This is a genomic window from Ruegeria sp. AL2, assembly GCF_056540845.1.
Genome location: NZ_JBQFXM010000003.1, coordinates 169,348 through 281,521 on the forward strand (window position 1 = coordinate 169,348; position 112,174 = coordinate 281,521).

Genomic DNA, 112,174 nt, shown 5'->3' on the forward strand with positions numbered 1-112,174 from the left:
TCATTCTGTCTCAGGATGTCACCGCCCGGCTGATTGCTGAAGGTGTGATCGACAAGCCTGCCACCTCGAAGAAAGCGATGGAGGCGGTTCAGAACGCCTTTAATACATGGATGGGTCAGTCCGGGCGATCACTTACGGAAATCAGCCGGGTTCTGGCCATGAGTCTGTGAAAACGGTTTGCGGAATACCCGCAGCGGAATAAGATTCAACTTATGGTTCTGCGTATTTTCTTTGCTTCTCTTTTGTTGCTGGCCGCCTGCGGTCGTGAGTTGACTGAGCAGGAGCGCGATTTTGCGGAAACCATTCAGGGGGAAACCCTGGAACTGGATCACATCCTTCTGGTCGAAGGTGCCCCGGTTACCAACGTGACGTATTTCCGCGAAGAACGCCCGCGACTGGCCTGCCGCGAGCGCATTCTGCCCCCGGTGGACCCCGGGCCGGTGACGGGCAAACCTGCCGCCGTGGCCCTGTTCAACAAAGTCTACTTTGCCCGCGACTGGTATCTGGAGGACTATATGTCGGAATTTCCGGATCAGATGAACCTGCTGGCCGCGATGCTTTTGGCCCATGAGCTGACGCATGTCTGGCAATGGCAGAATCGCAGGACCACGGGTTACCACCCCCTGCGCGCTGCGGCGGAACATGGAGGCCGGAGGGATCCGTATCTGTTCGACCTCGAAACCTCTCCGGATTTTCTGACCTACGGGTTCGAACAGCAGGGCGCGATCGTCGAGGAATACGTGTGCTGTCGCGCATTGGCCCCCCAGGCCAAGCGTACCAAAAGACTGCACGACATGCTGGGCACCCATTTTGATCTGTCGCCCCTGCCGGAACAAGGGCGCGAGCGCCCGGTCCTGATCCCATGGAGCGAAGCCAGGATCGAAGGGATTTGCAGTTAGTTCCGTGCGCGCTGCACGGTTTCCAGATATGCCACCAGATCAACGATCGGCTGGCTGGTCAGGATCGGCTGACCTTCCGGTGTTTTCATGGATGTGTCCTGCCCGTCGAAATAAGGGCCATAGACCGGCATCGGGCTGCCATGGCTGACCAGCGGGTCCCTACCGTCGATGCGGGCGACAACGCGGGCGGTCGGGAACACCCCGCTTTCGTCAGACAATGCAGTCAGATCGGACGGCTGAACAACCAGCACGCTGGCCATCGGCCCCTGCCCGGTTGCGTCAATCCCGTGACAGGTCGCACAGTAGTGCAAATAGAGTTCCTCTCCGGTCGCTGCATCCTGCGCCCAGGCAGCCTGTGCGGTAGCAGCCGAAACCCCGAGAACCAGCATACCGATCGTTGCCTTGAACATCGTATCCTCCTGTCACGATTGACATTTGCAGGGTTGCCCGACAGGCATATGAGCGCAATGATCCAGATCAACGAAACAGGTGCAGAGGGTTCGGGCAATGACACAATATGCAGCCATCATGCTGGCCGCCGGATTTGGAATTCCGATACTGGCTGCTCTTAACGCGGCCCTTGGCAAGGTCATCGGATCACCGACAACGGCAGCCGTGGTGCTGTTTGCAATTGCCCTTGCCGCCTCGGTGCTGACCATGCTGTTGTTTCCCGGTTTTGCAGCCTTGTCCAAGGTTGCGCAAGCCCCGAAACACCTGTTGTTCGCTGGCATCCTGATTGCGTTCTACGTGTTATCGATCACCCATGTCGCCCCACATTTCGGCGTTGGAAACGCCGTGTTCTTTGTTCTGTTGGGGCAATTGATCAGTGCGGCGGCAATCGATCACTTCGGCCTGTTCGGCGCGCAGGTGGCACCCCTCACCCTGATGCGGGCGGGTGGTATCGCCGTCATGGCCATCGGTGTTGCGATCACTCAACTGGCCTGAGCACGCCGCCCTCAAGCCGGACCATGCGGTCCATGCGCGCCGCCAGTTCGAGGTTGTGGGTTGCGATCAACGCCGACAATCCCTCGTCCCGCACCAGTGTCATCAGGGCATCGAACACCTGATCCGAAGTATCAGGGTCCAGATTGCCTGTCGGTTCGTCCGCCAGCAAAACACGCGGCGCGTTGGCAAGCGCCCGGCAAAAGGCCACGCGTTGCTGTTCCCCGCCCGACAGCGCCGCAGGGCGGTGACTGGCGCGCGGGGCGACGCCCACACGGTCCAGCAAATCCAACGCCCGTGCCTGAGCAGCTTTTTCGGACGCGCCATTGGCCAGTTGCGGCAATGTGATGTTTTCCAGTGCCGTAAACTCGGGCAGCAGGTGATGGAATTGGTATACGAACCCGATATCCTGCCGACGCAACGCCGTTCTGGTTCGGTCGCCCTTGCCATTCACATTCTGCCCCCCAATTTCCACGGTTCCGTCGTCAGGCCGATCCAGCAGACCGGCGATGTGCAGAAGCGTTGATTTACCCGCACCGGACGGCGCAACCATGGCCACGGCCTCACCCGCGCGCAGCTCCAGATCGACCCCACGCAGAACCTGCACCTCGCCCGGTGTACCTTTGAGGTAGGTCTTGGTCAGACCGTTCAGACGCAAGGTGACTTCATTCATAGCGCAGCGCCTCGACCGGGTTTAGCCGCGCCGCGCGGCGGGCTGGGAAATAGGTGACGATGAAAGACAGGCCAATCGACAGGCCCGTCGCCTTGAGCACATCGCTCAGATGCAGTTCGGCCGGCAGAGCGTAGATGCCGCGGATCGACGGATCCCACACGCCACCGCCCATCACGTAGTTCACGAATGAGAAGATCGGATCAATGTAGATTGCAAAGAGGCATCCCAGGATGACCCCCATTGCAGTGCCGATCAGGCCGGTGAACGCACCACAGATGAAAAAGACACGCAGAACCGATCCTTCGCTCAGGCCGATTGTGCGCAAGATACCGATATCGCGCCCCTTGTTCTTGACCAGCATGATCAGGCCCGAAACGATGTTCATCGCAGCAATCAGAACGAGGATCGACAGGATGATGAACATCACATTATCCTCAACCTCGAGCGCGCGCAGGAAGCCGCCGGATGCGTCCTGCCATGTCCATATCTGACTGCGCTCGCCCGACGCCTCAAGAATGGGAATCAGGATCGGGCCGAGGTCTTCGGGCTTGTCCACCATCACTTCGATCTCATCCGCCACCCCTTCACGGTTGAAAAAGCCCTGCGCCTGCGAAAACGGCATGTAGACGCGGGTGCGGTCGATGTCATAGCGACCGGCCGAAAACACATAGACAACGCGATAGGCATTCACGCGCGGTGAAGTACCAAAAGCGGTTTTGACCCCGTTGGGCGAGGTCAGTTTGACCACATCCCCGACAGTGGCCCCGATGCTGCGGGCCACACCCGATCCAATGGCGATGACATCCTCACCCGTCTGGAAGCCCGACAGGTCCCCCGCCGCCTGTTCCGCCTGCGCGATACCCGGCAGGTCGAGCAGATCGTCGGGTCGGATGCCAAACACCTCGACCCCGCTGCTGCTGTCGCGGTTGGTGATCAGCACCTGCCCCTTCACAAGCGGTGCGGCGCGCTCAACACCGGGCACCTGCGCAATACGGTCGGTGCGTTCGTTGTAGTCGGCAATTGTCCGATCCACCCGGCCCTGCGCGTCAAATTCGCCCGAGGAATAGACCGTCACATGCGCATTGGCGCCCAGGATGGTGCCGACGAATTCAGAGCGAAAACCTGAACGGACAGCCAGCGTTGCAATCAGCGCAAACACGGCAAGCGTGATCCCGATCAAAGAGATCCATGTCATCACGCTGACACCGCCTTCGGCCCTGCGCGCGCGCAGATATCGCCAGGCGATTTTCCATTCAAAAGGGGCAAAGGGCGGGGGTGTCTTGGCCATGCCTGCTCCGGGTTTTTTTGTTTGCGGCGACCCTTTCGGCATTTCGCCCAATGGTCAAGCCGGTTGTCACTCTGAACTGGCTCCTCAGCCTGAATGAGCCGAATCGTTGCAGGACATGACCAAAATACACGTGCAAAACAGGTGTCTTCTAATTCGGGCGCTACACCATGAGTTGTGAAGCGCATCACAGACAGAAGGTGATTGTTTCAGGTATGACGTTAATCATCGCACATCGTGAGCCACTGAATCGTAAAGGCAACAATAAGTGCGAAATTTTATTACTCTTTTTGATTATTTTCAGAAACTTTGCCACCCTAACCATGGGGGAACACATTTAAAGAGCGGGGGTCGCTCAATGAATTTGCAAATTTCAACCAATGGTGCGGGTGCAATTTCGACCCGTCAGGCTTCAACAGAATTGGATTGTGAAACCGCAGCTTTGCTGCGCGCGGCCATCCGGCCGATCTTTGTCACTGCGGCGAGCTGGGGCAATTTGGCAGACATCCTGAAAGACAAAGGATATCGTCTGGTTTTCCGTCAAGGCCGTTTGTGTATCACGGATCGGGCAACTGATGCGCGGATTTGCGGATTGCGCTTTCTGGATATCGAGTTTCGCGAACTGATCAGCCGCCTTGGCCGCCCGATTGTTGTGGCGACAGGTGACGGAGCTAACGGAGACGTCCTGGCCGAGCGCCCGACGCCGGATCAAAACTGAGAACCTGCCGACTGACGCGGTCAATTCAGGTAGCTTGGGAAGGGCCGCCAGATCTGAGCTTCCGGCACCCCTTCCAGATCACGGGGCGTGTTTCAACGCCTGCTTAATGCAGCAACGGATGGTGGCTCAGGCGATCTGCTGGTAAATCTCAGCAACTTTGGTAACGGCCGCCTCGGGGCTCAGTTCCTCGCTTTCGCCGGTACGGCGGCAGGTCAGTTCAACCACACCATTCTTCAGACCACGCGGGCCAACCGTGATGCGCCAGGGCAGACCGATCAGGTCCATCGTGGCGAATTTGCCGCCTGCGCGTTCGTTGCGGTCGTCATAGAGCGGCTCCAGACCCAAAGCCGTCAGCGCCGTGTAGATCTTGTCACAGGCTGCATCGGCTTCTTCATCGCCCTGCTTGAGGTTGACGATACCGCAATGGAACGGGGTCACGCCCTCAGGCCAGATGATGCCCTTATCGTCATGGCTGGCCTCGATGATCGCACCGACAAGGCGGCTGACACCGATACCATGGCTGCCCATGTGAACCGGAACCGGTTTGCCATCCGGGCCTTGGACAGTTGCACCCAAGGGATCGGAGTATTTGGTGCCAAAGTAGAAGATTTGGCCCACCTCGATGCCGCGCGCCACGCGGCGGCGTTCTTCGGGTATCTGGTTGAACAGCGCTTCATCATGGGTTTCATCAGTGCGGGCGTATTTCGAAGTGAACTCTTCCAAAATGGCCTGACACTGTTCGCGGTTGTCATAATCGATGTCGCGATCGCCAAAGGTCAGATCAGTGACAGCGCTGTCATAGAAAACTTCGGATTCACCGGTATCGGCCAGAACCAGGAACTCATGCGTGTCATCACCACCGATGGGGCCTGAATCGGCGCGCATCGGAATCGCCTGAAGTCCCATCCGTTCATAGGTGCGCAGATAGCTGACCAGATGGCGGTTGTAGGCGTGCAGCGCATCTTCCTTGGTCAGGTCGAAGTTGTATCCGTCCTTCATATAGAACTCGCGCCCCCGCATCACGCCAAAACGCGGGCGGATTTCATCGCGGAACTTCCACTGAATCTGGTAGAGGGTCAGCGGCAGGTCCTTGTAGCTGCTGACGTGGCCGCGGAAAATATCGGTCACCAGTTCTTCGGCTGTGGGCGTGAACAGCATGTCGCGGTCATGACGGTCCTTCATCCGCAGCATCTCTTGACCGTAGTCATCATAGCGCCCGGATTCACGCCACAGATCCGCCGACTGGATTATAGGCATCTGAATCGCGATGTGACCGGCCCGCGCCTGTTCTTCGTGGACGATGTTTTCCAGCTTGCGCAGCACTTTGAAGCCCAGCGGCAACCAGGAATATATCCCGGCAGAGGCCTGCTTGATCATCCCTGCACGCAGCATCAGCCGGTGGCTGACGATCTGAGCCTCGGACGGGGTTTCCTTGAGAACGGGCAGAAAGTAACGGCTCAGGCGCATGGACGGACCTTCAAAGGTAAGAATTCGACTGGACAGGTGATTATGCCAAAGCCCCGCCGGGGGCAATCGCGCATTGGTGTTTTCCGACCTTGCGGCAGTCGGTTTTTTGATTGACCCGCCAATCGGGACTGCCATGGTAGCGGAAACGCAAATTCCATGAGGCGCCGATGCAGACCATTCTGGAACCCGCACGCCAAATCCCCGTCATTCATCAAACCGATGTTCTGGTCGTTGGTTCCGGCCCTGCCGGGTTGGCAGCAGCGCTTGCGGCGGCACGTGCGGGGGCCGAGGTATCTTTGGTTGATCGTTTCGGCTGCATGGGCGGCAATATCACTGCCGTCGGCGTCGAAGGATTTGCCTGGTACCGGCACGAGCAAACCGTCGAGGCAGGCGGCATCGGGATGGAGTTTGAAACCCGCGCCAAGGAGATGGGAGCCGCCGTTCCGGAAAGCCAGTCCCTGAGCTATGAGCTGGACAGCGAAGGCTTCAAACTGGTGGCCGACAAGCTGGTCGAAGAAGCGGGCGTGCATCCGATGTTGCATCGGCAATTCGTGTCCCCGATCCTGGAAGGCGACCGGATCACCGGTGTCATCACAGAATCCAAGGCCGGGCGCGAAGCGATTTTGGCCAAGGTCGTCATCGATGCCACCGGCGACGCGGATGTGGCCCATCGCGCGGGTGCGCCGACCCACAAAACTCCGCGCGAGGACATGATGGCGGCTTCGGTCATGTTTCATCTGGCGGGCGTCGACAAGCGGGCCTTTATGGAAGGTGTGAAAGCTGACCCGCAGACCTACAAGGACTGGGGCGGCGGCGGTGAGTGGAATATCGAAACCAGCGGGAAAGAGGACGACATGTTCTCACCCTTCGTGCACAAACCGTTCCAGCAAGCAATCGATCAGGGGCTGATCCCGCCGCATCTGAACACCATCGCCGGCACCTGGGGCGCGATGCATGACACGGGCGAGCTGACATACATGAACCTCATCCATCTGGCCGAGGTTGACGGCACCGATCCCGACAGCCTGACGCGCGGCGAGATTGAAGGTCGCCGCCAGACCATGCTGGCCATCGAGGCGCTGCGACGGTTCATGCCCGGTTGCGAAAACGCACGTTTGCGGAATTTCGGTATGACCATCGGCATCCGCGACACCCGCAAGATCGACGCGGTCTACAACATGACCGAGAACGATGCCCGCCATCAGGGCCGGTTCGAGGATACGATCGGCATCTATCCCGAGTTCATCGACGGCTATGGCATCCTGATCCTGCCAACTACGGGGCGGTACATGCAAATCCCTTATCGCTCGATGCTGCCCAAGGGCATCAAAGGCCTGCTGGTTGCAGGACGGTCGCATGGCGCGGACCGGGTGGCACATGCCGCAACCCGAAACATGGCTTGTTGCGCGGTCTTAGGTCAGGGCGCGGGCATCGCCGCTGCGGTCTCACTGAAAAGCAATCAGGAGCTGGACCAGCTGAATCTGGCACCGGTTCGAGCTGAACTGCAACGCCAGGGGGTGAGGATTCACTGATGGACAGTATCCCAACGATTGATATTGCGCCTTTGACTGCCCCGGGAACCGCAGCCTATGACGCGACGGTCCGAGACATCCTTGCGGCCTGTCAGGGGATCGGCTTTTTGTCGATCACCGGGACAGGCGTATCCCGGCAGACCGTGGATCAGGTACGCCAGATCACCCGACAGATTTTTGCCGTCGATGACGCACAAAAATGGGATCAGGCCATCACCCGTGCCAACTATCGCGGCTATATACCCATGGGGTTTTTCACACCCAATGATGGCTCGGGCAAGGCCGACAAGTACGAGGGGTACAAACTGCATCACGAGGTCGCAGCAGACGACCCGGTGCGTGAGGATTGCGCGTTATACGGGCCAAACATCTGGCCCGACGGTGTACCCGGTGCGAAAGAGGTCATTCTGGGTTACTGGCGGCAACTGGATCGCGTCACCGATCTGTTGCTGGGCGCGTTAGAGGCGGGACTGGATCTGAAAGCCGACGCGCTGCGCAGTGCATTCCGGGCCCCGATGACCAACATGACCCTGCTGCATTACCCGCCACAGGCCGAGGATGAGGCAGGCTATGGTATCCATCCGCACAAGGATACCGACGCCTTGACCATCATTGCCCCCGATCCGGTGGGCGGGCTTGAGGTGCAGACCCGCAACGGTGGCTGGATCACGCCCGATTGCCCGCCCGGTGGTTTCGTGGTGAATATCGGTGACATGCTGGAGCTGTGGTCGGGCGGGCGGTTGAAATCCACGCCGCATCGGGTTGTGAACCGATCGGGGCGGGAACGGTATTCTTTTCCCTATTTCGCGGTGCCCCGTCACGACGTCGTCGTCGCGCCTTTGCTGCCGCCCCTGCTTGGCTTTGACCGTCCGGCGGTTCATTGCGGTCACTGGTCGGCCGAGATTTGGCGCACGAACTGGCCCGATGAGACCGCCACCGAAGACACACCTGAATTGGGAACCTTGCGCGGCTGACCCCTGCAAACCCAAGCGCCATGAACCGCTTGCATCATGGGCTTTGATGCGCCAAGAACACCTGCAAGGGCCTGAACAAGGGGATCGCCATGGCTTTGCCGGTTAAGGATCAGCTGAGATACTGGAGCATCGCCGCTGCGGTTTTCGCGTTGATCCTGTGGGCGCTTGGGGATGTCTTGCTGCCTTTTGTCATCGGCGGGGCCATTGCCTATTTCCTGGATCCGGTCGCTGACCGGCTGGAGCGGTTGGGCCTGTCGCGTATGGCCGCCACGGCAGTCATCACGGTCGTCGGTGTTCTGGGGTTTGTACTGGCAATTCTGATGGTGGTCCCTGCGCTGATCACCCAGTTGCTGGATCTTGTCGATGTACTGCCCGATCTGTTCAAACAGTTGCGCAGTTTCATAGAAAAACAGTTCCCGTCCTTGCTTGACCGGGACTCAAGCACGCACGCGATGCTGGTGTCCTTTGGCGAAACGCTGAAATCCAAGACCGGCGACGTTATGCAGACGCTGCTGACCTCGCTGGGCTCCGCGATCAACATCGTTGTTCTGTTGGTCATTGTCCCGGTCGTGGCCGTCTACTTGCTGTTGGACTGGGATCGCATGACCGCCCGCATCGGAGAGCTGCTGCCACGTGACCATGCACCCATCATTAGGCGGCTTGCCGGAGAGATCGACGCGGTTCTGGCCTCGTTCGTGCGCGGCATGGGAACGGTCTGCCTAATCCTTGGCAGCTATTACGCGGTCGCACTGATGCTTGCTGGACTGCAATTCGGTCTGATTGTGGGCTTTATCGCGGGCTTGGTCACGTTCATTCCCTATCTGGGCGCCCTTATCGGAGGCTCGCTGGCAATCGGGCTTGCGCTGTTTCAGTTCTGGGGCGACTGGGCTCATATCGGGCTGATCGCGGGTATCTTTGCCATTGGACAAGTCACCGAGGGGAACTTCCTGACACCCAAGCTGGTCGGCAGCTCTGTCGGGCTGCATCCAGTCTGGTTGCTGCTGGCCCTGTCGGTCTTTGGCGCGCTGTTCGGCTTCGTCGGCATGCTGATCGCTGTCCCGGTCGCCGCGGCATTGGGCGTGTTGGCCCGCTTTGCCACATCGCTATACCTCGACAGCAGATTGTACACTGGTCTTGAAGGTCTGGATCAGGAAACCGAGTAAATGGCCCGACAACTCAGCTTTGATCTGCCCGCCAAAACTGCGCTCGGGCGAGAGGATTTCTTTGTGTCACCGGCCAATGCGCTGGCGGTGGCAATGATCTCGGCCACGTCATGGCCCGGCAACAAGCTGGTACTGAGCGGGCCCTCCGGCGCGGGCAAAACCCATCTGGCCCATGTCTGGGCCGCTGAAACCGGCGGGCGTATCCTTCAGGCCAGAGACCTGCGATATGACGATGTGCCAGACCTGGCGCGTATGCCGATCGCGGTCGAAGACGTGCCTTTGATAACCGGTGATCTCGAGCAGCAAAAAACGCTGTTCCACCTGCATAACCTTGTTCTGGCCGAGGGGCACCCCTTGCTGATGACCGGCCGTCTTGCACCAAAATTCTGGGAGTTGCCGCTGGCCGACCTGCAAAGCCGGGTCGAAGGTGCCCATCACGTCGCACTGGATCCGCCCGACGACGCATTGCTGGGCGCGGTTCTTGCCAAGCTGTTTGTCGACAGGCAGCTCAACCCCGGCCCCGATGTCATCGCCTATCTTGTCAAGCATATGGACCGGCGGTTTGAAAGCGCAGCCGACGTTGTATCCCAACTGGACCAACTGGCCCTGGCAGAAAAACGCGACATTACACGCGCGCTGGCCATTCGCGTACTGAACACGGCCCCGGATGAGGTCGAGACCAATGATTGACCCGCTGACGTCAATTTCGCATCCTCAAACAGGACAATCTGGAAGGCACATGGATCAGACCGTCGAAACCTATATCCCGGACTGGGGAACAATCGGAAAGCCCCTGTTTGACAAACCGGATGCACGGGCACTATCCCGCGTCGGGGTTGTCGATGTCGGGTCGAACTCGGTCCGGATGGTCATTTTCGACGGGGCGGCGCGATCACCGGCCTATTTCTACAATGAAAAGGTCATGTGCGAACTGGGGGCAGGCCTGTCCGAAACCGGACGACTGAACCCGCGTGGCCGCGACCGCGCCTTGTCGGCCCTACGACGGTTCCAGCACCTGGCAATGGATCTGGATTTGCCCGGTTTGCATGTTGTGGCCACCGCTGCTGTGCGCGAAGCCTCGGATGGGCCCGAGTTCTGCGATCAGGTGCAGGCTGAAACCGGTTTGCAGGTGGCCATCATTGACGGTGACGAAGAAGCCCGCCTGTCGGCGCAGGGTGTCTTGTTGGGGTGGCCCGGAGCTTATGGACTGATCTGCGATATCGGCGGGTCGTCGATGGAATTGGCCGAAATAGGCGGTGGTCAGGTCGGCCGCCGCGTGACCTCGCCGCTTGGGCCGTTGAAACTGCGTGACATCAAAGGCGGGCGACGTGCGCGAAAAGCGCATATCAAGGAAACGATGGAGGATCTGCGCAATCAGATGGGCCAGCAGCGGGACCGTTTATTTCTGGTCGGCGGCAGCTGGCGGGCCTTTGCGCGGCTGGACATGCTGCGGCGGGGCTATCCGCTGAACGTGCTGCATGAATACCGCATGACCACCAAACAGGTGCGCGAGACGATCAAATACATCGAAAAACACGATAGCGAAAAGCTGCGTGCTCAGGCGGGCGTGTCCAGTTCGCGCATGGCGCTTATCCCATATGCGATGGATGTTCTGGCGCGGCTGATCCGCACGTTCAAACCCAAAGATATCGCCATCTCAAGCTATGGTATCCGCGAGGGCTTGTTGTATGAGCAGATGCCGCAGGAAGTGCGCGACCGCGACCCGCTGATCGAAGCCAGCCGGTTCTCGGAAGCAAAGGACGCCCGCCTGCCCGGATTTGGCAGCAATCTCTATGATTTTGTCATCCCGCTGTTCAGATCCGCACCGCCCAGCAGGGTGCGCCTGATCAAAGCGGCCTGCCTGCTGCATGATGTAAGCTGGCGCGCGCATCCCGATTATCGGGCCGAGGTGTGTTTCGACAACGTCACGCGCGCCAATCTTGGTGGCTTGAAGCACTCCGAGCGTGTCTTCATCGGATTGGCACTGCAACACCGCTATCGCAACAAGCGGGAAGGCAACCGGTTCTCTCGGCTTTACGAGTTGCTGGACGAAAATAGCCAGAAACAGGCCGAGATCCTGGGCAAGGCCATGCGCTTTGGCGCGATGCTGTGGATGCACAACGATGCCAATATGGGGCAGCTCAAGTTTTTCCCCAAGAAGCGAGAGCTGGAACTGTATCTGCCCGAAACCGCTGCCCCCCTGTTCAGCGAAGTGGCTGAAGCCCGGCTGAACGCTTTGGCAGCGGCGCTGAAATCTCAGACTCGCGTGATTGTCAAAGGCTGACTCTTGAGCGGGTCAGATATCTGTGGGTCCCTTGGGCACCTCGATATCTTGCTTTTCGGGCTGAGAAGGCTCTTGGGGCGGTTTTCTGCGGATAATGATATCGCCATTGGGCAGGATCTCGGGTGGTTCATAAACACTCCAGTCCTTGACCTCAGCCGCCAGTTCAGCAAGTGCCGGGCCCATCTGCTGCAAGAATGACTGCATTGCCGGGCCAAGCTCTTCCGCCAGACCCAGCAAGTTTTCCAATGCCGGTTCCATTTCCTTGCGCAGGCCTTCGAAAAACAGTTCGGCCCCCTGCTCCAACAGGGATTTTTCATTGTCTTCCTGCGCCATCGCAGGCGCGGCAAGGAACATTGAGATCGTACCGATCAGCAAAATGCGTGTCATACCTGACATATAAGGCCCGTGTGGCAGGCTGGAAAGGTCACAGTTCAATATCAAGCGTGACCGGAAAATGATCGGAGGCCGTCAAAAGCGCCTGCCGCAATTCCGGTTCAGCCCAACAGGCGGCATCCTGAAACGGGTGCCAGATACGCCAGGACGGGCGATATGCTTGCAGGTCCGCGGTAATCATTATGTAATCCAGCAAAGCGTCCAGAAATTTACCTTCCTCCGGACGGGCAAAGCGCGCAGTGGCAGGCACCGGCCCGGGCCGAAACCTGTAGGCTGTGACGGCGTTCGGATCGAACAATCCGGCTTGCAGCAATACCTCGACCGACGAGCGGCCAAAGAGGTGCTCAAACTCATCCAGCCCGGGGCCATCGTTCAGATCGCCCAGCAAAATGACGGGCTGATTTTGCGCAACATGCCATTCGACGCGCCGTGCAAGCCAGATCGCTTGCGCCAGCTGCTTGCGGCGATTGGCAATCGAGATCCGGATCGCCTCGTCCCGCGATTCGGCACCGTGCGGTGCCTTGGATTTCAGATGTGCCCCGATCAGGCGGATGTTGTGCCCGGCTTGCGTCGTCACTTCCAGTTCCATCGGCGGTTTGGAGAACCGTACGACATCCTCGGTCGCATCGATATCGAGGTCGATTTTGAACACGCCATCGAACCGGGGGGCTGCCGTATCTGCAATATCTCCCTTGGGGTCATGGCGAACACTCAGCACCGTTCTGTCATAGAGCAATGCCAGTTCCTGATGCGTGTCGTTTGCATAGCCCATCACCGCATCAGACGTGCGCAAGTTGAACGCTTCGGCAAAGGCTTGCAGGGCCCGAACCGTGTTCTGGCGTCTGCCGGTGTTGGGCGCCTCGACGATCACAATCGCATCAGCGTCAATTGCGGTCAGAACCTTGGCAATCGCTTCGACCTGCTGCGCTTTGGTGACGTCGTGCCTGCCAGACCAGCTGTCATCGACGATCAGCCTGTCTTTCTGGTCAAACAGATTGGCGAACCATTCGATATTATAGGTCGCCAGCCGCATCTAATCAGGCCCGCGCACCGTTGATTTCATCCCAGGCACGATTGATGTCGATCATCTTTTTCTCGGCCAACCGGATCGCCTCTTCGGGGACACCCCGGGCCATCATGGCGTCGGGGTGCGTTTCCCGAACCAGCTGCCGCCAGACCTTGCGAATGTCGGGCAGCGGCATGTTATGTGGAACCCCCAGAACCGTGTAAGGATCGTTTGGCGCATCCGGAACAAAGCGCGCCCGCAGCGCTTTGAACTGCGCGTCGGTTTGTCCGAAGATCTGGCTGACATCTTCGAGAAATGCGTTTTCGTTCGGATGATAGAAACCGTCCGCCATCGCAATGTGAAAAAGCCCCTCCATCAAGTCACACAGGGTTGTGCTGTCTTCCGAGAACATGCGTGCGATTTTGCGCGCGTAGTCCTGATATCCCGCCACGTCCGTTCGGGCCATGTTGAAGACTCGGGCTGCACCTTCCTCATCTTCGCGCGCGATCTGAAACACGTCGCGAAAGGCGGTGACCTCATCACGGGTCACCTGACCGTCTGCCTTGGCCATTTTGGCACCCAGTGCGATGACCGCAATCGTAAAGGCCACGGACCGCTCCGGTGGCGAGCGTAGTTTTTCAAAAACTGCGGTCAGGCTTTCGCCTTGGGCAAGCGCGCTCAGCGCATCGGATATGCGGGTCCAGATCGACATGACCGCACCCTAGCGTCACAATTCAGGACTGTCAGGTCCAACGGGTCATTCAGCACCAAGAATTTTCTGCATCAGCACAAGATCCAGACGCTGGCCGAATTTGAACCCGACTTCGGGCATCACCCCAACTTTCGAATAGCCAAGTGCGGCATGAAACGCCTCAGCCCCCGGATTGGCCGAGGATATGCCCGCGACCAGAACATGAACGCCTTGGGATTGCGCGATTTCCTCCAGCTCTGACATCAACGCACGTCCCACCCCTTTGCCCCACGCATCCGGTGACAGCTGGATCGTATGTTCGCATGTTTGCGCATAACCGGGCCCGGTTCGGAAAGGGCCATATGTGGCAAAGCCGATAACGTGGCTGTCGTGCTCGGCAACCAGATAACCAGGCACGCGTGCCTTGATATCTTCGGCAATCTGGGCGGCGCTGCGCTCGTCCGTCGTGAAAGTGACCAAAGTGTCCCGGATGATCGCATTGGTGATCCGGGCAATGGCTGGTGCATCTGACGCTGTGGCCGGGCGAATGTTCATTCCAGCACCCGAAGCCCATGAGCTGTCTCGATCTCTGCCTGCAAAGCCGCGGGGCCGGTGTCGAACACCACATGATCCAGTTCACCCAGTTGACGGGCCAGTGTCAGGGCGTCGGGGTGATAGACAACCAGGCGTCGCAACCGGCACGCGCTGTCCTGCAACATGTTTGCTGGGTGCAGGTCGCCTTTCCATTCGATAAGGGCGGGAAACAGATTGTCGAACGGCAAGCGCCCCGTTGGCGGAACCGCCATGCGCCATTGCAACGCGCCGCGGGTCAGGTCGATGGGCTCTCCGGTACCATCTGGGAAGATCGACAGCGTGGCCTCGATATCCTCGACCCGGCATATCCAGTTCGTCAAACGCGGGCCGCCCTGAAAATTGTCCAGATCGAACCATCGCGGCCTGCCCGGAGGTTGCGCCTGCGGATCGATGGCAATCGCTTCGAGATAGAGCCCATCCCTGAGACCCAGCAGCCTGTTATGTGTCCCGAATTTTTCGTGTTTCCCACCGGGTTGCAGCGCAACGCCAAGCGCCTGTTCGATATGCGCAGACGCTTCTTCAAGCGTTTCGCCCGCGACGGCCAGATGATCGAGTAACATGCGCACCCTCCTGCGAAAAACGACCGGCCCCGAAGGGATCCGGTCGCATGTTTTCGCCATTGGCGCGGGATCACAAGAGCTTTCGTTGAAAGTCTTGCCTTGGGTCAGGGCCGTGCTTGGCGGATCAGGCGCAGAATGTCCTGAGCGGCCTCGGGAATGTTGGTGCCCGGACCAAAGATAGCCTTGACCCCATGGTCATACAGGAACTGGTAATCCTGCTGCGGGATCACCCCGCCACAGATCACGATGATATCGTCGGCCCCTGCTTTCTTCAGCTCTTCCACCAGCTGCGGTGCCAGTGTTTTATGCCCCGCCGCCTGCGAGGAAATGCCGACCACATGCACGTCATTGTCCACCGCGTCCTGCGCGGCCTCGGCGGGCGTCTGGAACAGCGGGCCAACGTCCACATCAAAACCGATATCAGCAAAGGCCGTGGCGATGACCTTGGCACCGCGATCATGCCCGTCCTGCCCCATCTTGACCACCAGCAGACGCGGGCGGCGACCCTCGGCCTCGGCAAAGTCCTCGATGGATTTCTGGATCGCGGCAAAGCCTTCGTCGCCCTCATAAGCAGCGCCATAGACACCGGCCAGGGTTTTCACCTCGGCGCGGTGGCGGCCGAATTCTTTCTCCATTGCCATGCTGATCTCTCCTACGGATGCACGGGCGCGGGCGGCTTCGACCGCAGCGGCCAGCAGGTTTCCGCCCTCTTGGGCGGTCTTGGTCAGGGCGTCCAGCGCGGCTTGGCACGCGGCTTCATCACGGGTCGCGCGAATGCGTTCCAGCCGCGCCACCTGCGCCTCGCGAACGGCGACGTTGTCGACATCCAGAATGTCGATCGGGTCTTCCTGTTCCTTGCGGTATTTGTTGACGCCGACGATCACTTCGTCGCCCCGGTCAATCATGGCCTGACGGCGGGCTGCGCTTTCCTCGATGCGCAGCTTGGGCATACCCGAGGCAACGGCCTTGGTCATGCCACCCATCTCCTCGACCTCTTGCATCAGGGCCCAGGCTTTTTCGACCAGTTCATTGGTCAGGCTTTCGACATAGTAAGAACCGGCCAGCGGATCGACCACATCAGTCACACCGGTTTCTTCCTGAAGCACAAGCTGCGTGTTTCGCGCGATGCGGGCCGAGAAATCGGTGGGCAGCGCAATTGCCTCGTCCAGAGCATTTGTGTGAAGCGACTGGGTGCCACCCAGAACTGCGCTCATCGCTTCATAGGCGGTACGGATGACGTTGTTGTAAGGGTCTTGTTCCTGAAGCGAAACGCCGGAAGTCTGGCAATGGGTGCGCAGCATCTTTGAACGTTCGGACTTTGCCCCAAACTCGGTCATTACCCGGTGCCAGAGCGTGCGTGCGGCGCGCAGTTTGGCGATCTCCATGAAGAAATTCATGCCGATGGCGAAGAAGAACGATAAACGGCCCGCGAACTTGTCCACGTCCATTCCGGCCTCAGTCGCGGCACGGACGTATTCGCGCCCATCGGCCAGCGTATAGGCCAGTTCCTGAACAAGGTTCGCCCCGGCCTCTTGCATGTGATAGCCCGAGATCGAGATCGAGTTGAACTTGGGCATCTCATTCGACGTGTATTCGATGATGTCCGAGATGATTTTCATCGACGGTTCAGGCGGGTAGATATAAGTGTTGCGCACCATGAATTCTTTCAGAATGTCGTTCTGAATGGTGCCGGACAGGACAGATTTGTCGTGACCCTGTTCTTCACCCGCAACAATGAAACTTGCCAGGATCGGAACAACCGCGCCATTCATGGTCATCGAGACCGAGACCTTGTCCAGCGGGATGCCGTCAAACAGGATTTTCATATCCTCGACACTGTCGATCGCAACGCCTGCCTTACCGACATCGCCAACAACGCGTGGGTGATCACTGTCATAGCCGCGATGTGTCGCCAGATCGAAGGCAACCGAAACGCCTTGCTGGCCTGCTGCCAGGTTGCGTCGGTAAAACGCGTTCGATTCCTCGGCGGTTGAGAAACCCGCATATTGGCGGATCGTCCACGGACGCCCGGCATACATCGTGGCCTTGACACCGCGGGTAAACGGGCCAAATCCCGGCAAAGACCCCATATGCGGCAGATCGGCGGTGTCTTCCTGGGTGTAAAGCGGTTTGACCGCGATACCTTCCAGCGTTTCCTTGGTCAGGTCGTCCAACGGACGTCCGCGCAGCTCTTTCTCGGCAAGCGCTTTCCAGTCCTTCGTGTCGGTCATTTCGATTTCCTCTCGTCAATACGGATGGCGGTCGCTGAAAGCGTCCGCGCCAAAGTCCTGCACTTGGCCTGTTCATTCAGGTGCAAGCGCGAAAATGTGGTCACCCGGCGCAAATCGCCGGTCGCAATCGCGGGCACAGGGGCTATATTCGAAAGAACAGGAGGCCACATGACACGCACGCTTGCCTTTGTTTTCTCGGCACTAATCCCTCTGGCTGCCCTGGCGGCAGACGGAACCGCGCCGTCTGATGACAGTTTTGTCCGCCCGGTGGGTGAAAGTGAACTCAGCGAGTTCTTGTGGGTCAAACGCCCCATCGTGGTTTTTGCTGACACGCCTGCCGATCCGCGGTTCCAGCAGCAGATCGATATGCTTGTCGCAGAAGAAGCAGCCATGCGCGACCGCGATGTCATCGTGCTAACAGACACGGACCCGTCTGCCCGGTCCCCGATCCGGACCAAGCTGCGGCCGCGTGGTTTCCAGATGGTGTTCGTCGACAAGGACGGTGTGGTCAAATTGCGCAAACCCAGCCCGTGGAGCGTGCGTGAGATTGGCAGGTCTATCGACAAGACCCCCCTGCGCGAACGCGAGATCCGCGACCGGCGCGAAGGGGGCTGAACGCTTTCGCCACACCTAATGGCCCCGGCGCGATGCGCCGGGAACGTTGGAATGTATATCGAAAGCGCCAACATGGTCACTCGAACTCGATGATTACGTCGTCCACAGCAAGGCTGTCACCGGGACCTGCATTGACCTTGGCGACCACGCCCCTCTTTTCAGCGCGCAGGATGTTTTCCATCTTCATCGCCTCAATCGTGCAAAGCGCCTGACCTTCCTGCACTTCCTGCCCCACTTCGACATCGACCTTCACGACTAGGCCCGGCATTGGGCAGAGCAGCAACTTCGAGGTATCAGGCGGCAGTTTTTCCGGCATCAGTTTGGCCAGTTCCGCCTGCCGTGGGCGGCGCACATGCACTTTCATGTCAGCGCCCCGGTTGCGAACACGGAACCCGCCCGAGACCTTGCCGATTTTCAGAACCAGCGGGCTGCCATCCACGTCCAGAACCGCCAGCTGATCGCCCGGCGTCCAGTCCGAGGCGACACGCAAGGACGGTCCGTCCTCAAACTTGACCGTTGACCCCTCTTTGTCGGCGTTGACCTGCACGGCGAACTCCTGTCCCTGCAATGTCACAACCCAGCGCTTGCCTACTTTGCGTTCGTGATTGTCCATCCGCCCCGACACGCGGGTGCGCCGGATTTCGGCGACGCGGTGCATGGCCGCGCAGGAAGCAGCAATCCGGCGCAGATCAGCTTCGGGCAGCGTGACGCCCTCGAACCCGTCTGGGTATTCTTCAGCAATGAAGGCCGTTGTCATGTCACCGCTGACAAACTTTGGGTGATCCATAACTGCCGACAGGAACGGCAGGTTGTGACCGATGCCTTCCACTTCGAAACTGTCCAGCGCCACGCGCATCGCCTCGATAGCTTTTTCGCGGGACGGCGCCCAGGTGCAGAGTTTGGCGATCATCGGGTCGTAATACATGCTGATCTCGCCGCCTTCGTAGACGCCGGTATCATTGCGCACGGCGGTTTCGCCTTCTGGTGCTTCACCCTGCCATTTGCCGTTGACCAGCAACGGACCAGCCGCGGTTTCCTGCGGCGGGCGATACCGGGTCAGACGACCGATCGACGGCAGGAAGTTGCGATACGGGTCTTCCGCATACAGACGGTTTTCAATCGCCCAGCCGGTCAGGGTCACGTCCTCCTGCGTTATCGAAAGCTTTTCACCCGCTGCGACACGGATCATCTGCTCGACCAGATCGACGCCGGTGATCAGTTCCGTAACAGGGTGTTCCACCTGCAGGCGCGTGTTCATTTCGAGGAAGTAGAAGTTCTTGTCTCCGTCCACGATGAACTCGACCGTACCTGCACTTGCGTAGTTCACGGCCTTGGCCAGAGCGACAGCCTGTTCACCCATCGCCTTGCGGGTTTCGGGATCAAGGAAGGGTGACGGCGCCTCTTCCACCACTTTCTGATTCCGGCGCTGGATTGAGCATTCACGCTCGCCCAGGTAAATGCCATTTCCGTGACTGTCGCACAGAACCTGAATTTCGATGTGGCGCGGCTGGGTTACGAATTTTTCGATGAAGATCCGGTCATCTCCGAACGAGTTTGCGGCTTCGTTCTTGGACGACTGAAAGCCTTCGCGCGCCTCTTCATCGCTCCACGCGATGCGCATGCCCTTACCACCGCCACCGGCGCTGGCCTTGATCATGACCGGATAACCGATTTCGTTCGAGATCTTGACCGCCTCGTCCGCGTCCTCGATCAGCCCCATGTAACCCGGAACCGTCGAAACTCCGGCCTCCTGTGCGATCTTCTTCGAAGTGATCTTGTCGCCCATGCTTTCGATTGCACCAACAGGGGGACCGACAAAGGCGACACCTTCGGCCTCGAGCGCCTCGGCGAACTTCGAATTTTCCGACAGGAAGCCATAGCCGGGATGAACCGCCTGCGCGCCGCTTTTGCGGATGGCATCCATGACCTTGTCGATCACAATGTAGGACTGGTTCGCCGGGGGCGGACCGATATGCACGGCTTCGTCGGCCATCGACACATGCAACGCGTTCTTGTCCGCGTCCGAATAAATGGCAACGGTGCCGATACCCATCTTGCGGGCGGTCTTGATGACCCGGCAGGCGATCTCGCCCCGATTGGCGATCAGGATCTTATTGAACATGAAACGTCCTTTGGCTTGGTGTTCCGAAAACGCAAAACGCCGCCGCAGGGAACGATCCCCACGACGGCGTGATGCGCGATGATGGCTGAGGCGCCAGGCGCCCCGAAAGATTTGCGTTAGTTACAGGTGTTCTGCGTCTTGCAGTACAGCACGTTGCCCGCTGCGCCGACGGCCGCGCCAAACAGCGGGTCGGCATTGAGGACCGCGGCCCCCACAGCCCCGGCACCGCCGCCGAGGATTGCCTGTTCGCCCGTGGTGTCACCGCACGCGGCCAGACCAGCACAGGTCGCCGCAACAAGGATGAGTTTCGAGAATCGCATTGTGTCTGCCCTTTTAGGTTTCTTGGTTCGTTTAGGGCCAGATGCGCGAAATGCGGCTTGTTATTCAATATCAATGGGGTTGCAGGCAGGTTTTGTGCGGGATATCGCCACTTTTTGGCTGCGCGGCCCACAAAGAAAAACGCGGACAGGTCTATGTGGGGAACACAAGCCTGCCCGCGCAAGGAAGGGGTACGGAATAGTAGGTGCATGTGCGGCGCAGGCAAAGTAGAGCCGCACGGCCCATTCAGATTGCACGGCACAATCCGTTGGGCAAACACAGTATTGTTTCCCAAGGGCAACTCGGCTGGTTTCTGCCCAAGCCGCAACATGGCGCGCAACTTCGTGCCGACAGCATTCATGGGAATTACCAGCGCGATAGACCCGTTTACCGTCACAGTTTCGTGACGAAAGGGGCCGCTTCCGATGTTTTCTGCGACTGCAACATCACGAATCGCCGCTACTGCACAGGCGAAGGAATTCCCTCGCAGCAGTGCGTTAGATGACAGGTTCAAGACGCCGTGATTCAAGAAGCCGAAAAAGGCACATTTTCTTGAGAAATCAGACGGTTCTATTCTCTTTCTCGTGATTTCCAAAGATTTCTGCTGCGTGAAACGGTCCTTGGGCACACTCGCACTCAAAGGAACACCCACATGACTATGACTAGAAAAAAGGCACTCCTGCTCGCTGCCTCTGCGCTCAGTGTGACTGGCACGTTTGCTTTCGCTCAGGACGCCCAGACCCAGGCTGAACTCGACGCTTTGCGCGCACGGATCGAGGCGCTGGAAGCCGGCAAAAGCAGCCCCGCCAACGGAGATTTCCGCATCGGCAACACCGTTCTGGACATTTACGGATACGTGAAGGCCGATTTCTTTTATGACTTCGACTACGATCAGGGGGATACAGCGTTCGTGAATGTTATCGGCGAACCCTCGGCCGCGACCGACGGCACCTTCGGGGCAACCGTTCGCCAATCTCGGATCGGACTGCGTACCACCACCCCAAGCGGGATCGGTGACATTGGCGGACAGCTTGAGCTTGACCTGTTCGGTTCCGGTGGCACGGCTGAATTGCGCATACGCCATGCCAACATCACCATTGGCGACCAGTTCCTGATCGGTCAGTATTGGACAAACTTCCAACCATTGGACACCTACCCGACCACCGTCGAATTCAACGGCCCGGTGGGTATCGCATTCGCCCGTGTCCCGCAGTTGAGATACACTGGGCAGCTTGGCAGCAATGCACAGTTTGCGGTCTCGATCGAAGAGAACGTGAGCGGGTCGAATTCCGATGATCCCGTCCTGACGGCCTCGGCGGAGTATAACGACGGCACATATATTGCCCGTGGAGCCGTTTTGTACGGCAAAGCCAATTCCGGCAATGTCGAAGTGGATCAGACGGGCTTTACGTTGTCGGGCGGCATTCGCCCCTGGCAAGGTGGATTGTTCCAGGTCAACTACGTCACTGGTGAGGCGCTTGGGCCATACCTGATCGGTCTCGGCGATGCCATTGTCGGAGGACAGGCCAACGATGTGGATGGCTATACCGTGGAATTCAGGCAGGACCTCAGCCCGAAGTTGAACGTTGGCATTTCCTATGGTCGCGAGAGTTATGATCTGCCGACCTCGACCGGCACCCTGTCCTTCACCGAGCTGGAAACGATCCATGTCAACGCGTTCTACAAGGCGACAGACAGTCTGACGCTCAGCGCCGAGTATATCTATGGCGAGCGGAACGACGCGCCCACCGGCAGAACCTTTGATGGCAGCCGTGTTCAGCTTGCGGCGCAGTTGAACTTCTGAGACCACACACAAATCCTGCCCGGTTTCGGGCAGGATCTTCCCGAAACCGGCAGTGATTGGCTTATGTACGGCTGCGAATATCACAATCAGTCCATCCCGTCGATGATGTCCGGGAAGGATGCGCGCGCAGCGTCTACGTCGATGACAAGCAAGGCATCATAGCTGGCCGGATCAAAGGGGTCTTCTGCCGGAATGACTTCGCGCCCGAACAGCCAGCTCAAACGCCCGGCATCCAGATTGCCCCGTTCGAACGGCTGGTCACCGAAATGGGTCCAAAGGGCTTCCATGAACGCAATATCAGCGCGCTTGTCCGCAGGTTTACGATCCCGAAACCGCTCCCGCCGCGTTAACGGTGTAACGCCCTTTGGGTTGGCGCGACGAATGGTGAACTGAAAGTCTGTGCCTGAAAGGCGACCGGGAAAACCACGATGCTTCAGCATGAAAGGCCCCCTTGTGTCATACTTGCAGACAAAAGCAATTCGAGCCCGAAAAGGGATGGGTTCATGATGCGCACCTCCAAAGCCGCACAGTTGGTTTGAGATGCTTTGTACTCATGGAATCTTGCGGTCATGGTCAAAGCCCCTCCCAGATACACTTGGACTGCTCCAGCCGGTAGGCCTCAAAAAACTGGGTCGCATCAGGGGCGGCATCACCAAACTCAACCGGGCGATCGGACAAAGAGATCACGACCCGCGCCGGCTGCAATTCATGCTGCGCGACATATGGAACGGCCAGAATCTGGCACAGGTGCTCCATATCCTTCGACGCCACATCATACCCGATCCGCCCCACTGACGCGCCTATTCTGGGCGCGATGAAGCGAAAGCGCAGCCAAAGCTCGCCAGGATTGTTGTCCAGCAGGACATCGCTCAGTTGCACTGGCTGGCCCGACGGCACCGGCAGCAACGTATCGGTGTCCGCAAAAGCTGGATGGCTGAAGGTGAGAGCAATCAGACAAATGGCGCGGCCCCGGACCCACCAGCGGCGAGCTCCTCCTTCCGGGGTCGCGCGCGCAGTACGATTGGTCTGCGCGGTTCTATGTCTGACGGGTCGGATCATTCTACTATTTGCCGGTTTTTGTCAATTCCGCCTCAATTTGAGGGAGTATTAGCCTCGGAGCCGCTGTGACGGTCAAAGATTGAGCGGGGCAGATCACCCCGCCCCCAGAAGGATCACAGCGGGATATTGTCGTGCTTTTTCCACGGGTTTTTCAGTTGTTTGCCGCGCAAGCTGGCAAATGCCCGGGACACACGTCGGCGGGTCGAATGCGGCATGATCACCTCATCGATGAAGCCGCGCTCGGCTGCCACGAAGGGATTTGCAAATCGGTCTTCGTAATCCTTAGTGCGAGACGCAATCTTGTCCGCATTGTCCAGATCGGCGCGATGAATGATCTCGGTCGCCCCTTTGGCCCCCATGACCGCGATTTCGGCGGTGGGCCAGGCATAGTTGAAATCACCGCGCAAATGCTTGGAGGCCATAACGTCATAAGCACCGCCATAAGCCTTTCGGGTAATCACCGTAACCTTCGGAACGGTCGCCTCACCATAAGCAAAGAGCAACTTGGCCCCATGCTTAATGACACCGCCATATTCCTGGCTTGTTCCCGGAAGGAAGCCAGGAACGTCGACCAGTGTCAGGATCGGGATTTCGAAACAGTCACAGAAGCGTACAAAGCGCGCAGCCTTACGTGACGAGTCGATATCCAGACACCCGGCCAGCACCATCGGCTGATTTGCGACGACGCCAACGGTCTGACCTTCCAACCGGATGAACCCGGTAATGATGTTCTTGGCAAAATCTTCCTGAATTTCATAGAAATCGCCTTCATCCGCTACTTTGGCGATGAGTTCCTTCATGTCGTAGGGGGTGTTCGGATTCTCTGGGATAAGAGTGTCCAGCGAAGCCTCGATCCGGCCGGGTTCGTCAAAGAACGGGCGCACGGGCGGCTTTTCGCGGTTGTTGAGGGGCAGGAAGTCCACCAGGCGCCGCACCTCGGCCAAAGCTTCGACGTCGTTTTCGAACGCGCCATCAGCGACCGAGGATTTCTTGGTATGGGTCGAAGCCCCGCCCAGTTCCTCGGCAGTCACCACTTCGTTAGTTACGGTCTTCACCACATCCGGGCCAGTCACGAACATGTAAGAGGTGTCTTTGACCATGAAGATAAAGTCGGTCATCGCCGGGCTATACACTGCACCACCGGCACAGGGGCCCATGATTACACTGATCTGCGGCACCACGCCCGAAGCCATAATGTTGCGCTGGAACACTTCGGCATAACCTGCCAGCGAAGCCACACCTTCCTGAATGCGCGCGCCGCCCGAATCGTTGATGCCAATCACCGGCGCACCGTTCTGCACCGCCATGTCCATAATCTTGCAGATCTTCTGAGCATGGGTTTCCGACAGCGATCCGCCAAAGACGGTAAAATCCTGGCTGAACACATAAACCATGCGCCCGTTGATCGTGCCCCAGCCGGTGACGACACCGTCACCCGCAGGCTTTTGTTTTTCCATCCCGAAATCGGTGCAGCGGTGGCTGACGAACATGTCAAACTCTTCAAAGCTGCCCTCGTCCAGCAGCAGTTCGATCCGTTCACGTGCGGTCAGCTTGCCGCGTGCGTGCTGGGCATCGATCCGTTTCTGCCCACCCCCCAGACGTGCGTTATCACGACGGGCTTCCAATTCGGAAAGAATGTCTTTCATGACGACTATCCCCTTATTAATTTGCCGGGACCCTACCTGTTTGGGCCGCTCATCCAAAGCTATTTTCGGCAAATTTGCAAAATTTCAGCAACAGTAATTTGGATAATTGCAAAACTGCGAATTTTCACGAGCAATTCTGCGAATGACTGGCAATCCGAAAATCCACGGTTATACATGTGAACCATGCAGTTCAGCTCTGACGCGGTCCACCGCACACCACCCACATTGGCGACGCTTGTTTTACTCTCGGGCCTTTCCGCCCTGAGCATGAACCTGTTTCTGCCCAGCCTGCCAAACATGGCCGAGTATTTCGAAACCGATTACAAGGTCATGCAGCTGTCGATTGCGCTTTATCTGCTGATCAATGCCATTCTGCAAATTCTCATAGGTCCAATCGCGGATCAGGCAGGCAGACGGCCGGTTTTGCTTTGGGGCCTAGGCCTGTTCCTGATGGCAACCCTGGGATGCATCTTTGCCCCCAATGCTACGGTTTTTCTGGCGTTCAGGATGTGTCAGGCGGTTGTGGTCGTCGGTATGGTTCTCAGCCGCGCTGCGGTGCGGGATATGTACGATCAGGATCAAGCTGCCTCGATGATCGGTTATGTGACGATGGGCATGGCCGTGGTTCCAATGATTGGCCCTGCCATCGGCGGCTTGCTGGAAGTGAGTTTTGGTTGGAAAGCGAATTTCTGGCTGCCCTTTGCCGTAGGTCTGCTGACTATGGCACTGACCTATTCGGACTTTGGGGAAACATCGGCAAAAAGCGGCAAGACACTTGTCCAGCAATTCAAGGAATACCCCGAACTTCTAACCTCGCCACGGTTCTGGGGGTACTCACTGGCTTGCGCCTTCTCTTCGGGTTCGTTTTTCGCCTACCTCGGCGGCGCACCGTTCATTGGCACAGAACTGTTCGGGTTGAGCGCGGCACAGGTTGGCATTTATTTTGGCGCCCCTGCGGTTGGGTATTTTGTAGGTAACTTTATGAGTGGGCGGTTTTCAGTACGGTTCGGCGTGAACCGCATGGTGCTGTGGGGAAGCCTGTTCAATGCGTTTGGCGTCGCTGTATCGGCATTTCTGTTTTTAGCGGACCGCGGAACCGCACTTAGTTTCTTTGGGTTCATGACATTTGTGGGCGTCGGCAATGGCATGGTCATCCCCAACGCAACCTCGGGCGCGCTATCAGTGCGCCCTCACCTGGCTGCAACCGCCTCGGGCCTGAGTGGCGCCATCATGTTGGGCGGCGGCGCCGGGCTGAGCGCGCTGGCAGGTGCCTTGCTGACGCGTGAAACCGGCGCGATGCCGCTGCTTTGGCTGATGCTGGCAACAGCCGTTCTGGCGATCGTCGCAATTTCAACTGTCGTACGAAGAGAACGGCAATTAGGGCTGTAACCGCTTGCCCCAATGACTTTGCAAAGTTATCCTCGGCAATTGGAAAACTTGCAAAGGCACCCTATGGCCACTCAAAAGCTCTATGCGGGCGCGAAACTGCGCGAAATGCGTACGCGCCTGACTCTGACGCAGCGCGAATTTGCCGCCAAACTGGGAGTTTCACTGCCCTACCTGAACCAGATGGAGAACAACAACCGGCCGATCTCGACCACGGTTGTGCTGGCTCTGGCGCAGGAATTCGGAATGGATGTTACCGAACTCAGCACCGGCGACAGCGAACGTCTTGTTTCAGACATGCGCGAGGCGCTGGCCGATCCTGTTTTTTCGGACATTCAGCCCCCACTGGCAGATCTGCGCCTGACAGCTTCCAACGCCCCGGCTCTGGCGCGGGCGTTTATCGAATTGCATAAAACCTATCGGCAGACACATGAACGCCTTGCCTCGCTGGACGAGGCTTTGGGACGCGAAGATGCGCGCATTCAGGCCAGCCCGTGGGAAGAAGTGCGCGATTTCTTCCACTACTGCGACAACTACATCGACGCCGTGGACAGGGCTGCGGAACTGTTTGCCAACCGCGCCGACGGCCCCGGCGGTATCCGGCAAGCCGCCCTGAGCAGCCTTTCAGAGCGTGGAATTCAGGTGGTTTTTTCAGATACGGGCCCCTTGCGCGCTTATGATGTCGACAGCAAAATTTTGCGCCTGTCCTCCCGTGCTGCGCCGCAGACGCAAGTGTTCCAACTTCTGTTGCAGGTTGCGCTGATCAGTCAGGACCAGTTGCTGGAGGCGACGCTGGATTTCGCCAAATTCCAAAGCGACCAGGCTCGCTCCATCGCCAAGATCGGACTTGCTAACTATTTCGCTGGTGCCTCTCTGATGCCTTATACCGCGTTTTTGACCGCCGCTCAGGAAGAGCGTCACGATCTGGAGCTGCTCAGCAACCGTTTCGGGGCGTCGGTCGAGCAGGTTGCACATCGGCTGTCGACACTACAGCGTCCCGGCGCCAAGGGTATCCCGTTCTTCTTCGTCCGGGTTGATCAGGCCGGTACGATCACCAAGCGGCACTCGGCCACACGCCTGCAATTTGCGCGCTTTGGTGGGGCCTGCCCGCTTTGGAACGTGCATCGGGCCTTTGAAACGCCCGGGCATTTCCTGCGGCAACTGGCGGAAACGCCTGATGGTGTTCGCTATATTTCGCTGGCGCGGGATGTCTCAAAATCTGGGGGCTCGTTTGGCGCTCCGGTCAGACGATACGCCATAGCGCTGGGATGCGAGGTCCGTCATGCCCCGGCTCTTGTTTATGCTGATAACCTCGACATCAACAATGCCAGCGCCTACGAGCCTATCGGTATTTCCTGCCGCATCTGCGAGCGGCAAACCTGCCACCAGCGTTCGGTCCCGCCGCTGGAACGCCGTCTGAGCATCGACACCCATATTCGCGGCACCCTGCCCTATGAAGTGACTTGATCTTAGTCTGATTTATTATCCCACCGGTGTAGCGTCTCTGGTCACGACGGGGGCAGAGCCCCCGTCACTATGTTTAAGCCTTGGACAGGATCGCCCAAATCTCATCCTTCAGCGCCGCGCGCTTTTTGCGCAGGTCAACCTCTGCCAGTTCTTCCATGGGCTCGACATTGGTTTCGGCGCGGTGAACTTCGCGGTTGACCTCATGATATTCATCGGCCAGCCGCGCAAAATGCGCATCCGTTTGCTTGAGCTGGCTCATCAGTTCAACTTTGTCCGGAAACTCTTCGGCCAGTTCATGCGGGGTGTGAGACATCTCTGTTCGCTCCTTCATATGTCGTTGCAAATCAGTGATAGAAGCGTGACCGGGCTTTCGCTTTGACCGGGATCAACTACCCGCAATAATCCCGCGAGTTTCAATACAACACCACGCGCCATCCTGCCGTGCAGAGGGCAAGTTGTTCTGAAACGTGGCTCAGGCTTATCTGGACAAGAACACTGAACTTTTTGCTAATATACCCCCGGCAAGCGCCGAAAATTTACGCATTCAACCGGGGGCAGTTCAGAAGGATTAACGCTGCGCGGTTGCCCAGCCCGGGTGAATCCACGGGCGGTCATTGGCCTTGGGCAACGGGTCTTTGCCCAGCAGGGAATCCGATACTTTCTCGCCCACCATGATCGAGGGCGCGTTGAGATTGCCGTTGGTGATCTGCGGGAAAATCGAACTGTCCGCGACGCGCAGCCCGTCCACACCGATGACGCGACCCTCGGGATCGACCACCGCACCTTTGTCATCCGCACGCCCCATCCGGCAGGTGCCGCAGGGGTGATAGGCGCTTTCGGCATGTTCCGCGATAAAGGCGTTCAGCTCTTCATCCGTTTGCACAGAGGCACCTGGTTGAATTTCCTTACCGGCGTAAGGTTTGAACGCATCCTGCCCAAAGATTTCACGGGTCAGTCGGATACAGGTGCGGAAATCCTCCCAATCCTCTTCGTGGCTCATGTAGTTGAACTTTATCACAGGTGCGTCTTCAGCCCTGTCCGACCGCAGCGTGACTGCACCCCGCGAGGGCGAGCGCATCGGGCCGACATGCGCCTGGAATCCGTGCCCTTCAGCCGCAGCCTGCCCATCATAGCGGACCGCAATTGGCAGGAAGTGATACTGGATGTCAGGGTATTCCACCCCCGGTTTCGACCGGATAAAGGCTGCGCTCTCGAATTGGTTCGACGCCCCCAGCCCCTTTTTTGTAAACAGCCACTGCGCCCCGATCAGGCCCTTGCTGAACAGGTTCCAGTGTTTGTAAAGCGTAATGGGTTGCAGCGAGGCCTGCTGAATATACAGCTCTAGATGGTCCTGAAGGTTCGCACCCACCCCCGGACGATCTGCTACAACGTCGATCCCATGTTCCGCCAGATGCGCGCCCGGGCCGATACCGGACAGCATCAGCAGCTTGGGCGAGTTGATCGAGGACGCAGCCAGAATGACCTCGCGCCGGGCCTTGATGATCTCTTTCTTGCCGCCACGGATCAATTCCACGCCAGTGGCGCGACCGTTTTCCATAACAACCCGAGACGCAAGGCCCCGCACGATATCGCAATTGTCACGCTTGAGCGCGGGCTTCAGATATGCATTCGCCGCTGACCAGCGCCGCCCTTTCCAGACGGTCTGTTCCATCGGGCCAAAGCCTTCCTGCTTTTCGCCGTTATAGTCGCCGGTGACCTCGTATCCCGCCTGCTGACCCGCATCGACAAAGGCCTGAAACAGTGGGTTCGCACGTGGGCCGCGCGATACGTGCAACGGGCCGTTGGTTCCGCGCCAGGCCGGATCGCCGCCATGACCACCGTCATGCCATGTCTCCATGCGTTTGTAATAGGGCAGCACATCCGCATAGGACCAGCCGTCGGCCCCCATCTCGGCCCAAGTGTCGAAATCGCGTGCGTGACCGCGTACATAAACCATGCCGTTGATCGACGATGACCCGCCGATCACCTTGCCGCGCGGGCAGGCCAGACGGCGGTTGTTCAGATGCGGTTCGGGCTCGGACTGATATCCCCAGTCATAGCGCGACATGTTCATCGGATAGCTGAGCGCGGCGGGCATCTGGATAAACGGCCCCAAGTCGGTACCACCGTGCTCGATCACCAGAACCGAGGCCCCACCTTCGCTCAGACGATATGCCATTGCGCAGCCTGCGGACCCTGCGCCAACGATGACAAAATCTGCTTCCATATTCACAACTCCCCGCCCGCCGGGAAAAACGCCTCCGGCGGGAGTATTTTCAAAAAGACGAAGAGATTACTCGCCGCGTGGGAACCGGGCGTTTTCCTCGACGATGTTCAGATCCATATGATTGCGCATGTAGCGTTCGGACGCTTTTTGCAGCGGCTGATAATCCCATGGGTAATATCCGCCCTGCCGCAGTGCCTCGTACACGACCCAGCGTCGCGCCTGACTGGCGCGGACATCCGCGTCGAAGCGCTCCAAATCCCAGCGGGCCTCGGACTTTGCCCGCAGGGTTTGCAGCGTGCCCGCATGTTCGGGACTGTCTGCCAGATTGGTCAGCTCATGCGGGTCTGCCTCAAGATCAAACAGTTGATCCGGGTCCAGCGCGCATCGATTGTATTTCCACTTGCCATAGCGCAGCGACACCAGCGGCGCGTAAGATGCCTCGGCCGCGTATTCCATAGCCACAGGCGCGGTTCGCGTGCCACCTTGCGCCAATGGCACCAGGTTTTCGCCGTCCGTCCATGGTGCGATTTCGTCCATGTCAACGCCTGCCAGAGCCCCGAGCGTGGGTGTCACGTCGATGGTGGAAACCGGCGTATCGATCCGCCCCGCAGGCAAATCCGGGGACGATATCATCAAAGGTACGCGCGCCGAGCCTTCGTAGAAGTTCATTTTGAACCAGAGGCCACGTTCACCCAGCATGTCACCGTGATCCGAGACGAACAGGATGATCGCCTCTTGCCGTGTCGTTTCCAGCACTTCGAGGATTTCACCGATCTTGTCATCGAGATATGTGATGTTGGCGAAATAGGCACGGCGGGACTTGCGAATGTCTTCCTCGGTGATGTCGAAGCTGCGCCAGTCATTGGCATCGAAGATCCGCTTGGCATGAGAATCCTGGTTTTCATAGCCGATATCAGCGATTTCGGGCAGCAGGTGCGCGCAATCTTCATAGAGGTCCCAGTATTTGCGACGGGCGACATAGGGATCATGCGGATGGGTGAAGCTGACCGTCACGCACCATGGGCGGTCATCCTTGCCGCGCGCAAGGTCATAGAGTTTGGCCTTTGCGTTATAGGCGACCTCGTCATCATACTCCATCTGGTTGGAAATCTCGGCAACACCCGCGCCGGTCACCGATCCCATGTTGTGATACCACCAGTCGATCCGCTCGCCCGGTTTGCGGTAATCCGGTGTCCAGCCAAAATCGGCCGGGTAGATATCAGTTGTCAGGCGATCCTCAAACCCGTGCATCTGGTCCGGGCCGACAAAGTGCATTTTGCCTGACAAACAGGTGTAATACCCGGCCCTGCGCAAATGGTGTGCGTAAGTTGGGATATCGCTGCGGAACTCAGCCGCGTTGTCGTAGACGCCGGTGCGTGAGGGCAATTGACCGGACATGAAGCTGGCCCGCCCCGGCGCACAAAGCGGCGACGCAGTATAAGCGTTGGCAAAACGGGTCGACCGTTCCGCCAGTTTCTTCAGGTTCGGGGCGTGAAGCCAGTCAGCGGGACCGTCGGGAAAGAGGGTTCCGTTCAGCTGATCCACCATCAGGATCAGAATGTTTGGTTTTGTCATTTTTCAGCCTCGAGCAGAGTATCGAGCACGCGCATTGCGTGGTTCACGGCCAGTTGCGGTTCTTCCGGGGCGCTGAGCGCTGCGCGAATATAGAGCCCATCAATCAAAGCAATCATGTTTTCAGCAGCTTCGACCGGATCCTGCATCCTGGGGCGCAGGGCATGGATCAGATTCGACCTGATGCGCGCCTGATAGATCTGCCACAAACGCAGCGCATCACTGTTTGTCTGTGCCAACACATAAAAGGTCATCCAGGCGGCAGTCACGTCAGGTGTGAAACACGAAGGGGCAAAACAGGCGTGGATAATCGCCTCTGCCCGGTTGCCCGGTTTGGCCGCTTTCAACTGGGCCCTGGCTTCGTCGCTGAAATCGGCGAGGATCTGACGCATTGCGGCCAGAAATATCTGATCCTTTCCGCCAAAATAATGGTGGGCCAATGCGCTGGACATGCCCGCGCGTTTGGCAATCTGGCTGACGGTTACATCCAGGGATTTCTTGACACCCAGTTCAGCAATCGTCGCTCGAACAATCGCGTCCTTGCGGATCGGCTCCATTCCAACTTTTGGCATCGCTTTCCCCATACAGGTGTCATGCGACCAAGCTAGGATGTTTTTATTGACTCGTCAATCAATGTAAGTGCAGAGATGTCACTTCACAGCTTCGGCGCAATACTTGGAGGCGTCAAGTCCCGACGGTTCAACATGAACTCGCGCCATGAGATGAAGCTTACAGCGCCCAGTATCAGGGTTCCGCCAGCCACAACCCAAAGGTCAACGCTTACGTGGAAGATCGCAGCACCCACAAGCGTGGCCCAGATCAACTGCAGGAATGTGACGGGTTGTGTGACGGCCACAGGCGCGGCCTGCAACGCCAATGTCATGAAATAATGCCCTGCGGTCGCAAAGCTGGCCACCAGAAACAGAACCCCGAGTTCTTGCATACTGGGCCGGGTCCAGACGGCAACCGCAAAGGGGATCAAGGCGATGGTTACCCAGATGGACAGGTGCGCCACGACAACCGAAGGCGGCACGTCGCGGACAAGAAGCTTGGCCAGTAAATAGGACCCGCTTAGCATCAGGGCCGTTCCGAGCATGGCAAGGTGACCTTGTGAGACCTCGCGAAACCCGGGGCGCAGGATGACCAGCACGCCCACCAAGGCGACCAGAATGGCGGCGACCCTGCGAAAAGCCAGCTTCTCGCCCAGAAACAGGGCTGCGCCCAAGGTGACATAAACCGGCGTCATGTAGTTCATGGCAGTGACTTCGGCCAAGGGAATTTGTGTCATGGCGAAGAACCAGAGCATGACAGCAATCGCGTGTACGACACCGCGTAAACCGAACAATGTCAGCAGGCGGGGTGTCAGCCGGGTCGCCATGATCGACCGCAAGGCCGGTAACAGAAACACCAATCCCAGCGCATAACGCAGAAATGCGGCCTGGATCGGGTTCATCGTCGTGCCCAGAGATTTGACCAAAGCGGTCATCACAACAAAGGACAGCCCGGCGGTAAACATCCAGAACATACCGGCAAGCGGGCGCGACGAAACGGCTAACGATGTCATGGCTTAGGTTGAACACCGAAACCCTGTCGGGAACAACCCTTCACATGACAACAAGTTTCAGTGCGATACCCAGCATTACGACCCCGATCACTGCGTCCAGCACCTGCCAGGCGCGCTGGCGCGCAAACACCGGAGACAAAACACCAGCGCCGTATCCAAGTGAAAAGAAGAAGACAAAGCTGGAAGTGACTGCCCCAATGGCAAATCCGACCCGGTTATCATACTGTGCCGAGATAGAGCCGATCAGAACCACTGTGTCCAGATAGACATGCGGGTTCAGCCAGGTGAAGGCGAGAGCGGTAAGCATCGCGGTTTTGAGGCTGGTTCGCGGACCGTTGCCCGCTTCCATCACCGCGCCACCCCGCAGGGCAGACCCGAAGCTGCGCAGCCCATACCACGTCAGAAAAGCGGCCCCGCCATATCGCATTACAAGTTCAAACCAGGGAGCTGAATGGGTCAGGGTCCCTAACCCCGTGACACCTGCAACGATCAAAACCGCGTCGGACATTGAGCAGGTCAGGCACAGAAGGAACACATGTTCACGCCGCAGCCCCTGTCGCAGAATAAAGGCGTTCTGTGCCCCGATGGCGAGAATCAGACTGAAACCCAGCGCGAAACCGGCGATTATGGACGTGGGCATGGGATCTCCTACTACTGCAAGACGTTGACTAAGGCCGTCGGTGCGATCTATCAAATTAAAGATGTTATCCCAAGTTAAGCCTGGCTAATGCTGCTTGATCCTCTTCACCTGTCCGCTTTGTCTGCCATTCTGCGCCATGGCAGCTTTGATGCGGCTGCGGCAGAGCTGGCGGTGACACCCTCGGCGATATCCCAGCGGATCAGGGCGCTTGAGGATCGGATTGGAGCCACCCTGATACATCGGGGCACTCCTTGCACCGGAACGCCCGCCGGGCTGCGCATTGCCCGTTACGCGGAAGATGTCGGACTGCTTGAGGCACAGCTGGTTCGAGAACTGACGCTGGAGCAGGAACCAAGGTCCGCCCGCGTCCGCATTGCCGTACCGGCAGACAGTCTGGCCACCTGGTTTGTTGATGCGATGGCGCAGGTGCCTGACATGCTTTTCGATCTGGTGATCGACGATCAGGATCATTCCGCAGACTGGCTGCGGCGGGGCGAGGTGAGCGCCGCCGTCACTGTTGGTGGTCAGACAGTGACCGGGTGCGACGCGATCCCATTGGGCGTGTTGCAGTATCTGCCAACAGCCAGCCCGGATTTCATTAACACCTGGTTTCGGGACGAAGTGACCGAGGCAGAGCTGGGCAAGGCACCCTGCCTGGTTTTCAACCAAAAGGACGGGCTGCAAAGGGCCTGGATTGTTCAACACACTGGCAAACGTCTGTCACCCCCGTCTCATTTCCTGCCTTCTTCACAAGGATTTGTGGACGCGGCGATTGCCGGGCTTGGGTGGGGTATGAACCCCGCGGCTCTGGTGCAGGAGGCTTTGAAACAAGGGCTGTTGCGCCCCATCGTACCTGATGCGCCGTTGGATGTCGCGCTGAGCTGGCAGGTTGGGCGTGTTCTCGCGCCCGCACTCAAACCACTGACCCAGGCTGTCAAAAAAGCTTCAGAACGGATTTTGCTTCCGCCTCAAAGCGACTAAACAAACACGACATTTTCGGAGGAACCGATGTTCTCACGTGACGCTCTTAGCTATGACCCCATTCCCCTGCCGGATCGATGCGACATCAGCGATACAGACATGCTGGGCGCGGCGCAGGCATTTTACGAAAAGATGCGTCAGCGTCATACTGTACGGGATTTCAGCCCCCGCCCCGTTGCCCGTGAGGTAATCGAAACCAGCCTGAGCACCGCGGGTACCGCGCCGTCAGGCGCCAATCACCAACCCTGGCATTTTGCAGCCATCTCGGACCCTGCCCTGAAACACCGCATCCGGGAAGAAGCCGAAGAAGAAGAACGCCGATTCTACGCAGGTGGCGCCGGGGATGAATGGATCAAGGCACTGGAGCCCATCGGCACCAACGCGGTCAAAGAACATCTGACAATCGCCCCCTGGCTGATCGTGGTTTTTGCCCAGCGCTGGGGGCAATTCGAGGATGGAACGCGGTACAAGAACTACTACGTCCCGGAAAGTGTGAACATTGCCACCGGCTTTCTGATTGCCGCGCTTCATCACGCGGGCCTCAGCACCCTGACCCACACCCCAAACCCGATGCGGTTTCTGAACGACGCGCTGGACCGGCCCGCGTCGGAAAAACCAACCATGATTATCGCGGTGGGACACCCGTCAGAAGGAGCGACTGTGCCTGCTGTGGCAAAACTCAAGAAACCCCTGGAAGAGATTTCATCCTTCTTCTGAGGCTTTCGCGACGCTCGCCAAAAACTCAATTCGAGGGCTGTTCCGCCTTTTTCCGTTCTGGTTGCATCATGCGGTAGCAGTTTATACAGGACACCAGACTGGCGACGACGATGAATGCGACGGCCATCGCGACCTCGTGCATATGGGCGACAGCGGCAAGGCCCGCAGACAACAACACCGCGGTTAAACGCGCGAACGCCTTGACCGCCGCCGATCCCCGCACCCGCTGCTCTTTGGGTGCCACATCCAGAAAATAGAGCTTACGCGCACTGCTGGTCCCGGTCACAGCAACGGTGACAACGAACAGTGCAATTGCATGCAAGTGAATCTGATGGTCGATGCCCAAATAGTGGAACACCAAAAGAACACTGCCTGTTGCGGCGACCATCAATGTCCCGACCACCATGACCGCACGATGGGATTTCATGTTGATGATTTGCCACAGAGGGCCCGATACAAGATATCCCGAAGCGGAAGAGACGATCATCGCGGTCAATCCCTGTGTCGAGCTGTGATGCGCTTCGGCTGCGATGAGCGCGAAGAACGGAACGGACAGCGACACAGCAACCAAGGGCAGACGCATGATCATATAGCTCCGGAACCACTGGTATTCGAACATGCCCAGAACACCCTTGATATTCGCCTTAATCCAAATGCCCCTTTCGGACTCCTGCGGTGTCGTCGGCGCGACCTCACGCGCGGTTTCTGTTATCGCCAGCATGAACAGACCAGACAGCAGGAAGAATAAAACCGAAACGCCAATCATGACTGAATGGCGCGAAAAGGGTGGATTATTCTTGGTGATCTGATGCACCAGCAACGCAAGGCCAATGGCACATAGCCCCCCTGCACCAAGCTGTAGATATTGCATGATCATGCGCGAACGCGCCTGAACATGGTCCCCTAGCAGATCCGTAAGCATCAAGGTCTGCACTTCGCTGACAAGCCCGATCACAAGAAATACAGACAGGAAAACCACTGCGATCAATGGGACAGCCCCGGTCGCGGCCGCAGCTATTGCCAGAACCAGACAGGCGCCAATGACCGCTTCGGTCAACGCAATTGCATGTTTCTTCCGGCTTCTTGCTGCAACGGGTTGCGCCAGAAAGAAGTCGGCAATCAAGCAACCGACCATCCGCACCGACACCAGTGCCCCTGCTACAAACATCGGCAACTCGAAGGAAACGGCTAAAAACGGCAAAACAACCGACGGGCTGCCGAGCGTCCACGCGACCTGAGACAGGATACTTTGCCCGGCCAGGACGGGCACGTTGCGCTTGGTCTGATCGGAAGTTTCGGATGTCATTCGTACTGTGTCTTCGTGTTTTCTGTATTTCCCGCACTTTCAGCCTAAGTGCATCGATTGTTTCAGCCAATAATTCAATAAGACCATCAAAAAACAAAAAACCCGGCCGTTGCGACCGGGTTTCAATGAGTTGGTATTGGGTCAGCTTAAAGCTGCGCCATGACCTCGTCGGTGGCTTCGAAATTGGTCGTGACACGCTGCACGTCGTCATCGTCTTCCAAAGCATCGACCAGCTTCATCAGCTTTTGCATGTCTTCCAGGCCTAGTTCCGTCGTTGTGGTCGGTTTCCAGACTAGCTTGGTGGATTCTGATTCTCCAAGCGCGGTTTCCAATGCAGAGGAGACATCGTTCAGATCGGTATCGGCGCACCAGATGATGTGACCGTCATCCGAGCTTTCGACGTCTTCCGCGCCCGCTTCGATGGCCGCCTCGAAAATGGAATCTGCATCCCCTGCGGTCACCGGGTAAACAACCTCGCCTTTGCGTTCGAACATGAAACCGACCGAACCGGTCTCGCCCAGGTTGCCGCCATTCTTCGAAAAGGTCGAACGCACGGTCGATGCGGTCCGGTTGCGATTGTCGGTCATGGTTTCGACAATGACCGCAACACCATTGGGCCCATAGCCCTCGTAGCGGATTTCTTCGTAATCGTCGCCTTCACCCGCTTGCGATTTCTTGATCGCGCGGTCGATCACGTCCTTGGGGACCGAGTTCGACTTGGCTTCTTTCACCGCCAGACGCAGGCGCGGGTTCTTGTCGGGATCGGGGTCGCCCATCTTGGCGGCGACAGTGATCTCTTTCGACAGTTTGGAAAACAGTTTGGACCGCGCGGCGTCCTGACGCCCCTTGCGGTGCTGGATGTTGGCCCATTTGGAGTGGCCTGCCATAGTGCGTCCTCGTCATCATGTTTGCGTGTTCGGCGCTCATATAGACGTTTGCGGGGGGCAGGATCAAGAGAGCGGCTTGCGACGACCTCACCGCCTTGTATGGTGATGACATGACGACAGATCAGATCATTCTTTTCGCGCTTTTCATCACTGTCTTCGGAATGCTGCTTTGGGGTCGGTTTCGATACGACCTTGTGGCTTTTGCCGCGCTTATGATCGGTGTCGTGCTGGGTGTTGTGCCGGTCGATGATGCCTTTGCGGGCTTTGGCCACCCAGCGACCATTATCGTCGCGCTGGTGCTTGTAGTCTCTGCCGGTTTGGTCAGGTCAGGTGCGGTATTTCTGATCACCCGAACTCTGGTTGATGCGTCACGAGGGCTGGGCGCGCATATCGCCCTGATGGGCGGGATCAGTGCGATTCTGTCGGCCTTCATGAACAATGTCGCGGCGCTTGCCCTGCTGATGCCCGTGGATATTCAGACCGCGCGAAAAGCAAGTCGGCCCCCGGGCCTTTCCCTAATGCCGCTAAGCTTTGCCACCATTCTGGGGGGCATGGTCACCCTGATCGGCACCCCGCCGAATATCATCATCGCCTCGATCCGGCAGGAAACGCTGGGCGAGCCGTTTCATATGTTCGACTTCGCCCCTGTTGGTGGAATAGCAGCGATCGCCGGTCTGGCGTTTGTCGCGCTGATCGGATGGCGATTGATACCCAATCGCGGCGTGCAACAAGAAACATCCGAGGTTCTGGCCGAATACATTGCCGAACTGACGATCCCGCCGGGCTCTGCCCATATCGGCAAACGGGTCAGCGAACTTTATGAAACGGCCGAAAAATCCGACGTGGCTATCATCGGCCTGATCCGGGATGGGAAACGGCGATATGGCCGGTCAACCCATGCCACACTGAACGATGGCGACGCGCTGGTACTGGAAGCGCGCCCCGAAGCGCTGGACGAATTCCGTTCTGCGCTGAAACTGGATTTCTCGGACACGCGACGGCAGGAGCTGCTGACGGCTGAAGGCGACGGGTTGGAAGTGATCGAAGTGGTTGTTCCGGAAAGTGCGCGCATAGCCGGCCGTACAGCGCAGGGTATCGGGTTGGCTTGGCGCCAGAGCACCGTCCTGATGGGCATCTCACGTCAGGGTCGTCAGATCACCGAACAGGTTCGCAAGACCGAGGTTGAACCGGGCGATATCTTGCTGCTGCTTTGCCCCCGTGATCGCAGCGCCGATGTGACCGACTGGCTGGGGTGTCTGCCTTTGGCCGAACGCGGGTTGAACGTGACGGCAAATGACAAGGCCTTGTTGGCCATCGGTCTATTTGCAGTTGCCGTCTTCGCGGCCAGTGTTGGGTTGATTTACCTTCCCGTCGCATTGGGTCTTGTCGTCATAGCCTTTGTGCTGACCAAGGTCATGCCAATCACAGAAATTTATAACCATATCGAATGGCCCGTGGTTGTGCTGCTGGGCTCGATGATCCCACTGGGCAGCGCTTTGGAAACATCCGGCGGCACCGAGTTGATTGCCAATGCGCTGATTCAGCTGACCAATGGTCTGCCCGCATGGGCGATCCTGACCGTACTGATGGTCGTGACGATGACCTTGTCGGATGTTCTGAACAACACCGCCACCGCCATCGTCGCGGCCCCGGTGGGCATCCAGATGGCCCAAACGCTCGGGGTGTCGCCCGACCCGTTCCTGATGACCGTGGCCGTTGCGGCCTCGGCTGCGTTCCTGACGCCTATCGGTCACAAGAACAACACGCTGGTTCTGGGCCCCGGCGGCTATCATTTTGGCGATTACTGGCGCATGGGCCTACCGCTGGAGGCTCTGATCATCGTGGTTTCCGTCCCCGCCATCCTTGTCTTCTGGCCATTGTGACGGGTAAAGGCTTTTCATGAAACGCTTTTTGATCCTGCAATTGCGCCCGGAAACGGATGCCTCCGACGCAGAATATGCCTCGATCCTGAACCGCAGCGGGTTGTTACCCGAACGCACGCATCGCATCCGTCTGGATTGCGAAGACCTGCCAGAAGGGCTGAAAGTCACCGATTATGCGGGGATTATCGTAGGCGGCGGGCCGGGATGCGTCAGTGATGACCCCGCGACCAAATCCGCGACGGATGCGCGGATCGAAGGAGCGATCCTGGGTTTGATGCCGCAGATTACCGCGCAGGATCATCCCTTCATGGGGTGTTGCTATGGCCTTGGTATTCTGGCCGTGCATTTGGATGGCAACGTGAGCAAAGCCCGGTATGGCGAGCCTGTGGGACCATCCAGGTGCCGCCTGACCCCCGAAGGACAACAAGACCCGTTGACCGCAGAGTTGGACGCCACCTTTGATGCGTTTGTTGGCCACAAAGAAGCGGTTCAAGCCCTGCCCGAGGGCTGCGTTCACCTTGTTGCGTCCGACCCCTGCCCGTTCCAGATGATCCGCTGGGGCCGGAACGTCTATGCCACTCAGTTCCATCCGGAAGCCGATGCCAAAGACTTTGAACAACGCATCAACATCTACAGGAACCACGGCTATTTCCCGCCCGAAGACGCGCAGAAACTGATCGACCACTGCCATTCGGCGAAGGTCACGCAGCCCGGCGAAATCCTGCGCCGTTTCGTCCAGCGATACGAGTGACCCAACGGCGTGGTTGCCTGCGCCTTTCCGCCTCGCTTAGGCTGATCTGACGCAACTTTGCGAGGGGTTGATTGCGGATCATCAGGTTGCCATTGCCGGCCGCCCTGTTTCGCTGACCCTGCTTTCGGCCGTCTATGGCATCATGTTGCCTGCCCTGGATCTACCGTTCACCGCTTTGTTCCGCCGCCGCTGAAAGGAGTGTTCATGACAAACAATACTGCAGATGCGATTATCGTCGGTTCCGGGTTGGCCGGGCTGGCAGCTGCGGCGGAACTGGGCGACCGGGGCAAGAAGGTGATCATTGTCGATCAGGAACCCGAAACCTTTTTGGGCGGTCAGGCGTTCTGGAGCCTTGGAGGCCTGTTCATGGTCGACACACCCGAACAGCGCCGCATGGGTATACGCGACAGCCACGAATTGGCGCTACGCGACTGGATGGGCAGCGCCCAATTTGACCGTGGCGAAGACGCATGGCCCCGCAAATGGGCCGAAGCCTATATCGAGTTTGCCGCTGGCGAAATGCGGCCATGGCTGCACGAAATGGGCCTGCGCTGGTTTCCGGTCGTTGGCTGGGCCGAACGTGGCGGGTCTTATGCGACTGGGCATGGTAACTCGGTCCCGCGCTTTCATATCACATGGGGCACCGGCCCCGGCGTTCTGGAACAATTTATCCGACGCGTCCGCGACCATGTCAGCGCCGGATTGATCCAGATGAAGTTCCGCCACCAGGTCAGCCATATCATCATGCAGAACGGAACCGCCAAAGGTGTTTCCGGAGAAATTCTGGCCGATGACACCTCCCAGCGCGGTGGCAAAACCAACCGCGATGAGGTTGGCGAGTTCGAAGTTTATGCCCCGTCGATCATCGTCACGTCCGGCGGTATTGGTGGCAATTTTGACATGGTGCGTCAAAACTGGCCCCGGGACCGTTTGGGTGAGCCGCCCAAAGATATGGTTGCAGGGGTGCCCTTTCACGTCGATGGCCGCATGATCGCAATCAGCGAAAAGGCGGGCGGCCATGTCATCAATGGTGATCGGATGTGGCACTACACCGAAGGCGTGCGCAACTGGGACCCGATCTGGCCCGCCCATGGCATTCGTATCCTGCCCGGCCCAAGTTCAATGTGGTTTGATGCCAGGGGCAACCGCCTGGCACCGCCCTGTCTGCCGGGGTTCGACACTCTGGGAACTCTGCGTGAGATCCTGAAAACCGGATATGAATACAGCTGGTTCGTTCTGACCCAGAAGGTGATCAAAAAGGAATTTGCGCTGTCCGGGTCGGAACAAAACCCCGACTTCACTTCAGGTAGCTGGAAAGAGGTTATCCGCCAACGCATTCTGTCAGGTTCCAGCGCAACTGCCCCGGTTGAGGCGTTCAAGGAAAAGGGTGAGGATTTTGTTGTTGCCAACACGCTGACTGAACTGGTCAACGGCATGAACCATCTGGGCGACACTCCGATAGACGAGGCTCATCTGCGTGCCCAGATCGAAGCCCGGGATTTGCAGGTCGACAACCCCTTTTCGAAAGACGCGCAGATGATGGCGATCCTTGCCGCGCGCAATTATCGCGGAGATAAACTGATCCGCACAGCCAAACCGCATAAGTTTCTGGATCCGGCCAACGGCCCGCTGATTGCCGTCAAGCTGCATATCCTGACACGCAAATCCTTGGGTGGGTTGCAAACCAATCTGGACAGTCAGATGATTGGATCAGATGGCAATGTCGTGCCGGGCCTGTTCGCTGCTGGTGAAGTCGCCGGATTCGGCGGCGGCGGCTATCACGGCTACAACGCGCTGGAGGGCACATTCCTGGGCGGCTGCATCTTTTCCGGTCGCAATGCCGGGCGTTCAAGGGCCGTCGCCTGACGCACTTTCACGGTTACCTGCGCACCAGTTTGATCACCGGCTGGCCCTGCGCATCCAGCAGAGCCAGAGCGTTGCCCTGCATCGCGAAGGTCGTGACGTTCTGCAAGGCTTGCAGGAATTGCCGCTCGACCGCGTCCAACGGAGGTGGGCAAGCCATGAGTGTTGCCGCCATGTTGTCAGGAAACGCAATACGATTACCGGAGATCTCGGCCCGACCACTGAACCGGTTGCAGCCGCTGCTGCCTGAAAAGACGCCATCCTGATCAAAGACAAGCTCAGGGCGTTTTTCGGTCTCGATAGGCGCACCATTCAGGCCCGAGGCGGTCCATTGGGTGTTGTCCAGCGTTGCCGCCCCCTGCCCCTGGACCTGAACCAACAGCAGATCGGCGGCATTCTCTGCCCCATTCGTCAGAACCGGGTACACAGTATCTGTGGTGAACAGCAAGTTTTGCCCCTGCATCACTGAAGCCCGCACGCCATAGCGATGAGCATCCATGATCAGCGCGTCGTCATAGGTCAATTTGAACTGCGCGGGCACCCCGCTCAGCGCATACCGTTGCGCGGCAAGAGTGACAGCGGGGGCATCGGCCAGCGAGATATCCTGAAGCTCAACATAAAGGGTTGCGTCCGGTGGCAGTGCAATGCGCTCTCGGTACGTTGCGGTCCCTTCAACAATACCGGCAATAGCGACACTGCTTAAAGCTGCCCAAGTTGCTGCACCCGCCCATATTGCGCGACCCAAATGCTGCATCGGTCAAATCCTTTTGCAAACCCTCTTCGCAAAAGATCGTGTGCCCTTGGGTCTTTGCAAGATGTGCTTCGCCAAAGTGGCGATTCTGCGCCGAAATCACAAAGGCCAGATCAATGGAATAAGAAGGGATGCCAACAATCCGACCGTCAGGTTAAGCGGAACACCCACCTTCATGAAATCGGTGAACCTGTAGCCGCCAGGGCCGTAGACCATCATGTTGGTTTGGTACCCGATCGGTGTTGCAAAGGATGCCGAAGCCGCCACCATAACCGCAACTACCAACGGGCGCGGGTCCATTCCGACGGCCTGGGCCAGCCCGATGGCTATAGGCGTGACCACAACTGCGACCGCATTGTTGGAAACCAGTTCGGTCAGCACCGAAGTCAGCAGATAGATCGCCCAGATGATCAGGAAGGGCGGCAAAGCGCTTAGTCCCGGTGCCACGGCCTCGACAATCAGTGAAACCGCGCCAGAGCTGTCCAGTGACGCACCGATGGCGAGCATCGCGAAGATCAGCGCCAACAGGCGACCTTCGACAAACGAAAACGCCTCGTCCGCATCGATGCAACGGGTCAGAAGAACCACGGCTACGGCCACAATCGACAACAGCAGGATCGGCGCGACACCCAATGCCGCCAAGACGACGATCCCGACCAGCGCGCCAATTGCAATCGGTGCATGACTGCGACGGAAGGCGCGTGCAGAGGGCTGGCTGACATCCACCATGTCCATGTCCGCGGCAAGGCGCTGGATATCTGCCGGGGCGCCCTCCAGCAGTAATGTATCCCCTACCCGAACCACCAGATCATCCAACTGGCGACCGATATTCTGATTGCGTCGGTGAACGGCCAGCACATAGACACCATACCGGCGCCGAAGTCGCATCATTCCAAGGGTCCGACCCACCAAACGGCATCCGGGTGTGATCAGCACCTCGACCGTCTTGGTCTCGACAGCGGAAACCTGATCCACACGCTTCAGCTCTTTGTTGCTCTGAAGGCTCAGAAGTTCGGTCATCTCGGTGCGCAGAACCACGCGGTCACCGACCTGCAATTCAACGCCCTTCAGATTGCGCCGCAGCGATTCATCGCCCCGGACCACGTCGATCAGACGCACGCCGGGGCGTTTGAACAACTGAACGCCGGTCACTTCACGCCCGATCAGGTTGCTGTCGGGCGGAATGACCGCTTCGGTGAAAAACTTCATTCTGGACCGATCGCTGAGCAGCGAGGCCATGCTGTCCCGCTCAGGCAGCAATCTGGGGGCGATGAAACGCAGATAGATCATGCCGTAGATCACCAGTGCAATCCCCAGCGGCGTGACTTCGAATATCGTAAAAGCTTTCATCCCCTGCGCGCGGGCCACACCATCCACAAGCAGGTTGGTGGACGTTCCGATCAGTGTCAGTGTCCCGCCAAGAATGGCGGCATAACTGAGTGGAATTAGCAGCTTTGACGCGGGTACGTTCAGCGTGCGGGCGATCTGAACAAAAACCGGGATCATGACCACAACAACGGGCGTGTTCGACACAAAAGCCGAGGCCAGCACGACAAATCCCATCAGCAATCCGATGGCAATACGCGGGTTGACCTGCGCCTGCCTTTGCGCGGTCGACGTGAAGGCGTCCAAGGCCCCGGTCCGCACCAAGGCCCCCATGATGATGAACATTGCCCCAATCGTCCAGGGCGCGGGATTGGACAGGACCGCCAGCGCGCTTTGATAGGGCAGGATCCCAGTGACCAGCATCAGTGAGGCACCACCGATGGCCACGACCTCGGCCGGATAAACCTCGCGCAGGAACATGACGAACATGCTCGCAACAATCAGCAGCGCCAGAATTGCGCTGCCCGTCTCTGTCAGTGAAAGGAAATTCATTCGTGGTATTCTGTCCGAACCCTGGCCCAAGCGCCTGATGACATGCAGTTTCACGCATTGCGCGTGGCAGGGCAAGCCTGACGTTTGTCAATCAGGCCCGGCTTGTTCCAAACGTCCACCAACGCGCACCATGCGAACAGATTTGGCCTGGCCGTCGCGATCATCCGTTTCGACGAAAACTCCGCTCAGCGTGGCCTCGCCATTGGCAGGGGTAAACCGGGTCTTGGGCATCCCGGTTATGAACCGGCGCATCGGTTCCTGCTTGTCCATACCAATGACCGAGTCATAGTCGCCGCACATGCCCGCATCCGTCAGATAGGCTGTGCCACCTGGCAGAATCTGCGAATCCGCTGTCGGTACATGGGTATGTGTTCCCACCACAAGGCTGGCGCGCTTGTCGCAATAATGACCCATGGCCATCTTCTCAGACGTCGCCTCGCAATGCATATCGACGATGATGGCCTGTGCCTGTCCACCCCGTGGGTGCGACTTCAGGATAGGTTCAATGGCCGAGAACGGGTCGTCGAATGGCCGTTTCATAAAGACCTGCCCCAACACCTGCACCACCAGAACTTTGCGCCCGCCGGGTGCGTTAAACAGCCGGTGCCCCCGCCCCGGCGCACCCTTTGCATAGTTCACCGGGCGCACGATACGCTGTTCTTTCTCGATATATTGCAGCATGTCTTTCTGGTCGAACGCATGGTCGCCCAATGTCAGGCAATCTGCCCCGGCATCCAGCAGCAGCTTGGCGTGATCGCCGCTCAACCCCATGCCGTTCGACGCGTTTTCGCCATTGACCACAACGAAATCCAGCCGCCATTCGTCGCGCAGGCGCGGCAAATGTTGCTGAACGGCCGCGCGCCCCGCGCGCCCCATCACATCACCAAGAAACAAAATCCTCATGATCCGGGTCGTAGGTGCTGTGCTGGGCAATAACAAGGCGGAACCGTGAAATTTAAGTTGAGCCGAACTTGAAATTGCATGCAGGCGTGGCAAAGTCTTAGCCATGCGCTTAAATCAAAAGGACATGTTGTGAAGCTATTGGCAATACTGACATTCGGCCTTGTGGTCGCTTCGGGTGTTATGGCGCAAGGCACAAAGACATCCATGCCCAATCCCGCGGCAACCTTTTGCGTCGAGAATGATGGAGTTTACCAACTTCGGAAGAACGAAGACGGAAGCGTCTTTGGTATCTGCATCCTGAAAGACGGTACCGAGGTGGATGCCTGGGACTATTTACGCAGCCACTTTCAGCAATGAGGCTTAGAACGTCAGCACCCGGCTTTCGGTGATAACCATGTTCAGCGGCTGATCGGTCGGCTCCAGCGGCAGTTTCTGCGCCTCTTGCGCGTCAAAAGCGAAACCGATTGCCAGTGTCGCGCGCTTGCCTCGCAATCCTTCCAGCGTGCGGTCATAAAATCCACCACCATATCCCAAACGCCCGCCGTGGGCATCAAAAGCCACCAGCGGCACAATCAGGATTTCGGGGTCGAAATAATCATCGACCTCGGGCACTCTGGCACCGAATGGGCCGTCTTTCAGCGGTCCTTCTGGCGTCCAGCGCGAAAATTTCAGAGGTTTTCCAGCGGCTTGTATCACGGGAACACCGACAGGTCCATAAGCCGCAGCTTCAGCCATGGCAGACACCGGGTCGATCTCGGTTCGGATTGGCATGTAGCCTGACAAGGGCACGCCGCGATAACCCGCCAGAACCTCGGACAAACGTCCGGCCGCACCGGGAACACGCGTGTCGAACGCGACCTTGCGGCGCGCAAATGCCGCTTTGCGTGCAGCTGCTTTGATTTCAGTCAGATCGGTCACAATAGCACCACACTGGCAAGCCCAAGAAAGATGAAGAACCCCATGACATCGGTTGTGGTTGTCACAAAGGTTCCTGACGCCAGCGCCGGGTCAATTCCCAGACGATCCAGCACTACCGGTACTACCGTACCTGCAAAGCCCGCGATGATCATGTTCACGACCAAGGCTGACCCAATCACGACACCCAGCCAAGGTGAACCGAACCACAGCATTCCCACGGTCCCCAGTACAATGGCAAAACACAGTCCGTTCAACATGCCCACCAGCAGTTCCCGCCTGATAACGCGCATCACGTTTGAGTTGGTCAGGTCGCGCGTCGCCAGTGCGCGCACTGCAACGGTCAGCGACTGCGTTCCCGCATTGCCCCCCATGGATGCAACAATCGGCATCAGGATGGCCAGCGCGACAAGCTGGTCAATTGCCGCCGCAAATTGTGAGATCACCAACGAAGCACAGATTGCCGTGCACAGGTTTACCGCCAGCCAGGGCAACCGTCGCCGACTGGTGGCCGCCACACTGTCGGACAGCGAGCTTTCGTCGCTCACACCGGCAAGGCGCAGGATGTCTTCTTCGTGCTCTTCATCCAGAACAACCATCGCGTCGTCGATGGTGATCACACCAACCAGACGCCCGTCGGCATCGACCACGGGGGCCGAGATCAGGTGATACTGGTTGAAGGCATAAGCCACATCCTCCTCGTCCTGATCAACGGGGATGATGTGAAACTCCTCTTCCGCCAGATCGCGCAAAGGCACTTCACGACGGGACGCCATCAGCTTGCCCAATGTCACCTGCGCTGTTGGTTTCAGGCGCGGGTCGACCAGAACAACATGATAGAACTGCTCGGGCAGATCGTCATTGGCACGCATGAAGTCGATGGCCTGACCGACGGTCCAATGCTCGGGGGCCATGACGACCTCACGCTGCATCAAACGACCAGCAGAACTCTCGGGGTAAGCAAGCGCCTGTTGCGCTGCTAGCCGCTCGGAATCTTCGAGCGCACCCAGAATGGCTTCCTGCTGCGGTTCCTCAAGATCTTCCAGAAGGTCAACGACGTCGTCGCTTTCCATCTCGCGCACGGCTTCCGCCAGAACCTCGGGGGTCAGAACGGCGATGATTTCCTCGCGAACCGATTCATCCAGTTCAGACAGGATGTCGCCGTCAAATTCCTTGTCATAGAGCCGGATCAGCCGGGCCCGGTCATAAGGATTGATCTGCTCCAAAAGGTCAGCGATATCGGCCGCGTGCAGCGGCTCCATCAGCTCAATCAGCTTGTCACGATCATCCACATCAACCGCATAAAGGATCGCCGCCACGGTCCGGCGATCCAGCGCATACGCGTCTTCTTCCTGGGGCAGATCGTGTTCGGCTTGGTTATTGCCTGTCGTCATGCGCTGCCCCCTTCTTTCGGCGATTGGCCCCTAAATAGAAGAAGCAGCTACCAGAAAACAATGACAATGCGCCGATTTACCCACTTCTTTCGTCTGCCTATGCTACAGCGCGGTCCCAAACAGGTGGAGAACAGGGCAAATGGCGCAAAAGACGCTTTTGAAAGGGCGCGTTCTGAGTTTCACAGGCTCACCCTTTGACGGAGAGCCAACAGAAGCGACCCAGCTGGACGAAGCCGTCGTGATTGACAAAGGACGCGTTGCCGATGTCGGCGCGTCCGATGCGCTGATGCGGCGTCACCCTGATGCCGTCATCAAGGACTATGGCAATCACCTGATCATTGCGGGTTTCGTTGACCCGCATGTGCACTACCCGCAGACCGCCATGATCGCCAGTTGGGGGAAGCGGTTGATCGACTGGCTGAACACCTACACCTTCCCCGAAGAGATGAAGTTTGGTGATCCTGAATACGCCTCTGAAATCGCCAACCGTTATCTGGATCTGACTGCCGCCCATGGCACCACGACGATGTGCAGTTTTTGCACCATCCACCCCGAAAGCGTGGATGCCTTTTTCACTGCCGCGCAGCAACGGGGACAGCGCGTGGTCGCGGGCAAGACCTGTATGGACCGCAATGCGCCTGAAGGCCTTCGGGACACGGCCCAGACAGCCTATGACCAATCTGCCGCGCTGCTGGAGAAATGGCACCGTGTCGACCGCCTGTCCTATGCCATCACGCCCCGGTTTTCGCCCACGTCCACCCCAGAACAGCTTGAGGCCATGGGCGCGCTTTGGGCGGAACATCCCCATTGCCTGATGCAAACACACCTGAGCGAGCAGACAGACGAAATCGAGTGGGTCCGCTCCCTGTTCCCCGATGCCCGGGACTATCTGGACACTTACGAAAAGTTCGGGCTGCTGGGGCAGAACGGACTTTATGGGCATGTCATCCATCTGGAAGACCGGGAACGCGATCGTCTGCGCGAGGTTGATGCGTCACTGATCCACTGCCCCACCTCGAACACCTTCATAGGGTCGGGTCTGTTCGACATGAACGGCTTGATCCACGATGGCCACCGGATCGGTCTGGCCACCGACACCGGTGGCGGATCAAGTTTTTCAATGCTGCGCACCATGGCTGCCGCTTATGAAATCGGTCAGTTGCGCGGGCGCCCCCTGCATCCGGCGCAATTGCTGTGGCTGGGTACAGTCGGGTCGGCGCGCAGCCTGCGGATGGATGATTGCATCGGCAACATTGCGCCGGGAATGGAGGCGGATCTGGTCGTGATTGATCTCGCCTCGACCCCGGCCATCGCCCAGCGCGAGGCTTGTGCAAACGATGTTTGGGAGGCAATCTTCCCGACCATCATGATGGGTGATGATCGGGCTGTGGCCGAGGTCTGGATCGGTGGGCGGAAGGCCGCTTAGGCCTGCAACGCCTTGGCAAGACTGTTTTGACGCTCAATCACGCGGGGCAGGTCAATCGTCGTGATATGCCCATCCCGCACGATCTGGCGGCCTTCTACAAACAGGTGCTTTACCTGCATCGGACCGGCCAGAAGCAGTGCTGCCGGGTCCCAACTGCCTGCGCATTCGATACTGCGCATATCCCAGACAGCGACATCCGCGCGTTTTCCCGGCATAAGCCGCCCGCAATCAGGACGCCCCAGCACATCGGCCCCGCCACGTGTTGCAATCTCAAATGCTTCGCGGGCCGACATCGCATCTGCCCCATTAACCACCCGCTGCAACAGCAGTGCCTGCCGGGCCTCAAGCATCAGATTACCGTTGTCGTTACTGGCCGAGCCATCAGCGCCGAGGCCGACCTTTACCCCCGCATCGCGCATCGCCCGCACCGGCGCGATGCCTGATCCCAGACGGCAGTTCGAACATGGGCAATGAGCGACACCGGTTTTCGTACGCGAAAACAGGTCAATCTCGGCCCCGTCCAGCTTGACGCAATGAGCGTGCCACACATCCGGGCCGATCCAACCCAGATCTTCGGCGTACTGACCGGGCCGACAGCCGAACTGAGCCTGTGAATAGGCGATATCTTCATCGTTTTCAGCCAGATGTGTATGCAACATCACGCCTTTGTCCCGTGCCAGAAGGGCGGCATCTCGCATCAGGTCCCGGCTGACCGAGAACGGTGAACACGGGGCCAGACCTACGCGGCACATCGACCCTTCGGACGGATCGTGAAAAGCATCCACGACGCGGATCATGTCGTCCAGAATAGCAGTTTCTTCTTCCACCAGGCTGTCCGGAGGCAGGCCGCCATCGCTTTCACCGATGCTCATCGCGCCACGTGTCGGGTGAAATCGCATCCCCAACTCGGATGCGGCAGCAATCGTGTCCTCCAGCCGCGATCCATTGGGGTAGAGGTACAGGTGATCGGAACTGAGCGTACAGCCTGACAGCGCCAGCTCTGCCAAACCGATCTGGGCCGAGGTGAACATCTCGTCTGGTCCGAACTTCGCCCAAATCGGATAAAGTGTTTGAAGCCACCCGAACAGCAATGCGTCCTGCCCGCCCGGCACCGCGCGGGTCAACGTTTGGTAAAGATGGTGATGAGTGTTCACCAGTCCGGGTGTCACCAGACAGCCCGAAACATCGTGAACCTCGCCTTGTGTCTGCAATCCGTACCCGATCCCCGCAATCTGGCCGTCGCGGATCAGAATGTCAGCCCCGGGGAGTTCCTGCCGGGACTCGTCCATCGTCAGGATCAGGTCAGCGTTTTTGAGTAGGATTTCCGTCATGTCGCGCTCCTGCATCTGCCCGTCTCTTGCAAGGAGTGCGAAGGTCGGCGGAAAACGGGCTTAAGAACCGACCGTGTATTATGTACCCGTCATCGGGATCTGCGACAACAGATTTCAGAACCGACGCAGGATCTGAAGGGCCTCTGCATGAATCTCTGCGTTGGCTGCGGCCAATGCCCTACCGCCCTCATGCGCCGGGCCACCTTGCCAATCGGTCACAATTCCGCCTGCCGCCTGAATAACCGCGATAGGCGCCTGAATGTCATACGAGTTCAGCCCTGCTTCGATCACCAGATCTGCCTGCCCAGCGGCCAACAAGGCATAAGCGTAGCAGTCCATTCCATATCGGGTCAGTTGCACCTGTTCCGATACGGCCTGAAACCCGGCCCGGTCATCCGGGGTGCCGACTTCAGGAAAAGTGGTGAACAGCGTCGCCTGCGCCAGAGATTTCGTCCCCCGGGTTTGCAGCTTACTGGTCCCCAGTGGCCCTGTAAGATGCGCACCAGCTGTCGATCCGACAAAGCGTTCGCCAATATAGGGCTGATCAATCACTCCCATGATCGGCCCGTCTGCTGTGCTGAGCGCGATCAGAACGCCCCAAGTTGGTGTGCCACTGATAAACCCGCGCGTGCCGTCGATGGGGTCCAAAACCCAGGTTCGGCCACTGCTGCCCTTGTGCGCACCGTATTCTTCGCCCAACACGCCATCTTCGGGGCGCAACCGGGACAGCACCTCTCGCATGGCTTTTTCGGCGGCCCGATCCGCCGCGGTGACGGGGTCAAACCCTTCGGTCAGCTTATTCGCAGTTTCCAGATTGGTCTGACGAAAAAAAGGAAGAATGGCCGCGCGTGCCGCTTCGGCCATTTCTTCTGCAATTTCAATGTCGCTTAAACTCGCCGGATGCATGGCACTCTGGTGCGGGCATTACCTGACAAAGTCAAGCCAGTCTGATCAGGCGACGTCGCTGAGGACACGTGCAAGTTCAAACAGGCGGCGGCGCTGGTTTTCCGGAATTGCGTAGTAAGAGCGTACAAGATCCAGGGCTTCTTTATCGCCCATCAGATCAGCTGGAACAGATTTCTTGTCCGAGCTGCTTTTCTCTGCTTCTTCCAGACCTTCGAAGAAGAAGCTTACCGGTACGTCCAAAGCCTCGGCAATGTCCCACAGGCGGGACGCGCTGATTCGGTTGGCTCCGGTCTCATATTTCTGGATTTGCTGAAACTTGATACCAACTTGCTGCGCCAATTGTTGCTGGGTCATCCCAATCAGCCAGCGGCGATGCCGAACGCGTTTGCCCACATGGACATCGACGTGATGAGTCATTGGTATTCTCCTCTACTACACACACATTTGTACGGGATCGAGCGACGTCCGAGATCGCAATACCAACAGGGGCTTCCTTAACCGCCCCCTAATCCGGACTGTGCCGTCCCCCGTTACCAGCACTGATAGTCTATATTGCCCGTTTTGAATTTTTTTTCAAGCTGGTTGAGTCGATCCCCCCTCACAAGGGCTGTGGTTGTATGTGTCAAAAGCCCTGTGCGCTTTTCGCTTGCCCCGGTTGGACATGCGACAGATTTTCAGTCGTTTCAGGACGCCGCGCATAAGGAATTGACATCTTGTACAGCCGACGTGCCAATGCCCGAAACACGTGAGGAGCCACATGAAGGCCTTTTGTATTCGATCCGAGGGGGCAGTTGCCCAGCTGTGCGATGTACCGAAACCCGAGCCGGGTGAGGGTCAGGTGCGGGTGGCGATCAAAGCCTGCGGTTTGAATTTCGCTGATCTGTTGATGCAGAAAGGAACGTATCAGGATACACCGCCTGCGCCGTTTACTTTGGGAATGGAAATAGCCGGTGTCGTGGATGCCATCGGTCCAGGTGTGCCCACCCTGAAACCGGGTGATCGGATCGCCGTCTATTCTGGTCAGGGCGGGCTGGCAGAGTATGGCGTTTTCGACGCCGATCGCGCGATCCCGTTGCCTGACACGACCCGTTTCGAAGATGCCGCCGCGATCCAGATTGCTTATGGTACCTGTCACATGGCCCTTGACCACCGCGCCCGGCTGCAACCCGGCGAGACGCTTCTGGTAACCGGAGCAGCAGGCGGCGTTGGGCTGACCGCGGTTGAGATCGGCAAGCTCATGGGCGCCACCGTCATCGCACAGGCCCGCGGCCCTGAAAAGCTGGCCGTTGCCCGCGCCGCAGGGGCCGATCACCTGATTGATACCTCAGAGGATCTAAGGGATCGGGTCAGATCGCTTGGCGGCGCGGATGTCGTCTATGATGCAATCGGCGGCGATGTGTTCAAGGCGGCCTTCCGCGCCACCAATCCCGAAGGCCGCCTACTGCCCATCGGATTTGCCGGCGGCGATGTTCCGCAAATCCCTGCCAATCATCTGCTGGTCAAGAATCTGACCGTTATCGGTTTTTACATTGGCGGGTATCTGAAATTCCGGCCAGAAGCCGTGCGGGAAAGTTTTGACACTCTTTTCCGCTGGCACGCCGAAGGCCGTATCAATCCGCACATTAGCCACGTCTTGCCTCTTGATGAGGTCGCGCAGGGCATGCGGTTGCTGAAAGAGCGGAAATCGACAGGCAAAATCGTGATCACCCCCTGACCACAATCAGCCCACTACGGCACGCAGCTGCGTCCCCCCAAGAAGGCGGAAGTTCTGACGTACCAATTGTGCCAGCGCTTCGACAACCGCGTCTCGACCCGGCTCGCCACCATACAGGTTGATCATATGCGCAGGCAGGTCCGGTAACGCACCCCCGCTTTCGATCTGTTCAAGATGTGCGGCTTCGGTACCTTCCAGTGCCGCATACACTGCCAGATCAGCACTGACTGTGGCCTCGATTGTGCGGTCGTTTTCAGTTTCCACCGACAGTTCCCAGGGAATACCGGCTGCATCCAGCGCAGAGATCACCTGTGGTCGAAACAAGCAGCGACGTCCAAGTGCCAAAGGCAGCGGACGTTTGCGCCAGGCCGATCCACCCGGCGCACCTATCCAGCGCAAGGGCAGCTCTGCAATGGTTTCCGCACCGTCCACCGACGACGGTTCCGTGGTCAGGATCACGTCACATTCGCCGCGTTTGTACATGTCTTTCAACTGCAAGGAATAAGACGAGACCAACTGAACTCGGACCCGTGGAAAATCCGCGTTGAACCGTTGCAGGACCCGTGGGATGGCCGGGTAAACTATGTCGTGAGGAACCCCCAATACCACCTCACCCTCAAAGGCCTGATCGGTCAGTTTCGAGATCACCTCATCATTCAATGCGATCATACGGCGCGCATAGGCCAGCAGTTGCTCGCCAGACGCGGTCAGGGCAATCGTTCTGCCACTGCGGTCCAACAACTGAAGGCCAAGCAACTCTTCCAGCCGTTTCAACTGCATCGAGACCGCAGATTGCGTCAGATGCAGAAATCCGGCAGCGCGAGTCACCCCACCCTGATCCGCCACCGCAACAAATGACCGAAGGGTTGTGATGTCCAGATTCCGCATCTTCACGATTCCTTATGTGTTTCATCAAAAATATTCGCTTTAAAGATATGTCATACTCCCCCATATCAATCAAGGAAATTGATGAAGACGAGATAAACCATCGAGAATGCACGAAAGGACAATAAATATGACCCAAATTGCCATTCATCACCATTGCAAGCCCAAGAAGCAATCGCTCGGCACTATCATCAGGCGTGCTGTTTCCCTGAAGCGTCAACGCCGTCGGCTGGCGCGACTTGATGATCGCGCCCTTCAGGACATCGGAGTCTCTAGATCAGAGGCTGATGCCGAAGCCAGACGTTTCGTCTGGGACGCGCCGGAATTCTGGCAGAAATGATGCAAATACATATCTTTAGTTCATGAGTGGCGGTCACGTGTTGCGGATCGCCACTTTTGTTGCGTAAATTAGTAGGTTTTCCGCGGTAAATACTTGAAACACAGCCCTGAGTTGCCGATATTTGCCTAGAACGCTTCCCTCATAGCAGGGGGGCTGAATAATTATGTAAAGGGAGACCCTTTGATGGCACAATTCGACACGATCCGGACGGCGGCCGGCGCGCGCGCTGCCGAGATTGATGAGGGCCTGCGCGCCCATATGAACAAAGTCTACGGCACTATGTCCGTCGGCATGCTGATTACGTTCGCAGCAGCCTGGGCCATCGCGGGCCTGGCAACCACAAGCGATCCGTCAGCCGCGGCGGCACAGTTGAATGCCGATACCTATCTGACATCGCTGGGCTATAGCATTTACGCGTCGCCCCTGCGCTGGGTCATCATGTTTGCACCTTTGCTGTTTGTTTTCGGCTTCAGCGCCGGGATCAACCGCATGTCGGCAGCCGCCGCACAGCTGGTGTTCTACGTTTTTGCTGCGGTGATGGGCATTTCGATCAGCTGGATCTTCCTTGTTTTCACCGGTGAGTCGGTCATCCAGGTCTTCCTGATCACCGCAATCGCGTTCGCGGGCCTGTCCCTGTACGGTTACACAACCAAGAAAGACTTGTCCGCCATGGGCACTTTCCTGATGATGGGCCTGATCGGCCTGATCGTCGCGATGGTTGTGAACATCTTTCTGGCGTCTTCGGCGGTTGCCTTTGCAATCTCGGCCATCGGCGTTCTGATCTTCGCGGGCCTGACCGCCTACGACACCCAGAACATCAAGACCACATACCTGCAAATGGCCCATAGTGGCGATCAGGAATGGCTGGGCAAGGCCGCTATCATGGGTGCATTGAACCTGTACCTGGACTTCATCAACCTGTTTATGTTCCTGCTGCAATTCCTGGGTAACCGCGAGTAATTGCATGCCATTGGTATGGGAAAAGGCCGGTCATCAGACCGGCCTTTTTTTTGTTTTGAACCAACTGGTGATAGAGCTTGTCCGGCGCACAAGTTCTACCGGAAAAGGCAGCGATGTACGCGCGCCCGGTCAAGAAAAAGCCCCCGCTAGATCGGCGAGGGCTTGATACATCAGAAGGTAAAAGACTTAGCTACAGTTCAACGGTACTGCAAAGCCCGAACTACGCTCGGACGTGCCTTTGCGGAACACATCGCCAGCAGGTAGACACCCGGTGAAACGCTCGGCCTCTTGCGCAAAACCAACGCCGACCGAGTTGTCGACCTTAACGCTGTTCGTCGGCGTACGAAGGACACCATACAAGGTTCCGTTGACACTGACGGTGCTCAAGAACAGATTCGTATCGCTGCCCTGTAGCTGGACCGCATTGCCCGGCGTCTGCCCGCCATTGTCGATGGCAACGGACGCCACCTTGGATGGATCCACTTCATCAACCAAGAGAGTGACGGTCTGAAGCTCTGCCAGTTCGGCAGGGACGTTCGTTTCGGGCGGCAGAAAAGCGACGGCTCCGGGAACGTCGGAAATCGTGCGGGGTTCGCCATCGATTCCGGTAAACCCGACACCTTTGCGGTTGAACGGGTCTTCACAGGCCGCCAAAGTCAGAACGGCTATTGTGGATAACAAGATTTTTTTCATGGCGGTCAACATTTTGTGGCGGTTTGCTCAAGCGTACTTGCAGGTCGGCACAAAAAGCAAGCCGCAGGCCATGCGATTGCATCGGTGGCTGATGCGCTCCTGCAACGGCCCCAGATGGGCATGTTGACGTTTCTGGCAACCATCCACCGGAATTCAGCACGAAAAAAGGCTCTGCCAAGCAGAGCCTTTTTTGGGAAAGTCCAAATAGAACGGAAAGATTACTTGATCTTGCCTTCCTTGTACTCGACATGCTTCCGAACGACCGGATCGTATTTACGAATGGTCATTTTCTCGGTCATGGTGCGTGCGTTCTTTTTGGTCACGTAGAAGTGGCCCGTGCCCGCGGTCGAGTTCAGACGGATCTTGATTGTCGTCGGCTTCGCCATGGTTATCTCCTGCGTCCGGAAAGGCAGGGGCCTTTCGGTTGAATTCCTATGAGCGTGCGCTTTTACGCGCTACGCCGTGCATGTCAAGGCCAATCGGACGATCCCAGCCCAGGAATCGGGCACAGGTTCAACCCGGTAACGTTGGTGCGCCCATATAGTTGTGAATCTGGTCTCTTTCACCGTCCGAAAGGCCCAGCGCAGTGGACAATTGCCGCAAATATGCGGCCTCACGATCATTGTCCAACCGTATTGCCGCCAGAGATGTCGCATAAATCTGCGTTCTGAGAGGCGCCCCAGAATCAGCTGCCAGACCCATTACGTCGACGGGTGCGTTCAGTTGTTCCTGCACAAATGCGCGTTCTTCGTCGCTGATGTCATCGCCCAGTTCACCCAGGATCGTTTCTTTCTCGTGTTCATCCAATTCGCCGTCTGCCTTGGCCGCCTGGATCATTGCCCGCAACATAAGCTTGGCCTGAGCTTCCATCGCGGCACCGGCTGGTGTTCCGCCAAACACCGTCTCCATCATGTCGGTAGTTTGCTGGCTACCAGTTCTGGCCGCCCCCTGCATCGCATTCAAAAGCCCGCCAAGACCGGCGGCACCGGCGGTACTGCCACCCAACCCCATCTTGCCCATCATGTCCTGAAGGCCTGTCGCACCTCCGGGAAGGCCGAACTGTTCGGCCATCTTGCCGAGTTGATCCATGCCAAGGCCACCGCCTGCGCCTTGCATCATGTCCTGCAAGCCTGCCATTCCGCCCATTTTCCGGTATTTTTCCAGCCCCTTCGCGGCTGCGAAACCAACTGCAACGGACGCAAGTGTCTTCATAAAGCTCATGACAATCCTCCCGGTTTTTCAAAATATGCCCCAATTCTATCAGAGGAATGCAAAGGCGAATACCACGTTCAACCCCCACGGGATTCTGGACTGAATTTCCAAGCCGGTGAGGACCGGACGGCAGTGACTAAGTTTGTACATATCACGATATCGTGATAGGTTTACCGCGACTGATACGTCCAAGAGGCCGACTTCAGGCTCGACGGCCAAGGCAGTGTAAACAGGTAATGCCCGCGCGGAGCAGTGTTGTTTTACGCAGCTTTTCTTGGGGGGCTATCATGACAGAGTGGGTTATTCAGGGCGAAGAACTGGCCAATTGTAATTGCAATTTCGGTTGCCCCTGCCAATTCAGCGTTCTTCCATCTCATGGCAATTGCGAGGCAGTGGTCGTTTTCGACATCGAAAGCGGACATTATGGCGATACTGATCTGGCAGGTTTGCGGGCAGCAGGTGTTTATCACTGGCCGGGACCGATCCACGAAGGCAATGGTCAGATGCAACTGATCATTGACGAAAGTGCTACAGCCGAACAGCGCGCAGCATTGCAGGCCATCATGACCGGCGAAGACACTGATGAAATGGCGACCATGTGGTACGTTTACAGTGCGATGGCACCGACGAAACATGAAACGCTTTTTGTACCGATCGAATTGAACTGGAACCGCGATGATCGCAGTGGCTATGCCAGGGTTCAAGGGGTCTTCGACGTCGAGGTCAGCCCGATTCCTCATATCGTATCGGGCGCTGCGCACAGGGCATCGATCCAGTTGCCGAACGGCTTTGAGTACCGCCACGCCGAGGCTGCCTCCGGGTCGGCCAAAACAACGGGTGGTGAGATCAGTCTTACCTTTGACGCCACGCACGCTCATCTCGCACATCTGAACCTCTCGGGTCACGGTGTTCTGGGCGCGTAGCCGGAGACTTTCTCATGACCAGACAGAGTGCGGCAGCCCCTGCCGGGGCGATTGAGCGGCTGTTGAGGCAGGACAATGCAATCGTGTTGGGCAGCGTCCTTCTGATTATTCTTGCAGCCACCTGGTACACAGTTGCCGGCGTCGGGATGAATATGTCTGCGGTCGAAATGACCCGCATGGCAGGCCCGGTTGGAGAGCCCATGCAGATGGGTTCCGCAACCGTCTGGAGCTTCGGTTACACCCTGCTCATCTTCCTTATGTGGTGGATCATGATGATTGCCATGATGACCCCAAGTGCCGCGCCAGCCGTGCTTTTGTTTGCCGCAACAAAGCGAATGGGTCCTGAGAAAGACCGTGCCGCAAAGTTCAGCCTGTGTTTCCTGTTGGGCTATCTGGTGACCTGGGGTGCGTTCAGCCTGGCTGCAACGGCAATGCAGTGGGAGTTGGAACATATCGGGCTGTCGAACGGGCCGATGATGACAATCCGCTCCGGCCTCTTCGCGGGATGTGTTCTGCTGGCTGCCGGGTTTTACCAGTTTTCGAGTTTTAAGAACGCGTGTCTTCGTTACTGCCAAAGCCCCGCAAGGTTTCTGGCCGGTCACAACCGGCCCGGCCCCTTCGGCGCGCTCAGAACCGGAGCCTTGCACGGCACACATTGCCTTGGGTGCTGCTGGGCTCTGATGTTGCTGCTATTCATCGGGGGGATAATGAACCTCTATTGGATTGTCGGTATCGCCGCTTACGTGGCACTGGAAAAGCTTCTACCCAGGACCAGGTGGTTGGTGCCAGTGTCAGGTGTGGCACTGATCGGCACAGGTCTTTGGTTTATCATGGCACCGTTGATTTTTGACATTTGACACGTGACAGCCTTCGGGGTCGGCTGACTGAAAGGCCCTGTAATTTTCGTTAATACGGAGGTTCCAATGCCCATTTTCATTACCTATGCGACTTACTCGCAGGCTGGCGTCAAAGGCATGTTGCAAAAGCCCGAGAACCGCACCGGCCCGGTGAAAGCACTGCTGGAGAAAGTCGGCGGTCGACTGTTGTCCTTCTACATGACAACCGGCAGCAATGACGTGGTTGTGATCAGCGAAGCGCCAGACGGAACAGATGCTGTGGCGGTCGGCATGGCAGTCGCGGCATCGGGTGCGGTCACGAACATAGAAACGGTTCGCGCCTGGACCGCGGACGAGTTCGTTTCGGTCACTGAGAAAGCCGCAAGATTGGCGGGGACCTACACGCCGCCCGGAGGATAAGTAGATACGCGCGGAGGGCCTGTAAGCCGGATCTTGTTCCGGGGTTGCCCCCTTCGATGACCATTCCTCTAGGCCGTGCCTTGCTGCACGGCTCAAGCTGCCAACCCGGTCCCTCTCGGCCAAGACGCGCTTAGCGGCGGTATCGGCTTGCGCCGACCGGCCCGCGCGGGGACCCTATTTGGCATTGCTCCCGGTGGGGCTTGCCGTGCCGCCACTGTTGCCAGCGGCGCGGTGGGCTCTTACCCCACCGTTTCACCCTTACCCGGGGCCGAGGCCCTGGGCGGTCTGATTTCTGTGGCGCTTTCCGTCGGGTTGCCCCGCCCGGGCGTTACCCGGCACCGTTGTCTTGTGGAGTCCGGACTTTCCTCTCGGGCGTACGCCCCAGCGGCCATCCGGCCCTCCGCGCCTGGGCTGGGTAGGCTTTGTGGTCTGCGGCGTCAAGAGCTGACGGATCAGAGAAGGGGCCAGCCCCTTCTTGGCCTGCGGCCAATTCAACCCCGGGATATTTTTGGCCAGATGAAGAGCGGATCAGGTTGTTGTGTCCGACGGGGTGAGCGCATTCATATCCGCCATGTCCAGCGGACCTTTCGCCCAGGGTCGAAATCGCAATCGGACAGCGGCCAGCAGTTTTGCATCGTCCACGGGGGCGGTGAAACCTGCCATCCGAGCAGAGGCGCGAAATGCTTCTGCATCAGGTGACATCGGATCAACTCCTGTGCCGCGCGGTTTGGCCAGCGCTTGCCTTTCGAGCCTGTTCCAGTCAAAGCGCGGCCCAGGGTCGGATTTGCGCCCGGGCGCCATGTCGGAATGTCCGATAACTCCGGACGGAGTAATGGACCAGCGGGTCATGATCAGGGGCAACAGCTGTTCCAACACCGCCATTTGCGGCTGCGAAAACGGATGTTTGCCGGTGTTATCCAGTTCGATCCCAACCGAGCGCGAGTTGATGTCGTCCTTGCCGCCCCATTCCCCTGCCCCGGCATGCCAGGCGCGATCTTCTTCCCGCACCATTTGCCAAAGGGTGCCGTCATTGCCGATCAGGTAATGGGCCGAAACCTCGGAAGCCGGGTCGCACAGGCGATCCAGAGCCGCCAGTGCACTGTCCATGGCCGTATAGTGGATCACGATCAAGAATGGCACCAACCCGCCCCGGCGCTTGCCGAAATTCGGAGACGGATGCCAGATCGGCGTCAGGGCGTCAGTTGTTAACGGCACTGCGGAACGGGCTGGGGTCCCAGCCACAGGCATAGCCGTCGCCGTCTGGGTCCAGACCCTTGCGGTCACGTTGCGGACCGCCGTTGGACAGGAATTCGATCTGAGCCTGATCCGGTGACGGGAATTGCGCACAGTTCCGCTGTGCCTTGGCTTGCAGGTTGAAACCGGAGCGGCTGTAGAGTTGCGTGCCCACCGGATTGGAGGTGCTTAGCGCATATTGTACGATATTCGGCTGGCCGCTCGCCGTGCGCTCAGGCACGGCGGTTGGTGCGACAACTTCGTAGGTCTGGCGGTTTTGTTCAATCCGCGCGGCATCGGATTGGATGCTGCGCCTCTCGGACACGGCCGCGAAGTCCTGCTCGTCAGAGATCGCACTGCTGCTGGAGCCGGAAGCCGGCGACGCGGGGACCGCGGATTGCCCAGACGTGCTGGCCAACGCTGCGGCAGTCTGGTTGGCGATGTCCGCATTCTCACCCGTTGCAAAGGTTGATGCTCCTGACGCGCCCAGTGGTTGCTGGGAAACATCGACCGGAGCCAGCAGCGGATTGACCGCTCCACCCTGGCCGGCCAATTGAGCCTCGCGCCGCGCCTGATATTCAGGCGTGTTGAAACCCGTGCTGGTCAACGGCGCGACATTGGTGCAGGCCGCAGCCAGTGTCAGGGCCGGGACCAAAAGCAAAACACGCATTGTTTGGCTCCGTTTTTGGTAATCCACTTTCCCGAAGGCTTACCACCATTTGCCGGGCTTGGCCACAAATCCGGCTGCGTTTTCCAGCGCATAAGCGGTGTTGAGCAAGTCACCTTCTTCCCACGGGCGCCCGATCAGCTGCAACCCCAATGGAAGACCTTGTGCATCCAGGCCTGCGGGGACCGAGATACCGGGCAAGCCCGCGAGGTTCACGGTAACCGTAAAGACGTCGTTCAAATACATCTGAACAGGGTCCGCCTCGGTCATTTCCCCCAGACCGAACGCCGCCGAAGGGGTTGCCGGTGTCAGAATGGCATCGATGCCCGCGGCAAACACGTCTTCGAAGTCTTTCTTGATCAGGGTCCGGACCCGGCGCGCGCGGTTGTAATAGGCATCATAGAAACCTGCGGACAGCACATATGTGCCGACCATCACGCGGCGCTGCACCTCGGGGCCAAAGCCTTCGGCGCGAGTCTTTTCGTACATCTCAGTGATGCCATCGCCCTGCGCCAGCTGTGCGCGGCGGCCATAGCGAACACCGTCATAGCGGGCGAGGTTCGAAGATGCCTCGGCCGGGGCAATCACGTAATAGGCAGGCAGCGCGTATTTGGTATGCGGAAGCGAAATATCGACAATCTCGGCACCCGCGGCTTTCAGCATCGCTGCGCCATCGGCCCAGAGTTTTTCGATCTCGGCGGGCATGCCGTCCATACGGTACTCTTTCGGGATACCGATCTTCTTGCCCTTGATGTCACCAGTCAGCATGGCCTCGAAATTCGGGACGGCCAGTTCGACACTGGTCGAATCCTTGGGGTCATGCCCGCACATGGTTTCCAGCATGATTGCTGCATCACGTACGTTCTTGGTCATTGGTCCTGCCTGATCCAGCGAGGAGGCGAAGGCGACGATGCCCCAACGAGAGCAACGACCATAGGTGGGTTTGATGCCCGTGATGCCAACAAAGGCCGCAGGCTGGCGGATCGAGCCACCGGTGTCGGTACCTGTCGCCGCCAGGCACAAATCAGCAGCCACGGCAGACGCAGAGCCGCCAGAGGAGCCGCCCGGTGTCAGATGCGCATCATCGTTGCCACGGCGCCATGGGCTGACCGCATTGCCATAGGTCGAAGTTTCGTTGGACGATCCCATGGCGAATTCGTCCATGTTCAGTTTACCCAGCATCACCGCGCCCGCGTCGGCCAGTTGCTGTGAAACCGTGGATTCGTATTCCGGCTTGAACCCTTCCAGGATTTTCGACGCCGCCTGCGACGGCACACCCTTGGTGCAAAACAGATCCTTGATACCGATCGGCAGGCCACACATCGACGGTGCATCGCCACGCTGGATCCGCTCATCCGCGGCCTTGGCGCGTTCCATCGCAATTTCCGGCGTCTTGTGGACAAAAGCGTTCAGCGCATCTGCCTCGTCAATGGCTTTCAGGCAGGCGTCAGTCAGCTCGACAGAAGTGACGTCACCGGAACGCAGGGCATCGCGTGCCTCGGCCAGACCCAGTTTGTTCAGATCGCTCATGTCTTACTCCACCACTTTAGGGACTGCGAAGAACCCTTCGCGGGCGTCAGGGGCGTTGGCCAGAACCTTGTCCTGCTGGTTGCCGTCGGTCACCTCGTCCTTACGGCGTTTCAGCCGCATCGGCGTGACCGAAACCATCGGCTCGACACCTTCGACATCCACTTCGTTCAGCTGTTCGATGAACCCGAGGATGGTGTTGAACTCGGATGCCAGCGCCGGGAGCGCGTCATCCTCGACCTTGATCCGGGCCAGTTTGGCCACTTTGGCGGCGGTGCTTTGGTCAATCGACATCGGCTTCCCTCATCTACGTTATGGGGCGTTTACCTGTCTGTCGCGGCAGTCGCAAGACCGCTGCGCCACAGGCCGTGGCGAGTTTTTGATCCCCCACATGACACCCGCCATTCAAAACTGAATGAGTGGTATGCAAAAACGTAAACTGATTAGTTCAATATTGATCTTGAAAATTGAACTATACTGTTCATTTCTAATTGTGCGACACAACGCAAACCGGAGAAAACCATGAAACCCCTGATGATTGCCGCAGTCTTGTCCGCCACCTTTTTGGCCGCACCGGCCATGGCCTTGGGTATCGACACAAACAACCTGACACGCACGTTGACCTTCCCGTCGCCTGTGACGGAGCCGGTCACACAGGACAAGGTTAAACCTGCAAAGTGACGCGCAGGTTCCGGCCGGGTCGGATATCCCCTCTCCGACCCGGCCAAAGCGCATATTCGAGGGTGCACAGCCCAAAGCGAGTCGTTAGCATTGCTGCAAATACCAAAAAGGAACTGCATAGGGCACTTGCGGTTCTGACAAGCAAGTGGAGCAGCTGATGAACACGCAAAAACAAGCGGTCCTGGATGCCATTGATGCGGCCAACGCAAATGACCCCAATCGCGATGATGGCCGCCCCGAAGCGCAGCTTTACGGCGAGCGGATGAGCGCAGAGCTTGACCGACTGTTTCCGGGCGCGTCCGACGCCTTGCAGATTGCGGCGCGTGGTCAACATGTGGAGCGGTGGAAACTTGCCCGCAATGAATTCCCTGAAGGCCGGGCGGGTTATCTGGCCTGGCGCAAGGCGCAGGGTGTGCATCACGCGGATGTGGTGATGAGTTTGATGACCCAAGAAGGCTATGACGCCGAGCAGGCCGAAGCCGCGGGTCGCATGTTGCGCAAGCAAGGCATCAAACGCGATGCAGAGGTGCAGGCGCTGGAAGATGTGATCTGCTTTGTATTTCTGAAATGGTATTTCCAGCCCTTTGCGGCGAAACACTCAGCCGAGAAAATCCAAAGCATCGTTGAGAAGACTGCCCGCAAGATGTCGCCCGAGGGCCGCGCACGGGTTTTGTGCGAATTCGACCTGCCGGATCATCTGGCCGCAGCCTTTCAAGACTGAGAAAAGGGCCGCGCCGTTTCACCGACCGAATCATAAGTCTGAAGGATGGTCACGACAGGCCTACCCGACATATGCTCATGATCCACGAGTTTGGGTAACGCGGCCCCTGATGAGGGCCGCACGATACACTTCGATCATCCAGCCCAGCATAATAGCATTCAGGATATGCCACATGAAATGTGTCCCCACCGGCCATTGGCCGCAGAAACGCATATCGAGGGCACGGAAGGTAATCGACAAGATCAGGATCAACGCCCCGATTGTCATTCCTTTGGCCAGAATCGGATCACGGCCGCGCAACGCAACAGCATAGATCAGGATCAGCAAAGCGACCGCCGGATAAACCGCCGAACCTCCAAGCCCCGGAACCTGTTGGAAAAGTGGGACAGCAGCAGCCGCATAGGGAAGAAAAAGAAGCATTCCCCCGAACGCCAGCCCCAAAGGCATCCTCCAGATGTTTTTGTTCACCGCAAAGATATAGACTAAAATGAACGACAGTATGGGCGCGACATCCGCCAAAGCCGCCCATACCTGCGCATGCGTGTGAAACAGGTAACTGCCAAACCCGATGATCGCCAGAAGCGCCACCAGAACCTTGGCCAGCGGCATGTTCTGATTGCGCACGCGCCGCCACATGACCCATGCGCAAATCAGAAAAGCAGCGTTTGTGACCGCGTTAACGGGCTCGGCCCAGTAGGCCGGAGACAACCGCTCGCAATACCCGTCTATTTCACGAAACCAATCCATGGAAATTTACTTATCCGATGTTAGGCTGCCGCCAACAGAATGATTGGGAGGAAATTATTATGAACATTATCTGGTTGGGCCATGGAAGTTTCCGTATCGAATCCCAGGGACAAGTGCTGCTAATCGACCCCTGGCTGACCGGCAACCCGGTCATGCCCGAGGAACAGCATGACGCCGCCGTTGATGGCGCCACCCACATCCTTCTGACCCATACACATTTTGACCATGTCGTCGACGTTCTGCCGTTGGCCAAACACCTGAAAATTCCGGTTGTGGGACAATATGACCTGATGGGGTACTGGGCCGAAGCCGAAAGCATCGAGACCATTGGTTTCAACAAGGGCGGCACGGTCAACCTGAACGGAGTCAAGGTAACAATGGTCCCGGCCTCTCACAGCTCGACCTTTTCGACACCTGACGGCCTGCGCACGGGCGGCAGCGAGGTCGGCTTCATGATCAGTACCGAGGGCCGCATGGTCTATGTATCAGGTGACACGGATATCATGGCGGATATGGACTGGATGGGGGATTACTACAAACCCGATATCGGCATCCTGTCCGCAGGTGGGCACTTCACCATGGATATGAAAGGCGCCGCCTATGCAGCCAAACGATACTTCAACTTCAAAACTGTGATCCCCTGCCACTACAAGACCTTCCCGATTCTTGAGCAATCCGCTCAGGCGCTGGCAGGTGCTTTGCCGGGTGTAGACGTCATCGAACCGCAGGTTATGCAGGCGATAAAGCTGTAGGGATGATATGACCAGCGACATTGTCCCTTCACCGGAACTGATCGCAGTTGTACGGCGATGGAATCAAGCCGTTCACGACAAGGATCGGGCTGTGCTGGTCAATATGTTGTCATCCTCGGAACACCTGCGGTATCAGGGCTCGGCGGATGAAGAGGCATGGTTCGGGCAGGTGTTTCGCCGTGGCTTCGCGGATCACACCAAGGAAATCCCGGACTATGACTGGCAGGAACATTCGCTGGAAGCTTTTGAATGTGGGGATGTGGGCTGGGCATTTTGCGAAGCGACGCTGACCTTTCATTCGAACGGCAATTCAGCCTGGCACCGCTTTACATTTGTACTGCATCTGGAAGACGGCGTCTGGAAAATGGTGCAGCTGCATGTGTCCAACCCAACCTCGAACATGGAAAAGATCGGCATCGAACATGCGGCGTTGAATGCACTGATCGAAGCCGCAAAGCAGGAGTTCACACAGGATCAGACTGAGGGAACCGCCTCGGTCATGTTCACTGACATTGTCGGGTCGTCAGATATCACCCGGCAATTGGGCGACAAGAAATGGGCCCAGCTTATTTCCGGTCATTTTGATCTGACTGAAAACCTCATCCACGCCCATCAGGGACGGCTGGTCAAATCCCTTGGGGACGGCACGATGTCGATCTTCCCAACAGTCCAGGATGCAATCCAGGCAGCAATCGAGCTGCAAAGTAAGAACGCGTTGGCAAATGCCGAAACACCTCTGGGTCTGCGGATTGGAATTCATACTGGCGACGTCATACAGAAAGATGAGGATTTCTTCGGGTCCGTCGTCAATAAGGCCGCGCGCGTGACAGACGTAAGTGGCCCGAACGAATTTCACGTCACCGACGTAACCAGATTGCTGGTCAGCCCGGCGGGCGGTCTGAAATTCAGCACGCCAAAATCGGTCTCACTGAAAGGGTTCGGCGGGCAGCAGACAGTGTATCGCCTGGACTGGAACTGACAGTAGCCGTCCTGTCAGGCCAGCCTCATTTTTCTTTTCGTTTTTCTGCGAAAAAATCCAGCAGCAGGGTTTCACATTCTTTGGCTGCTAAGCCGTCATAGACCTCGGGCTTGTGATGCGCTTGCGGGTGGGAAAAAACCCTCGCGCCATGGGCCACGCCGCCGGATTTGGGATCGGAAGCCCCGTAATAAACGCGCCGGATACGCGCGGCCGCCAGGGCCGCTGCGCACATGGCGCAGGGTTCCAGTGTGACATAGATATCATGTCCGGGCAGTCTTTCAGATCCAGCATGGGCACAGGCCGCGCGCAAAGCCAGGATTTCTGCATGCGCCGTTGGGTCGTTCGACTCACGCGTCCGGTTTCCTGCCACCGCCACAACAGAGCCGTCCGGCCCGACAATGACCGCGCCAACGGGCACTTCGCCGCGATCCGCTGCAGCGCGCGCCTCACTCAGTGCCTGTTCCATATGCGATTTGAACATCATGCCCCTGACTGCATCAGAAACCTGCCTTTCGCAAGCGCGCGGGATAGGGTATGGCCCAGACATGAACAAGACCCCTCCTCCCGGCGACCGGATCGCCAAAGTCCTGGCCCGCGCCGGCGTCGCGTCGCGGCGCGAGGCCGAACGCATGATCGAAGCTGGCCGCGTGGCCGTAAATGGCAAGGCCATCGACAGCCCCGCCCTGAACGTAACAGAAAAAGACAAGATCGTTGTCGACGGTAAACCGGTCTCGGAACCGGAACCCTCGCGCTTGTGGCTGTATCACAAGCCTGCTGGGCTGGTCACAACAACCCGCGACGAAAAAGGGCGCGATACGATTTTCGACAAGCTGCCCGAAGACATGCCGCGGGTGATGAGCGTTGGCCGGCTTGACCTGAATTCCGAAGGTCTGCTGCTGCTGACTAATGATGGTGCTATCAAGCGCAAGCTTGAACTGCCAGCGACCGGCTGGTTGCGCAAATACCGTGTGCGGGTAAACGGCCGCCCGAAAGACGAAGATTTCGAACCGCTGCGCAAAGGGCTGGTGATTGAGGGAGTGCGGTTCCAGCCGATGACCGTCACGCTGGATCGCCAGCAAGGGGCCAATGCCTGGCTGACCATCGGTCTGCGCGAAGGAAAGAACCGTGAAATCCGCCGCGCGATGGAAGATATCGGTTTTAATGTGAACCGTTTGTTGCGGGTTTCTTACGGACCGTTCCAATTGGGCAATCTGAAGCCGGGCGAAGTCGAAGAAATCCGCCGCCGCGTTATGCGCGATCAACTTGGCCTGGATTCGGATGCCAAACCCGAAGCGGCCCCCAAACGCCCGACGCGACCACAAAGAAAACGCCCGCCCATCGGCAAGAATCCCCGCAAGTGATGCAGGTTCGGCAACCTTCCCCCTAGCGCCAAGCATGCGTATCCCCTAAATTTTCTGTGATTGCTGCTATTTGGGGAGCGTGATGTCCGGAAGCGGAGTGCAAAAATTCGCCTACGCCGTATTGCTGGTGCTTTTGTTTGGCGTGTGCACAGGCGTGCTTGGGGGCTTGTAACGCATGGCAAAGCGATTTGGCGGCAAATACAGCCCTCAGGACAATGCGTCCGGTGACACTCTTCAGCCCCGTGGACAATTCGATGGCGCGCGGGTCGAACCTGCGGGTGCACGGGCCAATGTCCTGTTCATACCGGCGATCCCATTGGTATTTCTGTCGCTGAACGACGGCGCGATTGGCATGACCATTGGTCTGATCGCAGCTGGCCTGCTGACGGCAGCTGCGTTTTTGCTGCGCGAAGGTCTGCGGGCCGAAGCCGCGTTTAACGCCCGTAAAACCGCCCGCCGACCTGCTTTTCCGCGTAAAATCTTTGCCAGCCTTCTGACAGGTCTGGGTGCCGCTTTTGCGTCGTACCGGACCGAGTTTCTGAATGCGGAAACGGCATCACAAGTCAGCCTGCTTGCCCCCGTCTTGTTCGGCGCGGCAGCAACCGTGCTGCACTCGGCCTCCTTCGGGTTTGATCCGATGAAGGACAAAGGCATGGAAGGAATTGACACCTTTCAGCAAGATCGCGTTGCCCGGGTCGTTGAGGATGCGGAAAACCGTCTTTCCGAGATGACGGACGCCATCAAACGCGCGGGTGATCGCCGGATCGAAGCCCGTTTGGAACGGTTTCAGGACACTGCACGTGACCTTTTTCGAACGGTCGAGGAAGACCCCCGCGATCTGGCGGGCGCGCGAAAATACATGACGGTTTATCTACAGGGCGCGCGTGATGCGACGGTCAAGTTCGCCGATGTCTATGCCCGGACCCGCGATGCGCAGGCGATGACGGACTACGTCGCGCTGCTGGATGACCTAGAACAGAATTTCGCCGCGCGTACGCGCAAAATGCTATTGGATGACCGCAGTGATCTGACGGTCGAAATCGACGTGCTGCGCGAAAGACTGCAGCGCGAAGGCGTCCGGTTGGACTGACCGGCCATTATTTGAGCGAGGAACATCCCCATGTCCGATGAGATCAAGAACAAGGCGGCTCAGGCCGAAACACTGGTGCAGGAAGTCACCGCAGTTGCCCTGCCCGAACCAAAGGCCGAGGTTATCTCGCTTGAAGAAGCCGACGAACCAGTGAGTGCCGAGATCCGCAAGCGCATGGACGAGATCGACATGAGCAACACCAATTCGATTGTTGCTTTCGGATCTTCCGCTCAGGCCGAATTGCAGGAAATCAGTCAGGCCATGCTGGCGGATGTGCGCAACAAGGATGTAGGCCCCGCAGGCGACAGCCTGCGCAATATCGTGACCACGATCCGCGGGTTTTCGGTCAGTGAGCTGGACGTGCGCCGCGAGCGCAGCTGGTGGGAAAGGCTGCTGGGCAGGGCCGCGCCATTTGCGAAATTCACCGCTCAGTTTGAAGAAGTTCAGGGGCAAATCGACCGCATAACCGACGATCTTCTGGGGCATGAGCATACACTGCTCAAGGACATCAAATCGCTGGACCTGCTGTACGAAAAAACACTGGGCTTCTATGATGAACTGGCGCTGTACATCGCGGCGGGTGAAGAAAAGCTGACCGAATTGGACAGCCACGACATCCCCGAAAGGGAAGCTGCCGTTCAGGCCGCGCCAGAAGAAGAACAAGTGATGAAAGCGCAGGAACTGCGTGACATGCGCGCCGCGCGTGACGATCTGGAGCGCCGCGTGCACGATCTGAAACTGACCCGTCAGGTCACGATGCAGTCGCTGCCTTCGATTCGGCTGGTGCAGGAGAACGACAAGTCTCTGGTCACAAAGATCAACTCGACGCTGGTGAACACCGTGCCGCTGTGGGAAACGCAACTGGCACAGGCCGTTACCATTCAGCGCAGCGCCGAAGCTGCCGCCGCGGTGCGCGACGCCAACGATTTGACCAACGAGCTTTTGACTTCGAATGCTGCCAATCTGCGCCAGTCGAACAAGATGATCCGCGAGGAAATGGAACGCGGCGTGTTCGATATCGAAGCTGTCAAAAAGGCCAACGCAGACCTGATCGGCACTATCAACGAAAGCCTGGCCATTGCGGATGAAGGAAAAGCCAAACGTGCCGCGGCCGAGGCCGAGCTGCAGAAGATGGAGGTGGAACTGCGCGACACTTTGGCGTCTGCCAAGGCGCGGCGGGATGGAATCGGCGATAACGCCGGCACGGCAGTTCCTGGCTAAAGGCGGGAGTGGCGTGAAGGCCTACGAATATCTGAAAAAGGCGCTGGGGATGGCGGCGTTGTTGGCTTTGGCCAATTGCGATGAAACACTGACTTCCTCGATTCCACCGCAAGCGCGCCCAGCGCCTGTTTCTGTTGCGGCGAATGCCTATGTACCGCCCTCTGCCGCAAGTCAGGATTTGGCGCGGTTTTACCAGCGTGTCGAACGCGACCTTCTGGTGCGGGGGTTATTGCGGACAGACGGGGGCGGCCCTGATACACCTTATGACGCCCAGGATCTGGCGCGAAATTTCGAAACGATTGCGTTCTACAGCGAATATCCGACCCAAAACGTTTCCATCGGTTCGCGCCAGACAGACGGGCAGCTCAGCCGGTGGTCGGGGCCGGTGCGCATCCAGACCGAGTTTGGGCCTTCCGTGCTGCCCGCCGTACGGCAACAAGATGCGGAACGGGTTCAATCCTTTGCGTCGCGCCTGGCGAGGCTGACGGATCATCCGATTTCCGTGGTCTCCCGAAACGCTAACTTCCACGTCTTCTTCGCGGGCAAGGACGACAGCGCCTATGTGGTGTCCCGCCTGAAACAGCTGATCCCGAATATCAGTCAGGCTTCGCTTGATCTGGTGGCAAATCCGAGATCGAATTTCGATTGTTTTGTTTTTGCCTCGGCGACAACGGCCTCTCCGTATAAATATGTGCGCGCCGTTGCGTTGATCCGGGCCGAATTGACTGATCTGGTCCGTCGCAGCTGTATCCACGAAGAAATCGCACAGGGGCTGGGATTGTCGAACGATAGCCCGGCAGCACGCCCATCGATCTTCAATGATGATGACGAGTTTGCCCTGCTGACGAGCCATGACGAAAAACTGCTGACAATGCTTTATGACAAGCGGCTTGAGCCCGGCGTGACAGTCGATCAGGCCCGCCCCATCGTGCATGTCATTGCCCGGGAATTGATGGGGCAGCCGCTCTGACCCAAGGACAGGAGAACCCAAATGGGAATATTCGATTTTCTGACCGGAGAATTCATTGACGTCATCCATTGGGTTGACGACACTCGCGACACCATGGTCTGGCGGTTCGAGCGTGAAGGCCATGAAATCAAATACGGTGCCAAGCTGACGGTGCGGGAAGGTCAGGCGGCAGTATTTGTGCACGAGGGGCAGCTGGCGGATGTGTTCACGCCAGGTCTCTATATGCTTGAGACTAACAACATGCCGATCCTGACCACGTTACAGCACTGGGATCATGGCTTTCAGTCGCCGTTCAAGTCCGAGATCTACTTTGTCAACACGACCCGGTTCAACGACCTGAAATGGGGGACCAAGAACCCGATCATGCTGCGCGATCCCGAGTTTGGGCCGACCCGCATTCGTGCCTATGGCACCTATACCGTGCGCGTAAAAGACCCGGCCAGGTTCCTTGTGGAAATCGTTGGAACCGACGGCGAATTCACCATGAACGAGATCAGCTTTCAGGTCCGCAACATCATCGTGCAGGAGTTCAGCCGCGTTATTTCGGGATCTGGCATTCCCGTATTGGACATGGCGGCGAACACGGCTGATCTGGGCAAACTGATCGCGGCCGAAGTTTCCCCAGTGCTGGAAGGCTATGGGTTGGAAATGCCAGAATTCTACATCGAGAATATTTCGCTTCCGCCAGCGGTCGAGGCCGCATTGGACAAGCGAACCTCGATGGGGTTGGCCGGAGATCTGGGTAAATTCACACAGTATTCCGCGGCGGAGGCGATGACGGCTGCGGCCAGCAACCCCAACCAAGGCGGTGGCATGGGCGCAGGTCTTGGCATGGGAATGGGCATGGCAATGGCACAGCAGATGTCAAACATCGCAGCAGGCCAGCCAAGCGGCCCGTGGGGAGCGCCCGCCCCCGCTGCCCCGCGACCGGCAGCCTATGTGGCCCCGCCGCCGCCACCGGTCGAGCATGTTTGGCATATCGCCGTAGATGGGCAGACCAGCGGCCCGTTTTCCAAAGCCAGGATGGGCAGAATGGCCAGCGAGGGCGATCTGACGCGCGACACCTATGTCTGGACCGCGGGCCAGGACGGCTGGAAGAAGGCCGGAGACGTGCAGGAACTGGCGCAGTTGTTCACCATTCTGCCTCCGCCGCCGCCGGGGGCCTGACCAAAACGCGATACTCCTCCATCTGTCCTGACACTATTGGGTAATGTATGACACACGCCCCTGACCTTGCAGAGCACCGCTTCCCCTGCCAGCAATGCGGCGCGGATTACCGGTTCAGCCCTGGCGATGGTACGCTGACATGTGATCATTGTGGTCATTCCGAACCCATCGGATCGGGTCCCTGGCAAGGTGCCAGCCTGCGCGAACTGGATTTTGACGCGGCCATTGCGGATCGTCTGCCTGACAGCGAGTTGGAACAGACCCGCGTTCTGTCCTGTCCGAACTGCGCGGCGCAGGTTGAATTCGACCCCAATACGCACGCTGCGGAATGCCCGTTCTGTGCCACGCCGGTGGTAACCGACACCGGTGTGAACCGGCATATCAAACCGAAGGGCGTTCTGCCTTTTGCTTTCGACGAGCGCGAGGCGCATAAGGCGATGAGCGATTGGCTGGGGCGGTTATGGTTCGCGCCAAACGGGTTGAAGGATTATGCCCGCAAGGGCCGCAAGATGCAGGGCATCTATGTGCCTTACTGGACCTTTGATGCCGACACCAAGTCCACCTACCGTGGTGAGCGCGGCGTGATTTATTATGAAACCCACACCGTGATACGGGACGGTAAACGGGTTCAGCAACAGGTGCCAAAAGTGCGCTGGTCGCCCAAATCGGGTCGTGTTGCGCGGTTTTTTGACGACGTCCTGGTGCTGGCCTCGCAGTCGCTGCCCAAGGCTTACACCGACGCGTTGCAGCCTTGGGATTTGCCGGCACTTGAACCTTACCAGCCAGAATACCTCGCCGGGTTTCGCGCCGAGGCGTATACGGTTGAACTCAATGAGGGCTATACCGAGGCCCGCGCGCATATGGCGCGCGTGATCGAACGGGATGTTCGCTTCGATATTGGGGGTGACAAGCAGCGTATCCACGCGGTGGACACCGAGGTGCGCAATGTCACCTTCAAACATATTCTGCTGCCGATCTGGATGGCGGCTTACAAATATCGCGGGCAGACCTATCGATTTGTGGTGAACGGTCGAACCGGGCGGGTTCAGGGGGAACGTCCCTGGTCAGCCATCAAGATCACGATTGCCGTTGTTCTGGGCCTGCTTGTTGCCGGGGTTGTCGGGTATCTGGCAGCCAACGGGCAGCAATAGCAACTGCTTGTACATCTCGCGCGGCATGATCATCCTAAGGGTCGGAACATAACAACGAGGCGCTAGTGTCATTTGCAGAACTGAATAACCTTCTGGAGAAACGCCATTCCTGCCGGGCCTTCCTGCCCGACCCTGTACCAAAAGAGCAGATCGAACAAATCGTGGCCAGCGCGGCCCGGGTCCCAAGCTGGTGTAACGCGCAGCCGTGGCAATTGGTGATCACAAGCGGCGCAGAGACCGACAGGTTCCGCGCGGCGATGCAAAACGAAGCTGAAACAGGCGCACCGGCCCCCGATCTTCCGTTTCCCGCGTCATATTCAGGCGTCTATCAAGACCGCCGCCGCGCGTGCGGTTGGGCGCTCTATGAAGCAGTCGGTGTGGAACGCGGGGACCGGGCAGGATCGGCCCAACAAATGATGCGCAATTTCGCTCTGTTCGATGCGCCGCATTGCGCCATCGTCTCAAGCCCGGCGGAACTTGGGCCATATGGCGCAATGGATTGCGGAGGGTTTGTTACGGCTTTTTCGTTGGCAGCGCAGGCGTTGGGAGTGGCAACCATTCCTCAGGCCGCATTAGCCGCGTATGGCCCTTTCCTGCACAGATATTTTCGGATCCCGGAAGACCGCCTGATCCTGTGCGCGATTTCCTTTGGGTATTCGGACAGAAAGCACCCCGCAAATAACTTTCGCACAGATCGTGCCGCGCTGGGTGACTTTGTCGACTGGCGCGGCTAAACCATCGCTCAGGCAAGATAATCGCCAAGAGGGGGGAACCACGTGCGCGCGTTGCTGCAAAGAGTTTCGCAAGCCAAAGTATCGGTCGATGGCAACGTCATTGGCGTATCCGGTCCGGGGCTTTTGATTCTTGTCTGCGCCATGCAGGGGGACGATGAGGCTCAGGCTGAAAAACTGGCCCGGAAAACCGCCAGACTCAGGATCTTCAAGGACGACGCGGGCAAGATGAACCGCTCGCTTCTGGATGTAAAAGGGTCAGCCTTGGTGATCAGCCAGTTTACATTGGCGGCAGATACAACAAGCGGTAACAGGCCGGGGTTTTCAACGGCGGCACCGCCCGAACTGGGCGAGCATCTGTATAACACCTTCGCAGACCACCTTGCTGCGCAAGGTGTAGCGGTGGAAACTGGACAATTCGGGGCCGACATGGCCGTTGAACTTGTCAACGACGGACCGGTCACAATTTGGGTGGAGACTTGATGGATACTGAAAAGCAAGCCGTTCAACTTTGGCGCGCCGGAGTTGAGGCCGTTGACGGATACACCGCCACCGAGGCCGCCCTACACGACATCCCGAAACCGGATCGTATTCTGGCCGTTGGCAAGCCTGCCGCCGCCATGGCACGGGCGGCGTTGGAGCAGTTCGGCACGGTGCCCACGCTTGTCGTGACCAAGGACGATCACGGTCGGGACTTGCCTGACACTGTCGAGGTGATCGAAGCCTCGCACCCGGTTCCGGACAACCGCAGCCTTGCAGGCGGGCGCGCTCTGCGTGCTGCGCTGGAGCAGATGGAACCCGGATCACATGTGCTGCTTCTGGTGTCGGGTGGCGCGTCTTCGTTGGCCGAGGACCTTTTGCCCGGAAAATCGCTAAGCGATCTTGAAGCGTTGAACCGCAAGTTACTGTCAGAGGGAATGGACATCGGCGCTATGAACGCTGAGCGGCGCAAACTGTCCCGCATCAAAGGCGGTGGGTTGCTGTCGCACTTTGCGGGCGCGCGCGCGACCGTTCTGGCCATCTCGGACGTACCGGGCGACGACCTCAATGTCATTGGATCGGGTATCGGCGCTTTGCCTTCCAGCCACACATTTGAGGCCGTCACGCGGATCGTGGCCTCGAACGCCCATGCCCGCAGTGCGGTTGTACAAGCCGCCGAAGCGGCTGGGCTAAAGGTTTGGGCCGATGAAGAGGCGCTGCATGACGACTATCTGAAGGTTGCCGCACATCTCGGCCAAGTGCTGCGCGGCATGGAAAAGGGCGTGATGGTCTTCGGCGGAGAGCCGACAGTGGTCTTGCCCGATCACCCTGGGCGCGGTGGGCGAAACCAGGCGCTGGCACTTGCACTGGCGCAGGAGATTGCCGGGCAGCCAAACCTTACAGTTGTTGTCGGCGGCACGGATGGCACAGACGGGCCGACTAATGCGGCAGGAGGAATCATTACCGGCGCAACATGGAGCGAAAGCGGGATAACCGCCCTTCGAAATGCTGACAGCGGATCGTTTCTGGAAAAAGCCCAAGCCTTGCTGACAACCGGGCCAACCGGCACCAATGTCATGGACCTGGTTGTCGCAATACGTGGATGAATTGACGCATATCGCACCGCGCCGTACCGCAAAGGCTCGGAAACTGGCCTGAAACAGAATTGTATCATAGTATTCTTGTGGAAAGGGCATCGCGCCAAACAAGGTTACTTGCGCTTCGGCCTTCGGCATCTAGGAGAAATACCCTTGCCCGGTCCGCGGAAATAAGCCAACGTTGACTCATGCGTCAACAAAAGCCCGAAAAGGGCTGGAACCACTCGATAGGGAGATCACTAAATGAACGAACAAATCACGCATATGGCCGGTCAGGTCACAGCCGGAAAAATGACCCGCCGCGAATTCATGGGGAAAGCCGCGGCCCTGGGCGTTTCGGCTGCCGTGGCCAGCACGATGTTCGCCGACGCAGCACGCGCAGCTGGCCCGAAAAAGGGCGGCGACCTGAAGTTTGGCCTTCAGGGTGGCGAGTCCACAAACTCGCTGGATCCCGCAACCTATGCCAGCTCGGTTCCGTTCCAGAACGGCAAGCAATTCGGCGACCAGCTTGTAGAAGTTGCACCTGATGGGTCCATCGAGCCGCGCCTGGCTGAAAGCGTCGAAGGCAGCGCGGACGCCAAGGTTTGGACCTTCAAACTGCGTCAGGGTGTCGAGTTCCACAATGGCAAGACCATGACCAGCGAGGATGTGCTGAAGACCATGCAGCGCCACTCGAACGAAGACTCCAAATCTGGCGCCCTCGGCATCATGAAGGGCATCGAGTCAATGAAGGCCGACGGCGACAACTTCCAGGTCACTCTGACCGAAGCGAACGCCGACCTGCCTTATCTGATGGCGGACTACCACCTGATCATTCAGCCGGATGGCGGCATGGATAACCCGGCGGCTGGGATCGGTACTGGTCCGTACAAACTGGAAGTTGACGAGCCCGGTGTCCGTCACCTGTTCACCAAGAACGAAAACCACTGGAACAGCGATTTTGGCAACTTTGACAGCGTCGAAGTGGTTGTCATCAACGATGCGACCGCACGTACTGCAGCGCTGCAGTCCGGTCAGGTGCACGCCGTTAACCGCGTAGAACCCAAAGTAGCCGACTTACTGGGGCGCGCGCCAAACCTGACGGTGCATTCAACAGCGGGTCGCGGACATTATGTCTTCATCATGCATTGCGACACGGCTCCGTTCGACAACAACGAACTGCGCACGGCACTGAAATACGCAATCAACCGTGCGGATCTGGTGGACAAGGTACTGCGCGGCTATGGCTCGATCGGGAATGATATGCCGATCAACGCCGCCTACCCACTGTTTGATGAGACCATCGAACAGCGCGAGTTCAGCGTGGAAAAAGCCGCCGAGCACTACAAGAAGTCCGGTCATGACGGCTCGCCGATTATCCTTCGTGTTGCTGACGGTGCCTTCCCGGGTGCTGTGGATGCCGCAGCCCTGTTCCAACAGACGGCGGCGCAGGCCGGAATTCCGCTTGAGATCAAGCGTGAACCCAATGACGGATACTGGTCCGAAGTTTGGAACGTGCAGCCTTTCTGTGCCTCCTACTGGGGCGGCCGTCCGGTTCAGGACCAGATGTACTCGACCGCGTATCTATCAACCGCAGACTGGAACGACACTCGGTTCAAGGTTCAGGCGTTTGATGACATGCTGTTCGCGGCAAAGGCGGAGCTGGACGTTGAAAAACGCAAGGGCATCTATAGCCAGATGGGCAGAATGGTTCGCGACGAAGGCGGCCTGATCTGCCCGATGTTCAACGACTTTGTCGAAGGTGTCAGCAACCAACTGGACGGCTGGGAAAGCGACCCGACGCAAGAGATGATGAACGGCAACATGTCCCGCAAAATGTGGTTCGTCTAAGACGGGCCACGGATAATGCATCCCATCATCAAATTGGTTTCCCAGCGCCTCGCGCTGGGAATCCTATTGCTGTTCGGCGCTTCGGCCTTGATTTTTGGCCTGACCGAAGCTCTTCCCGGAGACGCCGCGCAAGCCGTCCTGGGGCAGTCCGCAACTCCAGAGGCCCTTGCAAACCTGCGCGAAGAAATGGGCCTGAATCGGCCTGCCCTGACCCGCTATTTCGAGTGGCTGGGCGGTATCGTTCAGGGTGATCTGGGTCAGTCCCTGACCAACAAGCTCGACATTGCGGAAAGCATTGGCAAACGGTTGGGCAACACATTGTTTCTGGCATGCGCCGCGGCCGTGGTTTCGGTTCCGCTTGCCATCTTCCTTGGCTTGCTGGCAGTCCGCTACCGCAACCGCTGGCCGGACAAGCTGATCTCAGCTGTCACGCTTACGACAGTGTCAATACCAGAGTTTCTGATCGGCTACGTGGTGATCTACTATGTTTCGGTAAAGCTGGGCTGGTTTTCCTCGCTTGCGATGATCAATGACTCGATGTCATTCGGGCAAAAACTCAATGCGATCGCATTGCCCGCTTTCGTGCTGACGCTGGTGGTTTTGGCGCAGATGATGCGCATGACCCGCGCGGCGATCCTCAACCTGATGCAGTCGGCCTATATCGAAACGGCGGAACTGAAGGGGTTGTCAAACTTTCAGGTCATTGCGCGACACGCCTTTCCGAACGCGATCTCACCCATTGTAAACGTGGTGATGCTGAACCTGGCCTATCTGGTCGTGGGCGTTGTCGTGGTCGAAGTGGTGTTCGTTTATCCCGGCATGGGACAATACCTGGTAGACTCGGTAACCAAGCGTGACGTGCCGGTCGTGCTGGCGTGTGGTGTGGTCTTTGCCGCCGTCTATATCGGGCTGAACATGGTGGCCGATATCGTGTCGATCCTGGCCAACCCAAGACTGAGGCATCCGAAATGATGAAGAATATTCCAATTTCGGCGATGATCGGTCTGTTTTTCACAGGTCTCTATTTCTTTGTCGCCTTAGCCGCGCCTTTGATTGCGCCCTACGGCATGGCCGAAGTGGTTGGCGATGTGTGGGAGCCATCAAGCGCCGAACACCTGTTGGGCACCGACAATATAGGTCGGGATCTGCTGACACGCATGATCTACGGCGGGCGTACGACGATTTTCATTGCGGCTGCGGCTACGATCCTCAGCTTTGTAACCGGCACGTCGCTGGGTTTGCTGGCTGCGGTTCTGGGCGGTTGGGCTGATCAGGTTCTCAGCCGGGCAGTTGATCTGATCATGTCGATCCCGACCCTGATCCTGGCACTGGTCATTCTGGCCATTGTCCCGGTGACAGTCCCGATCCTGATCCTGGTGATGGGTCTTCTGGACGCGACACGCCCGTATCGCCTGTCGCGGTCGGTTGCCGTCGACATCAACGTGATGGATTATGTAGAGGCCGCCAAGTTGCGCGGCGAAGGCCGTGCCTGGATCATCTTCCGTGAAATCCTGCCAAACGCCCTGTCACCGCTGGTGGCCGAGTTTGGGCTGCGGTTTATCTTTATGGTCCTCTTCATCTCGACCCTTTCGTTTCTGGGGCTGGGCGTTCAGCCACCGCTGGCCGACTGGGGCGGCATCGTGAAGGAAAACAAGGACGGCATCGTTTATGGCATCGGCGCAGCTTTGTACCCAGCTGTGGCCATCGCGACGCTGGCGATCTCGGTCAACCTTGTCGCTGACTGGGTCCTGAACAGAACCACATCGCTGAAAGGAGGCCGGGGATGAGTGATACCCTTCTCAAGGTCCGTGACCTCAAGATCGGTGCAACGGTCTATCCACCGGGTGAAAAACCCCATGACATCGAAATCGTGCACGGGGTCAGTTTTGACCTCGAACGCGGCAAGGTGCTGGGCCTGATCGGAGAATCCGGTGCCGGTAAGTCCACCATCGGCCTCGCTTCTATGGCCTATGGCCGGGGCGGTGTTGAAATTACCGGCGGCGAGGTTTGGGTAAACGGGCGCGATATCCTGAAATCGTCGCATGGCGATATCCGCAATCTGCGCGGGGGTGAGGTTGCGTATGTGTCGCAATCCGCAGCCGCGTCGTTCAACCCGGCAAAGAAGATCATGGATCAGGTTGTCGAAGCTGCGGTCGAGCACAAGAAATTTTCGCGAAAAGAGGCCGAAGGCCGCGCGCGGGAACTGTTCGCCAAACTAGGCCTACCCGACCCGGATAATATCGGCGAACGCTACCCACACCAGGTTTCAGGCGGACAGTTGCAGCGATGCATGACGGCGCTGGCGCTGTGCCCTGAACCCGATCTGGTGGTGTTCGATGAACCCACCACGGCACTGGATGTGACCACGCAAATCGACGTGCTGATGGCGATCAAAGAAGCCATTCGCGATACCGGTGTTGCTGCTCTCTACATCACGCACGACCTTGCGGTCGTGGCGCAAGTCAGCGACGAAATCATGGTTTTGCGGATGGGGAATACGGTTGAATACGGGTCAACCGATCAGATCATCAACAACCCGCAGGAAGAGTACACGCAGGCTCTGGTCTCGGTCCGTTCGATCGAGCACGAGGAAAAACAGCCCACAGCGGAACCGCTGCTGAGCGTTGACGGTATCACCGCGCGCTACAAGGGGTTGAATTTCGACGTGCTGCACAACGTCAATGTCGAGCTTCATCCGGGTCAGACGCTGGCGGTTGTGGGTGAATCCGGGTCGGGTAAATCGACACTTGCCCGAGTGATCACCGGCCTGCTGCCGCCGCGCGACGGCGAGATTACGTTTGCCGGACGCAAGCTTTCGCCTGACCTTGCCGGACGATCCCGCGAGGACCTGCGCGAGTTGCAGATGATCTATCAGATGGCTGACGTGGCAATGAACCCGCGCCAGACAGTGGGTACGATCATCGGACGCCCGCTGGAGTTCTACTTCAACATGCGCGGTGCCGAAAAGCGCAAACGGGTCGTCGAACTGCTGGACGAGATCGAGTTGGGCGAGAAGTTCATCGACCGTTATCCGGCCGAGTTGTCCGGTGGCCAAAAGCAACGCGTCTGCATCGCGCGGTCACTGGCAGCCAAGCCCAAGATGATCATCTGTGACGAAGTGACATCGGCGCTCGACCCGCTTGTAGCGGACGGTATCCTCAAACTGCTGCTGGATTTGCAGAAGATCGAGGATGTGGCCTATCTGTTCATCACCCACGATCTGGCGACGGTTCGGGCGATCAGCGACAGCATCGCGGTGATGTATCAGGGACGCGTGGCCCGTTATGGTCCAAAGAGTCAGGTGCTCAGCCCGCCATTCGACGACTATACAGACCTTCTGCTGAGCTCGGTGCCCGAGATGCATCTGGGCTGGCTGGAAGAGGTCGTTGCCCATCGCAAAATGGAAAGTGCGGGGAACTGATCTCTGCGCCTGTAACATCACTTTGAAGAAATGGATTCCCGGCGTTTTGCACCTTGGCTGACGTCGGGAATTTATTATTTGGGACGCGATTTGGCAGGCGCGTGGTTTCAACTCGCGTATCGTCCGCATGAAATACTCAGATCAAAGGGCCAAGCCATGGACCGTAAACTACTATTGATCATTCTGGACGGAGTACCATACCGGAATTTCCGCCGCCTGTTCGGCAACCTCGAAGGCTGGGTCGACAGCGGCGAAGCTCGGGTGTGGAAGCACCGCGCAGTGCTGCCTTCAACTTCGGCCAGTTGCTATGCATCGATCCATACGGGCGTAACGCCGCAAGAACACGGCTGCACCGGAAACGGCAACGTCTTTCGCCTGAGCCATAAGGATGTCTTTAGCCAGGTACGTGAGGCCGGCGGCGTGACTGGGGCTGTCACACACAGTTTTTGGTCGCAGTTCTTCAACCGTCACCCGTTCGACTATGTCCGCGACGTCGAATATGACGAGCCAGAGAGCCAGACCATCAATCACGGTCGCTTTCACAGCATGACCGGCTACGGCAAAGACAACCAGATGACCCCGTCCGACGTCGATCTATTTGCCACCTTGACCAATCTGTGTCTGCGCTTTGGGCTGGACTATGGCATCCTGCACACCTGTACACTGGACAGCATGGGGCACCGTTTCTATCACGACTGCGAAGAAATGGATCATGCCTGCTTTGTTGCAGACGAGATGCTGGCCCCGTTCATCCCTCGCTGGCGCCAATTGGGGTATGAGGTGATCGTCACCGCCGATCATGGCCAAGACGAGCGCGGACACCACGGAGGGCGCAGCCCCCTGCAACAGGAAACCGCGCTGTATTACTTCGGCGATGCCGACGGGCCTGACGTAGAAACCGTAATCGACCAGATCCAATTGGCCCCGACCATTCTGAGCCGATTGGGTGCGCCCCTCGCAGACACGATGAGGGCTAAGCCGTTCCTGATGTAACTGACTGACTTCAGTCGTAGGGCCAGATCTCTTGCCCCAGTGCTTCGATAGCGACCGAGATCCGTTCGAAGCTGTCTGCTGCGCGCTTTACCGAGGTTCGCGCACGTAGGTACCCATGAACAAGGCCAGGTTCGTTGATCCAATGGGCCTGACCACCAGCCGCGCTTATCCGCTCGCAATAGACCTTCCCGTCATCGCGGAGCGGGTCACAGTCAGCGGTAATCACAACAGTTGGCGGCAGTTTCGAAAAATCATTGTCCTGTAGCGGCGCGTAAGTCGGATCGCCCTGAGGCGGGGTACCTGCGTATCGGACGGTTTCGTAGAATTTAATATCGTCCAGTGTCAGTAAAGGAGCATGGGCGTGCTCAAGATATGAGCCGCGCGATTGGTCTCCGCCAAAACCGGGGTAGATCAGCACCTGCCCCAGTATATTGTCCAGCCGCCCGCGCGCATGGTGGGCGATAGCTGCTGCCAGATTTCCTCCCGCACTATCCCCGGCCAGAACAAGCGGGTCGCCATACTCAGCCGCCGCCCATTTCACAGCCGTCCAGCAATCCTGGAACTGCGCCGGATGCACATGTTCAGGGCACAGCCTGTAGTCAACTGAAACGACGCGGTATCCCGTTTGGGCACAGAACTCGGCACAGACATCATCATGGCTGTCCAGCCCGCCAACAACAAAGCCACCACCATGAAAATAGACGACCGTTCTGGTCGGATGTCCGGCGGTATAATGGCGGACCGGCACGCCATCGGCGTACAGGTCCTGGGTTTCGACACCGGCAGGGCGCGGTTGGCGAAACTGCTCGCACATCGTGTCATAGACGCGACGCTGGTCCTCGATGGACAAATCGACCGCATCATCCGGATAGCTTTCGGCCGTGCGGCGTATGAACGCCCAGGTTTCTTCGTCGATCAGGCGTTCATAGTCCATTGTTCCTCCGGCTTATTTGGACCACTCCCAGGGCCGGGTAAATGCGCCCAGGACTTTCGCGACATCGTCTTCCGAAGATCCGTTCGCGTCAAGCTGCGCGACAAGGCCACGTTTTTTATCGTCGATCACCAGAACAACCCGCGCAGCAAGACCCGCAGCGTCAAGAGCACCATTGTAGATGCGGGTGATGGCGTGTTTGCGCAGGTCCGGCTTGAACACCTTGCCGACCGCAGTTTTCGGCAACTCGTCAAGAATGGTTATATGCTTGGGTTGTGCGGCTCGCTCATGCACGTGAACTTTGCAATATTCCAGCAGCTCATTTTCAGTGACCGACGCCCCATCAACCAATTCAACAAAGGCACAGGGCACTTCGCCCGAATGCGCGTCCGGCTGACCGATCGCCCCCGCGAAGGCAACTGCATTGTGACCCAGCAGCGCCTCTTCGATTTCAGCAGGATCGATATTGTGACCACCGCGAATGATCAGGTCCTTGGCGCGACCGGTGATCCAAAGGTAGCCGTCTTCGTCAAACCGCCCCAGATCGCCCGTACGCAGGTATTTGTCAAAGTGATAAAGACCAATGTTCTTGTCGGCCTCAGTATACGTGTTGCCTGCGTACACACCGGGGTTCGAGATGCAGATCTCACCAATCTGATCAGTACCGCACTCTGTCGGCCCATCCGGTCCATCCAGCAGGATTTTGACATCCGTATAGGGGAACGGAATACCGATCGAACCGATCTTTTTCTCGCCATCCACGGGGTTGCATGAGACCAGACAGGTGGCCTCGGTCAGGCCGTAGCCTTCGACGATGGTGACGCCCGTCGCCTCTTCGAAGCGGCGGAACAACTCCACCGGCAGCGGCGCTGAACCCGAAAAGGCGGTTTTCACACTTGAGATATCTGCGTCCACCGGGCGTTGCATCTTGGCTGATATGGCGGTTGGAACAGTGATGATAAAGCTCACTTTCCAGCGCTCGATCAGCTTCCAGAAATTGTCGAACACACCGTCACCGCGATAACCTGCAGGTGTCGGGAAAATCACATGTGCACCCGACGACACGGCTGCCATCACGATAACATGCACGGCAAAGACGTGGAACATCGGCAGCGGGCACATGATGACGTCATTCTCGTCAAACAACAGCGTGTTGCCCAGCCAGCCGTTGTAGATCAGACCCGAGTATTTATGCTGCGCCACCTTGGGCATCCCGGTGGTCCCACCAGTGTGGAAGAAACAAGCAACGCGATCGTCCTTACTGTCCTCGAATGTCAGCGTCGTCGGTTGCTTGGCAAGTTCCTTGTTGAAGTTTTTGTAATCCGCATGCGCCAGCTTTTCCTTTTCGCCCATCTTGGGGCGCAGGAAGGGAACCAGCCACGATTTGGGAGGTGTCAGGTACCGGTTCAGGTCAATTTCCAGAATGGTGTTGACCTTGGGCGCGTGGCGCACCGCCTCTTCCACCTTCTGGGCAACATCCGTTTTCGGGAAAGACTTTAGCGTAACAACCACTTTGGCGCCTGTCTCACGCAGGATCGCCGCAATCTGCTCGGGCTCCAGCAGCGGATTGATCGGGTTCACAATGCCCGCAACTGCACCGCCCATCATGGTAATCAGTGTTTCGTTACAGTTTGGCAGCACATAGGCCACCACGTCTTTTTCACCCACACCCAGCGAACGAAACAGGTTTGCCGCCTGATTGACCTTGCCCAGAAGTTCAGACCAGGTCAGGGTTTCGGCTTTGTCATTGGGGCCAGAAAAAAGCTGAAAACTGATGGCATTGTGGTTCGGGAACTTCCCCGCCGTGCGCGACAGGAGCTGATGGAAGGTGACAGGCAGATCCCGATCCTCCCACGACATTTCCTGTTCCATGCGCGTCTTGTCTTCCAATCCCACAAAGGCCATGTGGTTCCTCCCGTTTTTCTCCCGTGTTTTTGCACGAGCTTGTTGTTCGCAACCAAGATGGAAGCAAAACAACCCTCGCGCAAGCGAGGCCTTAGCCTTCAAAGGGGGTAAAATGTAGAATGACGCTACGGCGAATTCACAAATGCCCGCGCGTCACTCCTATTCTGCCGCAACGCCATCTGTGAACTGCAGTCGTGCAAGGCGCGCATATAGCCCATCTTGGGACACCAGATCATCATGGCTGCCCTGCGCCACGATACGGCCCTCTTCCAGAACGACAATGCGGTCGGCTTTCTTTACGGTGGCCAATCTGTGCGCAACAATCAGGGTCGTGCGGCCGGCACGCATCTGATCCACTGCGCCCTGCACTGCACGTTCACTTTCCGCATCAAGGGCCGAGGTCGCCTCGTCCAGCAGCAGCACAGGTGCGTCGCGCAATATTGCGCGGGCGATTGCGATACGCTGCTTTTGCCCACCCGACAGCATGACACCGCGTTCGCCGACAAAACTGTCATACCCATCGGGCAATGCGGCAATGAAATCATGTGCGATGGCGGCACGGGCTGCGGCTTCTACTTCGGCATCCGTTGCGTCCAGACGACCGAAACGAATGTTTTCGCGGGCTGAGGCGGCAAAGATCACTGGATCCTGCGGCACCAATGACATGTACTTTCGGAAATCTGTGCGATCCAGTTCCCGCAGATCATGGCCATCCAACATCACGCGGCCCGAATTTGGGTCATAGAACCGTTGAATCAATTGAATGATCGTTGTCTTACCCGCCCCTGACGGTCCGACAAAGGCAACGGTCTCGCCCGGGTTTACCTGAAGCGACAAGTGATCCAGCGCGATTGTATCGGGGCGCGCTGGATAGCGAAAACTTACATCTTCGAACCGGATTTCGCCCCGGACGTCCTTTGGCAAAGGAGCGGGTTTGGCCGGGTCCGAAACCGAATCTTCGGCATTCAGCAACTCGACAAGTCGCTCGGTGGCTCCGGCGGCGCGCTGAAGCTCGCTCCAAATCTCGGACAGGGCCGCGACTGAACCCGCCATGATGATCGAGTAGATCACGAATTGAATCAGAACGCCCTCGGTCATCACACCGTTGCGTACGTCATTTGCACCCATCCACAGAACGCCAACGATGCCTGAGAATACCAGAAATATCACAATCACCGTTAGCACCGCGCGCGTCTGAATCCGACGCAGTGAAACGGTATAGGACATCTCGGTCATCTCATCAAATTGCTGCCGGCTGGCCTGTTCGTGGGTAAATGCCTGCACGGTCTGTACCGCCCCCAATGCCTCGCCCGCGTTTCCGGATGACGCAGCGATCCAATCCTGGTTTTCACGGCTGATCACGCGCAAACGCCGACCCAGAATCAATATCGGCACCACCACCACGGGGATAAGCAGCAAGACAAGCCCGGTCAGCTTGGCCGAGGTCAACAGCATCAGAACCAGCCCGCCGATAAACATCAGCATATTGCGCAGCGCGATGGAAACGGATGAGCCAAGAACCGATTGGATGAGTGTCGTGTCGGTGGTGATCCTGCTCAACACTTCACCGGTCATGATGCGTTCGTAGAATTCGGGGCTCATGCCGATCACACGATCAAATACAGCCTTGCGGATGTCAGCAACCACACGTTCCCCCAACCGTGTGACCAACGCATATCTGATACCGGTTCCCGCAGCCAGAACAGCGGCAATGCCCAACGCTGCCAAAAAGTACCAGTCCAGCAATTCACCGTCCTGAATGCGGAAATTGTCGACGACGCGCCGCACGGCCAATGGCAGGGTCAGCGTCATGCTGGCCGTCAGGATCAGCGCCATTGTCGCCCCGATCATCAATAGCCTGTAAGACTTCATGAAGGGCCAAAGCGACCCCAGCACCCCGATTTTCCTTGAGCGGGCCCGCTCTTCGCTAGCGCCAGGAGCCGCTGATTGTGCTGGTTTATTGGCGGTCTGTCTTGCCATGTCCGGCCCTTGTGAATTGAACGCTACAAAGTGAACGCTTTCTTGGCCCCAGCCGCCGTTCTGGTCAAGCATTCCTGCCAAAAACAGACAGCCATAAGGGCCATTTGACGCAGAAATTAGTGGGGATTGGAGCGGGTAGACGGAATCGAACCGACATAGCCTGCTTGGAAGGCAGGGGCTTTACCATTAAGCTATACCCGCAAATGGTTTGCGCTGGTTAAGTCATGCGCCGGGGCGCGTCAAGCGGGAATTGTGAAAATTTGCACGACCAAAACCGTGATATTTCCCGGTGGAAGTACGGCCTTCAATCGTGACTGCGGAATATCCGCGTCGAGGAGAAAAACCGCTCAAGTTCCTCGATGCGCTCCTTGCTTTCTTCCCACCGTGCCTCTTGCACTTCAGCGATCAGGGTCTCCGATATCAGCTGCAATGCTATTGTTGAATCCCAGCTAGATGGCGCCTCGACCAGTGCGTGAAAGGTGTAATTGGCGGTCTTGCCTATCGGTGATCCCCATTGGTCGGTGAACAGGATAACCGTCACGCCGCGGCTTGATGCGACCTGCGCCAATTTCTCGAGATAGGCCTCGTATCGGCGGATATCAAAAATCACCAGAACCGAGGTTTCATCCATATCAAGCAGGTACTGCGGCCAAACGTTTGCCGAATTGCCCAGCATCGTCACATTGGGTCGAATAATCTGCATGTGATTGAACAGATAGTCCGCATTTGAACGCGTGATACGCCCGCCCACGACGTAAAGATGGCGATCCGTATTTGCCAGAAGCTGGGCAACGGTGTCGAACATCTCTTTGTCCAGACGTTCCAGCGTGTGGCGCATATTTGTCCAAACAGCCTGCGCAAACCGCGTTGTGGGATGCTCCGCCGCGTCATCCACAACCCAGGCATCCCGTTTCGAGATCGGCTTTTTGATCTGTGCCGCCACCTCTTCTCGCAGGGCGTCCTGCAGGGCGGGAAAACCGTCGAAACCCAGCTTGCGTGCCATACGTATGACCGTCGGGGTCGAGACCTGCGCAGCAGCTGCCAGCTTGGTGATCGATTGCAAGCCGGTCATTGGATAATCCTGCAAAAGTACCGAGGCCAGCTGCCGTTCTGACCGTGTCAGATCGTCAAGCTCTTCCTGTATCCGCTGTTTGACAAGTTTCGCAACGGTGGCCATCGGCACCTTCATTTCTCAAATTTTTTACAGGATATGATTGTTTGTAATTTTGTCTACAGTAATTTTCTTGACAGGTCTGAGGTTGCTGTAACAAATGCTACTTATGCACCACGATTCCGAGACACCAATGCTACTACCAACCGAAGCTCCGGCAGCCCGCGCGCAGAATGCCAACGGCCGGGCGCAGTGCGTTTTGGTATGCGAACATGCTAGTCGATTCATCCCAGCGTCATTGAACGGATTGGGCCTGACTGAGGACGCAGCATTGTCTCATGCAGCATGGGATATTGGCGCATTGGCGCTTTCGGTCGAATTGATGAAGGCTTTGGACGCGCCGCTGGTTCATTCCTGCATCAGCCGTCTTGTTTACGACTGCAACCGCTCGCCTGAACGTGCAGATGCTATGCCGCAGGTAAGCGAAGTGTTTTCCATTCCCGGCAATGAGAACCTGACAGACACCCAACGCGCCCAAAGAATCCACGAGGTTTATGAGCCGTTCAAACAGCTTTTGTCGTCCACTCTGGACGCGCAGGACCGGCCGCCTGTCGTTGTCACGATGCACAGTTTCACGCCCGTCTACAACGGAAAGACACGATCAGTCGAACTGGGCATTCTTCATGACGAAGATGACAGGGCGGCCCAACTTATGCTGCGCTGTGCCAAGGGCTCGGGTCTGAATGCCGCGTTGAACGAACCTTACTCTGCCACGGATGGCGTCACGCACACGTTGCAGGAACATGCGATCAGTCGGGGGCTTCCGAATGTCATGGTCGAGGTTCGAAACGATCTTATCGACACACCAACGGGAGTAGACCGCATCGCCGGGATTCTGACGCCGATCCTGCAAACGGTAATTGATGCGTATTCGCACACAGAGGCGAAACAATGAGAGTTGAGGTATCGAGATGAAGTTCTTGCGGGGCTACGTGGCGGTCATTGATCGAACGAACCGCTGGATCGGACGCGTCGTCATGTACGGCATTTTCGTCATGATGGGTATTCTGTTCTGGTCTTCGGTCTCGAAAACCTTTTTCGTACCGTCGCTCTGGACACTCGAGATGGCTCAGTTCGCCATGGTGGCCTACTATATGCTTGGTGGCCCTTATTCGATCCAGATGGGGTCAAACGTGCGAATGGACCTGCTTTATGGCGAATGGTCTCATCGCCGCAAGGCCTGGACGGATGCCTTCACAGTCGTATTCCTGATCATTTATCTGCTCATCTTGCTGTGGGGTGGATGGGACAGCCTGATGTATTCTTTCCAATATGGCGGTGAGCGCAGCGCGACGATCTGGCGGCCCTACCTTTGGCCGGTCAAGCTGATCATGGTTATCGGTATCTTCCTGATGCTGCTGCAAGCCGTGTCCGAGTTGTTCAAGGATATCTTGCGCCTGTGCGGCGACGATATCCCGCGTGAGGTAATCTGATGTCATACGAGATGATTGCCTTGCTGATGTTCGCATCAATGATGCTAATGATGCTGACCGGCCAGCGCGTCTTTGGTGCAATCGGCTGTGTTGCTGTGGTTTCAGCCTTGTTCCTTTGGGGGGATAGGGGCGGTTACGATCTGGGTTTTGCCGCTGCGATCAAGGTCATGAAGTGGTACCCGCTGCTGACACTGCCCATGTTCATTTTCATGGGATACATCCTTTCCGAAAGCCGGATTGCAGATGATCTTTACAAGATGTTCCATGTCTGGATGGGTGGCTTGTCCGGTGGTCTGGCTGTCGGAACCATCGGACTTATGGTTCTGATCTCGGCAATGAACGGGTTGTCCGTTGCAGGTATGGCGATTGGTGCCACGATTGCCTTGCCGGAATTGCTGCGCCGGAACTATGACAAGCGCATGGTGACCGGCGTCATTCAGGCCGGATCATCCCTTGGGATTCTGGTGCCACCATCCGTTGTTCTGGTTCTTTATGCCATGATCGCGCGGCAACCCGTTGGCCAGCTATGGCTCGCCGGAGTGATACCCGGGCTAATGATGGCTGCCATGTTCATCATCTACATTGTCATCCGCTGCCGCATCAATCCGTCGCTCGGCCCGGTCCTGCCCGCGGAAGACCGCGACATTCCGTTGCGAGAAAAGCTGCTGCTGTTGCAAGCCGGGTTGTTACCCTTGGGCATATTTATGGTGATGATGGTCCCTTTTGTTAACGGTTGGACATCATTGGTGGAATCCTCTGCCATCGGAGCCACCACGGCCATGCTGGCTGCCTTTCTGAAAGGACGGCTGACACGCACGGTTTTCGAGAATTCAATTCGGCACACATTGGGCATCTCGTGCATGTTCATGTGGATCATTCTGGCGGCTCTGGCTTTTGGCGCTGTCTTCGACGGGTTGGGTGCGGTCAAGGCAATCGAAAGCCTGTTCACCGAAAAACTGGGTCTTTCCCCTTGGATGATCCTGGTTCTCATGCAGCTCAGTTTTATCCTGATGGGCACGTTTCTGGACGATACTGCCATGCTGGTTATCGTCGCGCCGCTTTACGTTCCGCTGGTGGGTGCGCTTGGCTTTGATCTTATCTGGTACGGCGTACTTTATACGATCACCACGCAGATCGCTTATATGACACCGCCATTCGGCTATAACCTGTTCCTGATGCGCGCGATGGCCCCCCCGGAAATATCGCTGCGCGATATCTACAGTTCGATCGTTCCATTTGTTCTGGTGATGGTCTGCGCCTTGGCCATAATCATCACCTTTCCTGAAATCGCGCTTTGGCTGCCGAATTATGTCTATGGAAATTAAGTTACAAGACCCCGGCAAGGGGCGAAGTTCAGCAAGACTAAACAGAGGAGAAAAGACAATGACTACAAGACGCAGATTTCTAAGCTCCGCCGGTCTGGCGGGGGCCGCCACACTGGCCTCTCCTGCGATCGTCAAAGCGCAATCCGCCATCAAGTGGCGGTTCCAGACCTATGCCGGTGGCGCATTGGGCGAGCATGTGACCAAGCCAGCCATCGATTACATCAACGCCAATGCCAATGGCGAGCTTGAGATCGAACTGTTCTATGCGGACCAGATCGTTCCGACAGGTGAACTGTTCCAGGCCCTGCAACGCGGCACGATTGATGGTGTTCATTCGGACGACGATTCCATGGCTTCGCCTACTCCGCTGCGTCAATTCGGTGGCTATTTCCCCTTCGCTACCAAGCATATTCTGGACGTTCCGGTGCTGTTCAACCAGTACGGTCTGGCTGATATCTGGCGCTCGGAATATGAGAAGGTTGGTGTGACGTGGCTGTCGGCAGCGGGTCAGGACCCCTGCAACTTCAACACCAAAAAGGAAATCAAAAGCCTTGGCGACCTGGATGGGCTGAAGCTCTATACCTTCCCGACGGCCGGGCGTTTTCTGGCCAAGTTTGGCGTTGTGCCGGTCAATATCCCCTACGAAGATGCGGAAGTGGCGGTGCAAACCGGTGAATTGGACGGAATGGCCTGGTCGGGCATCACTGAAGACTACACCGTTGGCTGGGCCAATGTGACCGACTACTTCCTGACCAACAACATCTCGGGCGCGTGGATTGGGTCCTGGTTTGCAAACCAGGAACGCTGGGCCGAGCTGCCCGACCACCTGAAATCGGTTGTGATGGCGGGCGTCGAAGCAGGCCACACCTATCGTAACCAGTGGTACTGGGGCGGTGAAGCGGCCTTGCGCGCAAAAGGTGACAAGCTACAGCTGCGTCAGGTTCCGGCAGCGGAATGGAAAGAAGTGGAAAATGCCGCTATCGAATTCTGGGACGAGGTCGCACAGGAAGGCGAAATTCACCAGAAGATCGTTGGTATCTTCCGTGAGTATAACTCGGTCATTAACCAGGCCGGTGCCCCTTACACCTTCGATTGATATCAAAACAGGGGCGCTGTCATTCGGCGCCCCTACTCAACGCATGAGGTTTGTTTCATGACCGCAACTCTGACTTTCGAAACCCTGAAATCGCTTGTCGCAGACGGCGCGATCGACACAGTATTGGTTTGCATGGTTGATATGCAGGGTCGTTTGATGGGCAAGCGTTTTCATGCAGGTCATTTTGTGGCTGGCGCGTGGGAAGAGACACATTGCTGTAACTACTTGCTGGCCACGGACCTCGAGATGGCGACGCCGGATGGGTATGCCTCGACCAGCTGGGAGCGGGGTTATGGCGACTATGTGATGAAGCCAGACCTTAGCACATTGCGCCCGGTGCCCTGGCTGGAAGGCACCGCGATGGTCATGTGCGATATGCTGGATCACCACACCCATGAGGAAGTGCCACATGCGCCGCGTTCGATCCTGAAGAAACAGGTGAACCGCCTGAAGGCGATGGGGTATGAGGCGATGTGCGCCACCGAACTGGAATTCTTCCTGTTCGCGAAGAGTTTTGATGCAATCCGAAAGGAAGGGTTCCGCGATTTGGAGCCGATCTCGGGCTATAACGAAGATTATCACATTCTGCAGACCACCAAGGAAGAGCATGTGATGCGCCCGATCCGCAACCACCTGTGGGATGCGGGCATCCCGGTCGAGAACACCAAAGGTGAGGCCGAGGCCGGGCAGGAAGAACTGAACATCAAATACGCACCAGCGATGGACACGGCAGAGTATCACTCGATCGCCAAGAACGCGGTGAAAGAAATCGCCTGGCAGCAGGGTCATGCGGCGACCTTCCTGCCGAAATGGCATCATGAAAGGGTTGGTAGCTCGTCGCATGTGCATCAGTCGCTATGGGCGGATGGCAAACCTGCCTTCTATGATGCCGGGGATGAACTGGGCATGTCGGCGCTGATGAAAAGCTATATGGCCGGCCTGCTGAAATACGCCGCTGATTACACGTATTTCATGGCACCGTACATCAACAGCTACAAGCGGTTCATGAAGGGCACCTTTGCACCGACACGGATCATTTGGTCTGTAGACAACCGTACGGCCGGGTACCGCCTGTGCGGGGATGGCACCAAGGCGATACGGGTCGAGTGCCGTATTCCCGGGTCGGACATGAACCCCTATCTGGCGATTGCAGGGATGCTGGCGGCCGGGATCGCAGGGATCGAAGAAGGGCTGGAGTTGCAGCCGCCGACCAAGGGCGATGTCTATCAGGGCGAGACGGGAAAGATCCCGGGTACATTGAAGGATGCACGCAACGCTTTGCACGGATCACAGATGCTGCGCGCGGCGATGGGCGATGAGGTTGTCGATCACTATACCCGTGCGGCTGAGGTCGAAATCGAGGAATTCGAGCGCGTGGTAACCGATTGGGAAGTGGCCCGCGGGTTTGAGCGGGCTTGAGAGGGAGGAAGCGAGGGGCCAGCCCCTCGCGCACCCCGGGATATTTATGGCCAGATGAAGCAGGGATCCTGCTCTCTTTAGAGATGGAGTAACTATGGGGCAGATGTTGCAATGTGTCTCGCCGATCGATGGATCGGTTTATGCGGAACGCGAGGTGCTGTCGCGGGAGGCTGCGTTTGAGGTCGCGGCGCGGGCGCGGGCGGCGCAGGGAGCCTGGGCAGCGCGACCGTTGCAGGAGCGGATTGATCTGGTGATGGCGGGCGTCGCGGCTGTCGGCGCGATGAATGATGAGATCGTTCCGGAACTGGCGCATATGATGGGTCGCCCGGTGCGCTATGGCGGCGAGTTTGGTGGCTTCAACGAACGTGCCAACCATATGGCAAAGATCGCCGAGACGTCACTGGCCGATATTGCCGTGGGTGAAGATGAAACCTTCAAACGCTATATCAAGCGTATTCCGCATGGGGTGGTCTTTGTGGTTGCCCCCTGGAACTATCCTTACATGACGGCGATCAACACGGTGGCGCCCGCGCTGATCGCGGGCAACACGGTTGTTCTGAAGCACGCAACCCAGACTTTGTTGGTTGGTGAGCGGATGGCGCAGGCGTTCCATTCGGCGGGGGTGCCCGAAGACGTGTTCCAGAATGTGTTCCTCAGCCACGACGTGACCAATGACCTCATCGCGGGTAACGCGTTCGACTTTGTGAACTTCACCGGTTCGGTCGGTGGCGGTCAGGCCATGGAGCGTGCGGCGGCGGGGACTTTTACGGGCGTGGGCACTGAACTGGGCGGCAAGGATCCGGGTTATGTCATGGACGACGCCGATCTGGACGCGGCGGTCGATACGTTGATCGACGGCGCGATGTTCAATTCGGGCCAGTGTTGCTGTGGGATCGAGCGGATTTACGTTCACGAAAGCCTGTATGATGACTTTGTCGCCAAGGCCGTTGAGATCGTGAAAGGCTACAAACTGGGCAATCCGCTGGACGCCGAAACAACCATTGGTCCGATGGCCAATGTGCGTTTCGCTGACGAGGTGCGCGCGCAGATTGCCGAAGCGGTTGAGGCCGGTGCGGTCGCGCATATTGAAGCCTTCCCCGAGGATGACGGCGGCGCATATCTCACGCCGCAGATTCTGACCAATGTGACCCATGATATGCGGGTGATGCGGGACGAAAGTTTTGGCCCGGTGGTGGGCATCATGAAAGTGTCCTCGGATGCTGAGGCCATCGCGCTGATGAACGACAGCGAGTTTGGTCTGACAGCCAGCCTTTGGACCCGCGATGTGGACCGCGCGGCGCGTGTGGGCGACCAGATCGAGACCGGCACCGTCTTCATGAACCGGGCCGACTATCTGGACCCTGGGCTGTGCTGGACCGGTTGCAAGAATACCGGGCGCGGCGGTGGTCTTTCGGTCATCGGCTATCACAATCTCACCCGTCCAAAATCTTACCACCTGAAGAAGGTCACGGGCTAAGGACGACGGCCTGCTCGGGTCTGACCCCCTCGCCCGAGCAGGTTTCAAATCACAAAGGAAACCTGACATGTCACTTGTTGGAAACTGGTCCTATCCGACCGCAATCAAATTTGGTGCCGGACGCATCAAGGAACTGCCCGCAGCCTGTGCCACAGCCGGGATGAAGAAACCCCTGTTGGTCACGGACAAGGGGTTGGCCGATCTGCCGATCACTGCGGCGACGCTGGATATCATGGAGGCAGCTGGTCTGGGCCGCGGTGTATTCAGTGACGTGGACCCAAACCCGAATGAGAAAAACCTCGACGCAGGCGTTGCGGCATACAAGGCCGGTGGGCACGATGGTGTGATTGCCTTTGGCGGCGGCTCGGGGCTGGATCTGGGCAAGATGGTCGCCTTCATGTGCGGCCAGACGCGGCCCGTGTGGGACTTTGAGGATATCGGCGACTGGTGGACCCGCGCCGACGCGGATGCAATCGCGCCGATCATTGCGGTTCCGACGACTGCGGGGACCGGTTCCGAGGTTGGCCGCGCCAGCGTCATCACAAATTCCGAGACCCATGCCAAGAAGATCATCTTCCACCCCAAGGTGCTGCCGACGGTGGTGATCTGCGATCCTGAACTGACGGTTGGGATGCCCAAATTTATCACCGCAGGCACCGGTCTGGACGCCTTCGCGCATTGTGTCGAAGCCTATTCGAGCCCGCATTATCACCCGATGAGCCAGGGCATCGCACTGGAAGGTATGCGTTTGGTGAAAGAATATCTTCCGCGCGCCTACGCAGATGGCAGCGACATTGAAGCCCGCGCCCAGATGATGAGCGCTGCTGCCATGGGCGCAACTGCCTTCCAAAAAGGTCTTGGTGCGATCCACGCCATGAGCCACCCGGTCGGCGCGCACTTCAACACCCATCACGGCACCACCAATGCGGTCTGCATGCCCGGCGTCCTGGATTTCAATGCTCCCGCCATCGCAGATCGTTTCCAGCAGGCTGCCGCCTATCTGGGTATCAACGGAGGGTTCGATGGCTTCCGCGCCTTTGTGCAGGAATTCAACGACAGCCTCGGCATCCCGCGAAAGCTGGCAGACCTTGGCGTTACCGAGACATCAATCCCAACGCTCGTCGAAGGCGCAATCATCGACCCGTCATGCGGCGGGAACCCGATTGAGTTGACCAAAGAAAACCTGACACAGCTGTTCAAAGCAGCGCTTTAATAATACGAGCGCCCGGCGGGGAACCTGCCGGGCGCGTTAAGAACTGTTCTGCGGGAACCGGATCAATGCCCGGTCAGCACCAGCGTGTTGACGGGCATCAGGATCAGGCGCAAACGCAAACCTGCCGCATGGACCACGCCAATTGTGTCGACCACGTGCAGGAAAGCAGCTTTCCAAAAGCCCAGATCCTCGTGTTCCAGACGGTCATGGTTGTCGGTGTAGACATTGGCCAGGCAGTTGCTGCCCGGAGGAAGGTCATCGGCCATACCTTTATACAGTGGCTCCATATAAACCAGAATCGAGCCGGGATTGGTGTTATTCTGCACATCCCGCAACTCATCTGATGGACGGATCTGGCCGGACGGTATGACATCCTGTACCTCGACCACTACAGTGGGAATTACGGTGAATGGCTTGGTCATGCAGCCCAACTCACCGATCATACCTGGTTTGATCACCTGAGCAGACAGCTGGTTGAAAGCAGCCTGAAAACGGTCATGTCCGGTATGCGATGGAACGAGGATGCCCGCAGGACGCAACAACGGGCTCACGTAATCACCAACTTGCAGGCTAAACTGCTCGACCCGACCGGTAACACCGGCGACAATCAGCGTTTTGTCCAACTCGGTCTGCGCGGCATCCAGCTGTGCAATGGCGCTGGCCAGTTGCGCGGGGATCAGCTCTTCGATCTGCTGTTCAACTGCCGCACGCCTGGATTCGGCCGCAACCACCTGCGCTTCACGCTCGGCAACAAGGTTTTCCAGTCGCTCGATCTCGGTCAGCCGGACAGCGCTTGAACCTTGGTCGCGCAGGGTCGTATTTCGTTCAAGATCGTCCAAGGACTGCGCCAACGCCGCCTTGGCGCCGGCAATACCGGCATCAGCTTCGGCCAGATCAGTTTCAGCCACTTTCAGCGAGGCCTGAACCTGTGCGATCTGTGCATTTGCCGCCTGAACCTGTGCTGTCTGGCTGAAATCTTCGATCCTGAAAATCGGCTGGCCAGCGATCACCAGTTCGTTGTTCTTAACGAAAATTTCCGAAACACGGCCACCTAGCTGCGGCAGGATCGTCACGGTTCGAAAATAGGACGCTGCGGTTTTGCTGGCTGGGTGAAAATAAAACAGCGTGGTGATTACCGTCAGCGCCAGAATGGCACAGGTCGTAAGACCCCAGCGCAATTCGTACCACATGGTGAAAAGGGTGATCTCGTGACCGATACGTTTGCCCTGAACAAACCGGCGGAACAGATAATCGGGCAGCACCGTGATCAGGGCGCAAAGCAGGGTCTCAATCATGTGTTTTGTTCCTGAACGTCCGTGGATTCTGAAACGCCAGGGGTTGGCGCAGGTGCCTCGGGCACCGGTTCCGGAGCAATCGCACGTCCAAGAGAACGAATGGCATCGGCAATGTTTTTAAGCGGGGTTGCAAAATCCGGAAACTGGAACCCTGCGACTAGTACAGCGGCAATCCAGAATATCCCGTTATGAGTAAACAGGGCCAGCAGCGCCAGAATGCCCACCAACTGAAATTGCGGATGGTTGTTCTCGTGCGCCATTTTTTCCGGAACCGAATGAAGCGTCAGGTACCCAACACCGATCAGCACCACGAGAATGACAAAGAAGACGACCATAGCCGAAAAAAGGTAATCGCTTCCGTCAGCTGCGACGACGTATCGGGGAATGTGCCCAGTGGCCATTGGATGAAGATCTGCTGCGGTCACCTTGCCCTCCTGTTCGTTTTGATACTTCTTTGACCGGGTTGAAGCCCAAATTCAAGGCTGCATATATTTTGGAGAATCTTCGGAATGCCAAATGCTTGACCCAAAAAGCTAAATGAAACCCAGAAAACTTGTGGCGAACCTGCTGCGGAAGGAACACAAATAATGATCGATTTCCTCGTCATCGGGGGCGGAATTGCCGGGTTGAGCGCCGGAGCGCGCTTGTCGCAACATGGAACCGTGATGGTTTTAGAGGCCGAAGACGCCTTGGGGTATCACGCGTCGGGTCGCTCGGCAGCCCTGTTTGAAGAAAGCTATGGTCCGCCGTCCGTGGTGGCGCTGAACAGGGCTGGAGCGGAATTCTTGCGCACGCAAGACGGTGGGTACCTGACCCCGCGCGGACTGATGCTGATCGGTTCGTTTGACCAAAGCGAAGTTTTCGAAGCCGACCGCGTAGACCTGAACATGGAAAGAATTTCGATGGTTCAGGCGGTTTCGAGCGTTCCGATCCTGAACCCGGCCAAGGTGGGTTTCGCGGCAATCAGTGAAGCCGCATTTGACATCGATACTGATCGTCTGTTGCAGGATTTCGCGCGGACCATTCGCAAGAACGGTGGAACCGTTGCAACAAAAAGCAAAGTAACCGGCATTCGAAAAGAGCGGCATTGGCTGGTCGAGGCCGGGCAGATCTTCGAAGCCCGCAACCTGGTGAATGCGGCCGGTGCATGGGTGGACGAAATCGCCATGCTTGCCGGGGTACCACCTATCGGCATCTCTCCTCGCCGCCGATCAATGGCGCGGCTGCCCGCCCCCGGAGGCCATGATGTATCCGGATGGCCCATGATGCTGGGCACAGGCGAAACATGGTACGCCAAACCGGACGCGGGCAAGCTGCTTGTTTCGCCTGCCGAAGCCGACCCCGTACCACCTCAGGACGCCTATGCCGACGACATGGTGCTGGCCGAAGGTCTGGCGCGCTACGAAGAATTGATGACCGAGGCAGTAACACGGGTCGAAACGAACTGGGCCGGATTGCGCAGTTTCGCACCGGACGGAACCTTGGTGCTTGGGCCCGACCCGATTGACCCGTCGTTTATCTGGTCTGCGGGTCAAGGCGGGTATGGTTTCCAAACAGCACCAGCGGCTTCGCAGTTGTTGTGTGATCTGGTGGTTGGAAACACGCCGGTGCTGGATCCTGACAGTGTCAAGTCGCTGACCCCAAACAGGTTGAACAGATGATCAAACGCTATCTACCGCCCTCTGCGAGTGTCGCCAACGTGGGGGAGGATGGTAAACTTGTTGCCCCGGCAGCAACTCGGAACTCCGATGCGCTTTGTGCGGTGCTACAAGACTGGGCACCGCGCCGCGGGCACGCACTGGAGATTGCAAGCGGAACCGGTCAGCATGTCTGTGCGTTTGCTGATTTGCTGCCCGATCTGACGTGGCATCCCACCGAACCTGACCCTGAACGCCGCAATAGCATCGACGCCTATGCCAGCGCCTTACCCAACGTGGAAAGCGCCGAACATTTGGACGCAACGAATTCGGGCTGGCATGCGCGCTTCCCACCGCAGGACCTGATCGTCTTGATCAACCTGATACATTTGATCAGTTGGCATGACACCAGAACCATTTTCGCCGAAATCGCTCAGTCCCTGACTGAAAATGGGAGGTTCGTTTTGTACGGCCCATTCAAACGCTCGGGCCAATTGACAAGCGACGGGGACAAAAGGTTTCACGAGGCTCTGATCGGACAAGATCCCGACATTGGCTACAAGAACGACAAAGATATGCTTGGCCTGTTCCAGCAGGTAGGGTTGCGCGTGCTGAAAACCATCGACATGCCCGCAAATAACCTTGCATTTGTTTCCGAGCGCCCTGCCAACTGATCGAGATCAAGGTCAACTTACCACTGCCCGCACATATTCCCGTTATCTTATATGAAAAAGGCACTCAAAATGGCTTGGCAAGAAAAGCTCTCGGCAACTCGTACAAGTTTGCGCAATCTCAACGGGGCCATTCCCGACACGTCGCGCGCATTCGGCGCACTTGGGAAGGCTGTGAAGGAAGGCGGAACGCTCGACTATAAAACAAAGGAATTTTTAGCGTTGGGCATGTCGGTGTCGCTCCGCTGCGAGCCCTGCATTACCCTGCATACCGATGCGTTGGTCAAAGCGGGCGCAACACGCGAAGAGGTGTCCGACGTTTTGGGTATGGCCATTCAGATGGGTGGTGGACCAGCCATGATGTATGCTGCCAAGGCGTTGGAATGTTTCGACGAACTATCCGCGTAACCAACAGAAAAGGCCCCGGAAATTCCGGGGCCTTAGATTGATCAACCGTCCTTGCGGATGGTTTCGTTTTTCGGATCATAGGGGCTGTCGCATGTCACGACAGCATCCCACAGCTTGTCCTGCATCTTGACCTTCAGCTTGGTGCCTTCGACCGCCAGATCAGGCTTCACATAGCCCATCCCGATCGACTTCTCGAACGCGACCGAATAGCCGCCCGAGGTCAGACGACCTACACGCTCGCCTTCCGGCGTATACAGCGCCTCGCGGCCCCACGGGTCGGCATCGGCCGGACCGTCGATCAGCAAGGTGCAGCACTTGACGCGCACACCGGTCTCCTCCAGCTTGGCCTTGCCGTGGAAGTCCTTGGACAGGTCGACAAAGCGCGGCAGGTCGGCTTCCAACGGGGTCGCATCGCGGCCCAGTTCGGTGCCAAAGGCGCGGTAAGATTTCTCCTGACGCAGCCAGTTCTGGGCACGGGCACCAACCAGCTTCATGCCGTGCTTCTCACCGGCCTTTTCCAGCAAATCGAACAGGTAGTTCTGCATCTCGATCGGATGGTGCAGTTCCCAGCCCAGCTCGCCGGTGTATGCCACGCGGATCGCGTTGACCGGGCACATGCCCAGCTCGATCTGACGGGCCGACAGCCACGGGAAGCGTTTGTTGGACAGCGCGGTTTCCGGGTCGGCGTCCTTGATGACTTCTTTCAGAACATCACGCGACTTGGGTCCGGCGATAGCGAAGACGCCCCATTGCGTGGTCACGTCCTGGATTTCGATGTAACCGAACTCCCCCATCTTGTCCTCGGCTGCTTTACGCAGGTAGTCGGCGTCGTACTCGGTCCATGCACCGGCAGAGACGATGTAGTAGTTGTTCTCGCCATTGCGGACGATGGTGTATTCGGTGCGGGTGGTGCCGTGCGAGGTCAGCGCGTAGGTCAGGTTGATACGACCGACCTTGGGCAGCTTGTTGCAGGTGAACCAATCCAAGAATTGGGTGGCACCGGGGCCTTTGACGACATGCTTGGTGAAGGCCGACGCGTCGATCATGCCAACACCTTCGCGGATCGCTTTGGCTTCTTCGACGGCGTACTGCCACCAGCCGCCACGACGGAACGAGCGTGCTTCCTTGTCGAAATTCTCGGGCGCGTCCAGCGGGCCGAAATAGTTCGGGCGTTCCCAGCCATTCACCCAGCCGAATTGAGCACCGCGTGCTTTCTGGCGATCATAGGCCGGAACGGTGCGCAGCGGACGGCAGGCTTCACGCTCTTCATCCGGGTGGTGCAGGATGTAGACATGCTCATAGCATTCTTCATTCTTACGCGCCGCGAACTCGGTGGTCATCCAGTTGCTGCTGTAACGCTTGGGGTCCAGCGAGGCCATGTCGATCTCGGCTTCGCCATCGACCATCATCTGTGCCAGATAATAGCCGGTCCCGCCCGCAGCGGTGATGCCAAAGCTGAAACCTTCGGCCAGCCACATGTTACGCAAACCCGGAGCCGGACCAACCAGCGGATTGCCATCCGGTGTATAGCAGATCGGGCCGTTGAAATCATCCTTCAGGCCGGATTCGGCACAGGACGGCACGCGCTCGGCCATTGCCATGTACTGCTCGGCGATCCGGTCCAGATCCAGCGGGAACAGGTCGGCGCGAAAGCTGTCCGGCACACCGAATTCGAACTGCGCGGGGGCGCCGTGTTCATAGATACCCAGAATCCAGCCACCGCGTTCTTCACGCGCATAGGATTCGTTGTCGGCATCGCGGACAACGGGGTGCTCGGGGTTGCCTGCTTCGCGCCATTTGACCAACTCGGGGTCTTTGTCCATGACGATAAAGGTATGTTCCACCGGGATGGCAGGCATCTTGATGCCCAGCATCTTGGCGGTGCGCTGCGCGTGGTTGCCCGACGCGGTCACAACATGTTCGGCGGTGATCACGACCTGCTCGTCGGAAGGCACCAGGTTGCCGCCCTTTTCAACCATCTTGGTGCAGGTCACTTCCCAGTGCGTGCCGTTCCAGTGGAACGCGTCAGCCTGCATCTTGCGCACGATCTCAACCCCGCGCTGGCGGGCCCCCTTGGCCATCGCCTGGGTCACATCGGCAGGGTTAATATAACCGTCCTCGGTGTGATAGATCGCGCCCTTCAGATCCGATGTCTCGATCAGCGGCCAGCGTTCCTTGATCTGGTCCGGGGTCAGCCATTCGTATTTCACATCACAGGTTTCGGCGGTCGAGGCATAGAGCATGTATTCGTCCATACGCTCTTGCGTCTGTGCCATGCGCAGGTTGCCCACAACCGCGAAGCCTGCATTCAGGCCGGTTTCTTCCTCAAGCGTCTTGTAGAAATCCACCGAATACTTGTGGATATGGGTCGTCGCATAGGACATGTTGAACAGCGGCAACAGGCCCGCGGCGTGCCAGGTGGACCCGGACGTCAGCTCGTCCCGTTCGATCAACATCACATCGTCCCAGCCCGCTTTGGCCAGGTGATAGACAATCGAGGTCCCAACGGCGCCGCCGCCTACGACCAATGCTTTGACTTGGGTTTTCATAACCGGGCGTCTCCCCTTGAAATCAGTTGACACCATATGGCGTACTTAAGGGGGATAGCGCGACATTCATCCGACCAGTGATATGAAAAAAACGACCCGAATATCGAAAGCGGGTCGCATTTCATTCGCCGCACCGCTGCCCTCAACCACTGGAGCGGCAGCGTTTGCTTGTTCCGACCGAGACGCAGACCATTTTGCCAATTTCTTCCGAGGGATTCTTCACCGCCGGTTCCCGTGATGGCGAAGCCTGCGCCTCTGCCGCGAACCAGCCGTCAGAAAGACCGACACGCGAGGATACCGAGGCAAGATATTCCTTCATGCCCAGACCATTTTCCGATGCTTTTGCTTGCTGAACATAGTCCAACCCTGCAACGGCCAACCCGCAGATGGCTACAAACCTCGCCAGATATTTTGCGCTCATGTCGCCCATCCTCTGTCCTCAACCCCGTGAAACCAGAACATGTGGACGTTTTGAGGGCGTAAACACGGAACAGAGGCGAATACGGCTACGTGTCGTCCGACAAGATCTTGCCAGGATTCATGATGTTGTCTGGGTCCAGCGCGGCCTTGATCGCTGCCATGTACCGCGTGGCGGCGCCCAGTTCCCTGGTCAGATAAGGCCGCTTTCCCTGCCCGATGCCATGTTCACCGGTACATGTGCCTTCCATGGATATCGCCATGTCGTTCAGCCAGCCGACAAACGCCTCGGCCTTGGCAACTTCTTCAACGTTTTCCATGTCGATCAGCAGCAGCGTATGGAAATTGCCGTCCCCCACATGGCCCACGATGGGCGCCAACAAGCCGAGGCCAGCAGCTTTTTTCTGCGTTTCGGTCACACACTCGGCCAAACGCGAGATCGGTACGCAGACATCGGTCGAGATGCCCCGCGCACCGGGGCGCAATTGCAGACACGCCCAATACATATCGTGCCGTGCCTGCCAAAGTTTGTTCCGTTCTTCGGTGGTCGAAGTTGCTGCAAAATCTGTGCCACCAAACTCTTCGGCGATCTGACCAAAGGTTTCAGCCTGCTCTACGGCACCGCTTTCCGAGCCGTGAAATTCCAGCAACAACAATGGTGTATCCGGCAGACTCAGCCCGGAATAGGCGTTGGCGGCCTGAACCGACAACTCGTCCAGCAACTCGATCCGGGCAACCGGGATGCCGTACTGAATTGTCATCATCACCGCACGGCACGCGGCGTCAACGGTCGGAAAGGAACACCGGGCCGAACTGATCGCTTCGGGGATACCCTGCAACCGCAATGTCAGCTCGGTGATGATTCCCAACGTGCCTTCCGCCCCGATCAGAAGACGGGCCAGATCATAGCCGGCTGAAGATTTCTTGGCCCGGTGCCCGGTACGAATGATCTGACCGTCTGGCATTACGGCTTCAAGGCTGAGAACGTTGTCTTTCATCGTCCCATAGCGCACTGCATTGGTGCCCGACGCGCGGGTAGCGGCCATCCCACCCAGCGACGCATTCGCCCCGGGATCAATCGGAAAGAACAGGCCCAGATCGCGCAAGTGTTTATTCAACGCTTCGCGCGTGACACCGGGCTGCACGACACAATCCAGATCCTCGGCATGAACTGCAAGCACACTGTCCATCTGTGTCAGATCGACCGAGATTCCCCCCGCCGGCGCATTTACATGCCCTTCCAGCGATGTTCCTGTTCCGAACGGGATCACTGGCACCCGGTGCGCCGCACAAGTTTTGACGATGTCCGAAACCTCTTGCGTCGAATGCGGGAAAACCACGGCATCGGGGCTTTGGTTTTCGATCCAGGTCGTGGTGTGCCCGTGTTGTTCACGGACAGCGGCACCCGTTTGCAACCTGTCGCCAAAGCGCTGCTTGAGAATGCCTATTACGGTTTCAATACCAGCTTCATTCCTTGGTAATACGGTTGCCTGTACCATTGTCATCCTCCCCAGCCCCAAAAACGTTTTGGGCCTTTCAGCCTATGACTAAAAGGCCCGTTAAAAGCAGGCAATCCCCACAAATACCGAGGGCCTATTCGCCCAGCGCAATCCCTTCGCGGCGCGGGTCGGCACCACCGCTCAGCCTGTCACCGATTTCGATGGCGTGCAGCCCCGAAGTCAGGTCGCGCGCGTTGACTTCGAAACCCAGCTGAGCAAGCGCGTCCGTAAATCCTTCTGCCAAAGTCGCAACCTCGACATCATATGTTCCGAACCGGTTGACCAGATGAGGCAGGGAAACCGCTTGCTGCACATCCATTCCCCAATCGGCCCAGGCGATGATGGACTTGGCGACATAGCCGATAATCCGGCTGCCGCCCGGAGACCCGATAGCCAGAACCGGCTCACCATCCTGCAACACGATAGTCGGGCTCATGGATGAGCGCGGACGCTTGCCGGGCTCCAGCCGGTTGGCAATCGGCACGCCGTCGCTGTGTGTCTTGAACGAGAAATCTGTAAGCTCGTTGTTCAGCAGGAACCCGTTTGTCATCAGGCGCGACCCAAAACCATTCTCGATCGTCGTCGTCATCGACAACACATTGCCATAGCTGTCCACGATCGAGATATGCGAGGTTGACGGCAGTTCCAGCGACACGTCGTCAGCCCAAATCAAAGCATGGTCAAATTCCGGTTTACCCGGTGCAACCTCGGACAAGGCCACTTCGCTTTCCAGCAACGCCGCCCGCTGGGACAAGTAACCCGGATCAACCAGCCCCATGGTGGGCATGGGTATGAAATCGCTATCGGCCATGTACCGCCCACGATCCGCAAAGGCGAGGCGCGAAGCATCGCCGATCAGGCGCCATGCCTCGGCACTTTCGGCGCCCATTGCTGCAAGATCATAGCTGTTCAGCATCCCCAGAATCTGCCCGACGGTCAGGGCACCCGACGACGGCGGGCCCATGCCGCAAACATCGTAGGCGCGGTAATCGGCACAGACCGGTTCACGTTCGATCACCTGGTAGAGCGCCAGATCCGCCCCCGCAAGAACGCCGGGATTTCCGGGGGCGTTTCGGACTGTTCGCACAATATCCGCAGCGATCTCACCTCCGTAAAACCCCGCAACGCCATCGCTGGCCAACACGCGCAATGTTTCGGCATAGTCGGGGTTCATCAAACGCTGTCCCTGCTGCAACGGCTTACCATCAGGCAGGAAATATGCGGCTGTTTCCGGAAAGCGCGACAGGCGGTCAGCATCGTTTTCAACAAGGCTGGCCAGACGCGGGGACACCAGAAACCCTTCATCCGCCAATCGGATGCCATCGGCAAACAACCCGGGCCAGGACGCGCGCCCCCATCTTCGGTGCGCCTCTTCCAGCAGTGCAGGCGTACCCGGTGTACCCACCGACAATCCGCCCACCACCGCATCGAAGAATTTCAGCGGCTCGCCGTTTTCGTCCTGAAAGAGCGTCGGGGTTGCGGCAAGCGGTGCTGTTTCGCGGCCGTCCAGCGTCGTCATTTGCCCGCTGGCCGCGTCGTACCAAACCAGAAACGCACCCCCGCCCAGACCAGAGGATTGCGGCTCGACCAGCCCCAGCACGACCTGCACGGCCACCATCGCATCCGCGGCAGACCCGCCCGCGCGCAGCACTTTGGCCCCGGCCTCCACCGCCAGCGGATTGGCCGCAGCTATCATCCAGTTTTCGGATGTGACCGGAACTCCCTCAAGCTTGGCTTCGAGGGCCGCAATAACCTCGTCGGTCATCGCCTGAACCTGCCCTTCTGTCGCGGCTTCGGGTGCAACAGCATCGGCTGTTTCCTGCGCGAACCCCGGTGTCGAAATAGTAAGTGCGGTAGTAAACAACAGTGCTGAAACATGTCTCATCTGTTCTAACCCTCCAATACAATCTTTATTTTCAATCCTGTAAGGATTTTGCCCCCTCTGCAATGATCAGGCATGGCAGCGTGTTATCACAGCGAAGTTTCGCCATATCCGCTATGGTTCGGTTTCTTCGGCGCGACGATCCTGATCATAGCGGGTCATTCCGGTGAATTCGGGCAGCCACGCCTCGCGCCGGGTGGTCCAGCATTCATATGTCGGTGTGAATTGGTCAGGCGCATCAAGGCTCCCCAAATGCACTTCGACTTCGGCACCGCTTCGGGCAAATACCGGAGATCCGCAATCAGGGCAAAAGTACCGGTCGGAATAGCTTTTTGCCTTGCCGATTATCCTAACCGCATCCGCCGGGAAAATGGCTGCCGCATAGAACAACGCGCCATGGTGTTTGCGGCAGTCCAGACAATGACAAATCCCGACGCGAAGAGGACGGCCCGCGGCCTTGACGCGCAGATTTCCACAGCGGCATCCCCCTTCAAACACGCCCATCCATGATCCTTTCCGACGCGTCAGAGCATCGCAGGCACAACCTGATCCGGTGGGCGGTGGCCATCTTCGAAGGTTTTGATGTTGATGATGACCTTTTCACCCATCTCAACCCGGCCCTCCAACGTGGCCGACCCCATATGCGGCAGTAGAACCACGTTGGGCAATTGCCGCAAGCGCGGGTTCACACTGGTTCCCTGTTCGTAGACATCCAGCCCCGCGCCCGCAATTTCCCCCGTACGGATCATCCGGGTCAAAGCGTTCTCGTCAATAACCTCACCCCGCGAAGTATTTACGATCACTGCCGAGGGTTTCATTAGCTTCAGGCGGCGCGCGTTCATCAGGTGGAAGGTCGACGGCGTCGATGGACAGTTGATCGATATCACATCCATACGCGCCACCATCTGATCCAGACTTTCCCAATAGGTCGCCTCCAGTTCTTGCTCAATCTCTGGGCGCAATCGGCGGCGGTTGTGATAATGGATCTGCATACCAAACGCCTTGGCGCGGCGGGCCACGGCCTGTCCGATCCGGCCCATACCCAGAATTCCCAGTCGCCGCCCGCCAATGCGACCACCCAGAAACGCGGTGGGTGCCCACCCGGTCCAGTCGCCTTGCTGCATGACGCTCAACCCTTCGGGAATGCGCCGTGTCACAGCGAGAATCAGGGCCATGGTCATATCTGCCGTGTCGTCGGTCAGCACGCCGGGCGTGTTGGACACCAATATGCCGCGCTGCCGCGCCGTCGCCACATCGATATTGTCGACACCAGCCCCGTAATTGGCGATCAGCCGCAACTTTTCACCCGCCTGACCCAATAGCCCGCCATCAATGGTATCGGTCACCGTGGGCACCAGCACATCGGCATCCTGCACCGCTGCTACTAATTCCTCACGCGTCATTGGGGTGTCGTCGTCGCGCAGGCGCACGTTAAACAATTCGCTTAACCGGGTTTCTACTGCCTCAGGCAACCGTCGCGTAACAACAACACTTAAACGTTCTCTTGGCACCTCGGCTCTCCCACTACTTTGCAAACGGACGCGCGCCATGGCATCGTGGCGCAGGATAAGGCGGGGCACAAGAACCCCAATGGCATTGAGTCGACCTTTTTTCAAAACCGGATCAACAGGCATAAGAGCGGGCAGTCAGTGAGTGGCATTCTACCTGTAAAACGCCGATCTCTGGCGGCAGTTTCCGTATTTCTGGTCATGTTCGGTGTCTGTGCCGCACATGCCGAGGTCAAACGCGGTTCGGTCACCAACCTACCCCTGCCCCGCTATGTTTCGATGAAGGCAGCCGAAGGCAACGTGCGACGCGGACCATCCCTAACCCACCGAATCGACTGGGTATTCAAACGGCGCGGCATGCCGCTGCAGGTCACCGCCGAATACGGAAACTGGCGCAAGGTTCAGGACCGCGACGGCGCGGGTGGCTGGGTTCACTATGCCTTGTTGTCTGGCGTTCGAACGGTGCTGATCGAATCCGAGATGCTGCCTGTTTATGCCCGCCCCGATCCAGCCTCGCCCGTGAACGCTCATTTCGAGACCGGAGTAGTGGCGCGCCTTGGAACCTGTTCGCAGGACTGGTGCCGGATCACCGCTGGCGGATACCGTGGCTGGACATTGAAATCGAACCTTTGGGGCGTCGATCCTTCCGAAATTCGGGAATAGGCGAAAGACGAATTCCGGTATCCGCGGTTGCGCATCGCCCTGAAAAAGCGCGACAAGGTGTTTGAGTTACCGGCCCAATCGCCGCTTAACTCGACCTAAATGGAGGACGCTATGCGCGCAGTCACTTATTCAGCCTTCGGAGACGCTGTCGATGTCTTGCGTATACAGGATATTCCCCTGATCCAGCCTGAACCAGGTGAAGTCACGGTCGAGTTGTCCTATTCCGGCGTAAACCCCTCGGATATCAAGGCCCGTGCGGGAACCCGGCCGGGTGTCACGGAACCCCCGTTTCCGCTGATCGTTCCGCACAGCGACGGGGCTGGAGTCATCACAGCGGTTGGCGATGGAGTACCCGCGGCGCGGATTGGCCGGCGCGTGTGGATTTGGAACGGGCAATGGCAGCGCGCATTTGGTACAGCTGCCAGCCACATCACCCTGCCCGAATCTCAGGCTGTCGAACTGCCCGAGACAGTGTCACTTGAAACCGGGGCAATTCTTGGAATTCCGGGCCTAACCGCAAGCCATGCGGTGTTCTCGGGCGGCGCACCGGGCGGGCAAACCATATTGATCCATGGCGGGGCGGGCACCGTCGGGTATCTGGCTGTGCAGCTTGCCAAATGGGCCGGAGCCAAAGTGATCGCAACGGCCAGCGCCCGCAACTTTGACCGGGTCAAGGCAGCTGGTGCGGATGTCGTGCTCGACTACACCGGTGAACACCTTTCGGATCAGATCCTCGATGCAAATGATGGGCATGCAATCGGTCGAATCGTCGATGTCGAATTTGGACAGAACCTTGCCACCAACATTGCCGTCATCGCCGAAAACGGCCGTATCAACGCATATGGATCTGCCCGGAATATGACACCTGTCTTTCCCTTTGGACCCATGATGTTCAAGGCCGTGACGCTCGAAGCGGTTCTGATCTACCTGCTGCCCGCGGACTTGCGCGCCGCCGCAATAAAGACATTACACAAGGCACTGACTGATGGCGCTTTGATCTGCCCCGTTCACAAGGTCTTTACGTTGGAAGAATGCGCTGCGGCCCATGCGCTGGTACAAGAAGGCAACCGTACTGGAGCGGTGTTGATCGATACCAAATGAGGGGCCTTCAAAAAAAATTTACGGCGCTCGCTTTTTTTGCAAAACGCTCTTGAACCCTGCCATCAACAATCGTAGATAGCCGCTCACCGTTGGGGTGTAGCCAAGTGGTAAGGCAGCGGTTTTTGGTACCGTGTATCGTAGGTTCGAATCCTACCACCCCAGCCACCACCTCCTAAGTAATTGATATAATGCAGATTTTCTATTTTCAGCCCGTAGTTTCGGGTAGCTTTAGAGGTATAAAAATACCCCAGACCGAAAGATCTACGATTTTCTGCCCGTTTCCCTGAAAAGTCTGGAATCGCCATTTCCGCGGTAGCAGTTTGGGCGAATTTGATGGTGGTAGCATCGCATTCCAGACGGCGAGATTTAAGCAGGTCTGCCGATCGCCAATCATCAAGCATCGCCACCCTCTATTTTCACCGCTACAATGGTCAGTGTGAACCAGATGTGACATTCCGGTATTTTCGCCTGTTCCGGGTTAAACTGCTACCGCCCAGACCGAAACGATGTAAAGTGGCTCGTAACTCTTTGATATTACGCCTCTATTTCGGTACCATCAAAAGATGTACTGGAAGTTCGAATCCTACCAGCCCAGCCACCACCCACTAAGTCATTGATATAATGAATATTTTTGCATTTCATCGCGCAGTTTCGGGCGCCTTTAGAGGTATAAATTTACCCCAGACCGACAGATCTGCGATATCCTGCCCGTTTCCCTCAAAAGTCTGGAATCGCCATTTCCGCGGTAGCAGTTTGGACAAATATGATGGTAGTGGCATTGCCATTCGAGCGGACACAACCCAGCGGTATATTGCCGGAAGCCGAAGCCGGCGACCATCAGCACCGCAGCCGCAAGAATTGATTGTTATGCAGTGACTTACAGCGCCGCGAAGGCGTTGCGCTGCTCTGTCCAGATCGGTGAGAAGGAATGTCTGATCAAGCGGTCAGATGTCATGCCAACGGGCTGCCGACCTTCGCGGATGGCTCTGATAACATCCGGTGCCAGGAAGACCAGTTCGATGACTTGCTGAACGCGGCGTTTCGATACGCCTTCTGCGATGGCGATCTCAGCAAAGGTTTTGCCCGAGCGGACCAGATCGAAGTACCGATGCGCGCGGGCGACGTTGCGCAGCAGGGTTGCATCGATCTCCGGCTGCGCGTCGCCGATGATCAGTCTGGTTTCCACGCCCCGCTTGCGGTGCTGGAACGTTGAGGTGACGGTCAGCAGATCTTCCACGATGCGTGCCGCATCCACATCGAGATGATTTGCGAGATGCTCGCCTGACAAGGTGATGCGAATGTCGCCGGGCGCGATATCGATGCGGTCGATGAGTTTAAGGCAGTGGCGCAGTGCATCTTTGACAGCGGCAGCGCCGCTGTCGAACAATTCGGACAAGCGGGCTCCCACCCCGACGGTTTCATCGGCGGTCGCGTCACACAAGATACTCGCACGGACCTCTGGTTGAGCCAGATGTCGTCGGATGAGGCCTGCTACTTTTTCTTCCAACTCTGGTGCCGGCAACCGCCAGCCTGATGGATCACGAGGCGCCGTTCCGCGGACCAGCCGATGCGATACATAGTATCTAAGTTTGCGACCCTTCGCCGTCTTCGAATGGCTTGGCGTCAGACGATCCCCAGTCTGATCGAAGATCTTGCCGGCCAGCGGCGAACCCGACGCCTTCGCACCAGTCCGGTTGCGTTTTGTGAACGTTCGACCTTTCAACGCATCGGATCTGAGCTGATCCTGGATACTGTCCCAGACCTCAGGGTCGATCAGCGGCGGGTGCTGGCCGGGATAGACTATTGCATGGTGCCGGATGCGGCCAGCATAAACAGGGTTGGTCAGGATGTAATGGATGTGCCCGTAGCTGAACAGCGCACCACCTTTCACCCGGCCCGAGATCAGTGTTCTGACCGGAGTCTTCAGGCCAAGCGCATCAACCGTTTCTTTGACGACGCGCGTGTTGTGATGCTCGAGGTACAGATCGTAGATCGTGCGGATCACCTCGGCGTCCGGCTCGGCGATCTTCAGGGACCGACCGTCGGCGGCATATCCCAGTGGCACCGT

At 57.9% G+C, this 112,174-nt stretch carries 110 protein-coding genes, 2 tRNA genes and 1 other RNA gene (2 of these 113 running past the window's edge); 57 read left to right on the forward strand and 56 right to left on the reverse strand.

Annotation, left to right across the window (positions count from 1 at the left end):
* A protein-coding gene (locus ACR0ID_RS06650) for a DNA-3-methyladenine glycosylase I (RefSeq protein WP_480604487.1) crosses the window boundary here: on the forward strand, positions 1-170 show its 3' portion. Its footprint begins 493 nt before the window's first position; 170 of the gene's 663 nt are visible here — the last part of the coding sequence; its start codon lies off the left edge, out of view; it ends in the stop codon at positions 168-170.
* Between the two features lie 42 nt (positions 171-212).
* On the forward strand, positions 213-899 hold the full coding sequence (locus ACR0ID_RS06655; RefSeq protein ID WP_480604489.1) for a hypothetical protein: 687 nt from the start codon (positions 213-215) through the stop codon (positions 897-899).
* Here the strand turns inward: ACR0ID_RS06655 and ACR0ID_RS06660 are convergent.
* The gene (locus ACR0ID_RS06660; protein WP_480604491.1) at positions 896-1,309 is read right to left on the reverse strand and encodes a c-type cytochrome; all 414 of its coding nucleotides are present in this window, start codon (positions 1,307-1,309) and stop codon (positions 896-898) included. The two genes, ACR0ID_RS06655 and ACR0ID_RS06660, sit on opposite strands and share 4 nt — an antisense overlap.
* 97 nt (positions 1,310-1,406) lie before the next feature.
* On the opposite strand from ACR0ID_RS06660, the gene ACR0ID_RS06665 reads away from it, so the two are divergent.
* Entirely contained in the window at positions 1,407-1,844 is a 438-nt protein-coding gene (locus ACR0ID_RS06665) for a DMT family transporter (protein WP_267366019.1), read from the forward strand.
* Here the strand turns inward: ACR0ID_RS06665 and ACR0ID_RS06670 are convergent.
* Complete coding sequence (locus ACR0ID_RS06670; protein WP_480516242.1) at positions 1,828-2,514, reverse strand: ABC transporter ATP-binding protein; 687 nt, start codon at positions 2,512-2,514, stop codon at positions 1,828-1,830. The genes ACR0ID_RS06665 and ACR0ID_RS06670 overlap by 17 nt on opposite strands.
* Positions 2,507-3,802, reverse strand: coding sequence for a lipoprotein-releasing ABC transporter permease subunit (locus tag ACR0ID_RS06675; RefSeq protein ID WP_480604493.1), 1,296 nt, complete (start codon positions 3,800-3,802; stop codon positions 2,507-2,509). Before ACR0ID_RS06675 ends, ACR0ID_RS06670 begins: the two co-directional genes overlap by 8 nt.
* A 355-nt stretch (positions 3,803-4,157) precedes the next feature.
* Between ACR0ID_RS06675 and ACR0ID_RS06680 the strand changes: the two genes are divergently transcribed.
* Complete coding sequence (locus tag ACR0ID_RS06680; protein ID WP_480604494.1) at positions 4,158-4,517, forward strand: hypothetical protein; 360 nt, start codon at positions 4,158-4,160, stop codon at positions 4,515-4,517.
* A 126-nt stretch (positions 4,518-4,643) separates the two neighbouring features.
* On the opposite strand, the gene proS is transcribed toward ACR0ID_RS06680, so the two are convergent.
* Entirely contained in the window at positions 4,644-5,984 is a 1,341-nt protein-coding gene (proS, locus tag ACR0ID_RS06685; RefSeq protein ID WP_480481934.1) for a proline--tRNA ligase, read from the reverse strand.
* A 167-nt stretch (positions 5,985-6,151) separates the two neighbouring features.
* Here proS and ACR0ID_RS06690 point away from each other — a divergent pair, with 167 nt between their 5' ends.
* The 5 genes from ACR0ID_RS06690 (at position 6,152) to ACR0ID_RS06710 (ending at position 11,937) form a co-directional block, all read left to right on the forward strand.
* Positions 6,152-7,516 carry an FAD-dependent oxidoreductase gene (locus ACR0ID_RS06690; protein ID WP_480604496.1) on the forward strand — a complete coding sequence of 455 codons (1,365 nt, stop codon included), beginning with the start codon at positions 6,152-6,154 and terminating at the stop codon, positions 7,514-7,516.
* Complete coding sequence (locus ACR0ID_RS06695) at positions 7,516-8,490, forward strand: isopenicillin N synthase family dioxygenase (RefSeq protein ID WP_480604497.1); 975 nt, start codon at positions 7,516-7,518, stop codon at positions 8,488-8,490. The genes ACR0ID_RS06690 and ACR0ID_RS06695 overlap by 1 nt, the downstream gene beginning before the upstream one ends.
* Positions 8,491-8,579: 89 nt before the next feature.
* Positions 8,580-9,653: an AI-2E family transporter gene (locus tag ACR0ID_RS06700; RefSeq protein ID WP_480475855.1), complete on the forward strand. Its 1,074-nt coding sequence runs from the start codon at positions 8,580-8,582 to the stop codon at positions 9,651-9,653.
* Entirely contained in the window at positions 9,654-10,343 is a 690-nt protein-coding gene (locus ACR0ID_RS06705; protein WP_480604499.1) for an HdaA/DnaA family protein, read from the forward strand. It begins immediately after the preceding gene.
* 49 nt (positions 10,344-10,392) lie between these two features.
* Positions 10,393-11,937: a Ppx/GppA family phosphatase gene (locus tag ACR0ID_RS06710; protein ID WP_480604500.1), complete on the forward strand. Its 1,545-nt coding sequence runs from the start codon at positions 10,393-10,395 to the stop codon at positions 11,935-11,937.
* A 12-nt stretch (positions 11,938-11,949) separates the two neighbouring features.
* Here ACR0ID_RS06710 and ACR0ID_RS06715 read toward each other — a convergent pair whose 3' ends face one another.
* From ACR0ID_RS06715 to scpA, 6 genes are all read right to left on the reverse strand, one after another.
* Positions 11,950-12,324, reverse strand: a complete 375-nt coding sequence (locus tag ACR0ID_RS06715) for a hypothetical protein (protein ID WP_480604501.1) — start codon at positions 12,322-12,324, stop codon at positions 11,950-11,952.
* Between the two features lie 37 nt (positions 12,325-12,361).
* On the reverse strand, positions 12,362-13,363 hold the full coding sequence (locus tag ACR0ID_RS06720; RefSeq protein ID WP_480604503.1) for an endonuclease/exonuclease/phosphatase family protein: 1,002 nt from the start codon (positions 13,361-13,363) through the stop codon (positions 12,362-12,364).
* 4 nt (positions 13,364-13,367) lie between these two features.
* Positions 13,368-14,048, reverse strand: a complete 681-nt coding sequence (locus ACR0ID_RS06725) for a TerB family tellurite resistance protein (RefSeq protein ID WP_480604505.1) — start codon at positions 14,046-14,048, stop codon at positions 13,368-13,370.
* 45 nt (positions 14,049-14,093) lie between these two features.
* Positions 14,094-14,582, reverse strand: coding sequence for an N-acetyltransferase family protein (locus ACR0ID_RS06730; RefSeq protein WP_480516224.1), 489 nt, complete (start codon positions 14,580-14,582; stop codon positions 14,094-14,096).
* Positions 14,579-15,181: a VOC family protein gene (locus ACR0ID_RS06735; protein WP_480516222.1), complete on the reverse strand. Its 603-nt coding sequence runs from the start codon at positions 15,179-15,181 to the stop codon at positions 14,579-14,581. Before ACR0ID_RS06735 ends, ACR0ID_RS06730 begins: the two co-directional genes overlap by 4 nt.
* 104 nt (positions 15,182-15,285) lie before the next feature.
* Positions 15,286-17,412, reverse strand: coding sequence for a methylmalonyl-CoA mutase (gene scpA, locus ACR0ID_RS06740; protein ID WP_480554051.1), 2,127 nt, complete (start codon positions 17,410-17,412; stop codon positions 15,286-15,288).
* 168 nt (positions 17,413-17,580) lie between these two features.
* On the opposite strand from scpA, the gene ACR0ID_RS06745 reads away from it, so the two are divergent.
* A complete protein-coding gene (locus ACR0ID_RS06745) occupies positions 17,581-18,027 on the forward strand; it encodes a DUF4174 domain-containing protein (protein ID WP_480475841.1) in 447 nt (148 codons plus the stop codon).
* 76 nt (positions 18,028-18,103) lie between these two features.
* On the opposite strand, the gene ACR0ID_RS06750 is transcribed toward ACR0ID_RS06745, so the two are convergent.
* Both ACR0ID_RS06750 and ACR0ID_RS06755 read right to left on the reverse strand, forming a co-directional pair.
* The gene (locus ACR0ID_RS06750) at positions 18,104-20,149 is read right to left on the reverse strand and encodes an ATP-binding protein (RefSeq protein WP_480604507.1); all 2,046 of its coding nucleotides are present in this window, start codon (positions 20,147-20,149) and stop codon (positions 18,104-18,106) included.
* Between the two features lie 116 nt (positions 20,150-20,265).
* The gene (locus ACR0ID_RS06755) at positions 20,266-20,469 is read right to left on the reverse strand and encodes a hypothetical protein (protein ID WP_480475837.1); all 204 of its coding nucleotides are present in this window, start codon (positions 20,467-20,469) and stop codon (positions 20,266-20,268) included.
* A 650-nt stretch (positions 20,470-21,119) separates the two neighbouring features.
* Between ACR0ID_RS06755 and ACR0ID_RS06760 the strand changes: the two genes are divergently transcribed.
* The gene (locus ACR0ID_RS06760) at positions 21,120-22,271 is read left to right on the forward strand and encodes a DcaP family trimeric outer membrane transporter (protein WP_480493766.1); all 1,152 of its coding nucleotides are present in this window, start codon (positions 21,120-21,122) and stop codon (positions 22,269-22,271) included.
* Positions 22,272-22,357: 86 nt separating this feature from the next.
* Here the strand turns inward: ACR0ID_RS06760 and ACR0ID_RS06765 are convergent, their stop codons facing one another.
* From ACR0ID_RS06765 to ACR0ID_RS06775, 3 genes are all read right to left on the reverse strand, one after another.
* Entirely contained in the window at positions 22,358-22,711 is a 354-nt protein-coding gene (locus ACR0ID_RS06765) for a hypothetical protein (RefSeq protein WP_480475833.1), read from the reverse strand.
* Between the two features lie 133 nt (positions 22,712-22,844).
* Positions 22,845-23,330 carry a DUF6497 family protein gene (locus ACR0ID_RS06770; RefSeq protein WP_480604509.1) on the reverse strand — a complete coding sequence of 162 codons (486 nt, stop codon included), beginning with the start codon at positions 23,328-23,330 and terminating at the stop codon, positions 22,845-22,847.
* Between the two features lie 113 nt (positions 23,331-23,443).
* Entirely contained in the window at positions 23,444-24,976 is a 1,533-nt protein-coding gene (locus ACR0ID_RS06775) for an acyl-CoA carboxylase subunit beta (protein WP_480554047.1), read from the reverse strand.
* Positions 24,977-25,159: 183 nt separating this feature from the next.
* Between ACR0ID_RS06775 and ACR0ID_RS06780 the strand changes: the two genes are divergently transcribed.
* A complete protein-coding gene (locus tag ACR0ID_RS06780) occupies positions 25,160-26,365 on the forward strand; it encodes a multidrug effflux MFS transporter (RefSeq protein WP_480604511.1) in 1,206 nt (401 codons plus the stop codon).
* A 63-nt stretch (positions 26,366-26,428) separates the two neighbouring features.
* Entirely contained in the window at positions 26,429-27,829 is a 1,401-nt protein-coding gene (locus ACR0ID_RS06785) for a helix-turn-helix domain-containing protein (protein ID WP_480604513.1), read from the forward strand.
* 73 nt (positions 27,830-27,902) lie between these two features.
* On the opposite strand, the gene ACR0ID_RS06790 is transcribed toward ACR0ID_RS06785, so the two are convergent.
* The 6 genes from ACR0ID_RS06790 to ACR0ID_RS06815 all read right to left on the reverse strand — a co-directional run bounded on the left by ACR0ID_RS06790 (position 27,903) and on the right by ACR0ID_RS06815 (position 33,832).
* Positions 27,903-28,142, reverse strand: a complete 240-nt coding sequence (locus tag ACR0ID_RS06790; RefSeq protein WP_480475823.1) for an HP1242/YdcH family protein — start codon at positions 28,140-28,142, stop codon at positions 27,903-27,905.
* A 255-nt stretch (positions 28,143-28,397) separates the two neighbouring features.
* Positions 28,398-30,056 (reverse strand): choline dehydrogenase, encoded by a 1,659-nt coding sequence (gene betA / locus ACR0ID_RS06795; RefSeq protein WP_480554044.1) that lies wholly within the window; start codon positions 30,054-30,056, stop codon positions 28,398-28,400.
* A 66-nt stretch (positions 30,057-30,122) separates the two neighbouring features.
* Positions 30,123-31,631: a choline-sulfatase gene (gene betC / locus ACR0ID_RS06800; RefSeq protein ID WP_480516210.1), complete on the reverse strand. Its 1,509-nt coding sequence runs from the start codon at positions 31,629-31,631 to the stop codon at positions 30,123-30,125.
* A complete protein-coding gene (betI, locus tag ACR0ID_RS06805; protein WP_480604517.1) occupies positions 31,628-32,200 on the reverse strand; it encodes a choline-binding transcriptional repressor BetI in 573 nt (190 codons plus the stop codon). The genes betC and betI overlap by 4 nt, the downstream gene beginning before the upstream one ends.
* 83 nt (positions 32,201-32,283) lie before the next feature.
* Positions 32,284-33,192, reverse strand: coding sequence for a DMT family transporter (locus tag ACR0ID_RS06810; protein ID WP_480604519.1), 909 nt, complete (start codon positions 33,190-33,192; stop codon positions 32,284-32,286).
* Between the two features lie 40 nt (positions 33,193-33,232).
* The gene (locus tag ACR0ID_RS06815; protein WP_480554041.1) at positions 33,233-33,832 is read right to left on the reverse strand and encodes a LysE/ArgO family amino acid transporter; all 600 of its coding nucleotides are present in this window, start codon (positions 33,830-33,832) and stop codon (positions 33,233-33,235) included.
* Between the two features lie 87 nt (positions 33,833-33,919).
* Here ACR0ID_RS06815 and ACR0ID_RS06820 point away from each other — a divergent pair, with 87 nt between their 5' ends.
* Positions 33,920-34,813 carry a LysR family transcriptional regulator ArgP gene (locus ACR0ID_RS06820; protein ID WP_480604521.1) on the forward strand — a complete coding sequence of 298 codons (894 nt, stop codon included), beginning with the start codon at positions 33,920-33,922 and terminating at the stop codon, positions 34,811-34,813.
* Positions 34,814-34,840: 27 nt separating this feature from the next.
* The gene (locus tag ACR0ID_RS06825) at positions 34,841-35,530 is read left to right on the forward strand and encodes a nitroreductase family protein (protein WP_480475809.1); all 690 of its coding nucleotides are present in this window, start codon (positions 34,841-34,843) and stop codon (positions 35,528-35,530) included.
* A gap of 25 nt (positions 35,531-35,555) precedes the next feature.
* Here the strand turns inward: ACR0ID_RS06825 and ACR0ID_RS06830 are convergent, their stop codons facing one another.
* Together ACR0ID_RS06830 and ACR0ID_RS06835 are read right to left on the reverse strand one after the other, a co-directional pair.
* Positions 35,556-36,836, reverse strand: coding sequence for an MFS transporter (locus tag ACR0ID_RS06830; protein ID WP_480604524.1), 1,281 nt, complete (start codon positions 36,834-36,836; stop codon positions 35,556-35,558).
* A gap of 146 nt (positions 36,837-36,982) precedes the next feature.
* Positions 36,983-37,723, reverse strand: coding sequence for a YebC/PmpR family DNA-binding transcriptional regulator (locus ACR0ID_RS06835; protein ID WP_480475805.1), 741 nt, complete (start codon positions 37,721-37,723; stop codon positions 36,983-36,985).
* Between the two features lie 110 nt (positions 37,724-37,833).
* Here ACR0ID_RS06835 and ACR0ID_RS06840 point away from each other — a divergent pair, with 110 nt between their 5' ends.
* From ACR0ID_RS06840 to ACR0ID_RS06850, 3 genes are all read left to right on the forward strand, one after another.
* The gene (locus ACR0ID_RS06840; RefSeq protein WP_480516194.1) at positions 37,834-39,606 is read left to right on the forward strand and encodes an SLC13 family permease; all 1,773 of its coding nucleotides are present in this window, start codon (positions 37,834-37,836) and stop codon (positions 39,604-39,606) included.
* A gap of 16 nt (positions 39,607-39,622) precedes the next feature.
* Positions 39,623-40,357 (forward strand): glutamine amidotransferase, encoded by a 735-nt coding sequence (locus tag ACR0ID_RS06845; protein ID WP_480475801.1) that lies wholly within the window; start codon positions 39,623-39,625, stop codon positions 40,355-40,357.
* Between the two features lie 204 nt (positions 40,358-40,561).
* The gene (locus ACR0ID_RS06850; RefSeq protein ID WP_480604527.1) at positions 40,562-42,223 is read left to right on the forward strand and encodes an FAD-binding dehydrogenase; all 1,662 of its coding nucleotides are present in this window, start codon (positions 40,562-40,564) and stop codon (positions 42,221-42,223) included.
* A 13-nt stretch (positions 42,224-42,236) separates the two neighbouring features.
* Here ACR0ID_RS06850 and ACR0ID_RS06855 read toward each other — a convergent pair whose 3' ends face one another.
* The 3 genes from ACR0ID_RS06855 to ACR0ID_RS06865 all read right to left on the reverse strand — a co-directional run bounded on the left by ACR0ID_RS06855 (position 42,237) and on the right by ACR0ID_RS06865 (position 45,752).
* Positions 42,237-42,974 (reverse strand): YbaY family lipoprotein, encoded by a 738-nt coding sequence (locus ACR0ID_RS06855; RefSeq protein ID WP_480604529.1) that lies wholly within the window; start codon positions 42,972-42,974, stop codon positions 42,237-42,239.
* A gap of 96 nt (positions 42,975-43,070) precedes the next feature.
* Positions 43,071-44,849: an SLC13 family permease gene (locus ACR0ID_RS06860; RefSeq protein ID WP_480604531.1), complete on the reverse strand. Its 1,779-nt coding sequence runs from the start codon at positions 44,847-44,849 to the stop codon at positions 43,071-43,073.
* A gap of 87 nt (positions 44,850-44,936) precedes the next feature.
* Complete coding sequence (locus ACR0ID_RS06865; protein ID WP_480475793.1) at positions 44,937-45,752, reverse strand: TIGR00282 family metallophosphoesterase; 816 nt, start codon at positions 45,750-45,752, stop codon at positions 44,937-44,939.
* A gap of 129 nt (positions 45,753-45,881) precedes the next feature.
* Here ACR0ID_RS06865 and ACR0ID_RS06870 point away from each other — a divergent pair, with 129 nt between their 5' ends.
* Positions 45,882-46,109: a putative hemolysin gene (locus tag ACR0ID_RS06870; RefSeq protein WP_480475791.1), complete on the forward strand. Its 228-nt coding sequence runs from the start codon at positions 45,882-45,884 to the stop codon at positions 46,107-46,109.
* A 3-nt stretch (positions 46,110-46,112) separates the two neighbouring features.
* On the opposite strand, the gene ACR0ID_RS06875 is transcribed toward ACR0ID_RS06870, so the two are convergent.
* Together ACR0ID_RS06875 and mgtE are read right to left on the reverse strand one after the other, a co-directional pair.
* Positions 46,113-46,670, reverse strand: a complete 558-nt coding sequence (locus ACR0ID_RS06875; RefSeq protein ID WP_480604533.1) for a 5-formyltetrahydrofolate cyclo-ligase — start codon at positions 46,668-46,670, stop codon at positions 46,113-46,115.
* Entirely contained in the window at positions 46,667-48,061 is a 1,395-nt protein-coding gene (mgtE, locus tag ACR0ID_RS06880; RefSeq protein WP_480604535.1) for a magnesium transporter, read from the reverse strand. The genes ACR0ID_RS06875 and mgtE overlap by 4 nt, the downstream gene beginning before the upstream one ends.
* A 139-nt stretch (positions 48,062-48,200) precedes the next feature.
* On the opposite strand from mgtE, the gene guaD reads away from it, so the two are divergent.
* Positions 48,201-49,487, forward strand: coding sequence for a guanine deaminase (gene guaD, locus ACR0ID_RS06885; RefSeq protein ID WP_480604536.1), 1,287 nt, complete (start codon positions 48,201-48,203; stop codon positions 49,485-49,487).
* Here the strand turns inward: guaD and ACR0ID_RS06890 are convergent.
* The 3 genes from ACR0ID_RS06890 to ACR0ID_RS06900 all read right to left on the reverse strand — a co-directional run bounded on the left by ACR0ID_RS06890 (position 49,484) and on the right by ACR0ID_RS06900 (position 52,141).
* Positions 49,484-50,818, reverse strand: coding sequence for an 8-oxoguanine deaminase (locus ACR0ID_RS06890; protein WP_480604538.1), 1,335 nt, complete (start codon positions 50,816-50,818; stop codon positions 49,484-49,486). The two genes, guaD and ACR0ID_RS06890, sit on opposite strands and share 4 nt — an antisense overlap.
* 114 nt (positions 50,819-50,932) lie before the next feature.
* Complete coding sequence (gene hisN / locus ACR0ID_RS06895; protein ID WP_480554032.1) at positions 50,933-51,724, reverse strand: histidinol-phosphatase; 792 nt, start codon at positions 51,722-51,724, stop codon at positions 50,933-50,935.
* Positions 51,725-51,769: 45 nt separating this feature from the next.
* A complete protein-coding gene (locus tag ACR0ID_RS06900) occupies positions 51,770-52,141 on the reverse strand; it encodes a helix-turn-helix domain-containing protein (RefSeq protein ID WP_480475779.1) in 372 nt (123 codons plus the stop codon).
* A 340-nt stretch (positions 52,142-52,481) separates the two neighbouring features.
* On the opposite strand from ACR0ID_RS06900, the gene ACR0ID_RS06905 reads away from it, so the two are divergent.
* A complete protein-coding gene (locus tag ACR0ID_RS06905; protein WP_480604540.1) occupies positions 52,482-53,438 on the forward strand; it encodes an NADPH:quinone oxidoreductase family protein in 957 nt (318 codons plus the stop codon).
* Between the two features lie 6 nt (positions 53,439-53,444).
* Here ACR0ID_RS06905 and ACR0ID_RS06910 read toward each other — a convergent pair whose 3' ends face one another.
* Positions 53,445-54,326 carry a LysR family transcriptional regulator gene (locus ACR0ID_RS06910; RefSeq protein ID WP_480475775.1) on the reverse strand — a complete coding sequence of 294 codons (882 nt, stop codon included), beginning with the start codon at positions 54,324-54,326 and terminating at the stop codon, positions 53,445-53,447.
* Between the two features lie 127 nt (positions 54,327-54,453).
* On the opposite strand from ACR0ID_RS06910, the gene ACR0ID_RS06915 reads away from it, so the two are divergent.
* Positions 54,454-54,663: a YjiS-like domain-containing protein gene (locus tag ACR0ID_RS06915; protein ID WP_480604541.1), complete on the forward strand. Its 210-nt coding sequence runs from the start codon at positions 54,454-54,456 to the stop codon at positions 54,661-54,663.
* 183 nt (positions 54,664-54,846) lie between these two features.
* Entirely contained in the window at positions 54,847-55,623 is a 777-nt protein-coding gene (locus ACR0ID_RS06920; protein WP_480493742.1) for a Bax inhibitor-1/YccA family protein, read from the forward strand.
* 186 nt (positions 55,624-55,809) lie between these two features.
* On the opposite strand, the gene ACR0ID_RS06925 is transcribed toward ACR0ID_RS06920, so the two are convergent.
* The 3 genes from ACR0ID_RS06925 to ACR0ID_RS06935 all read right to left on the reverse strand — a co-directional run bounded on the left by ACR0ID_RS06925 (position 55,810) and on the right by ACR0ID_RS06935 (position 57,537).
* The gene (locus tag ACR0ID_RS06925) at positions 55,810-56,316 is read right to left on the reverse strand and encodes a hypothetical protein (protein WP_480475769.1); all 507 of its coding nucleotides are present in this window, start codon (positions 56,314-56,316) and stop codon (positions 55,810-55,812) included.
* 218 nt (positions 56,317-56,534) lie between these two features.
* Positions 56,535-56,702 (reverse strand): 50S ribosomal protein L33, encoded by a 168-nt coding sequence (gene rpmG, locus ACR0ID_RS06930; RefSeq protein ID WP_037309480.1) that lies wholly within the window; start codon positions 56,700-56,702, stop codon positions 56,535-56,537.
* A 127-nt stretch (positions 56,703-56,829) separates the two neighbouring features.
* Entirely contained in the window at positions 56,830-57,537 is a 708-nt protein-coding gene (locus ACR0ID_RS06935; RefSeq protein WP_480604543.1) for a DUF533 domain-containing protein, read from the reverse strand.
* Between the two features lie 278 nt (positions 57,538-57,815).
* Here ACR0ID_RS06935 and ACR0ID_RS06940 point away from each other — a divergent pair, with 278 nt between their 5' ends.
* The 3 genes from ACR0ID_RS06940 (at position 57,816) to ACR0ID_RS06950 (ending at position 59,707) form a co-directional block, all read left to right on the forward strand.
* A complete protein-coding gene (locus tag ACR0ID_RS06940) occupies positions 57,816-58,451 on the forward strand; it encodes a DUF1326 domain-containing protein (protein WP_209504621.1) in 636 nt (211 codons plus the stop codon).
* A gap of 14 nt (positions 58,452-58,465) precedes the next feature.
* A complete protein-coding gene (locus tag ACR0ID_RS06945; RefSeq protein ID WP_480516168.1) occupies positions 58,466-59,308 on the forward strand; it encodes a DUF2182 domain-containing protein in 843 nt (280 codons plus the stop codon).
* A 66-nt stretch (positions 59,309-59,374) separates the two neighbouring features.
* On the forward strand, positions 59,375-59,707 hold the full coding sequence (locus ACR0ID_RS06950; RefSeq protein ID WP_480604545.1) for a GYD domain-containing protein: 333 nt from the start codon (positions 59,375-59,377) through the stop codon (positions 59,705-59,707).
* A 6-nt stretch (positions 59,708-59,713) separates the two neighbouring features.
* Here ACR0ID_RS06950 and rnpB read toward each other — a convergent pair.
* From rnpB to gatC, 5 genes are all read right to left on the reverse strand, one after another.
* Positions 59,714-60,111: RNase P RNA component class A (gene rnpB / locus ACR0ID_RS06955), an RNA gene on the reverse strand.
* 124 nt (positions 60,112-60,235) lie between these two features.
* Positions 60,236-60,955, reverse strand: coding sequence for an N-acetylmuramoyl-L-alanine amidase (locus tag ACR0ID_RS06960; protein WP_480604547.1), 720 nt, complete (start codon positions 60,953-60,955; stop codon positions 60,236-60,238).
* Positions 60,906-61,610 carry a hypothetical protein gene (locus tag ACR0ID_RS06965; RefSeq protein WP_480475757.1) on the reverse strand — a complete coding sequence of 235 codons (705 nt, stop codon included), beginning with the start codon at positions 61,608-61,610 and terminating at the stop codon, positions 60,906-60,908. Before ACR0ID_RS06965 ends, ACR0ID_RS06960 begins: the two co-directional genes overlap by 50 nt.
* A gap of 39 nt (positions 61,611-61,649) precedes the next feature.
* A complete protein-coding gene (gene gatA, locus ACR0ID_RS06970) occupies positions 61,650-63,137 on the reverse strand; it encodes an Asp-tRNA(Asn)/Glu-tRNA(Gln) amidotransferase subunit GatA (RefSeq protein ID WP_480604549.1) in 1,488 nt (495 codons plus the stop codon).
* Positions 63,138-63,140: 3 nt separating this feature from the next.
* Positions 63,141-63,428, reverse strand: a complete 288-nt coding sequence (gene gatC, locus ACR0ID_RS06975; protein WP_480475753.1) for an Asp-tRNA(Asn)/Glu-tRNA(Gln) amidotransferase subunit GatC — start codon at positions 63,426-63,428, stop codon at positions 63,141-63,143.
* A gap of 228 nt (positions 63,429-63,656) precedes the next feature.
* Here gatC and ACR0ID_RS06980 point away from each other — a divergent pair, with 228 nt between their 5' ends.
* Both ACR0ID_RS06980 and ACR0ID_RS06985 read left to right on the forward strand, forming a co-directional pair.
* Positions 63,657-63,815, forward strand: coding sequence for a hypothetical protein (locus tag ACR0ID_RS06980; RefSeq protein WP_480554025.1), 159 nt, complete (start codon positions 63,657-63,659; stop codon positions 63,813-63,815).
* Positions 63,816-63,972: 157 nt separating this feature from the next.
* Positions 63,973-64,536, forward strand: a complete 564-nt coding sequence (locus ACR0ID_RS06985; protein ID WP_480493731.1) for a DUF4202 domain-containing protein — start codon at positions 63,973-63,975, stop codon at positions 64,534-64,536.
* Positions 64,537-64,611: 75 nt separating this feature from the next.
* Here ACR0ID_RS06985 and ACR0ID_RS06990 read toward each other — a convergent pair whose 3' ends face one another.
* On the reverse strand, positions 64,612-65,283 hold the full coding sequence (locus ACR0ID_RS06990; protein WP_480604551.1) for a ceramidase domain-containing protein: 672 nt from the start codon (positions 65,281-65,283) through the stop codon (positions 64,612-64,614).
* Positions 65,284-65,342: 59 nt separating this feature from the next.
* Here ACR0ID_RS06990 and ACR0ID_RS06995 point away from each other — a divergent pair, with 59 nt between their 5' ends.
* Positions 65,343-66,035 (forward strand): metal-dependent hydrolase, encoded by a 693-nt coding sequence (locus ACR0ID_RS06995; RefSeq protein WP_480604553.1) that lies wholly within the window; start codon positions 65,343-65,345, stop codon positions 66,033-66,035.
* Positions 66,036-66,042: 7 nt separating this feature from the next.
* Positions 66,043-67,014: an adenylate/guanylate cyclase domain-containing protein gene (locus ACR0ID_RS07000; protein ID WP_480604555.1), complete on the forward strand. Its 972-nt coding sequence runs from the start codon at positions 66,043-66,045 to the stop codon at positions 67,012-67,014.
* Between the two features lie 25 nt (positions 67,015-67,039).
* Here ACR0ID_RS07000 and ACR0ID_RS07005 read toward each other — a convergent pair whose 3' ends face one another.
* Positions 67,040-67,498, reverse strand: a complete 459-nt coding sequence (locus tag ACR0ID_RS07005) for a nucleoside deaminase (protein ID WP_480493855.1) — start codon at positions 67,496-67,498, stop codon at positions 67,040-67,042.
* 61 nt (positions 67,499-67,559) lie between these two features.
* On the opposite strand from ACR0ID_RS07005, the gene ACR0ID_RS07010 reads away from it, so the two are divergent.
* The 14 genes from ACR0ID_RS07010 to ACR0ID_RS07075 all read left to right on the forward strand — a co-directional run bounded on the left by ACR0ID_RS07010 (position 67,560) and on the right by ACR0ID_RS07075 (position 82,526).
* Entirely contained in the window at positions 67,560-68,375 is an 816-nt protein-coding gene (locus tag ACR0ID_RS07010) for a pseudouridine synthase (protein ID WP_480604557.1), read from the forward strand.
* 175 nt (positions 68,376-68,550) lie between these two features.
* The gene (locus ACR0ID_RS07015; RefSeq protein WP_480604559.1) at positions 68,551-69,465 is read left to right on the forward strand and encodes a 5-bromo-4-chloroindolyl phosphate hydrolysis family protein; all 915 of its coding nucleotides are present in this window, start codon (positions 68,551-68,553) and stop codon (positions 69,463-69,465) included.
* A 30-nt stretch (positions 69,466-69,495) separates the two neighbouring features.
* Entirely contained in the window at positions 69,496-70,686 is a 1,191-nt protein-coding gene (locus tag ACR0ID_RS07020; protein WP_480604561.1) for a toxic anion resistance protein, read from the forward strand.
* Positions 70,687-70,735: 49 nt separating this feature from the next.
* Positions 70,736-71,656, forward strand: coding sequence for a DUF2927 domain-containing protein (locus tag ACR0ID_RS07025; RefSeq protein ID WP_480517713.1), 921 nt, complete (start codon positions 70,736-70,738; stop codon positions 71,654-71,656).
* Between the two features lie 21 nt (positions 71,657-71,677).
* On the forward strand, positions 71,678-72,823 hold the full coding sequence (locus tag ACR0ID_RS07030; RefSeq protein ID WP_480554021.1) for an SPFH domain-containing protein: 1,146 nt from the start codon (positions 71,678-71,680) through the stop codon (positions 72,821-72,823).
* 47 nt (positions 72,824-72,870) lie between these two features.
* The gene (locus tag ACR0ID_RS07035) at positions 72,871-73,974 is read left to right on the forward strand and encodes a TFIIB-type zinc finger domain-containing protein (protein ID WP_480604563.1); all 1,104 of its coding nucleotides are present in this window, start codon (positions 72,871-72,873) and stop codon (positions 73,972-73,974) included.
* 65 nt (positions 73,975-74,039) lie between these two features.
* Entirely contained in the window at positions 74,040-74,708 is a 669-nt protein-coding gene (locus ACR0ID_RS07040) for a nitroreductase (RefSeq protein ID WP_480604564.1), read from the forward strand.
* A 42-nt stretch (positions 74,709-74,750) separates the two neighbouring features.
* Positions 74,751-75,188 (forward strand): D-aminoacyl-tRNA deacylase, encoded by a 438-nt coding sequence (dtd, locus tag ACR0ID_RS07045; RefSeq protein WP_480604566.1) that lies wholly within the window; start codon positions 74,751-74,753, stop codon positions 75,186-75,188.
* Positions 75,188-76,291, forward strand: coding sequence for a glycerate kinase type-2 family protein (locus tag ACR0ID_RS07050; RefSeq protein ID WP_480604568.1), 1,104 nt, complete (start codon positions 75,188-75,190; stop codon positions 76,289-76,291). The genes dtd and ACR0ID_RS07050 overlap by 1 nt, the downstream gene beginning before the upstream one ends.
* Before the next feature lie 234 nt (positions 76,292-76,525).
* On the forward strand, positions 76,526-78,112 hold the full coding sequence (locus ACR0ID_RS07055; RefSeq protein WP_480604570.1) for an ABC transporter substrate-binding protein: 1,587 nt from the start codon (positions 76,526-76,528) through the stop codon (positions 78,110-78,112).
* 15 nt (positions 78,113-78,127) lie between these two features.
* Positions 78,128-79,084, forward strand: a complete 957-nt coding sequence (locus ACR0ID_RS07060) for an ABC transporter permease (protein WP_480604571.1) — start codon at positions 78,128-78,130, stop codon at positions 79,082-79,084.
* On the forward strand, positions 79,084-79,899 hold the full coding sequence (locus ACR0ID_RS07065; protein WP_480604598.1) for an ABC transporter permease: 816 nt from the start codon (positions 79,084-79,086) through the stop codon (positions 79,897-79,899). Before ACR0ID_RS07060 ends, ACR0ID_RS07065 begins: the two co-directional genes overlap by 1 nt.
* Positions 79,896-81,533: an ABC transporter ATP-binding protein gene (locus tag ACR0ID_RS07070; protein WP_480475718.1), complete on the forward strand. Its 1,638-nt coding sequence runs from the start codon at positions 79,896-79,898 to the stop codon at positions 81,531-81,533. The genes ACR0ID_RS07065 and ACR0ID_RS07070 overlap by 4 nt, the downstream gene beginning before the upstream one ends.
* 156 nt (positions 81,534-81,689) lie before the next feature.
* Positions 81,690-82,526, forward strand: coding sequence for an alkaline phosphatase family protein (locus ACR0ID_RS07075; RefSeq protein ID WP_480475716.1), 837 nt, complete (start codon positions 81,690-81,692; stop codon positions 82,524-82,526).
* A gap of 10 nt (positions 82,527-82,536) precedes the next feature.
* Here ACR0ID_RS07075 and ACR0ID_RS07080 read toward each other — a convergent pair whose 3' ends face one another.
* The 5 genes from ACR0ID_RS07080 to ACR0ID_RS07100 all read right to left on the reverse strand — a co-directional run bounded on the left by ACR0ID_RS07080 (position 82,537) and on the right by ACR0ID_RS07100 (position 88,519).
* Complete coding sequence (locus tag ACR0ID_RS07080; RefSeq protein WP_480604573.1) at positions 82,537-83,460, reverse strand: alpha/beta hydrolase; 924 nt, start codon at positions 83,458-83,460, stop codon at positions 82,537-82,539.
* Positions 83,461-83,472: 12 nt separating this feature from the next.
* Positions 83,473-85,362 (reverse strand): acyl-CoA synthetase, encoded by a 1,890-nt coding sequence (locus ACR0ID_RS07085; protein WP_480545786.1) that lies wholly within the window; start codon positions 85,360-85,362, stop codon positions 83,473-83,475.
* Positions 85,363-85,521: 159 nt separating this feature from the next.
* On the reverse strand, positions 85,522-87,342 hold the full coding sequence (locus ACR0ID_RS07090) for an ABC transporter transmembrane domain-containing protein (protein WP_480604574.1): 1,821 nt from the start codon (positions 87,340-87,342) through the stop codon (positions 85,522-85,524).
* A gap of 127 nt (positions 87,343-87,469) precedes the next feature.
* Positions 87,470-87,543: transfer RNA gene (locus ACR0ID_RS07095), tRNA-Gly, on the reverse strand.
* A gap of 103 nt (positions 87,544-87,646) precedes the next feature.
* Positions 87,647-88,519: a MurR/RpiR family transcriptional regulator gene (locus ACR0ID_RS07100; protein ID WP_480482048.1), complete on the reverse strand. Its 873-nt coding sequence runs from the start codon at positions 88,517-88,519 to the stop codon at positions 87,647-87,649.
* Positions 88,520-88,646: 127 nt separating this feature from the next.
* Here ACR0ID_RS07100 and ACR0ID_RS07105 point away from each other — a divergent pair, with 127 nt between their 5' ends.
* The 7 genes from ACR0ID_RS07105 (at position 88,647) to ACR0ID_RS07135 (ending at position 96,476) form a co-directional block, all read left to right on the forward strand.
* On the forward strand, positions 88,647-89,408 hold the full coding sequence (locus ACR0ID_RS07105) for an N-formylglutamate amidohydrolase (protein ID WP_480516130.1): 762 nt from the start codon (positions 88,647-88,649) through the stop codon (positions 89,406-89,408).
* A 16-nt stretch (positions 89,409-89,424) separates the two neighbouring features.
* The gene (locus ACR0ID_RS07110) at positions 89,425-89,946 is read left to right on the forward strand and encodes a TRAP transporter small permease subunit (RefSeq protein ID WP_480475706.1); all 522 of its coding nucleotides are present in this window, start codon (positions 89,425-89,427) and stop codon (positions 89,944-89,946) included.
* The gene (locus ACR0ID_RS07115; protein ID WP_480604577.1) at positions 89,946-91,271 is read left to right on the forward strand and encodes a TRAP transporter large permease; all 1,326 of its coding nucleotides are present in this window, start codon (positions 89,946-89,948) and stop codon (positions 91,269-91,271) included. The genes ACR0ID_RS07110 and ACR0ID_RS07115 overlap by 1 nt, the downstream gene beginning before the upstream one ends.
* A 58-nt stretch (positions 91,272-91,329) precedes the next feature.
* Complete coding sequence (locus ACR0ID_RS07120) at positions 91,330-92,367, forward strand: TRAP transporter substrate-binding protein (protein WP_480475702.1); 1,038 nt, start codon at positions 91,330-91,332, stop codon at positions 92,365-92,367.
* A 57-nt stretch (positions 92,368-92,424) separates the two neighbouring features.
* Positions 92,425-93,786: a glutamine synthetase family protein gene (locus ACR0ID_RS07125; protein WP_480604578.1), complete on the forward strand. Its 1,362-nt coding sequence runs from the start codon at positions 92,425-92,427 to the stop codon at positions 93,784-93,786.
* A gap of 94 nt (positions 93,787-93,880) precedes the next feature.
* The gene (locus ACR0ID_RS07130; protein WP_480604579.1) at positions 93,881-95,263 is read left to right on the forward strand and encodes an aldehyde dehydrogenase family protein; all 1,383 of its coding nucleotides are present in this window, start codon (positions 93,881-93,883) and stop codon (positions 95,261-95,263) included.
* A 67-nt stretch (positions 95,264-95,330) separates the two neighbouring features.
* Entirely contained in the window at positions 95,331-96,476 is a 1,146-nt protein-coding gene (locus ACR0ID_RS07135; RefSeq protein ID WP_480604581.1) for an iron-containing alcohol dehydrogenase, read from the forward strand.
* A 62-nt stretch (positions 96,477-96,538) separates the two neighbouring features.
* Here the strand turns inward: ACR0ID_RS07135 and ACR0ID_RS07140 are convergent, their stop codons facing one another.
* Together ACR0ID_RS07140 and ACR0ID_RS07145 are read right to left on the reverse strand one after the other, a co-directional pair.
* Complete coding sequence (locus ACR0ID_RS07140; protein WP_480516122.1) at positions 96,539-97,771, reverse strand: HlyD family secretion protein; 1,233 nt, start codon at positions 97,769-97,771, stop codon at positions 96,539-96,541.
* Positions 97,768-98,172 (reverse strand): hypothetical protein, encoded by a 405-nt coding sequence (locus ACR0ID_RS07145; protein ID WP_480476916.1) that lies wholly within the window; start codon positions 98,170-98,172, stop codon positions 97,768-97,770. Before ACR0ID_RS07145 ends, ACR0ID_RS07140 begins: the two co-directional genes overlap by 4 nt.
* Before the next feature lie 186 nt (positions 98,173-98,358).
* Here ACR0ID_RS07145 and ACR0ID_RS07150 point away from each other — a divergent pair, with 186 nt between their 5' ends.
* The 3 genes from ACR0ID_RS07150 to ACR0ID_RS07160 all read left to right on the forward strand — a co-directional run bounded on the left by ACR0ID_RS07150 (position 98,359) and on the right by ACR0ID_RS07160 (position 100,487).
* On the forward strand, positions 98,359-99,432 hold the full coding sequence (locus ACR0ID_RS07150) for an NAD(P)/FAD-dependent oxidoreductase (protein WP_480516120.1): 1,074 nt from the start codon (positions 98,359-98,361) through the stop codon (positions 99,430-99,432).
* Positions 99,429-100,082, forward strand: a complete 654-nt coding sequence (locus ACR0ID_RS07155) for a DUF938 domain-containing protein (protein ID WP_480604583.1) — start codon at positions 99,429-99,431, stop codon at positions 100,080-100,082. Before ACR0ID_RS07150 ends, ACR0ID_RS07155 begins: the two co-directional genes overlap by 4 nt.
* A 69-nt stretch (positions 100,083-100,151) precedes the next feature.
* The gene (locus ACR0ID_RS07160) at positions 100,152-100,487 is read left to right on the forward strand and encodes a carboxymuconolactone decarboxylase family protein (RefSeq protein WP_480604599.1); all 336 of its coding nucleotides are present in this window, start codon (positions 100,152-100,154) and stop codon (positions 100,485-100,487) included.
* A 41-nt stretch (positions 100,488-100,528) separates the two neighbouring features.
* Here ACR0ID_RS07160 and ACR0ID_RS07165 read toward each other — a convergent pair whose 3' ends face one another.
* The 6 genes from ACR0ID_RS07165 to ACR0ID_RS07190 form a co-directional block, all read right to left on the reverse strand.
* The gene (locus ACR0ID_RS07165; RefSeq protein ID WP_480604584.1) at positions 100,529-103,036 is read right to left on the reverse strand and encodes a GcvT family protein; all 2,508 of its coding nucleotides are present in this window, start codon (positions 103,034-103,036) and stop codon (positions 100,529-100,531) included.
* Between the two features lie 142 nt (positions 103,037-103,178).
* On the reverse strand, positions 103,179-103,457 hold the full coding sequence (locus ACR0ID_RS07170) for a hypothetical protein (RefSeq protein WP_480516116.1): 279 nt from the start codon (positions 103,455-103,457) through the stop codon (positions 103,179-103,181).
* A gap of 85 nt (positions 103,458-103,542) precedes the next feature.
* Positions 103,543-104,952, reverse strand: a complete 1,410-nt coding sequence (locus ACR0ID_RS07175) for an FAD-binding oxidoreductase (RefSeq protein WP_480516114.1) — start codon at positions 104,950-104,952, stop codon at positions 103,543-103,545.
* A 94-nt stretch (positions 104,953-105,046) separates the two neighbouring features.
* Positions 105,047-106,837 carry a gamma-glutamyltransferase gene (gene ggt, locus ACR0ID_RS07180; RefSeq protein ID WP_480604585.1) on the reverse strand — a complete coding sequence of 597 codons (1,791 nt, stop codon included), beginning with the start codon at positions 106,835-106,837 and terminating at the stop codon, positions 105,047-105,049.
* Between the two features lie 111 nt (positions 106,838-106,948).
* Entirely contained in the window at positions 106,949-107,338 is a 390-nt protein-coding gene (locus ACR0ID_RS07185) for a GFA family protein (RefSeq protein ID WP_480516110.1), read from the reverse strand.
* A gap of 20 nt (positions 107,339-107,358) precedes the next feature.
* Positions 107,359-108,345 (reverse strand): 2-hydroxyacid dehydrogenase, encoded by a 987-nt coding sequence (locus tag ACR0ID_RS07190; RefSeq protein WP_480476914.1) that lies wholly within the window; start codon positions 108,343-108,345, stop codon positions 107,359-107,361.
* 198 nt (positions 108,346-108,543) lie between these two features.
* Here ACR0ID_RS07190 and ACR0ID_RS07195 point away from each other — a divergent pair, with 198 nt between their 5' ends.
* The 3 genes from ACR0ID_RS07195 (at position 108,544) to ACR0ID_RS07205 (ending at position 110,271) form a co-directional block, all read left to right on the forward strand.
* Positions 108,544-109,005: an SH3 domain-containing protein gene (locus ACR0ID_RS07195; protein WP_480554140.1), complete on the forward strand. Its 462-nt coding sequence runs from the start codon at positions 108,544-108,546 to the stop codon at positions 109,003-109,005.
* A 111-nt stretch (positions 109,006-109,116) separates the two neighbouring features.
* Positions 109,117-110,106 (forward strand): NADPH:quinone reductase, encoded by a 990-nt coding sequence (locus ACR0ID_RS07200; RefSeq protein ID WP_480604587.1) that lies wholly within the window; start codon positions 109,117-109,119, stop codon positions 110,104-110,106.
* A 90-nt stretch (positions 110,107-110,196) separates the two neighbouring features.
* Positions 110,197-110,271 (forward strand) — tRNA-Gln (locus ACR0ID_RS07205).
* A 712-nt stretch (positions 110,272-110,983) separates the two neighbouring features.
* Here the strand turns inward: ACR0ID_RS07205 and ACR0ID_RS07210 are convergent.
* On the reverse strand, positions 110,984-112,174 hold the 3' portion of the coding sequence (locus tag ACR0ID_RS07210; protein WP_480604588.1) for a recombinase family protein. 486 nt of this gene lie beyond the right edge of the window; only the last 1,191 of its 1,677 coding nucleotides appear in the window; the start codon falls outside the window, past its right edge — the gene reads right to left on this strand; the stop codon is at positions 110,984-110,986.

What these genes read in the sequence shown, in the direction of transcription:
- ACR0ID_RS06655 (WP_480604489.1), top strand. Translation starts at nt 213, where the DNA reads ATGGTTCTGCGTATTTTCTTTGCTTCTCTTTTGTTGCTGGCCGCCTGC.
- ACR0ID_RS06660 (WP_480604491.1), bottom strand. Translation starts at nt 1,309, where the DNA reads ATGTTCAAGGCAACGATCGGTATGCTGGTTCTCGGGGTTTCGGCTGCT.
- ACR0ID_RS06665 (WP_267366019.1), top strand. Translation starts at nt 1,407, where the DNA reads ATGACACAATATGCAGCCATCATGCTGGCCGCCGGATTTGGAATTCCG.
- ACR0ID_RS06670 (WP_480516242.1), bottom strand. Translation starts at nt 2,514, where the DNA reads ATGAATGAAGTCACCTTGCGTCTGAACGGTCTGACCAAGACCTACCTC.
- ACR0ID_RS06675 (WP_480604493.1), bottom strand. Translation starts at nt 3,802, where the DNA reads ATGGCCAAGACACCCCCGCCCTTTGCCCCTTTTGAATGGAAAATCGCC.
- ACR0ID_RS06680 (WP_480604494.1), top strand. Translation starts at nt 4,158, where the DNA reads ATGAATTTGCAAATTTCAACCAATGGTGCGGGTGCAATTTCGACCCGT.
- proS (WP_480481934.1), bottom strand. Translation starts at nt 5,984, where the DNA reads ATGCGCCTGAGCCGTTACTTTCTGCCCGTTCTCAAGGAAACCCCGTCC.
- ACR0ID_RS06690 (WP_480604496.1), top strand. Translation starts at nt 6,152, where the DNA reads ATGCAGACCATTCTGGAACCCGCACGCCAAATCCCCGTCATTCATCAA.
- ACR0ID_RS06695 (WP_480604497.1), top strand. Translation starts at nt 7,516, where the DNA reads ATGGACAGTATCCCAACGATTGATATTGCGCCTTTGACTGCCCCGGGA.
- ACR0ID_RS06700 (WP_480475855.1), top strand. Translation starts at nt 8,580, where the DNA reads ATGGCTTTGCCGGTTAAGGATCAGCTGAGATACTGGAGCATCGCCGCT.
- ACR0ID_RS06705 (WP_480604499.1), top strand. Translation starts at nt 9,654, where the DNA reads ATGGCCCGACAACTCAGCTTTGATCTGCCCGCCAAAACTGCGCTCGGG.
- ACR0ID_RS06710 (WP_480604500.1), top strand. Translation starts at nt 10,393, where the DNA reads ATGGATCAGACCGTCGAAACCTATATCCCGGACTGGGGAACAATCGGA.
- ACR0ID_RS06715 (WP_480604501.1), bottom strand. Translation starts at nt 12,324, where the DNA reads ATGACACGCATTTTGCTGATCGGTACGATCTCAATGTTCCTTGCCGCG.
- ACR0ID_RS06720 (WP_480604503.1), bottom strand. Translation starts at nt 13,363, where the DNA reads ATGCGGCTGGCGACCTATAATATCGAATGGTTCGCCAATCTGTTTGAC.
- ACR0ID_RS06725 (WP_480604505.1), bottom strand. Translation starts at nt 14,048, where the DNA reads ATGTCGATCTGGACCCGCATATCCGATGCGCTGAGCGCGCTTGCCCAA.
- ACR0ID_RS06730 (WP_480516224.1), bottom strand. Translation starts at nt 14,582, where the DNA reads ATGAACATTCGCCCGGCCACAGCGTCAGATGCACCAGCCATTGCCCGG.
- ACR0ID_RS06735 (WP_480516222.1), bottom strand. Translation starts at nt 15,181, where the DNA reads ATGTTACTCGATCATCTGGCCGTCGCGGGCGAAACGCTTGAAGAAGCG.
- scpA (WP_480554051.1), bottom strand. Translation starts at nt 17,412, where the DNA reads ATGACCGACACGAAGGACTGGAAAGCGCTTGCCGAGAAAGAGCTGCGC.
- ACR0ID_RS06745 (WP_480475841.1), top strand. Translation starts at nt 17,581, where the DNA reads ATGACACGCACGCTTGCCTTTGTTTTCTCGGCACTAATCCCTCTGGCT.
- ACR0ID_RS06750 (WP_480604507.1), bottom strand. Translation starts at nt 20,149, where the DNA reads ATGTTCAATAAGATCCTGATCGCCAATCGGGGCGAGATCGCCTGCCGG.
- ACR0ID_RS06755 (WP_480475837.1), bottom strand. Translation starts at nt 20,469, where the DNA reads ATGCGATTCTCGAAACTCATCCTTGTTGCGGCGACCTGTGCTGGTCTG.
- ACR0ID_RS06760 (WP_480493766.1), top strand. Translation starts at nt 21,120, where the DNA reads ATGACTATGACTAGAAAAAAGGCACTCCTGCTCGCTGCCTCTGCGCTC.
- ACR0ID_RS06765 (WP_480475833.1), bottom strand. Translation starts at nt 22,711, where the DNA reads ATGCTGAAGCATCGTGGTTTTCCCGGTCGCCTTTCAGGCACAGACTTT.
- ACR0ID_RS06770 (WP_480604509.1), bottom strand. Translation starts at nt 23,330, where the DNA reads ATGATCCGACCCGTCAGACATAGAACCGCGCAGACCAATCGTACTGCG.
- ACR0ID_RS06775 (WP_480554047.1), bottom strand. Translation starts at nt 24,976, where the DNA reads ATGAAAGACATTCTTTCCGAATTGGAAGCCCGTCGTGATAACGCACGT.
- ACR0ID_RS06780 (WP_480604511.1), top strand. Translation starts at nt 25,160, where the DNA reads ATGCAGTTCAGCTCTGACGCGGTCCACCGCACACCACCCACATTGGCG.
- ACR0ID_RS06785 (WP_480604513.1), top strand. Translation starts at nt 26,429, where the DNA reads ATGGCCACTCAAAAGCTCTATGCGGGCGCGAAACTGCGCGAAATGCGT.
- ACR0ID_RS06790 (WP_480475823.1), bottom strand. Translation starts at nt 28,142, where the DNA reads ATGTCTCACACCCCGCATGAACTGGCCGAAGAGTTTCCGGACAAAGTT.
- betA (WP_480554044.1), bottom strand. Translation starts at nt 30,056, where the DNA reads ATGGAAGCAGATTTTGTCATCGTTGGCGCAGGGTCCGCAGGCTGCGCA.
- betC (WP_480516210.1), bottom strand. Translation starts at nt 31,631, where the DNA reads ATGACAAAACCAAACATTCTGATCCTGATGGTGGATCAGCTGAACGGA.
- betI (WP_480604517.1), bottom strand. Translation starts at nt 32,200, where the DNA reads ATGCCAAAAGTTGGAATGGAGCCGATCCGCAAGGACGCGATTGTTCGA.
- ACR0ID_RS06810 (WP_480604519.1), bottom strand. Translation starts at nt 33,192, where the DNA reads ATGACATCGTTAGCCGTTTCGTCGCGCCCGCTTGCCGGTATGTTCTGG.
- ACR0ID_RS06815 (WP_480554041.1), bottom strand. Translation starts at nt 33,832, where the DNA reads ATGCCCACGTCCATAATCGCCGGTTTCGCGCTGGGTTTCAGTCTGATT.
- ACR0ID_RS06820 (WP_480604521.1), top strand. Translation starts at nt 33,920, where the DNA reads ATGCTGCTTGATCCTCTTCACCTGTCCGCTTTGTCTGCCATTCTGCGC.
- ACR0ID_RS06825 (WP_480475809.1), top strand. Translation starts at nt 34,841, where the DNA reads ATGTTCTCACGTGACGCTCTTAGCTATGACCCCATTCCCCTGCCGGAT.
- ACR0ID_RS06830 (WP_480604524.1), bottom strand. Translation starts at nt 36,836, where the DNA reads ATGACATCCGAAACTTCCGATCAGACCAAGCGCAACGTGCCCGTCCTG.
- ACR0ID_RS06835 (WP_480475805.1), bottom strand. Translation starts at nt 37,723, where the DNA reads ATGGCAGGCCACTCCAAATGGGCCAACATCCAGCACCGCAAGGGGCGT.
- ACR0ID_RS06840 (WP_480516194.1), top strand. Translation starts at nt 37,834, where the DNA reads ATGACGACAGATCAGATCATTCTTTTCGCGCTTTTCATCACTGTCTTC.
- ACR0ID_RS06845 (WP_480475801.1), top strand. Translation starts at nt 39,623, where the DNA reads ATGAAACGCTTTTTGATCCTGCAATTGCGCCCGGAAACGGATGCCTCC.
- ACR0ID_RS06850 (WP_480604527.1), top strand. Translation starts at nt 40,562, where the DNA reads ATGACAAACAATACTGCAGATGCGATTATCGTCGGTTCCGGGTTGGCC.
- ACR0ID_RS06855 (WP_480604529.1), bottom strand. Translation starts at nt 42,974, where the DNA reads ATGCAGCATTTGGGTCGCGCAATATGGGCGGGTGCAGCAACTTGGGCA.
- ACR0ID_RS06860 (WP_480604531.1), bottom strand. Translation starts at nt 44,849, where the DNA reads ATGAATTTCCTTTCACTGACAGAGACGGGCAGCGCAATTCTGGCGCTG.
- ACR0ID_RS06865 (WP_480475793.1), bottom strand. Translation starts at nt 45,752, where the DNA reads ATGAGGATTTTGTTTCTTGGTGATGTGATGGGGCGCGCGGGGCGCGCG.
- mgtE (WP_480604535.1), bottom strand. Translation starts at nt 48,061, where the DNA reads ATGACGACAGGCAATAACCAAGCCGAACACGATCTGCCCCAGGAAGAA.
- guaD (WP_480604536.1), top strand. Translation starts at nt 48,201, where the DNA reads ATGGCGCAAAAGACGCTTTTGAAAGGGCGCGTTCTGAGTTTCACAGGC.
- ACR0ID_RS06890 (WP_480604538.1), bottom strand. Translation starts at nt 50,818, where the DNA reads ATGACGGAAATCCTACTCAAAAACGCTGACCTGATCCTGACGATGGAC.
- hisN (WP_480554032.1), bottom strand. Translation starts at nt 51,724, where the DNA reads ATGCATCCGGCGAGTTTAAGCGACATTGAAATTGCAGAAGAAATGGCC.
- ACR0ID_RS06900 (WP_480475779.1), bottom strand. Translation starts at nt 52,141, where the DNA reads ATGACTCATCACGTCGATGTCCATGTGGGCAAACGCGTTCGGCATCGC.
- ACR0ID_RS06905 (WP_480604540.1), top strand. Translation starts at nt 52,482, where the DNA reads ATGAAGGCCTTTTGTATTCGATCCGAGGGGGCAGTTGCCCAGCTGTGC.
- ACR0ID_RS06910 (WP_480475775.1), bottom strand. Translation starts at nt 54,326, where the DNA reads ATGCGGAATCTGGACATCACAACCCTTCGGTCATTTGTTGCGGTGGCG.
- ACR0ID_RS06915 (WP_480604541.1), top strand. Translation starts at nt 54,454, where the DNA reads ATGACCCAAATTGCCATTCATCACCATTGCAAGCCCAAGAAGCAATCG.
- ACR0ID_RS06920 (WP_480493742.1), top strand. Translation starts at nt 54,847, where the DNA reads ATGGCACAATTCGACACGATCCGGACGGCGGCCGGCGCGCGCGCTGCC.
- ACR0ID_RS06925 (WP_480475769.1), bottom strand. Translation starts at nt 56,316, where the DNA reads ATGAAAAAAATCTTGTTATCCACAATAGCCGTTCTGACTTTGGCGGCC.
- rpmG (WP_037309480.1), bottom strand. Translation starts at nt 56,702, where the DNA reads ATGGCGAAGCCGACGACAATCAAGATCCGTCTGAACTCGACCGCGGGC.
- ACR0ID_RS06935 (WP_480604543.1), bottom strand. Translation starts at nt 57,537, where the DNA reads ATGAGCTTTATGAAGACACTTGCGTCCGTTGCAGTTGGTTTCGCAGCC.
- ACR0ID_RS06940 (WP_209504621.1), top strand. Translation starts at nt 57,816, where the DNA reads ATGACAGAGTGGGTTATTCAGGGCGAAGAACTGGCCAATTGTAATTGC.
- ACR0ID_RS06945 (WP_480516168.1), top strand. Translation starts at nt 58,466, where the DNA reads ATGACCAGACAGAGTGCGGCAGCCCCTGCCGGGGCGATTGAGCGGCTG.
- ACR0ID_RS06950 (WP_480604545.1), top strand. Translation starts at nt 59,375, where the DNA reads ATGCCCATTTTCATTACCTATGCGACTTACTCGCAGGCTGGCGTCAAA.
- ACR0ID_RS06960 (WP_480604547.1), bottom strand. Translation starts at nt 60,955, where the DNA reads ATGCCTGTGGCTGGGACCCCAGCCCGTTCCGCAGTGCCGTTAACAACT.
- ACR0ID_RS06965 (WP_480475757.1), bottom strand. Translation starts at nt 61,610, where the DNA reads ATGCGTGTTTTGCTTTTGGTCCCGGCCCTGACACTGGCTGCGGCCTGC.
- gatA (WP_480604549.1), bottom strand. Translation starts at nt 63,137, where the DNA reads ATGAGCGATCTGAACAAACTGGGTCTGGCCGAGGCACGCGATGCCCTG.
- gatC (WP_480475753.1), bottom strand. Translation starts at nt 63,428, where the DNA reads ATGTCGATTGACCAAAGCACCGCCGCCAAAGTGGCCAAACTGGCCCGG.
- ACR0ID_RS06980 (WP_480554025.1), top strand. Translation starts at nt 63,657, where the DNA reads ATGAAACCCCTGATGATTGCCGCAGTCTTGTCCGCCACCTTTTTGGCC.
- ACR0ID_RS06985 (WP_480493731.1), top strand. Translation starts at nt 63,973, where the DNA reads ATGAACACGCAAAAACAAGCGGTCCTGGATGCCATTGATGCGGCCAAC.
- ACR0ID_RS06990 (WP_480604551.1), bottom strand. Translation starts at nt 65,283, where the DNA reads ATGGATTGGTTTCGTGAAATAGACGGGTATTGCGAGCGGTTGTCTCCG.
- ACR0ID_RS06995 (WP_480604553.1), top strand. Translation starts at nt 65,343, where the DNA reads ATGAACATTATCTGGTTGGGCCATGGAAGTTTCCGTATCGAATCCCAG.
- ACR0ID_RS07000 (WP_480604555.1), top strand. Translation starts at nt 66,043, where the DNA reads ATGACCAGCGACATTGTCCCTTCACCGGAACTGATCGCAGTTGTACGG.
- ACR0ID_RS07005 (WP_480493855.1), bottom strand. Translation starts at nt 67,498, where the DNA reads ATGATGTTCAAATCGCATATGGAACAGGCACTGAGTGAGGCGCGCGCT.
- ACR0ID_RS07010 (WP_480604557.1), top strand. Translation starts at nt 67,560, where the DNA reads ATGAACAAGACCCCTCCTCCCGGCGACCGGATCGCCAAAGTCCTGGCC.
- ACR0ID_RS07015 (WP_480604559.1), top strand. Translation starts at nt 68,551, where the DNA reads ATGGCAAAGCGATTTGGCGGCAAATACAGCCCTCAGGACAATGCGTCC.
- ACR0ID_RS07020 (WP_480604561.1), top strand. Translation starts at nt 69,496, where the DNA reads ATGTCCGATGAGATCAAGAACAAGGCGGCTCAGGCCGAAACACTGGTG.
- ACR0ID_RS07025 (WP_480517713.1), top strand. Translation starts at nt 70,736, where the DNA reads ATGGCGGCGTTGTTGGCTTTGGCCAATTGCGATGAAACACTGACTTCC.
- ACR0ID_RS07030 (WP_480554021.1), top strand. Translation starts at nt 71,678, where the DNA reads ATGGGAATATTCGATTTTCTGACCGGAGAATTCATTGACGTCATCCAT.
- ACR0ID_RS07035 (WP_480604563.1), top strand. Translation starts at nt 72,871, where the DNA reads ATGACACACGCCCCTGACCTTGCAGAGCACCGCTTCCCCTGCCAGCAA.
- ACR0ID_RS07050 (WP_480604568.1), top strand. Translation starts at nt 75,188, where the DNA reads ATGGATACTGAAAAGCAAGCCGTTCAACTTTGGCGCGCCGGAGTTGAG.
- ACR0ID_RS07055 (WP_480604570.1), top strand. Translation starts at nt 76,526, where the DNA reads ATGAACGAACAAATCACGCATATGGCCGGTCAGGTCACAGCCGGAAAA.
- ACR0ID_RS07060 (WP_480604571.1), top strand. Translation starts at nt 78,128, where the DNA reads ATGCATCCCATCATCAAATTGGTTTCCCAGCGCCTCGCGCTGGGAATC.
- ACR0ID_RS07065 (WP_480604598.1), top strand. Translation starts at nt 79,084, where the DNA reads ATGAAGAATATTCCAATTTCGGCGATGATCGGTCTGTTTTTCACAGGT.
- ACR0ID_RS07070 (WP_480475718.1), top strand. Translation starts at nt 79,896, where the DNA reads ATGAGTGATACCCTTCTCAAGGTCCGTGACCTCAAGATCGGTGCAACG.
- ACR0ID_RS07075 (WP_480475716.1), top strand. Translation starts at nt 81,690, where the DNA reads ATGGACCGTAAACTACTATTGATCATTCTGGACGGAGTACCATACCGG.
- ACR0ID_RS07080 (WP_480604573.1), bottom strand. Translation starts at nt 83,460, where the DNA reads ATGGACTATGAACGCCTGATCGACGAAGAAACCTGGGCGTTCATACGC.
- ACR0ID_RS07085 (WP_480545786.1), bottom strand. Translation starts at nt 85,362, where the DNA reads ATGGCCTTTGTGGGATTGGAAGACAAGACGCGCATGGAACAGGAAATG.
- ACR0ID_RS07090 (WP_480604574.1), bottom strand. Translation starts at nt 87,342, where the DNA reads ATGGCAAGACAGACCGCCAATAAACCAGCACAATCAGCGGCTCCTGGC.
- ACR0ID_RS07100 (WP_480482048.1), bottom strand. Translation starts at nt 88,519, where the DNA reads ATGGCCACCGTTGCGAAACTTGTCAAACAGCGGATACAGGAAGAGCTT.
- ACR0ID_RS07105 (WP_480516130.1), top strand. Translation starts at nt 88,647, where the DNA reads ATGCTACTACCAACCGAAGCTCCGGCAGCCCGCGCGCAGAATGCCAAC.
- ACR0ID_RS07110 (WP_480475706.1), top strand. Translation starts at nt 89,425, where the DNA reads ATGAAGTTCTTGCGGGGCTACGTGGCGGTCATTGATCGAACGAACCGC.
- ACR0ID_RS07115 (WP_480604577.1), top strand. Translation starts at nt 89,946, where the DNA reads ATGTCATACGAGATGATTGCCTTGCTGATGTTCGCATCAATGATGCTA.
- ACR0ID_RS07120 (WP_480475702.1), top strand. Translation starts at nt 91,330, where the DNA reads ATGACTACAAGACGCAGATTTCTAAGCTCCGCCGGTCTGGCGGGGGCC.
- ACR0ID_RS07125 (WP_480604578.1), top strand. Translation starts at nt 92,425, where the DNA reads ATGACCGCAACTCTGACTTTCGAAACCCTGAAATCGCTTGTCGCAGAC.
- ACR0ID_RS07130 (WP_480604579.1), top strand. Translation starts at nt 93,881, where the DNA reads ATGGGGCAGATGTTGCAATGTGTCTCGCCGATCGATGGATCGGTTTAT.
- ACR0ID_RS07135 (WP_480604581.1), top strand. Translation starts at nt 95,331, where the DNA reads ATGTCACTTGTTGGAAACTGGTCCTATCCGACCGCAATCAAATTTGGT.
- ACR0ID_RS07140 (WP_480516122.1), bottom strand. Translation starts at nt 97,771, where the DNA reads ATGATTGAGACCCTGCTTTGCGCCCTGATCACGGTGCTGCCCGATTAT.
- ACR0ID_RS07145 (WP_480476916.1), bottom strand. Translation starts at nt 98,172, where the DNA reads ATGGCCACTGGGCACATTCCCCGATACGTCGTCGCAGCTGACGGAAGC.
- ACR0ID_RS07150 (WP_480516120.1), top strand. Translation starts at nt 98,359, where the DNA reads ATGATCGATTTCCTCGTCATCGGGGGCGGAATTGCCGGGTTGAGCGCC.
- ACR0ID_RS07155 (WP_480604583.1), top strand. Translation starts at nt 99,429, where the DNA reads ATGATCAAACGCTATCTACCGCCCTCTGCGAGTGTCGCCAACGTGGGG.
- ACR0ID_RS07160 (WP_480604599.1), top strand. Translation starts at nt 100,152, where the DNA reads ATGGCTTGGCAAGAAAAGCTCTCGGCAACTCGTACAAGTTTGCGCAAT.
- ACR0ID_RS07165 (WP_480604584.1), bottom strand. Translation starts at nt 103,036, where the DNA reads ATGAAAACCCAAGTCAAAGCATTGGTCGTAGGCGGCGGCGCCGTTGGG.
- ACR0ID_RS07170 (WP_480516116.1), bottom strand. Translation starts at nt 103,457, where the DNA reads ATGAGCGCAAAATATCTGGCGAGGTTTGTAGCCATCTGCGGGTTGGCC.
- ACR0ID_RS07175 (WP_480516114.1), bottom strand. Translation starts at nt 104,952, where the DNA reads ATGGTACAGGCAACCGTATTACCAAGGAATGAAGCTGGTATTGAAACC.
- ggt (WP_480604585.1), bottom strand. Translation starts at nt 106,837, where the DNA reads ATGAGACATGTTTCAGCACTGTTGTTTACTACCGCACTTACTATTTCG.
- ACR0ID_RS07185 (WP_480516110.1), bottom strand. Translation starts at nt 107,338, where the DNA reads ATGGGCGTGTTTGAAGGGGGATGCCGCTGTGGAAATCTGCGCGTCAAG.
- ACR0ID_RS07195 (WP_480554140.1), top strand. Translation starts at nt 108,544, where the DNA reads ATGTTCGGTGTCTGTGCCGCACATGCCGAGGTCAAACGCGGTTCGGTC.
- ACR0ID_RS07200 (WP_480604587.1), top strand. Translation starts at nt 109,117, where the DNA reads ATGCGCGCAGTCACTTATTCAGCCTTCGGAGACGCTGTCGATGTCTTG.